Source organism: Pseudothermotoga sp. (assembly GCA_025060105.1).
Classification (GTDB): domain Bacteria; phylum Thermotogota; class Thermotogae; order Thermotogales; family DSM-5069; genus Pseudothermotoga_A.
On record JANXCS010000002.1, the window covers coordinates 1 to 115343 of the forward strand.

Here is a 115343-nt window from a genome sequence, read left to right on the forward strand (position 1 = left end):
GTCTCTACATCAAAAGCATCCTCATCTTCAAAATTGTCTATGTTGAATAAAATCACGGTTTTTCCTTCGACTTCAACTATGAAGTTCAAACTGCATTTCACTTCATCGAGCTTTCCTACTTTTCTGAGCGTATCGATACTTTCTTCGTCTAAATGCCTTTCGTACGAAATCACATCGTTTTTCTTCCTTATGGAAGCTTTCCCTCCAACCCAGGATGTGACATCTTCCACAGGAAAACTCACTTTGGAAAGTTTCTTCAGATCATACCCAACCGCAGCTACAAAGATATAACTATCGTTCTTTCTCAATAGAACACTTCCACCTTGAGCTTTTGGAATCGCTTCGATCGCTTTTTCAAGTAAAAATTGATACATCTGCTCGATCTTCGCACCTTGAAGGTATTTCTCCGTGATGTCGAGTAATGCTTGCTGAGCTTTCTTCAAATGTAATTCTTTGTTGTAACTTATCTGAAGTTCTTCGAACTGTAAATTCGTGGTTCTAATCATTTCAGAAAACCGCTCAACCACCAATCTGAGCTCATCGACCTCGGTTTCGATTTTTCCAAAGGTGGGATTTTTCCCAATTTGGTGTTCCTTCAACATCATAGCTACGTTCTGAAGCGGTTCAACCACGTTCTCTTTCATCTTCTTTTGAACTTTCTTTAGAGCAAGCACGTTTGTTGCGAACAATGAGCCGAAAATACTCAAAGATATCGTTAGAGAAACTATGATCTGTCGAATCGCGCTGTATTCAAGAACTATATACGTTCTACCCACTGAAGCGATCGCAACATAACCTACCCAACCGTCCAGATGAGATAAAATCCTTTTTTCTGTTCCCAGCTGTGGCTTGAAGGTGCCTTTAATGGTTCCCCTCTTAGCCACGATCTGTCCAGACTCATCCATTATGTAACTGTTTTCAACGAGCAATCCTTCGGCCAGTCGACTCGCAACAAGATCGAGGCCAATTACCCCGATCACTTCACCATTCTCGTCCAATACTGCTTTTGCAATCGCTATCGCTGGTTCGTTCAATATGGCATGCACGAACGGATCCACAACCACATAATGCTTGGGGTTCTCGATTGCTGCTCTGTACCAAGGTCTTTCCCTCGGATCATAAGCAGGACCATAGTCGTACGGTGGATAAGAAAACATTTTTCCATCCGCACGACCAAAAGCTGGATAAGCCACGAGAGGTGAAAGATTTTCATAGATCTGCTGGAGCAAACTCAAAGTTTCTTCTCGATCTTGAAAGGAATTCGTTTGGGTGGACACGACGTTCAAAAGTTTTCCAAAATACTCTACCGTGTTCGACCAGTTTCTTTCGAGTTTCGTTGCGAGTGCAAGCACTTCTTGCTGGGAAATTTTTAAAAGATAGAGGAACAAGATTGGAAAAATCAAAGCGCAAAAGATGACACTGATCAAGATCGTTCCGCGAAAAGCTTGCTTTTGAATGAAATCTGTGAGCCTTATCTTTCCTTTTTTCTTGCTCACCAAATTGAATGCCTCCCTGTACAGGCTCAGCTTGGTCGTGAGTTCTTGAGCAAGTTCATTTATCTTAGTCTTATTTGTGTTGAAAAATGTGATTTTTAATAACGAATGGACGGTGATGAGAATGTGGGAAAGTCATCTCTTCGCAAAATACAGTAGTTCTGCTTCTATGAACGGGTCAAGATCACCATCCAGGACGGCATCCGCGTTGCTCATTTCGATGTCGGTTCTGTGGTCCTTAACCATCTTGTATGGATGGAGCACATAAGATCTTATCTGATTTCCCCAGGCGATGTCTTTCAGTTCTCCCTGTATTTCCTCGAGTTGTTCACGCCTCTTGGCGAGCTCGAGTTGGTAAAGTCTCGCCTTGAGCATCTTCAGTGCCATCGCCTTGTTCTGATGTTGTGATCTTTCACTTTGGCAGCTCACAACGATACCTGTAGGAAGATGCGTTATCCTCACCGCGGAGTCGGTTTTGTTCACGTATTGACCACCGTGCCCCGAAGCTCTGAAAGTTTCGATCTTCAAATCCTCAGGTCTTACTTCTATCTCTATGTCATCTTCTATTTCTGGTATCACGTTCACTGAGGCAAAAGAAGTGTGACGTCTGTGAGAAGCATCGAACGGAGAAATTCTCACAAGCCTGTGAACACCTCGTTCATGTTTCAACAAGCCGTAGGCATATTCACCCTTGATGAGCACGGTTGCACTCTTCACACCGGCTTCTTCACCAGGCTGAAAGTCCAGCAATTCTACACTGAAGCCTCTCTTTTCAGCCCACCTCATGTACATCCTCAGGAGCATTTGAGCCCAATCGTGAGATTCTGTACCGCCCGCACCTGGATGCACAGACAAATAGGCATTGTTTATGTCCAGAGGATCATTCAGCACAAGTTCCAATTCCAAACGTTTGATGTTTTTCTCCAAATCTGAAACGATTTCTTCCACATGTTGTGCTATTTCACGGTCCTCTTCCGCTAATTCCAGGCCAACTTCAACGTCCTCAAATTGTTTCTTGATCTTTTCGAAATCAAAGAGAAGATCCTTGGCGTGTCTGATCTTCTTAGAGATCTCGGCAGCTTTCTTTGGATCCTTCCATACATCGTTGCTAGAAAGTTGTCCTTCGAGTTCTTCGAGTTCAACCCGCAATTTCTCAGGCTCTATGAGTTTCGACAAACCTTCAAACTTATCCTTCAGTTCTTCTATCTTAACTTTCGTTTCGTAGGCAATCATGTTTTTCACCTCTTTATCCTGAACCGTTTTATCTTCTCGCCTTTCTGCAACTTTCTTCGCTCAGCCCTGTTAACAATGTTGAACTCTTCGTGAACAAGTTTGAGGTTCGACAGGTCTTTTTTTGCCTCACGCTGTGCCTTTTCCTCATCAACTTTCACGACTCTGAACATGAGACCGAGTATCGTATCGATGACACGGGTCATCATCTCATCGAACATAGCGTAAGTTTCTTTTTTGAATTCGATGATCGGATCTCTTTGACCATAGGCTCTCAGATTCACAGCTTCTTTCACATGATCGACTTCTTCTAGATATTGTCTCCAGTTATCATCGACCACACGCAACACCAGGAATCTGAGAAATTTGTCGTACTCTTCTCCTATTTCTTCCCTCTTTGCTAGGTACGCTTTCTTCAACTGTTCTATCAGATAGCTCTTCAGTTTCTCGGAAGTGTCGAATCTGGTCCCGTCGAGATTGATTATACCCTTTGGAAGAATGAATAATGAATTCTTCAAGCCATCCAGATCCCATTCCTTGCCGTTGCAAAAACTTTCTATCCTCTTGTTCACGAATTCCTCTATGAATTTGTACAAATGTTCCTCTATGCTTTTTCCTTCTAAAATCCAATCCCTTAGGGAGTAAACATAATTTCTCTGCGCGTCGAGCACTGTGTCCATTTCCATGAGATGTTTTCTGATGGAAAAGTTGACCCCTTCAACTTTCTTTTGAACTGTTTCAATGAGCTTGGTGAGCAAGGGATGTTCTATGGGCTCATTAGGTTTTATTTTGAGCAAGTTCATAACCTTTTCGAGTTGCTCGGCACCAAAAATCCTTAAAAGATCGTCCTCCAAAGATAGATAGAACCTTGACTCACCGGGGTCACCCTGCCTGCCAGACCTACCTCTGAGCTGATTATCGATGCGCCTGCTTTCGTGCCTTTCGGTACCAATGACATACAAACCGCCGAGCTCTGCCACTCCTTCTGCCAGTTTTATGTCTGTACCACGTCCAGCCATGTTCGTTGCTATGGTGATAGCTCCTTTTTCACCAGCTTTAGCAATGATCTCTGCTTCTTTTTCGTGATACTTGGCATTCAACACCTGATGTGGTATCCCAAGTTTTTTGAGCATGCCACTCAAAAGTTCACTCTTTTCGATGGACGTGGTACCAACTAAGACTGGCTGGCCTTTCTTATAGCGTTCGACGATGTCTTTGACTATCGCCGCATACTTCTCTGCCTGGGTCCTATAGATCACATCGTCATGATCAACCCTTATCATTGGTTTATGGGTGGGTATAACCACGACCTCCATACCGTAAATCTGCTTGAATTCGTCTTCCTCCGTTTTGGCAGTTCCTGTCATGCCTGCCAACTTTTCATACATTCTGAAATAGTTCTGGAACGTGATAGTCGCGTAAGTGATCGATTCCTCTTTTATAGGCACACCTTCCTTGGCTTCGATCGCTTGATGTAAGCCTCCGCTGTAACGCCTTCCAAAGAGTAGTCTGCCAGTGAATTCGTCGACTATGATCACCTCACCGTTCATGACCACGTAGTCAACATCTTTCTTGTACAGATGAAGTGCTTTCAGCGCGTTCAAAAGATAGTACAATTGGTTAACGTTGGTCGGATTGTAAAGATTCTCAACACCTATGAGTTTCTCCGCTTTTGAAATGCCTTGCTCGGTTAAGACAACCGTTCTGGCTTTCTCGTCGATTGTGAAATCTTCGTCTTTAACGAATCTTTTCGCCAAGGAAGCGAATTGTTTGTAAACAGAAGCACCGATTTTGGAGGGACCGGATATGATCAGAGGCGTTCTAGCTTCGTCTATCAATATGCTGTCAACCTCATCTACGATGGCGTAGTAGTGACCTTTTTGTACCTTATCGTTCAGATCGTACACGAGATTGTCCCTCAAGTAATCGAAACCGAACTCGTTGTTCGTACCATAAGTGATATCGCACTCGTAAGCCTGCTTCCTCGTGATCTCAATCAGTTGAACCTCAAAGGCTTGTACGGCATGAGGATTTTTCATCGAATCTTTTAAAAATTCACCATCGTAACCCTCAGGCCAAACGGACAGATTGTGATCGATCGCATATCCAAACATATCTTGATTTTTCCACACAACCTCGTAAGATTTTCCAAGCTGATTTATCACACCGACCCTTAAACCAAGGGAAAGGTACATTGGACCCATCCAGAGCGCATCTCGTCGAGCCAGATAATCGTTGACCGTGACCAAATGAACGTTTTTTCCGCTGAGTGCATTGAAATAGAGGGGCATCGTAGCAACAAGTGTCTTCCCTTCTCCAGTTTTCATCTCTGCAACCTTTCCCTCATGGAGTACAAAAGCGCCAACTATCTGCTCATCGAACGGATATAAACCCAAGACCCTTTTAGAAATGACCCTCGCGAGCGCAAAAGCATCGTATATATAAGATTCATCATAACCGCTTTTCTTCATCTGAATAGCTAGTTCGTAGAGCTCCTTGTTCGTCGCTCTGTGCAGAGGTTTTTCTTTCTGCTTCACTTTCTCTGTCATTTTGAAATAGCGTTTGAGCAACATTTTGTTCCTATCGATGAAGGGAAACATCTTCACATAACCTCCATTCTGTAGATCAAGCACTGACCGTCAAACTGTTGGGTCAGAAAGAACTTACCGGTTGCGTTCACTCCTAGCAAGAGTTTTAACAGTGAGCCAACGTCGATGTAAAGTCTGAGTATGTCTTGATTCGAATAATTGCGTGCGATGTATTGATATGCTACATCGTCTCTCAAACGCTTCCTGTTTGCGAGACGTTCGTATTCGTCTTTGGTCAAGTTTGTCATGATGAAGCGCTTTTCCGACGGAAAGAAACTTATGAAACCGTTGAGTATGGGTAATCTCATTTCATTTCCAAATGATCTTGCGCCATACTTGATCAAAAATCCGGGATCAATCTCTTTCGAAAGCTCAAAAACTGCAGCCAAGCGAATTTGCTCACCGAACAGATCACCCGTCATGTACACACGTCCTGTGCTGAATTTCAAGATATATGAGACAATATCATAAATCTTTTTCAATTCATCCTGCGCACCCTGAAACCACTGTGAAAGTGATTCAGCAAGATCCATCGGTCCTGCCGCGGTCGCAGAGAAAGCAAAGTTACCGATGAAGGGCATACCAAGCATGACCGTACTCGATGAAACGTACCTTTCCATACCTTTACTCGAGCTGAGTTGTTGGCGAACTTCTATTTTCAGAGATTCACCGACGGGAATGCCGATGACAGTGACATAATCTGTTTCTGCATTGTTACTCGACACGAATGGCCCTTTTATACGGAACGAATCTTTCCTGAAAAAACCGTAGAGCCACGCAGATTGATTCAACAATTCCCTTACGGCTATCTCTTCACTTTTCAACTGCATTGGGGCAAGATCGTAAGCATCCACGGCCTTCATCAAAGCAGTTCTACTCCCAGAAATTACTAAATAACCCTCGTGCACCGCAGCAAAAATTGCAACATCTGTATCGTGTAACGTCCAAACTCTATCGCTCTTCGTCAACTTCAAATCCATCAGCCTAGCCATGAGACGGAGTAATTGCTCTGGTTTCGACGATTTGAGAACTACAATGGAATTGCTACCGATGTTCCTGAGCACCTGAAAGTAGTAGTTCAAATCCAGCGAAAAGAACTGATCAAGGGTGAACTCGGTACCCTTCGATGCGAAAAGTATGTCACCTTCTAAAGCCTCGTAAACTGTGTTCATCGAGATACCCATGCTGTTACACGTGTTCTCAAGGAGCGATATGAAGACATTTTCAAGGGCTATTTTGTCTCCTTTCAGGATGAATCGAAACAGAGGCACATTGCTCAGCCTGTTGTAATAAAGGGAATTTCCTTTCAAAAGTACAAAAAAGTCGTAATCTTTTGGGACGAAAGATGTCACATCCGCAAGCAAAGCAACACACAAAAGAGCGAACAAAATCAATGAAAATCGTTTCATGTTTTACCCCTGCCCCGAAATCTGTTCCAAAAAGCTTCCACAATTTTTGAGACTGCCTCCATGCTGAATTCGTTCGCGCCTTTTCTTTTCAGATGGATAAAATATTCAAGTTGGCCGTCTCTCCCTGGCACATCACATCCGATCAAACTTACAGGGTACAAACGGTTTTCCTGCGCACATTTGAAGACCTCCATCAAGGTTTGAACATGAGCGGATACAGATTGTTTCAAACTTCTTCCAAGTTCGTACTGTGGTTTGAATAAAACTATAGCTTCACCATCTTCCTTGAGGATTCTATCTATGGCTGGGAGTATCAATTTCAGCGAGATGAAAGAAACATCACACAGAACGATATCAACCTTTTCACCAAGCACTTCCGGTGTCAGATACCTTGCGTTGAACTTCTCAATCGAAAATACTCTCGGATCTCTTTTCAAAGATTCATCGAGCTGGTTCTCGCCCACGTCTACCGCAAAAACCTTCGAAGCACCTTTCAGCAGAGCGAAGTGTGTGAACCCACCAGTGGATGCACCTATATCACACACAACTTTTCCAGAAAAGTCAACTCCGAGGGTCTGCCAAGCACTTTCAAGCTTTTCTCCACCCCTACTGACGTACACTCGCTCGTGCAAAATTGAGATTTGGACATTCTCCTCAACGAGTTTACCTGGTTTGGTACAGATCGAACCATTGACCAGAATGCGACCGAGTTTTATGAGATCGGCCGCTTGGGATCTACTCTTCACAAAGCCCTTTCTGAGCAGAAGCACATCTAGCCTCAACGTCTTTCTACCACCCAGCATCCAGATTCTCCGACTAAAACGACGCCCCAGTCAAAAAAGCGAACGACACTGATACCATCGAATCGGAAAATTTGGTCTGCATACACCGTGGCTTTTGAACCCTCAAGCAAAACACTCATGTCTGCACTTCTTATGAATCTTCCTTTTTTCTCTATCAATGCAATTATACCCTCCTGAGAGACACCGAAGTCTTGACAATACCTCTCTTGTATTGGTTCTCCCTTTTCATTGAGTTGAAGTAACTTCTCACCGGAGGCAACGTAAACCTCACCTTTATGTACGGCCAATCCCCATGCACCCGGTACAAGCTTTTCCCAAATCAAACGTCTACTTTTCAGATCGAACGATCTCACATAACCAGCTATGTCTAGCACGTACAATCTCTGCTCAATACATACCCATTCGATTATTGGACCACTCACACGCATGAACCAGGAAAGATCCAAAGGTGCGATCATGCCACAAGAAAGCACCAAGAGATCTTTGCTGCGACCCACAACAGTCGTTTGAAAGCTAGAACCTTCTGATTTAACCATCACGCGCCAAGGTATGATCCTATCATCCACCACGTCGAACGGTTCTTGAGCCACTATGCTCTTGCCATCTGGAAAGGTGAGCGATCCATCTCTGTAGATGACATAACCTTTAGAGGTTTTGTACACCATCTTGGCACCTTCGAAGAACGATGTTTTTGCCAGAGTGGTATCTTCATCTATGTAGATCACCTTACCGAAGAGATTGTAGAAACCTTCTGAAAGCAATTTTCGTTCACCATTCACGGTGAGTGAAACGATCTTTTCAGGCACCTTGATCTCAACAGGTTTGGTCTGTCCGATTCGCTTCTCAAAGATGATACGGTCCGCCACGAGCACACTGTAACCTGCTTCTGGGAACTCAATGAAACTGAACAGCTCTCTGAGCTTCTCGACAAGTTTCGCTGAGAAATCTTCTTCTTTCCACAGTTCGTCAGAATTATCCCACTGCCAATCCCGATAAATCAATTTCGTATAGATCAGACCAGATTGCTTTCTAACTTTTGTATAAAGAACATCAGCTATACCTACGAGTACGCCCACACTGTTTAAACAAGATTCAACAACGCCTTTCAGTTCGCTCGGCCCATCGTATGCGAGCGTGACCAGTGGAAGCTGCATCCACTTTTTAATCAAGAGAATATCATCAGAAGCAGGTTCAGTTTCACCAATGTAATAGAGCACGCCATTTTGCTGAACGATGTTCAGTTTCCTACCAAACAAGTCTAATTTTCCAACCTCGAAGGCCATCAAAACTCCACAGAGTAGAAGTATAACCCATGTGCAGGTGCCGTAGCTGGAGCTACCGATCTGCTCTTCGCCTCGAGTATCTCTTTTATTTTCTCTGGTTCCCATTGCCCAGTCCCCACTTTCACGAGTGCTCCAACGATATTTCTGACCATCCTACGCGCGAAAGATCTACCTTCAATGCGTATCAAGATCAGTCTTTTCCTCAATCGTAAAATCCGGATTCGGTAAATGGTCCTCACCGTGCTCTCATCGTCTTCAACTTTTATAAAGCTTTTGAAATCATGCTCTCCTTCCAAATAGCTTGCGGCTGCACGCATCTTTTGCACATCAAGATTGTAAGGGAACCACCACGCATAATGCCTGATGAACAGATTCGGTTCTGGAGCGTTGTAGATGAAGTAATGATAGACTCGTCTTTTGGCCTCGAAACGTGGATGAAAGTTCCTATCGACTTCGATTACCTTTCTGACGTACACATCGTCTGGCAAATTGGCGTTCAATGCGTTTTTCATACTGATTTCGTCTATATCTATGGGACTGTCAAAAACCACAACTTGACCAAGTGCATGCACACCCGTATCGGTTCTGCCAGAAACCAGTACGTTCACTTTGGTTTTGAATATCCTCTCGAGCGCGTTCTCAATGACCCCTTGAACGGTTCTCACACTCGGTTGAGTTTGAAAGCCAAAAAAGTTTGTACCGTCGTACGCTATCACAGCCATGAATCTCTTCATGGACGCTTTCCTCCTTCTAAAACTCACGGAGAGGGACTGTAAGCCGGATTCTGTCGAGGGTGGTCATCTATCTAGGGGGAGCATTTCTGCCCCCCTCAAGCGGCCTACCCGGGGTTATGGGCGGGCCACCCACCCCTGCTTGGCCTTGCTCCAGGTGGGGGTTACCGAACCACTGGGTCACCCCAGTGTTGGTGAGCTCTTACCTCACCTTTTCACCCTTGCCCTGCTCGGGCGGTTTGAAGTTTCTGTGGCCCTTTCCGAGGATCGCTCCTCCTGGGTGTTACCCAGCACCCTGCCCTACGGAGTCCGGACTTTCCTCAAGCCTCAAAAGGCTCGCGACCACCCGTCCCTCTCCGCGATCAGAGATGAAATCTATCGTTGATTTTTAGCAGTCTCCCATTGAAAGCTTCGCTGAACTTCATCTTCCTCTTGCCTGGAAATTGAATGTGAGAAACCAGCACAAGACCAGAAGAAGTCGTTACGAGAGCCCCATCATGATTGATATGAGCGATGACGCCTGGCTCGTCAGTTTCACATCGTTCAATCGACTTTGCCCCGAAAATTTTAACATACACTCCGTTGAGTACCGCCCTGGCACCAGGCTTCGAATCGTACGCTCTTATTTTATCCTTCACTTTTTCAACCGGCCGTGAAAAATCAACGAGCAAGTCTTTCTCCTCGATCTTAGGCGCGTAGCTGGCCCGTGATTCATCTTGGGGAGTTAACGGGTGAGAAAAAGGGTCTTTGAGAAAATCGATCAACATTTTGCAACCTAGTTCAACGAGCTTGGCCTCAACTTCATCGAAAGTTTCAAACTCTCCTATTTTTAAACTTTCTTGCATCGCTATTGGGCCAGCGTCGAGCTGTTCGGTGAGTTTGAAAATAGTCACACCAGTGATCTTCTCACCATTTTCGATGGCACGTTGAATCGGTGCAGCTCCTCTGTATTCAGGAAGCAATGATGGATGAACATTGTAAAAAGGTAACATATCGAGATAATGCTTCGATATGATACGACCATAGGCCACGACAATACAAATGTCCGGTTTCAACATCTCAAATGGCACGAGTTTGAGCTGTTCGTAGACTGGTATGGCTGCTTTTTTTGCAAGTAATTTAACGGGGCTCGGCGTGGGTTTCAAGCCCCTACCTGCTGGTTTATCTGGCTGTGTGACCACCGCAACAACATTCACATAATTTTCTAGCAACGCTTTCAGATGCTCCGCCGCAAAGTTTGGTGTTCCAAGGAAAAGTACTTTCATCTTTTTCACCTTTGGTGAACTGAGCGTTTCACTATGTCTAGCAGCTTTTCACGTATAGCTGCTCTTCTCTCTGCTGGTATCAAATCAACGAAGAGTATCCCATCCAGATGGTCATACTCATGTTGAACGATTCGTGCACTGTAGTCGACAAATTTTTCTTCTCGCTCGACGTTATTTTCGTCCCTATATTTGACGATCACTTCTTTGCTGCGTTCAACGTTCTCAAAAATCTCGGGAACACTCAGACATCCTTCTTCACCAACGATCTTTTCCTCACTTTTGTAGACAATCTGCGGATTTATCATAACCCTTGGTTTACCATCGTCCATCACGATTATTCTCAGAGATACTCCGAGCTGAGGAGCTGCTAAACCGATACCATCGTTCGCGTACATGACTTCAAACATCTCCTTGACAAGGTTCAAAACGTATTCATCTATTTGAGAGACCTCTTTAGCCTTCTTCCTGAGCACAGGATCTCCGAGCAATCTTATCTTCCTCACGTTTGGCTGCCTCCCTCAATCTGTTCAACAATCGTTCGTTTGTCATAAAGACAGTTATGGGTGTGACTGAAACATAACCTTGTTTGACAACGATGTAATCACAATCGCTCCTTTCATCGTCCTCAATCACATCACCATACATCCAGTAGTACGTGTTTCCCAACGGATCTACACGAGCCTCAAACCTGTCGGCATATCTTCTCGCACTTTGACGCGTTACTTTCCAACCTTTGATCTGTCCAGGCGGGAAGTTCAAATTCAAAGCTGTGAACTTTTCAATTAAAGAAAGATCGAATTCCTCGATGAACCTTAAAGAAAATTCAGCCGCGGTTTTATAGTCAAAATCCTCATTTGCAGGTGCCGACAAAGCGAGGGAAGGTATACCGAGCAAAGCACCTTCTATGGCTCCAGAGACTGTTCCGGAGTAAACTATGTCCGTGCCAAGGTTATAGCCAAAGTTGATTCCACTCACCACAAGATCTATGTTCTTCTCACCGATTACCTCAACACCTAACTTCACACAGTCTGCCGGAGTTCCGGTTGTGGCATAGACTGGTATGTGCTCAAAGACTTTCACTCGCTTTACCCAAATGGGCATTCTCACGGTGATAGCATGACCCGTGGCACTCTGTTCCGATTCAGGTGCTACAACTAAAACATCGTGTCTTTTGGAAAAAATTTCTGCCAATGTCAGCAATCCCACGGACGTGACACCATCATCGTTTGTAATCAGAATACGCAACATCATCACCTCTCGCCGCAGGTTGATTTTATCACAAAGTCTCTCATTACCTCTTTCTGGGATCTTCGCTCAATACGTGTTACAATTTATTGTTGAACAGTCTTGAGGTGGGAACGATGAAGGAATTTTACGACGTGGTCGTTGTCGGTGCGGGCCATGCTGGTGTAGAGGCTGCGCTGGCGACAGCGAGATGTGGTTTCAAAACCCTCCTGATGACCTCCAATTTGGATAGAGTTGCATGGGCTTCATGCAATCCAGCCATTGGGGGACCAGCGAAAGGAATCGTCGTGCGTGAATTAGACGCACTTGGCGGTCAAATGGCTAAAACAACTGACCGAACAATGATCAACGTGAGAATGTTGAACACCAGCAAAGGGGCTTCTGTGAGAGCATTGCGTGCTCAGATAGATAAAGTCGCGTATAGCCAGATGATGAAAAGTGTTTTGGAAGAAACGAATGGTTTGTTCCTAAGGCAAGCTGAAGCAAGTGATATCGTTGTTGAAAATGGGTGCGTCAAAGCTATTGTTGACAAACTGGGTGTGATTTACGAAACGCGCGTGGTCATACTGACCACTGGAACGTTTTTGAACGGAAAGATCTTCATAGGCCGGCAAACTTTTGAAGCAGGAAGGTTGGGAGATTTCCCAGCAAAAGGTCTTTCAGAAGCGTTGGTGAAACTCGGCTTCAAAATGGGCAGATTCAAGACAGGAACACCCGCTCGAATACTGGGTAAAACCATAGACTTCGAGAAAATGAAGCGTCAAGACACAGCGGACGAACCTCTGTGTTTTTCTCACTATAGCGATCCGGTGGTCTTACCGAAGGACTATCCCTGCTGGCTCACTTACACGAACGAAAGAACGAAAAAGATCATAGAGGAAAATTTGATCTATTCACCCCTATACGGTGAAGTGAAGCTTATCACTGGAAAAGGTCCAAGGTATTGTCCCTCCATAGAGGACAAGATCGTGAAGTTTCCAGAGAAACTCTCTCACCAGATCTTCGTTGAACCAGAAGGGAAAAACACGGACGAATATTATTTGAACGGCTTGAGTACGAGCTTACCCTACGAAGTACAGGTAGAATTGATCAGGACCATCCCTGGGCTTGAGAAAGCACACATCGTTAGGCCAGCATACGCGATAGAGTACGATTACATTGATCCTAGGCAACTGTATCATACGCTCGAGAGTAAACTCGTCGAAGGATTGTTTTTCGCTGGTCAGATCAACGGCACAAGTGGTTATGAAGAAGCTGCTGGACAAGGTATAGTGGCTGGTATAAATGTGGTGCAAAAACTCAGAGGTGAAGAACCTATACACATAGACAGATCAGAGGCGTACATCGGTGTGATGATAGATGATCTAGTTTCGAAGGGCGTAGATGAACCATACAGACTTCTAACCTCACGCGCAGAATACAGGCTCATACTCAGACACGACAATGCCCATCTAAGGTTGGTGGAAAAAGGTTATCGCGTTGGGTTGGTTCCGAAATGGTTCTATGAAAAAGTGATTAAGCTGAAACAAAGAATTGAAGAAGAAGTCAAAAGACTGAAAGAGACTGTGGTGAGACCAACAAACCAAGTGAACGATTTGCTAGTGCAAATCGGCACGCAACCACTCCGACAACCAACATCCCTTTTCACCCTCATGAAGAGGCCGGATGTTTCTTATAACAAGATCAAGATACTAGATCCTTCGCCCATAGAAGATCCCGAAGTAATTGATCAAATCGAACTCTCCGCTAAGTATGAAGATTACATAGAAAAGATGATAGAAGAAGTGCGGATGCTTAAAAACCTTGACGAGATAAAGATTCCACTCGATATCGATTATAAGAGAGTGGTCAATTTATCTCGAGAAGCACAGGAGAAATTATCTCGTGAAAGACCGAAGACCGTCCTTCAAGCGTGCCGAATACCTGGAGTAACGCCATCTGACATAGCCGCTTTGATAACGTTTTTAAAAAGCGGTGAAAAAGGTTCAGAATGGAGAGTCGAAGAGGATGGCTGATCCTTTAGAAATCGCTTCTCAGATACTGAGACTTTCGACGAGAAATTTCAGTGAAGAAGACAAAGAAAAGCTCGCAAGAGCCTATAGGCTGGCTGTTTACGCTCATGAAGGTATGTACCGAGAGTCTGGTGAACCATTTGTGAATCATCCTGTCGAAGTGTGTAAGATCCTGGCGAAAATGAACGTAGACATCGACACACTGATAGCTGCCATGCTGCACGATGCCGTGGAAGATAGCCAGGGAAAAGTGAAACTCGAAGATTTAGAAAAGGAGTTCGGCAAAGAAATCGCACGGATAGTCGATGGCGTAACGAAGGTGAGCAGGATTAATGCGCCTGTTGACTCAGCCGATTCTCTCCTCAAACTTGAAACCATTCAAAAAATGCTTTTTGCTATGGCTGAGGATATAAGAGTCATAGTGGTAAAACTAGCCGACAGGTTGCACAACATGAGAACGATCGATTTTGTAAAGGATGAGCAGAAAAAAATCTACAAAGCAAAAGAAACGCTCGAAATTTACGCTCCCATAGCCCACAAGTTGGGTATCTACACGATCAAGTGGGAATTGGAAGACCTTTCTTTCAAAACTCTCAACAGAAACGAGTACAACAAAATCAAGATGCTCGTAGCTGAAAAGAGGAGAGAAAGAGAACAAAGGATAAACGAGTACGTTCAGCTGCTCAAGAATGCACTGCACCAGAATGGTATAGAAGCTCATGTTGAGGGACGATTCAAACATTACTACAGTATCTGGCAGAAGTTGAATCAAAAAGGAAAAGATTTCGACGAGATTTACGATCTTTTTGGAATAAGAGCAATCGTGAATGATGTTACCACTTGTTACAACGTTTTAGGTATCGTACACAGCATTTGGAAACCTTTGCCAGGGAGAGTTAAGGATTACATAGCTGCACCGAAATCGAATGGTTACAGATCGCTCCACACAACAGTCATAACAGGATACGGCGAACCATTAGAAGTGCAGATCAGAGACTGGGAGATGCACGCAGAGGCGGAGTATGGATTAATAGCTCATTGGATATACAAAGAAGGTATCAACGTGAGAACTATGCAAAAATGGGTCTCACAGCTCCTTGAATGGAGAAAAGAGTTAACGAAAAATCTGACAGGTTTAGATGAACTCAAGAAAGAGCTCCAAATGGATGAAGTCTTCGTCTTCACACCGAAAGGTGAAGTGAAACATTTACCTATTGGTGCGACTCCCATAGACTTTGCCTACGCTGTGCACACAGAGATCGGCCATCACTTTGCAGGTGCGAGAGTGAACGGTCGACTCGTTCCTATAGACTACGAATTGAAGAATGGTGACATAGTCGAAATCATTGTCAACAAGTCTGGTAGACCGAGTTTGGATTGGTTGAAGTACGCTAGATCACCGCGCACTAAAGCAAAGATAAGGAAGTTCTTCAGAGAACAGCTTCAAACTGAACTGATAGAAAGAGGTAAAGACGTTCTCAGGCGTGTGAGTAAACAGTTTGCAAAACCTATCGAGGAGATCATGAAATCAACAGAAATGAGGAAATACCTTCAAAACCAAGGAATCGATGAAAACGAGTTTTTCAGCAGGATCGGTGAAGGTACAATAGGTCCGAAAGAACTGGTGAGGTTACTCAGTCCTTTGAGGGAGACAGACGATCAGAAGACCCTTAAGCGCTCCAGGAGTCGATCAAAAAGCAGGCTGGAAGTCGAAATAGATGGTTTGAAGAACATAGAAATACACCTAGCGAAGTGTTGTGGACCTATACCTGGAGACAGCATAGTGGGTGTTGTGAGTCGAAGAGGTATCACCGTGCACACTGTCGATTGCAAGAATGCTAAGGACGTCGATCCAGAAAAGATTTTCAACGCACGTTGGAATGGACAATCACAAGGGCGCTATCAAACAACTTTGAAAGTGGAATTCAGGGACAAGTCCGAGATAGGAAAACTCGTTCAATCACTGGAAAATAAGGGAGCTAACGTGGTGAGAGCTGAGCTCGTTTCCACGAAGTGGAGTTACTCTATAGCTTCACTGACTGTGCTGGTCAGCGACACAAGCCAACTCAGCGAGGCAGTGAAAGTGCTTGAAAGTAATCCTGCAGTCATAAGGGTCGAGAGGGGGCGAAACGTCTGAGAGCGGTCGTACAAAGGGTGCACAACGCATCCGTGTCAGTTGATGGAAAACTCGTAGGTCAAATCAACGCAGGGTTGCTAGTCTACCTCGGTGTGGGGAAGAATGATACAGAGAAGGACGTGGAATGGATGTGTGACAAGATAGCAAACTTGAGAATTTTTGAAGATTCCAATGGAAAGATGAACCTGAGTTTGCTACAAGTAAATGGTGAATTGTTAGTGATTTCTCAATTCACCCTTTATGGAGATTGCAGACGCGGTAGAAGGCCTTCCTTCGACGAAGCTGCTCCACCTGAGATCGGTGAGAAATTGTACGAAATGTTCATCGAGAAAATGAAGCAACAGGTCAAAAGGGTCGAAAAGGGAATCTTCGGAGCCCACATGGAAGTCGAATCGATGAACGATGGCCCAGTCACTATTCTGCTCGATAGTGAGAGGAGATTTTGATGTTGCTTCATGTGTGCTGTGCGCCGGATGCGACAATAGCTGTAGAAAAGTTGAGATCAATTGGGATAGAACCAACATTGTTTTTCTATAATCCCAACATTGAACCAAAAGAAGAACTTGAAAAACGTATGCATGAGACTGTTAAATTATCGAGGCTCTGGAACGTAAAACTCATCGTCGTCGAGGGCGGAGAGAAAGATTGGTACAAATCCGTGAGTAACTTCTTGCACCTCACAGAAGGATCAAAACGCTGTGAAGAGTGTGTAAAGCATCGTTTGTTGATAACTGCTCAGTTTGCTCGAGAAAGAGGTTACAAGGTCTTCACCACCACGTTGACCGCCAGTCCGAAAAAGAACGCTAAATTGATAAACACTATTGGACTCGAGTTTGCAAAGCGGTTGAACATTTCTTATTTTCAGAGTGATTTCAAAAAGCAGAATGGTTTTTTGAGAAGTGTACAATTGAGCAAAGAACTTGGATTGTACCGCCAAAATTATTGTGGATGCTTGAAATCTCTAAAAGAGAGGAATGAAAGGAATGCGTTGCATAATCTTCAACAATGAAGAGATAATCAGGGACGATTTGGGTGTGGCGAAGGAACTTTTCAGTTATGCTCGTCTTGTTTTACAGTCTGGCACGGTTGTATCGGTGAGATCAACTGGCCTTGACATAATACTCATGCCGATCGACACGATAGCGGGAAAGTTGGTTCTGGGACTCCTCAAGGATGAACCTTTGTTCGAAGCTATGCGTTATTACGTCGATCATCTTCTTTTGAATGCAAAAAGATGGCCTACAGTTGTTGAGAAGCTCGCAAAGTATTTGGATCCATGGCAAGGTAAAAGGTATGTCGGACTTCTGTCCTCCGCGGAGATTGAGAAAAGATTTCTAGCTCGAGAAAAGTTAGCTTCAATCGCACTGAGGATCATAAATGTGGGAGAGTACGATTTGTACGTGTTTTCAACAGAGCTATTATCACCAATAATCAGTTCCAAGCTGTGTGTATCGAGTTTCTGTGACGATCCGAAAGAAGCTATAAGACAAGCTTTGATCGTTGAAAAATACGTTCGGGGTCAAGGCGTTTTCTTTTACGAAAAGTTACACGAATACGATCTGCTCGTTCAAGTTGATCCCTCGGACGTGAGGATTGTTCGATACAGGCTCCTTTCATCGAGCCTTGAAGATTTCGCAAAAAAGATGAATTCAACGGTGAAAGAAGCTTTTCAACTGCAATGTGAACTCGAAGAGAAATATCTGTTGAGTTTCAACGTTGGTATGGAATGTTGTCTCTATGCTCGAGGATTGACTACGAAAGATCCGGGAGGACACCAAACATGAAAGAATTGTTCTGCTTTTCTTTCAACGCCAATCCTCTGAACGTGAGGGTGACTCGCGCTGCGGTGAGAAGTTTTTTGTTGCAACGGAACATACCAGAAGAGTTAGTCTGGGACATAGAGATCGCAGTCAACGAGGCTCTCACAAACGTAATTAAACACACCTACAAGTATGATCAAACAAAAATCATAAAAATGTCCATCTCATTGGACGAAAAATCCGTAGAAATTTTCATCAGAGATTTCGGCGATCACGTCGATCCAAAATCTTTGCAACCGAGGATCCCTGACCCAGAGCGTGAAGGTGGTTTTGGTCTTTTCATAATACACAGAGTGTTCGATTTAGTAGAATTCGTTAACGTTCATCGAGGAAACCTCTTGAGACTGGGTAAATCACTGAGAGGTCGAGATGTTTGAAAGTCCACATCGTTGGTGCGGGGTTAGCTGGTTCGGAAGTTGCCTACCAACTCGCCATTCGTGGTGTTGATGTTATCCTCCACGAAATGCGACCCATTAAGATGACCCCTGTGCACAGAACTGGTCTCTTCGCGGAGCTTGTTTGCAGCAATTCCTTTAAATCAGATGAACTGTTGAATGCTTCAGGCTTGTTGAAGTGTGAAATGGAACTCTTCGGTTCACTCATAGTGAGGATCGCTAGGGAATGTCGAGTACCAGCTGGTAAGGCTTTAGCAGTAGATCGGGAAAAATTCTCAACCAGGGTGACGGAGGAGGTCTTGAAAGCTGGTGTTGAGTTGATCACCGAAGAAGTCACCAAAATCGAGGAAGACGAAGATCTATGGGTAATCGCCACGGGACCAGCCACCAGTGAAAACTTGTCACGTTGGTTGATGGAAAAACTTGAAAATGCTCTGTACTTCTTCGACGCAGTGGCTCCAATCGTTGCAGCTGACAGTATCGACTTTTCGAAGGTTTTTTTCGGTGATCGCTATGGTGTGGGAACAAAAGACTACATAAATTGTCCAATGGATGAAAAGCAGTACGAAGAATTCTACGAAGCTCTCGTCGACGCGGAAGTGATACCAATGGAAGACTTTGACAGTTCATTGCTCTTTGAACGGTGCAAACCCGTTGAAGAAATAGCAAGGTCCGGTAAACTGGCTCTGCTGTATGGTCCTTTGAAACCTGTAGGCTTGATCGACCCCAGAACGGGTAAACAACCATATGCAGTTGTACAGCTGAGAAAGGAAAATATCGAGGGAACGATGTACAATATAGTGGGCTTTCAAACACGTCTCAAATGGCCAGAACAAAAAAGGGTCATCAGATTGATTCCTGGTCTGGAAAATGTAGAGATACTCAGATATGGGGTTATGCACCGAAATTTTTACATCAATTCTAGAAAAGTACTCGATAGATATTTCAGACTCAAAGGATCAGAAAGGATTTTCTTCGCGGGTCAGATAACGGGTGTGGAAGGTTATCTAGAATCTGCAGCCAGTGGAATCTATGTAGCCTTCAACGTATACAGACAGTTGAAAGGGAAAAATCTACTGTGTCTTCCCACGTCGACCTTGATGGGAGCACTCTTTGATTACGTTTGCAATGGTCTAACAGAGCAGTTGCAGCCTATGTACGCAAACTATGGATTACTGCGAGACGGTAAAAACAGATTGAAATTGGCCGAGAGATCATTAAGAGACCTTGAAAAGTTTTTGGTGGAGTCAGGGTGGAGAGAGGGATAGGGACGATGAAGGTTCAAATCAAGGTTTCCCAAGATGGTATGGAAGCTCACATGATTGTGTCGGCGGAACCAACGGAAGAAATCTCCAAAGAGGAATTACTTTCACAATTGAAAGCGCATGGAATCGTTTACGGGATCATGGAAGACGCCGTTGAAAGTATCGCAAAATCCAGAATATTGGATAGACCCATTCTCGTCGCTGTCGGGAAGAAGCCTGTAGATGGAAAAGATGGACAAGTCGTCATCCTGAAACCAGAACAAACTGAAGAAGAACCAACAGCAGCTGACAGAGGAAGAATAGATCTGAGAGAACTACCAAAGCGCATGAGAACGATAGTCAGATCGGGTCAACCAATCGCAGAGATCGTTCCACCCACCGAAGGGGAAGAAGGGCGAAACGTGTTAGGTAGAATCTTGAAGCCTAAACCAGGTAAACCTGCTCAATTCAAGCTTGGTAGGAACGTAAAGATCTTCGAAGAAGGCAAAAAGATAATTGCGGCAGTCGATGGCATTTTAATCGCGACACCTGATGGTACCATCGATGTGAATGAAATTTTGAATATACCTGGTGACGTCGACTACTCTACAGGCAACGTCGAATTTCCAGGTGATGTGCATATCAAAGGTGACGTCAAACCTGGTTTCAGTGTGAAAGCAAAAGGGGATGTCTCGGTTGGAGGTGTGATAGAAGCGGCCACTGTGGTTTCTTTCGAGGGAAGCGTTTCAAGTCTAGGTATAAAAGGTAGGGAGAAAGGTATCATCAAAGCGAAGGAAGAAGTTCAAGCAAAGTTCATTGAGAACGCCATCGTCGAAGCAGGAAAAAGAGTTATCGTCCATGGACCAATAACAAACTCACAGATCAAAGCTGGAGAAGAAGTGATCGCGAAAGGGAACAAAGGTGTTATAGTTGGTGGAACAGTTTCGGCAGGTCGTTACGTGGAAGCAGAGGAGATCGGTTCTGAACTTGCTGTGAGAACGCACGTGGAAGTTGGGATGGAACCAGAAGAAAGAGAAAGAATGAAATTGCTCAAAGCACAGCTCGAACTTGATAGGGAGAATCTGAACAAGCTGATCAATGTTTACAAAACGCTGAAGGAGATCATGGACAAGAGTCAGGGTAAACTTCCTCCAGACAAGATCGAATTGTTCAGGAAAGTAGGGCAGAGCTTAATAAATCTGAGAAACAACGTGGAGGTAATGGAAAAAGAACTTGAAGAAATTCAAAAAAATGTGAGGCAGAAATACACAACCGCAAAGGTAGTGGCACGCAAAGTTATGCACCCTGGCGTCGAGGTGAACATCTTCGACAAGAGGTATTACAATGAACGTGCCATTCAAAAAGTTGTGGTCCTCATCGAAAACGATGAAATAAGAGTCGGAGGTTACTCCGGTGGTTCTGAAAGTTAAACCACGCTTCAGACCCATCGTTTGGGGTAACCCGAAACTGAACAGATCCTTCAACATCGAAGCTGATCCACCGATCGGTGAGGTTTGGTTACTTTCTGAAGTTGAACCTCTCATTACAAGCATCGATGGTGTACAGAATCTAAAGCTGAAAGATTTGCTCGACAAATTCGATTTGAGATTTCCGAGATTTCCGGTGCTGATAAAGATAGTTTCACCTGCACAGTGGCTCTCCATCCAAGTTCATCCAGACGACGAGCTAGCTAGAATCTTGGAAAACGAGCCTTGGGGTAAAACCGAGTGTTGGTATTTCGTTGAACCTGGCGAAGTGGCATTGATCCCGAGGGGCACAGAGCTGAAGTATCTGTCAGATCTCGATCAAGTACGATCAAAACTTGTATTCCTCAACATGAAACCTGGAGAACTTCTCTTCATCCCCGCCGGCCTCGTGCACACGCTAGGACCAAACAGCTTGGTCATTGAAATTCAGCAAGCTTCTGATTTAACATACAGAATCTATGATTGGAACAGAGGCAGAGAATTACACTTGGAAAAAGCAATGAAAGCCTTAAAAGATTTCGATCTTGAAAAATTGATACACAAAAATTTTGAGAGACTACACTGTGAACTTTTCAGTGTTTATCGTGTGATAGGTCGAACACACTTACCTGGCTTTTCGATAGTGATCTTTTTGAACGAAGGTGTGATAGCCAAGTACCGTGCAAAGCCGTTCGAAACTTTCATCTCAATGAATGAAACTTTGGAAGGCGACGCAATCGTAGTCAAGATAAGAAAGAAGTGAAAAATGACGTCGCTGGACACGCCCAGCGACGTTCATTCCTCCTCATCGGCTTCCTCTTCTTCCTCAGCCGACTTGATTTTTTCGTATAGCTCTTTGAAGATATCTCTCACCGTACGAATCTTTTCAAGTTCCTCGTCAGCTATCGTGACACCGAACTCATCCTCGATCGCCATAGCCAAATCCACGAGGTCCAGCGAGTCCGCGTCGAGGTCATCGATGAGATCAGCATCATCCGTAACCTCATCGATATCAACACCAAGTTTGTCAGCGATGATCTCTTTGATCCTTTCCATGAGTTCCTCCTTGTTCACTACTGCCTCCCTCCCATCGATCCCGAGTCACGATATTATAAAGCATCACTCACGTAAAATGTCAAGAGTTAACCACGAAGTTCACGGGGAAAATCTTCTGAAGAGTTCTAAAGTATTCTTGGCAAGTCGTTCTATTGAAAGTTTTTCGAAACCTTTCAAATAGGTTTTGACTGTTCCACGCAACGGTTTTAACCAACAGGTTGGTATCGATTCCACCCCGAGCAAAACTCCCAACACAGTTCCAACTTCTCCAGCATTGCAATCAACGTCAAAACCCATCTTTAAGACTATCTCCATACTCGCATCGAAATTCGCTTCACCGAACCAAAGTGCTGTCACCACACAACAAAGATTGGGATACACATGGATCCAATTGTAATTTTTGAACTCTTCTTCAATTTTTTCCCTCACCTGCCTCCAACAACTTGTGTTTTCACACCAATTGATTGCTCTTCTTAAAACGTTTGCGAACTCACTGTGTTTTGGAACGTACTCCAGGGATTTCAAGATTATTTGTCTAGGATCTTTGAATGCAAAGGCGAGTGACGTGAGCACCGCACTGTGCATTCCACCATAGACACCATTGCCGGCATGTGAAACGATCGAATCCATGTGAGCAAACCGAGCAGCCTCGTAAGGGCGTGCAGGATGCATTAGTCCGTACAGCATACACCTCATCTGAGCGCCGATCCATTCTTGAAACGGGTTTCTGAAAGCACCAGATTTTGGAGGGAAAATACCTCTTTTGAGATTTTCCAGAGCCACGTACTCGGCACTCCAACCAAACGGGACAAATTTTAACCAATACGAAGCGATTTGCCTGGAAGAAGGTTTTACCGAGTTGTAGAGAGCTTCCATGGCTACGACTTCGTAAACAATATCATCATTGTATCCGCCTTCTTCCTCAACAAAATTCGGCAGATCTTTTCTCTCAAAAGATTCAAATTGTTCACCAAAAAACCCTTCGAATTTTGTGCCCATACTCGCTGCACTGATCTGACCGAACCATCCACCAAGCACTGAACTGTACAACCTTTCGTAATTGAATCGAAAGCTTTCATGAGATATTTGATTGGATATCGCTTTCCAACTTGAAGGTTTTTCGAACGAATGGTATGGATGATCCCTCACGATGGGAGCTTTTTCAAGCTCATTGAATATTGATGCAGTCACAACTTTCAGCTCTTCAAAATTTTTTTCCTCCAAAAATTTGAGACCATCCTCGAACAACTTTTCAGCTCTCGAGACATCTCGACCCATGTTTTCAACTGACTGTATTGCTCCCGCCATGAGACACTCTGGTGCACCGGAACCTGGAACGCGGCTCGACCAGAACAACGAAACTAGGTCGTTCGAAAAAACTGAAAGCTGTGTCATATCTCCCCACTCAGACTTCCAGGTTGGATCGAATTTTGCTTCTCTCCTCATTGTATGCTCATATTGCCAAGCCTTCATGAAGTTCTCGCCCTCCTAGCATAACTGTAAAGGACAAAGAGCGTGGCAACGTAAGGTAGCATCGCTGTGAACTGTGGCGGAATTGCGTACCTTTGGAACAACAAACCGAGATTCTCAAGAAGTCCAAAAATCAGAGACATGAACATGATCGGTCCAGGCTTGCCACGAACCAAGATGATGATCGCAAGGGATATCCATCCACGACCGTTCGACATGTTTTCGGCAAACAAAGTCACGTATCCGAGCGAGAGGTAGACGCCAGCCATTGATGAAAGCAATCCACACAATATAACGCTCCAAAGCTTGAGTGTGCTTGAACTCAACCCAACCGAAGCCACTGCGGACGGCTCCTCACCTGAAGCCCTAAGTCTCAGACCAAAGCGCGTTCGATAGAGGGCCACGTGACAAACGAAAGCTGAGATTATTGACACAAAGACGAGAAACGGATGGGAGGAAAATATTTCTTTCATTATGGGAACCTTTTCAACAAATGGCACGCTCACTCTGGGAATCGATGGTATGGCTTGCGATATGAAAGCACCTTTAACATGGAAAGTGGCTCTCAAAGAGTAAGTTGTCCAACCGAGTGCGAGCATGTTTATGCCTATACCCGTTATGAATTCATCCACCTTGAGTACGATGACAAAGATCGAGAAAATCAATGCGAGTACTATCCCACTGATTAGTGCGAAAAGTACGCCGTAAAACCAATGGCCAAACGTGTAGGCTCCATAAACAGCGTAGTATGCCCCCATCAGCATCATGCCTTCCATCGCTATATTGAAAACGTTGGCGTGGAAGCTGAACATGCCCCCAAGTGCTGCCAAATTGATCGGTGTGGCGCTGCTGAGCGCAGCGTGCAAAAGTTGAACAACAATCGAGTACATGGTTCATCTCACCAACTTGCGTAATTCCTTCTTCGCTTTCAACCAATCCATTAAATTGACCAAACCGGAACGCGTCCCAACGAGCGTGAGCACGATCACAGCTTGGAGAAAAAGTACGAACTCGGACGGTACTGATGTTTCAAACTCCATACCAACAGCTCCATTTTTCAGAAAACCCATGAACAGAGCGTAAAACAACGTTTGGAAGATTTGGTTGTTCGCCATTATGGCTATCATGACCCCATCCCAGCCAAAGTTGGCACCTATACCCTTCATGAACCTGTGCTGGGTACCTCCGAGTATGATCAAGGCTCCCGCAAGGCCGGAGAGAAAACCACTTATCAACAAGATCGATGTAGTGTTTACTTCTACATCACACCCTCCCACAGTGGCGAAAAGCTTATTGTATCCCATCATGCGCGACTCATAACCACGCCAGGTTTTCCAAACGAAAAACCAACACAAAAACACCATGAATAAAGCCACAAAGAAAGCTAAGTTTACATCGAAAACGCTCGTCATGAAATATTCACGTCTGATTAACTTCGTTGAAGGTACATATGCTTTCGGATCCAAAAACGGATAAGTGGCTAGGTACAACGTCGAATACTCAGCTAGAAAATTGAGCATCAACGTCGAAATGAACTCGTCCATGCGATATCTCTTTCTGAAGAATGCGGCCAGTCCTGCCCATGTAGCACCTGCGATTCCCCCTAGCAACGCCAAGAATGTCACACCGAACCATCCTGGGAGCTTTAGATAAATTCCACACACTGCACACACCAGAGCTCCCCAAAGAAATTGCCCATGTTGGCCGAGGTTCACAACACCGCACATGAAGGCAACTGAAGCGGAAAGGCCTGTGAGTATCAATGGGAAAGATGCGTTCAAGGTGTTCGACAGAGAAAACCAAGATCCAAGTCCATAGTCGTAAAGAGCTTTGTAAACTTGCATTGGCGAGCTGTGGTGTAAAAGTATGAAAACTCCACCGACAGAAAAAGCAAAAATTACAGCAAGGATCGTTTGAAACAGTACTGCAAGTTTCAAACTTTAACCCCCAACATGTGGTAACCCACCACGACTTTGTCGATTTTTCGAGGATCCAATTCAGCCACGATGCGGCCAGCACGCATCACGTAGATCCTATCCGAAAGATTCATGAGTTCATCAAGGTCTGCACTTATGAGCAGCACAGCTTTGCCACGACTTTTCAGAGAAATTATCTGACTTCTCATGTACTGAGTCGATGCAACATCCAACCCTCTGGTGGGTTGATCGAGCACGATCAGATCCCTGTTCAGAGCTATCTCTCTTGCAGTGACTACCTTTTGCTGATTGCCACCAGAAAGGGTTTGCACCTTTTCAAACGGTCCTCTGCAGACGATTTCAAAGTCTCCAATCAACCGCATGGCAAATTCGTTCGCTGTTACATCGTCGAGCATAAACCCTTTTCTCAAAGGAGGATTCATGTGATGGGTCATGATCAAATTTTCCTTTATCGTTGCTTTGAGTGCGAGCCCGACCTGTTTTCTATCCTGTGGTACGTAGGCCATCAAAGATCTTCTTTTCCTGATAGAAAAGTTCGTCACATCTTTTCCAAAGACCTCTATCATTCCAGAGCTTAGTTTCCTCAAACCTATTAAAACTTCGACCAATTCTTTCTGCCCATTTCCTTCTATTCCTGCTATACCGACGATTTCACCCTCACGCACAACGAGACTGACTGTATCGAGCAACCTCTTACCACTCAATCGATCCACGAGGGTGACGTCTCTAAGGGTCAATACAGGTTGGCCTATGGTTGTAGAAGATTTTACAGAAACAAGATGAACAGACCGACCGACCATCATTTCCGCTAGTTCATTGATGTTCAAATGCCCATCGTTGCTCAGCGTGGCGATCTTCTCGCCCTTCCTCAGAACGGTGATTCTGTCAGAGATCTTCAATACTTCCTCCAACTTGTGACTCACGAAGATGATCGTTTTACCTTGATTTTTGAGCTTGATCATCTCATCGAACAGTTCTTCGCTCTCTTGAGGTGTGAGCGCGGCAGTTGGTTCATCTAGGATGAGGATGTTCACTCTCCTGTAAAGTTGTTTTAGTATCTCCACCTTCTGTCTACCGGCGATGGACAATTCCTGAGTGATCGCATCGATTTCAAGCTTCAGACCAAATTCCTCCGCGAGTTTTCTCACTGTTTGTAACGACCTTTCTCTTTGAAGAAAACCGAATCGAGTTGGTTCAGAACCCAGGACGATATTTTCGTAGACTTTCAATGAACCCACGAGTGCTAGTTCTTGATGCACCATTCCTATACCAAGCTTTGTAGCAACCACAGGACTAGTTATGTGCACTTTTTCACCGTTCACACGTATTTCTCCAGAGGAGGGCTTGACCATTCCAAAAAGGATTTTCATCAACGTTGACTTCCCCGCACCATTCTCTCCAACCAGTGCATGTATCTCACCTTTCTCCACAGAGAAATCAACATGTTTAAGTGCAACCACGTTCGGTGGGTAGACTTTACATATATCCACCATTTCTATGAGGGGCAAGGTTGTATCACCTCACGGTTTGTATGGCTTCACTTTTATCTCACCGTTGGCCACTTTGTTCTGTATTTCGATGATCTTCCTAACAACCTCCGCCGGGAGAATCGCCCTCGTGTATTCATCTATAGCCAAGCCGACCATGCCTTCTTTCACACCGAAACTGTACACTTTACCACGCTCGAACGTACCATCGAGGATCATTTTGAAAATGGTGTATATCGATTTACCAACTTCTTTCAAATCACTCGTTATCACGTGGCCAGGTACCAATGGATTTTGGTTACTGTCGACACCTATGGCATACTTACCGACTTCCTTGGCTGCCTGTAACACTCCAAAACCCGTGAGTGCGGCTATCTGGAAAACCACATCGGCTCCCTCCGCGTAGAGTTGGAGCGCTGCTTGTTTACCCTTCGCAGGATCATCCCAAGTTCCAACGTAGATCACCTTCACTTGAACCTCTGGATCAACGTACTTGGCTCCTTGTTCATATCCATAAACGAACGATCTTATCACGATGTCATCGTCTCCTCCTACGGCACCTATGATTTTTTGAGGGTTGATACCAGGCAAATTCACCATTGTCGTGACCATGGCTGCAACGACCCCAGCCAGAAACGCGCCTTCTTCTTCACGATAGTCTATGCTCGATATGATACCTTTCTCGTCCTGCACTACCGTGTCTATGTTCACCCAAATCTTGTTTGGAAATCTCATAGCAACTTGTTTGAGTTCCTCCTCAAAGCCGTAAGATATGACGAATATGACGTCTGCCCACTGTGCCGCCGTGATCAAACTCGGATAATACAGCGAAGGGTCAAAGTTACATTCGATGACTCTGGTTTGAACTTTGAAGTCTTCCTCGAGTTTTTTGATACCGGCATATCCAGAATCGTAGAACGATTGATCACCTAAAGAACCGTTTATTACGTATGCCACACGCTTTGGGACAGCAAAGAGTATCAGAGTCAAAACGGTGCAGATGACTATCGACAGAAACTTCCTCATGATCAACACCTCCTGAATTTAATTCTATCATCCTGAAAATCTGACCAACAGCAAAAAAGCAATCATTAATACAACAAAGGAATCTGACCAGGAGAGCTTAAGGGGTTTGTAAAGTGTTGGTCGGGAAAAAACGCCGTATTTTCTCATCTCGAGAGAAATCGAAATAGATTCCGCACGCTTGAGCGTGAAAAAGAACAGAGGTACCAAGATTGATTCGAGAGATCTCAAAGCTTGAACGAGGTTCTTGCTGTTCCATCTTTGACCACGCACTGTTTGAGCAATTTTAATCCTCTCGAGTTGGTTGAAGAGGATCGGTATTTGAATGAGAGAAAGTGTTAACAAAAGTGATATTTGGCGCGCCAACTTTTTCATGCCAAAAAATCTCAGGATCACTTCGAATCCTCTGGCGAACATCACGTTGGAAGTCGTTCTGAAGATCACAGACGTTGCCAAAACACTCATAGCCACTATGTAAACAGAACTCAGAGCACGAGAGAAAAGAATCGAAAGATCCATTCTCGCCCCGAAAGGTATCAGTTCAAGCAGAAAAATTGTTACCAGAAACCACTTAACTTTGACAAGATCTGAAACGAACAGTTTGGCACCGATTTTGGAAAGAAGTATCAGAGTGAACAGTGTCATAAAAGTTGTGATATAATTCAATGGCGATTGAAAAGTGAATAGAGAAAACAATAGTGTGATCAAGTAAATGATCTTTAGAGCGGGATTCATTCTGTGAACAGGAGAATTTTTATGAACGTATTTTCCGAAGCTGTTCAAGCAATCACCACACTCGATTTAATTAAAATTTTCTTTCACCCGGACGATTATACAAGAGAGGGAGGAGGCTTATGCAAGAGATCAATGGTGTGGGGAAACCTTATCAAATCCAGCAACCTACTCCCCTCAACAGAACTGAGAAAAAACCACGTAGCGAGTCTGAATCTTTGCAGATTGGGGAAAAGCTGAACATACCAGAGCTTTTGAGAGAAGCCAAACAATCTCCCGAAGTACGCGAAAAACTCGTAGAGCAACTCAGAGCAGCGATAGAACAAGGTGTTTACACCATCGATCCAGAGAGGATCGCAAGGCACATAATGAGGGAACTGTAAGCTCGATGGATGAACTCTTTTCGATCCTCGATGAAGAGGAAAGTTTTTTGTTGCAGATAGATCAACAGTTACAGCGCTGTGAATTGTCCCTCAGCAGTAAGAACACATCCCATCTTGAGGAAACTCTCTTCCAATTGGAAAACCTTCTGACTGAATTCTCTCAGTTGGATGAGAAACGTAGGGATGTTTTTGAAGAAGTCAAAAGAAAATTTGGATTGAGTGATACCATCAATTTTTTCGATTTTTGCAAGCAACATCCTCTTTTGATGGAGAGATTGTTCAAAATCGTCGATCTTCTCAAAAACCTCTCTCACAAAGTGGAAAGGTTGCGAAGTCTGAGTGAATTTCACCAAGCGTATTTTGATTTCATAGTGAAGCTTTTGAACCCTCCAAGTTTTTCTATCTACAACGCGAAGGCCCGCCTAGAAACAAATCCACGAAGAGGTTTCAAAGCTGAAGGCTGAATTGACAGATTTTCCTGCCGATAAATAACTTAGGAGATGCGTCAACAATGAAAGAAGAATCTAGGTAGGTGATGTCATGGCTAACCTCAGCCTCTTTGGTACTTTGAACACCGCACTGCTCGGTGTCTATACACATAAGCTTGCTATGAATGTCGTTGGTCACAACATAGCCAACGCCAACACGGAAGGTTATTCACGCCAACGTCCCGTGATCGAACCTACACCTCCAATACCCCTGACAACTTTAACACAACCATCTATACCCCTCATGTTGGGAACTGGTTCTCAGGTGAAAGACATTCAACGCGTGAGGGATCTGTTTTTGGACATTCAGTTCCGTCAAGTTTCGAACAGGTACAATTATTGGAACACGATTTTTTCAAACCTTCATTTCTTTGAACAGTTATTGGCTGAGCCAGGTAGAAATGGGTTGAGGAATCTGTACGATGCGTTTGCCCTCTCCTTTGAAGAAGTGATGAGTGATCCGTCGAACTCTGCAGCAAAAAGACAAATCGTTTCACGTGCTGAAGAACTGGTGAACGCGGTTAAGGATTTATACTCGAGGCTTGAACAGCTTCGCGAAGATATAAATAAAGAAATAAAACTTTTATCTGACAAGATAAACCAGCTCGTTTCGAGACTCAAGGAGATAAACGAGCAGGTACGGATCGCTATAGCTTTGAAGACCACTCCGAACGATCTGCTTGATGAGAGAGACAGGATCTTGGATGAACTGGCGAGTTATGGGAACATAACTTACAGAGAAACGGAAGACGGTCAAACAATTCTAACGTTTGGCGATCAGGTGGTGTTGTCTGGATCTGTGCAAAATTACGTGAAAGCTTTAGAAAGACCTTACGGTAAAGGTTTCTACGAGTTGTTCGTTGGTATAACGAAGTTGAGCATTTTGGATGGGAAATTGAAGGCCCTCATAGATTTGCGGGATGCGATTTTGGTCAGGTACATGATCTATTTAGACGAGTTCGCGCTCAATCTGACGGATAAACTGAATCTCATACACAGAGCAGGTTTCGATGCCTCTGGGAAAACGACGAATCTGAACTTTTTCAATCTGAACCCTGCCGTTGAAACACCGGAACCCGCTGTTTTCAGGATCGTTGGAAGTAGAAGAATGATGTCAGGTCCCATCAAAACGGCTACAGGTTTGCATGGCTACACGGAATCAGACATCAGAAGCACAACGTTAACACAAGCAGGGAGACTGATTTTTTTCGATGGCATCAGCTCAGAACAACGAGATATACTAGCAGGAACAACCGTGAATGACCTAGTCGGCCCGACAGGCGAAGTTGACTTAACAAGCTGGTTAAAACTCCGAACAGTTCAACATGAACCTGCCCCATCCCGATCAGCATTCAGATTGATCTTAGACACTTCTGAAAGTGGTGTGAACCTCAACGATGTCTTGATAATTGATGAAGCTTCGAACGTTCTGAAAACACTCGGTTTCGAAACGCAGCAAAAAACGTTCATCACTTTCAACGATCTTTCTAACCTGTCTCCAGGAACATACACACTCGTTTTTGAAGAGACGTTTCCCAGTGGAGCGAAACATTCTGAGACATTGAACCTATCGATCGATGAGTCGACGACGATCGAATCAATTAAAGACCAAGTGAATGGACAGCTCACAAATATAAAAGCCATCGTTGTGAACGGATCAATTGTACTTCTTCCCTCCAAAGATCTCGATTTCGATTGGAGCAGAGTCCAGATAAAAGACGAACTAGGGTTTCTCACCCAAGTGCGCGCTAAGAATAAAACTTTTGATGTGTTGAAACCAACGGCAACTCTTGAGAATATCTTTCGCGGTTCGACGAATTTCGATGGTTCAACGGGTTATCGACTCTACATCGGTAACACACCCATACACATAGATCCAGCCATCGACACTTTGGAGAGTTTGGTCAAAAAGATCAACGAGGCAAATACGGGTGTTCTTGCGGATTTGACACCTCATCGTGCACTTGTGTTGAGAGCAGGAAGAAGTTTCGAGTTCGATTTGAGAAACTTCAACATTGTGGGACCCAAGGGTTTGTTCGAAGCTTTAGGCTTGATAGACACGAACGCCGATCCAAACGACTTTAATGCGGATTGGGATGAGGAGTTCACGCTCATCTCGAAGAGTGATGATTTCAACAGCTTGCGCAGTAGATTGAATGTGAGCGAGCTGTTCATCATTAACAGGCGAGAGAGGACTGAACCTTTCTATTTCGTCATGAGTTGGGATGTTTCGAGCGTCTTGAAGACCAACTCTGAGGCGCTCGCAATCGATGCAGGAAAAGCTCTCTTCAACAACGCTTGGAACGCATCCTCGATTTTACCCGTCGGTTTGAGCAACGTGGACATAATTAGATACATGCGTGATGCCAAGTATGAAAGATTGCTCGCAGACGGAAAGGAAAGCTTTTTCGAATATTTCGGAGGTATCATCGCAGAACTCGGTGTTGAGTCAGAAACGGCGCAGAAAATGAGGGAAAACAACGAGGCTTTGAGGTTGGAAATAGATCAAGAAAGGGAACGCGTCAAAGGTGTTTCTCTCGATGAAGAGATGGCGAACATGATCAAATATCAGCATGCATTCGCTGCTGCGGCGCGTGTCATAACTGCCGTCGACGAAATGATCGGCAGAGTGATCGACAAGCTTGGTGTAGTGGGAAGGTGATAATATGAGAGTCACAGACAGAATGACCAGTGACAGAGTCCTATACAACATTCAGAAGGTAATCAATCAGATCTCAAAGTTGCACGATCAAATCTCTTCTGGAACTAAGGTGAGATATCCAAGCGATGATGCCGTTCTAGCAACGAGATCTTCGAACCTTGACAGCAGACTGCGCGAGTTGGAGCAGTACGAACGCAACACGAATTATGTGCAGAACATCGTTAAGGGTTACGACACAGCCGTTCAACAGGTGAGCGAGCTCTATCAAAGGTTGAGGGAATTGTTGGTTCAAGCATCGAATGGGACACTCACAGCTGATCAAAGACTTGCGATAGCACAGGAGATTGCTCAAATCAAACGGCAGTTGATTCAAATCGCCAACACTCAGGTTGGTTCAGACTACATCTTCGCTGGTTTGGAGGGTAACAAGCCCCCCGTGAGCGAAGATGGTGAGATCCAAGTAAAACCCGAAGCGCTGTCGAGTAGATCCACCGTCGTGCTTGGATATCCACTCGAGTATGGTATCAACGTGAAAGATCTATTCGTGACGGACGCCAATCAGAGTGTTTTCAATCTTTTGGACATGACGCTGAAAGCCTTAGAGAGGAACGATCAAAGATTTCTCAGTGAGGTGGCACTCGCCAGTGTGAACTATCTTGAGAAGTCCGTATCAGAAAATCTCGCAAAAATTGGTGCTATGCAGAGGGTTGTGGAAGCAGCTTTAAACAGGCTAGACGAGCTGAACACTTTCATGACTGAATATCTATCTCGGGAACGCGACGTGGATATAACGGAAGCGGTGACCAATCTTTCCATGAAACAAGCCGTTTTGAACGCAGCGCTGAGATCAGCTGCGAACCTTTTGAGGAACACTCTGGTGGATTTCATTTCTTAGGGGTGAGATAACTTGTTGTGCGAAACTAAACTCGGAGAGATAGAAGTTAACGAAGGCAAGATCTTACTGTTTGAGAAAGGTATACCAGGTTTTGAACATCTTCGGAAGTTCACCATAGTCGAGCTGGAGCAGACAAAGCCTTTCTGTTGGCTTACCTCGCTTGAAGATCCAACGGTAGCGTTTCCCGTTGTGAATCCTTGGATTTTGAGAGTGGATTATTCCTTCGAATTGAGCGAAGCCGATAAAATGGATCTCGAACTGGAAAGCATCGAAGACGTCGAAGTGTGGGTGATCGTCACCATACCTCAAAAAGCTCCAAACGAGGCAACGGTTAACCTCTTCGCACCAATAGTGATCAATGTAAGGAAGAATTTGGCAAAACAGGTGCTGCTGGAAGGAAGCGAATACAAACTCAAACATAGAATAGATGAAGAACTTCAGAGGAGCAACGAGATATTGAAAAAAATGCGCAAGGAGTGACCGATGTGCTCGTGCTGGCAAGAAAGATAGGTGAAAGTTTCATAATTGCCGATGAGATAGAGGTGACGGTGCTAAAAATAGAGGGCTCTGAAGTGAAGATAGGTATTTCAGCGCCACCGCATGTTAAAATATATAGGACAGAAATATACAGAAGGATCGTCGAGGAAAATTTGAAAGCTTCCAATGCGAGTATCGAGATTTTGAAGGAGGTAAGGGTGATTGATAAAGATAGACGAGATTTTGGTAAAACATCTTGAAAGTTTGGCAAGACTTCAATTGAGTGAAGAGCAGAGAAAATCCATAGAAAAGGATATGCGAGAGATACTCGACTATATGGAATTACTGAATGAGGTGGATGTCAGCGGGGTTGAACCTATGTATACTCCAATCGAATCAAACGCTGAACTGAGAGAAGACACAGTCAGACCATTCGAGGATGTGGAAGCTATCAGGTTAAACTTTCCAAAACGCAAGGATGGGCACATCGTTGTGCCCGGAATACATGCTTGAATTGGAAGGAAGCTGAGGAAGTCGCGGCGAAGTTTTTGAGAAAAAAGGGATACAAGATAATCGAGCGTAACTTTAGAACACGCTTTGGAGAAATAGATATTGTGACGAGGTACGGAGAGTACCTCGTTTTTGTTGAAGTTAAAAGTGGAAAGAGCGAGTTTTCACCACGAACAAGGGTTGATCGTTCGAAAGTCAAAAGAATAGAGCTTGCGGTTGGAGAATACTTGATCAAGCGAAAGCCCAAATACGAGGCTTTGCGCATCGATGTTGTTGAAGTTAGTGAAAATGGTATCGAACACATAGAGGGTTTTGAACTTTGAGGAGGATTCTGTGTGGAATTGATAGCGGTGAACAAAAAAGCGAGAGATTACGAGATTTTAGAAGTTTATGAAGCTGGAATAGAACTGAAAGGTACAGAAGTGAAATCCTTGAGGGATAAGAATGTCTCGTTCAAAGATTCCTTCTGCCGGATAAAGGATGGTGAAGTATACCTTTTGAATCTCCATATCAGTCCTTACAAGCATGCTAGTCATTTCAATCACGATCCTGAAAGACCGAGAAGACTGCTCTTGCACAAACGTGAAATAAAACGGCTGACGGGTAAGCTGAGCAGCGGTGGTTTAACACTGATACCCACGAAGATTTATTTCAACAATAAGGGTATCGTCAAGATCGAGATAGCTCTCGCCAAAGGGAAAAAGAAGTACGACAAGCGTGAAGAAATAAAGGAAAAGGAATTGCAGAGAAAGATCAAAGAATACATGAAATATGGAGGGCGATGAGCCCTTGGAATACACAGTCAACAGTGAGAACCTCTATTCGAGACTGGACAAATTCCTCAGAAAACAACTCAGCGACGTTCCACTGTCGGAGATATACAAGCTTTTGCGAACTGGGAAGATCTGCGTGAATGGCAGACCCACGAAAAATCCTTCTTATGAACTTGAGCCCGGCGATAAGGTGCAGATCAACGAGGATCTATCTAAGTATTCTCGTCAAACATCGTTGGTTAGGCCAATTCCAATCAAACTCGATATCTTGTACGAAGATGAAGATCTGATAGTTTTGAATAAAAGAGCAGGTATAGCTTTACACCCGGGAGACAAAACGATTGGGACCACTCTCATACACGGTTTGATGTTCTACGGTAAACAAAAGGGATTCACACCGCACCTTGTGCACAGGCTTGACAGAGACACCTCCGGTGTCTTGCTAGTAGCGAAGAACAACAAGAGTGCGAGAACTTTGAGTCACATGTTCAGAGAGAGACTCGTAGAAAAAGAATATCTCGCGCTCGTTGCTGGTCGGTTGCAAGGGAACGGAAAGATAGATCTAACGCTCGATGGACTCGAAGCTGTCACTGAATATATTGTCTTAGAAAGCTTTGATCGTGCAACACTTGTTCGAGTTTTTCTGCATACAGGAAGAACGCATCAAATCAGGAGACATTTTGCTGCTGTTGGTAATCCTGTGATTGGTGACACGATGTATGGAGACAAGAACGTGAATCGTTATTTTCATCAGGAGTTTGGACTGAGAAGACAATTTCTGCATTGTCTCAGGATGAGTTTCATGCATCCGAGCCGCCCGGACAGAATCAATGTGAAAGCTCCCATGCCTGAAGAATTGAAACAAGTTCTCGAGAGGCTGAGAAGATGAAACATACACTTGTGTTGTTAATCATTTCAGGTTACCTTTTTGCAGCACAACTGTTGATCAATACCTTCGACATGACAGGCTATTTGTTTGAAGGTGGGGCGCATTCAAAGTTCAAAGTTCATTGTCCATCAGACTTGAGTCTAACTGACAAGCTTACAGACTTTTATGAACCAGTGAGATTGACCGTCGGTTATATCCCCATGCCAGATGTCCCGCTACTGATAAGTGAAAAAGGCTTCACTGTTTCTGCGAAGATAGGAAGCATCGTTGTTCCCGAAGAGATATTCACAAAACTTTTTCAAATAGTGAAATCAGGTCAAACAGTGGATTTGATCATTGATAGATATCCCGTCGAAATATACGCAAATAGAATAAAAGTTCTCGAACCGGTCAAGCCAGAGAAAATAGAATTCTTTTTGAATCGTTTCATTGAAAAATTTCCGAAGATCACAGGTCCTGGAGAATACAGTTTCGAAGTAAAACCAGTTTCCTACCAACTTTTGATCTGTTGCTTTCCTGGTCTCGGAGGAACGATCATGGCGATTTTCGAAGGAGAACCGCGTGAACTAACCTTCGCAACAAGTGACATCAAAACCAAAGGATTTTCCATGAACTTGCCACCTGGTAACCATACTGTGCGAATCTCCATGCTCGGCGAAGCAACCGAGATAACACTGAACTTTCCAGATCGGTTTGTGAGACTCCAAACCAGTCAAATCGAACTCGGTGCAAACTGTGAAAAACAGTTGTATTTCATATCTGGGATTCAGAGATCGAACTGTTTTTCATACCCGGGAAGATTCCTTGGCTTAGAGTTTTCTAACGATTTGATCGTTCATGAACTGCTGGTTCGAGATACGACTCCCCCAAAACTCACCATGAATCTGAAACGGTTGGATTCGATGTGTTTCGTCCAGCTGCAAGCAGAGGATGTTTCTCCATTTGAAACATTCCTATACGTTGACGGAGAAAAATTCTATTTTGATAGAGGTGTCTTGACTCTGTCTTCACTCAAACACACTCTGATTGGTATGGCGCAGGATACTTTCCAAAACACCTCGTACATCGTTCAAGTTCTAGAAAAACTAGAAGATACACTGGTGTTTCCAGAAGAAAAGGTCATAGACATCGGTGGCTTCAAGTTTTTCTCACCATACTTGAGATGGCAAAGCTTTGGTGCAGTGAAAATAGAGGTGAAGATCAATGAAAAAATCGTTCGGCTTGAAAAGGATCGCTGAACTATCCTTTTTCATACTAACTTTCATTTGTCTTGCTATTTTCTTTCCAAGTCGGTTTGTGACAGATGCTACAGATTTCGCTTACACAGTGGGTATATCTATCGATGATGACAGGATACAACTTCCTTCAGGGAGAATAGTCTGGGTGATAGATCCAGGCGAACAAATAGAACCTGGCATGGAATACGTCACATTCAGAGGTGACTTCGAAGGATACGATGCGAAAATTTATGCCCAGCAAGCAGACTCTTATGGAACATGGATCGGCATGCTTGAGTTCAACGACAGTACAGATTTTGTCAAAAAGATCGTGATGCTCAGAAGGGACCACAAAAAATTCTTTAGAATCCACACGATAAGACAAGAAGAAGTGGAGAAGATGAAACTGACAAATTCAATGATCTATTACAGATTCAGAAGAGCCATCCTCGAACGCAGTATCGATATGATTTGGATCCAACCACTAGAAAATGTGGACATAAAGTGGGTGCTTGAAAAAATAGAGCATCAGTTTGGTAAACCCAAGGATACACCACAACCTAACGATACTTCCTTTCACTTCCAATGGCTCGCTTTCATCGCGATGGTTTTGCTACTCTTTTCACAAAAACCCTTACTGGGAATCTTGGCGGCACCACTGTGGTTCTTGAATCGTTCTTTAGCTGTTTCAGTTGTTTCCATTCTGGCAACTGTTTTCATTTATTCGTACAGAAAGAAAGAGATCTTACCCATTTTGTACTTGATTCTTGGATTGTTGACAAACGCTGCTTTGTGGGACTTCTGGCATGTGAACGATCTGAACGTTTACAGAGGAGTTAAACTCTCCATCTCACTGTTGCCACTGTTCGTTCTCGCAAAAACTGTGATGAAAGAATGGAACTGGCTGAGAAGGTACTGGCCGCTGGGTTTCGCTGTACTTGCTGGTGCTGGTTTCTATTACCTTTCACGCTCTGGGAATACAGCTTTCGTCACCAATCTTGAAAGACAATTGCGAGACACCATCGAGGGTTTTTTGTGGGTGAGACCAAGGTTCAAAGAAATCATAGGTTATCCGGCATTTTCTCTCTGGCTGAGTTTTGGAAACTTCAAATGGGCTTTTCTGTTCGAGTTGCTAGGTAGCATAGCTTTGGTCTCTACTTTCAACACGTTCTGCCACATCAAGACACCTTTGATGGTGTCATTGTACAGATCTGTTTTCTCTATTCTGATCGGTTACTTAACGTTGATGATACTGCGAAGGGTGAAGAATAATGTTACTCAACGTGTATGATCCGGGTTATTTAACAAGATTGAGGATGCTTCAAGTTAAAAGAAAGCATCAAATTGATTCTCTACGCAGGTTCAAAATCAATAATCAAGCCGTGATCTCCTTCATTAAAGATGCGCTGGGCCCCATCAAATCTGTGGAGGTATCGGAGAGATTGATCAATTCGTTTCGGGATCTCGTGTACGGTTCGGGTACCATCGTCGAAAGATTGAAAAAGTTCGCTGAGATCAATAGTTTACCTGAACCGAGTGGGTTGGAGCCATTCTTTTGGCTGAAACCGAAATCTTATCCCCCACCTTCAAGTGAAATGAGGGAACTGATAGAAAATGACGATGTTTTGCATTTCGTTAGAAAAGCCAGGTATTTACTCGAAAAATCAAATTTAGAAGACTTTTTGGAATTTCAAGCTGCTATCATGAAAAGTAACACAGAGGAGATCGATTGGCTCGCTCAGCAAGTGAATTCAGTTAAGTTAACATGTGTAAGTGAAGCTGAGGTGATCGTTGAACTTTTCAAAGAACTGGACGAGATTTCGAAAGTCGAGTTGCTGTCAAAACTCAAATGCCATCCTTACGTGAAGGCCATGTTTGTGAGAAAACCAAGCCGACCTGTCGTTTTAGATGGGAGTAATATAGCAAGGCTGAGGGGTAAATTGTCGGACATAGATTTCATTCTGGAAAGACTCGCAACGTTCAACGAATTTCTTTATCCATATTACTTGGTTTTCGACAAAAACATCAGACACATTTTTCAGGTTGAAAGTGAATGGTTCCATGCGGAAAGAACATACTTTCACTCACCCGCGGACGAGCTCATAATATCGATAGCGCTTGAAAAAAACGCAGTGGTCGTGAGTGGCGATCGATTCGAAGAATGGAATCAAAAAATCGACAGAATAGATGTGAGGAGGTTTTTCGAGTGAAGCTTTCTGACTTCGATTACCACCTTCCTGAAGAATTGATAGCACAGACTCCTGTGGAACCGCGAGACAGTTCCAGATTGATGGTTGTTCACAGAAAATCCGGTGAAATAGAACACAAAATCTTCCGTGAAATCGTCGAATATCTCTCGCCTGGCGATGCGTTGGTATTGAACAACACTAAAGTGATTCCTGCAAGATTGTTCGGTCAACTTGAGGATAAACAGATCGAAATATTACTCATAGAAAAAGTTGGAGAGAGGCTATGGAAGTGTCTAGCCAAACCAGCTAAGAAGATGAAACCAGGTGTGGTAGTACACCTGAATGCCGAAATCATAGCAAAGTGCATCGAAAGGCTCCATGAAGGACTGAGATTGATCGAGTTCAACGTGGACGATGAGTCTATTTTGAAACTCGGTGAGGCACCAATACCTCCGTACGTTCGAGCGAAGATACCACTTGAAAGGTACCAAACAGTCTATGCCAAGGTTGCTGGTTCCGTCGCTGCGCCCACGGCAGGTTTTCACTTCACTGAGGCTTTGCTGGAGAAAATACGTTCAATGGGTGTGAGAGTTCTCGAAGTCACTTTACATGTGAGTATCGGCACTTTTAGACCTGTCAAAACAGAGAGAATAGAGCAGCATAAGATGCACAGCGAACGTTACTTTATTCCCTTAGATGTTGTCGAAAACATAAAACATGCAAAGTCTGAAGGGAGGAAAGTCATAGCCGTGGGTACAACTGTTGTACGAACGCTCGAAACTTTCGCCAGAACGAACATTACAGAAGGTGAGACAGACTTGTTCATATACCCACCATTCGAGTTCAAACTGGTCGATGCGTTGATCACAAACTTTCACTTACCTAGATCCACCCTTCTGATGCTTGTGGCTGCCTTCGCAGGTTACGATTTGACAATGAACGCCTACAGAGAAGCCGTGGAGAAGAAATACAGATTCTATTCCTTTGGGGATGCCATGTTGATCCTTTGAAGTATAGTAATGATTGGGAGTGAAAACTTCCACGATGCGGATCAGTCTCGATCTGAGAAGAGAATTTTCTAACAGGGAACTTTTTTTCAAACTCATTGAGCTCCCCACTAGGGATTTGATAGAGTTTTTAAAGAATAGCTTTCCGTATGTGAGCCTAGACGTTGAAGACGAAGAAACGGGTTTGTCACGACTCGATCGCTTGGCCAACCATGAGAGATCACTCCAAGAAGAGCTCATGGAGTCCATCGCACTGTTACGTTTAGATGAGGAAAACGAACGCATAGTTGAATATATCGTTTACAACCTTGACGAATCCGGACGACTCTTGGTAGACAAAGCAGAAATCTGTCAAAAGTTTTGCGTTACAGAAGAAGTAGTCGAAAAGCTCATGGAATCCATTAAAGCCGTGGGACCAGATGGGCTATTCGAAGGTAAAGTTGTTGGCTTTGGAGGAAGAGCGGCGTACATACAACCAGATCTGATCATTCAAGCAGATCTATCAATACAAGTTAAAGAATTCACCGTCTCGTTGGAAAGATCGAACAAAAAGGCTGAAAAATTTTTGGTCTATCTCAACGGACTACTGCAACGGAGAAAAGAAATACTCATCTTTTTGGGTAACATGATTGTCAGAAAGAACGTCGATTTTCTACTCGGCAGAGTCTCGTATCCCAGCAAGATCAAAATCGTAGACGCTGCGGAAGATCTGCAGTTACACACCTCAACAGTTTGTCGAGCAGTGTCCACTAAATACGTCAAAACACCTGTAGGAACTTTCCCTATGCGTGCTTTTTTTGGTAGAAACGTGGAACAGCGATTCTTCTTACCTTTGCTCTGTAAGTTGCTGAAAGAGAATCCTGACAGCACCGATGAACAACTGAGGAAAATGCTCAAAAATCACGGTGTTGAGGTCAGTAGACGGACTGTGAACAAGTATAGAAACCTCATTGGAGGTTTTTCCGCGTGAGAGTAGCCATTTTTCTCAACGGCGAGTGTGAAGATCTCGCCTCAATTCCGCTCGATCAATACGATTTGCTCATCGCCGTCGATGGAGGCGCAAAACATTTCTTGAGAAAACATCTGATACCGCACCTGTTCATTGGAGACGGTGATTCTGTGGACGAATCTGATTTGGATGAACTGAAGGTATTGGGCTGTGAGATGTTCATTTTTCCCAAGGAGAAAGATGAGATCGATGCAGAGCTCGCGTTGAGAAAAGCGATTGAGAAGGGGGCAAGCGAAGTGGATATCTTTTGTTGGAATGGGGAAAGGTTAGATATGCTACTCGCCTTGATGTATCTGATGGCGGCTTTCAATGTCAAGATCACCGCAAAGAGTGACAAACTATTCATGGGCATCGTTTCAGGTGAGATAGAACTGGATGCCAAACCAGGGGAAAAGTGGTCTATACTTCCCATCGCTGGAGATGCGTACGGCGTGACACTGAAAGGTTTCAAGTATGAAATCAGTCGAAAAGATATGTTGTGGAACAGTCCTTACGGCGTGAGTAACGTATCTGTCTCGCAGAAAGTCAAGGTGACTGTCGAGCGCGGAAAGGTGGCGTATTTCAGGTGGTTGAAAGAACCATCTTGATAGTTGGAATGACAGGTTCGATAGGTTTACAGGCTCTCGAGGTGATCAAAAAGCTCGGTTCTTTTCGCATACTCGCGGGTACTTATCATACCAACCACAATCTAGCTCAAAAATTGGCGAGAGAATTTGAGATAGCGAAAATTCTCTGCACAAAGGATGACTACGATGAACTTTTTTGGTTGATGGAACATCATCGGCCCGATGTGACGCTCGTATGTGTCCCAGGCTTTGCAAGCCTTTCAGTAACACTGAAAGCCCTTCAAACCTCAAGAAGGGTACTTTTGGCGAGCAAGGAAGCTTTGGTTTGTGGTGGTTGGCTTGTCAAAGAAGCCAAAGAGAAAAATCACTGTGAGCTGATCCCAGTCGATAGCGAACACAGTGCTTTGATGCAAATTTACGAACCAGAAGTTGAGAAAGTACTCCTAACATCGTCTGGAGGAGCATTGAGGGACTGGGAAATCCAGGAACTGAACAGAGCAAAACCCGAAGATGTCTTGAAACACCCGGTTTGGAAAATGGGTAAAAGAATCACTGTAGATTCAGCTACCATGGTGAACAAGGGTTTTGAAGTTTTAGAAGCGTGTGAGCTGTTCCAGTTAGAAGCAAAACAAGTGGAAGTGCTCATCCATAGAGAAGGGCTCGTACACGCTATGGTGTTCCTAAAAGATGGTACTGTCAAGATGCATTTGGGATTTCCCGATATGAAAATTCCCATTGCTTATGGTCTCACGTACCCAAAAAGAAGCTTTGAAAACAAAAGCTGGCCAAACTTGATCGAAACCACTTTGAAATTTGAGTATGTAGACAGAGAGAAATATCCTGCATTTTATCTTGCGTATGAAATCGAAAAGGATTACGCCAAGAGGACTGCTTACAATGCAGCAGATGAGGTTTGTGTTGAAGCATTCCTTCAGAATCGCATTAAATTCACCCAGATAGCGAAAGTCATAGAAAAAGTCGTTGAAAGGATCGAAGCCAATCCAAGAGATCTTGAGGATCTTAAATCCATCGATGCAGAAAGTAGAAGAATAGCGGAAGAGGTGATCGAATGTCTGTAATCTATTTCATCATCATATTCATGGTCGTAGTTGTTGTACATGAACTGGGTCATTTCACATTTGCCAAACTTTTCAAGGTGGATGTGCAAGAATTCGCAATTGGCTTCGGTCCAAAAATGTACCAAAAAAGGTTTAGGACCTTCAACTTCAGAATAAACGTTTTCCCCATTGGTGGATACGTGAGGTTGGCTGGTGAAGACCCATATGAAGAATCGTCGGTGGGTGCGAGGGGGTTGTATTCAAAGCCCGCCTGGCAGAGATTACTCATATTCCTCGCTGGCCCGGTTTTTTCAATACTCGCAGGTTATATGTTGTTCGTTGTGATAGTTTCTTTGTGGGGCGTGCCAGCGATCTCTGTGGCTTACGTCGAACCGAACAAGCCAGCTTATGAAGCCGGATTGAGGGAAGGAGACATCATATTGAAAATCAATGGAAAAAGAGTGTACGATAACTACACGGTGAGCCAAACTATCAGGAAAGGATTGCCCGTCGAACTGACGGTGTTGAGGAAAGAAGGAAAGGTTGCAATAAGGGCTATTCCAAAATTGTTCGAAGAATCGCATTTTCTCTTGTTGACGGATATCACAGGAGAGGTTCAAAAGGGCTCGAGAATACAAACCATCGCCGGAAAACCAATCAGTTCAACCAATCTTTCGAGTTTGGTCGAACACTACGTATCGATCGAAACAGATGCCGGCATAATGAAAGGTTTGCTCAAGCAGTATCAGTATGATCCTCCCAAGTATGCGCTTGGGTTCTATTTTGCAACCGTTTCGAACATTTTCAGAAAGGACTTTGGTGTGTTCAAAAAAGGCGATGCATTGCTCCGTGTAGAAGATATACAGGTGAACAACAATGTTGATCTATCGAGAATCTATCAACTTGTACTCGCTGGAAAAGATGGCATATATATGGAAGTGCAAGGTGATCGTATTGCATGGTTGAGAAATGGTTTTGAAGGTGAAGTCGAAATATCTCTGATGAGAAATGGCGAACAAATCGATATGAAAATACCTTCTTCACTGATCAAAACCGCGTTGGAAACGACCGGTTTGTTTGAACCGAAAGTGAGTAATTTGAAGTTGACGAACACTTTTGAAACGGTGACAACAGCTGTTGATCGTTGCAACAATGCGTTGATAACGATGTACAGATCTCTCTTCGGCTTGTTCCGTGGGACTGAAAATACTGGTGTTGTTGGTCCCGTCGGCCTAGTTGCCTTCATCGGTGAAACAGCGAAGGCCGGTTTGGAACCCGTACTCACCTTAGTCGCTCTGATCACGATGAGCCTTGGTATATTCAACATGCTCCCGTTGCCAGCTTTGGACGGTGGAAGGATCGTGTTCTCCTTGATCGAAATGCTGAGTGGCAGAAGGGTGAATCCCAAATTGGAAAACTTGGTACATTTCATAGGTTTTTTGCTTCTCATAGTGCTGATGATGTTCGTCACGTTCAGTGATATAGGCAGGCTGATGGGAAGATGAGTAAAGTGGTGAAGGTTGGTAAGATATTCATAGGTCAAGGTCATCCAATCTCGATTCAATCGATGACCAACACGAAAACTAGCGATGTCAACGCCACAGTTCATCAAATAAGGGAGCTCGCAGCGATTGGTTGCGAAATTGTCAGAGTGGCTGTACCAGATATTGAAAGTGCGAGAGCGATAAGAAAAATCAAGGAAATGCTGGATATCGATGTGCCCATCGTGGCGGATATTCACTACGATCATAAACTCGCCATAGAAGCGATCAAAAATGGGGCAGACAAAGTACGCATAAATCCAGGTAACATAGGACAAGATTGGAAGGTAAAAGAACTCGTAGAAGTGGCAAAGCAATACTCTGTTCCAATTCGAGTGGGTGCGAACAGCGGTTCTTTGAGAAAAGAATTCGAGGAAAAATACGATCGTACAACAGCACTCGCAGAATCTGCTCTGTATGAAGTAAAACTGTTAGAAAGATTCGAATTTCACGACATCGTGATTTCAGCAAAGAGCAGCGATGTTTTAGAAACGATACGAGCCAACGAATACATCGCTTCTAAAGTGGATTATCCACTCCACATAGGATTGACTGAAGCTGGAGTGGGAGAAACCGCGATTGTGAAATCTTCTATCGCGATAGGATATTTACTACTGAAGGGTATAGGTAACACAATAAGGGTTTCGATCTCAGGCGATCCTTCGAGGGAAGTGATCGTTGCAAAAAAAATATTATCCTCAATCGGTTTGAGAAAATTCGGCCAGGTTATAGCCTGTCCTACGTGCGGCAGATGCGAGATAGACGTGGAAAAAATTGCAAAAACGATAGAACCAATTGTGGAAAGTACTGAATTGATCGTCGCGGTCATGGGATGTGTCGTGAACGGTATAGGTGAAGGAAGACATGCAGACGTCGGTGTGGCTGGGACCAAAGACAGTGCAGTGATATTCGAGTCTGGAAAGATCGTCAAAACCGTGTCCCACGAGTCCGTGGTTGAAGAACTATTGAACATCATCAGAAAGAAAGCAAAATCTCGATAAAACTTTCATCGAATCTTTATTCTGCAAATTTACACGGGTCACCATTTGAGCCTGATCACACCTGTTTGACGGTCATTTTCGTTGTACCCGACCACACCGATGAAGTTGTACCTGTTGACCACAATGAGACCCGGTGTGTAGTGCTTCAACGAAAAAGTTTGTTCGCGCGGTGCAAAGCCAGGTTGACCCCAACCACCAACTTCCCATTGCCACGATGTGTTATCAAAAGCGAAATGAGTGATCTCAACGGGCCAACTCTGAGATATGGCTGTCACAGTCAGATTCGTACCTAGTGCCGCACACCTGCAGAATCCTTGAATTTCGATCGGATTTGCCCAGCTTTGAGATACTGTAAACTGTAAAACGCCTAATCTTCCATCGTTTTCCTTCCCAATTATGAGTGCCAGCTTATCGTACCGACCGATCATCATCATGAACATCTCATAATGCGGTATGGAATAACGTTTACTCCTGGCTGCGTAAGCTGGAGCTGCCCATCCGCCAACCTCATCGTGGCTGTATCTGCCTTCGACCCACATGCCCACTTCGACTGGTTGACTCAGCGAAGTGATGACGAATTCGTTGTTGAACTTTTCTACTCTTGCCACACCAGGTATTTCAAAGTTCTGAAAAGTTCCACCCTTGAAAACAACATGACTGATTTGTCCATCGTTTTCACGTACGAACACCAGATAAATGTTCTCGTACCTCGCCAGCAACAACAGACACGTTCTATAATGTGGCAAAGGTAAAAACTTTGGATTTTGTACGAACTCCGGTTGGCCCCAACCACCAACTTCTGTTTTGAAAAAGCAGGTGCCATCCCACGGTGGATCGAGATTAGATCCTTTGGTTACAAATACACCAGACGGTTGATGTGGCGTGCCGGTGTTATCGATCATGAGGTAGGAAACTTCCACAGGGATGCTTCGCAAAGCACGAACTTCCAGAACAAAGTCGGTTTGCACAGAATACTGACGCGATCTGTTGTCAACCACGGTGAGCTTAACCCAGCCATCGTTGATGAGTACCAAATTGGTACAAAGACTCATCAAACTGCACAACAAAGCTCCAAGAAATAAGCACTTCTTCACAGTAACCATCCCCCCAGCTTTAACTAACGTATCAAAGAGAGATTAGAAGACGATTAGAAGTGATTGTTTAGAACCATGAATATTGAATTCAAGACGGTCTTGATAATTTTCACTTCGGCTTGGAAATTATGTTGAAATTCTTGCGACACTTGACTTCACTTGCAACACGGTGTTAGAATAAGAAAAACCATCTCTTCCAAATTTTGAAAATCCCCTTGCAAGGTAGGAGAAAGTGTGCACGGTTATGACGTGATAGTTGTAGGGGCTGGAATAATAGGGCTTTCAATTGCTTATCAATTGGTTAAACGAAAAAAGAAAGTCCTTGTGTTGGAACAAGGTGATATCGCTTCTGGTACCTCTGGTGCGTGCGATCATATGATATTGCTTCAGTCAAAATTACCTGGATTACCGCTGCAAATGGCTCTGGTGAGCCTTGAGATGTATAAGGCTTGGCAAGAAGAACTTGACGAGAACTTGTGGTTTGAAACGCGTGGAGGGATGATTCTCATAGACAAAGAAGAACACTTACCCCTCATGGAAGAGTTTGTGGAAAGGCAGAGAGCGATAGGTTTGAACGTATCCATACTCGACAAGAAACAGATCAAGAAAAAACAACCGTTCGTGAGCGATCTCGTCATAGCATCAACTTTTTGCCCAGACGATTCGCAAGTAGATCCCTTCTCAGTGCTGAAAGCTCTGTTGAAAGCTGGCATGAACTTAGGGCTAGAAGTTAGAAAATTTTCAAAAGTTATTGAAATAAAAAGAAAATCTGATTGTTGGGAAGTACGTACTCAAGACGGTGGCGAGTACTTCTCTGAGGTTTTGGTATGTGCTGCTGGAGTTTGGTCACGGGAGATCTGTGAACTAATCGGACTCAGTATACCTATCAAACCAAAACGTGGCCAAATTTTGGTCACTGAACCAACTCATCCGATCGGAGAAACGGATGTGTGGGATTCAGACTATATAATCGCCAAACATGTGGCTCATCTTCAAAAAGACGAAACAGCCAAGAAATTGGGGTTCGGCTTTGCTATGTCGAAAACACACACCAATAACTACCTGATCGGTAGCACACGAGAATACGTTGGTTTTGATAGATCGACAAGCTTAGAAGCACTCGTTGTGATCTCGAAAAGGTTGGTTGAGCTTTTTCCTGTTTTTAAAAACATAAGAATCATAAGAAGTTTTGCTGGTTTGCGACCCGCTTCGGAAGACGGAAAGTACATCATAGGTGAAGATCCAAAGAATCCTGGTTTCTTTGTTGCAACCGGCCACGAGGGTGATGGTATCGCGCTGGCTCCAATAACTGGAATGCTCATCACCCAGCTAGTGTGTGGTGAGGAAACCATTCTTCCCATAGAAGAGCTCAGTCCGTCGAGGTTTAGAGAAGTTAAAGCCGAGAAGCAATCAACCTTCTAAAGAGGGGGGATTTTTGATGAATTTGGTGAAAACCTTCATTGTGCTCGTGTTAGCTTCCGCATTCATCATGGCATCAGCACAAGAGCTGAAACCAGTCACGTTGACGTGGATCGCAGGTGGTGTTGGAGGAGGTTGGTACGCACAAGCTGGAGCAGTTGCCGCATTGATCAATCAGAAGGAACCGAAGATTGTCATCAAGGTGATACCAGGAGGAGGCGTCGTCAATCCAGTCAGAGTTTCATCGGGAGAAGCGGACCTTGGCTGGGGAATCACATTTGTGGACAAGATGGCGTACGAAGGCGCAGCACCACTTTATGAGAAACCCAACCCAAAGGTCAGAGCTATCGGCGGTTACTTTGGTTACTATCATATCCACTTTGTCGCGGATGCAGCCAGAGGAATGAGCACAGTGCAGGAATTGGTCGATCTAGTTAAAGCAGGTAAACCTGTGAGGATCGCGATCCCAATGAAAGGAACGTCGGACCTCCCCATAGTTGAAGAGATATTACGCTTCTATGGTATCACGCTGGACGATATCAAAAAGAGTGGTGGAGAATACTTCCATGCTGTGTACGCTGACATGGTGAGCCTCTATAAAGATCGTCATGTTGATTTCGTAGTGACTCATCTCTCCATTCCAGCTGCAGCTGTAACCGAAATGTTCTCGTCAAGGAAATCTGTGCTTTTAGCTGTCTCGAATGAGTGCATCGATCATATGAAAGCGAAGTTAGGAACAGTTGGTAGGGAAACAGGCTTGTGTGTCATACCAGCGAATACATATCCTGGTTTCACTCAAGACGTGCAGGCAGTCACCACAGCCGGTGAACTTTTGGTGAGCGCAGATGTTCCGGAAATCGTGGTCTACACAATCACTAAGATTCTGTGTGAGAATCTCGAGGAATTGTACCGAGCACATCCTGCCAACAGAACGTTTGTACCGGCAACGGGATGGAAATACATAGCGGTACCCTTACATCCCGGCGCCGAAAAGTACTACAGGGAAAAAGGTTTCATGAAGTGAGGAGCGAGTAAGAATGAGGCAACTGACTGGGTGGCAGAGATGGATAGTGGGTGGCTGGCTCGTGGCAGCCACCCTCTTTCATTTGTACACAGCAACGGTGGGAATTCTCCAACCGAGGTTACAGAGAGGAATCCACCTTTTATTCTTACTTCCAATCGCTTTCTTGTTGTTCCCAGCCACGAAGAAATCTCCCAGAGATAGATTCACGATATTTGATACTCTCTTGGCCATATTGTCTATAGTACCATCCGCTTATCTGGTACTCAACAACAATGCTCTCAACATGCGTCTTGAATTTATAGATCCAGTGAGTACTTTACAACTAGTGCTGGGTTTGATCAACATCGTTCTACTCTTGGAAGCAATAAGGCGAGCGGTAGCACCAGTCATGTCTCTTCTCATACTTGCGGCAATTGGTTATTTATATGTGGCCCCTTTTTTGCCCGGTGTTTTTTACAACAAGCCTATCCGTTTACACAGGCTGGTGGAAATGTTTTATCTGTTGACCGATTCGGGCATTTACGGTAGTATAACTGGAATTTCTGCCACTGTCGTTGCACTCTTCGTGATTTTTGGCGCTTTCTTTGAGCAAACTAAAGTTGGGGATTATTTGGTCAGGATTGCCACGAAGTTCACAGGTGCTACACCAGGAGGGCCAGCAAAGATAGCAGTCGTTGGTAGTGGGTTATTCGGAAGTATAAGTGGTACAGCTGCGAGTAACGTTTATGCCACTGGTTCTTTCACTATTCCGATGATGAAAAGACTTGGGTATAGACCAGAATTTGCAGGTGCCGTAGAAGCTGTTGCTTCAACGGGTGGAATATTCACTCCTCCAGTGATGGGTGCTGCTGCTTTCGTGATGTCGGAAATCACAAATGTGCCTTATGCGGAGATTTGTTTGAGGGCTATCCTCGGGGCTGTTTTCTATTACGTTGCACTGGGTCTAACGGTTCACATGGTTGCTCTCCGGGATAATCTGAGAGGTTTGCCACGTGAAGAAATACCAAAATGGCGTGATATCCTCTATGATGCTTACTTGCTACTTCCCGCATTCGTTTTAGTCTACATGTTAATGAAAGGATTCTCGCCCTTTTCTGCAGCTTATTATGCCATTTGGGCTGCTCTAGCTTTGAGTTTTTTCAAGAGGGATACGATGATGACACCAAAAAGGCTTTTTCTAACTCTGCAAAAGGGTGGAGAAAATATGATCATAGTTGCCCTCGCATGTGCAGGAGCAGGAATAGTTGTGAGTGTTTTCACAAACACCGGCTTGGGTTTGGGTATCGCTTCCGTGATCACGAGTTTATCGAGTGGAAGGCTCCTTGCAGCTCTTATTTTGTTGATGGGTGTATGTCTGATACTGGGTATGGGTCTGCCAACCACACCTGCATACGTCATAGCGGCGACGATAGCGGCACCAGCATTGATCAGAATGAGAGTAGATGTACTCGCTGCACACATGTTCGTTCTATACTTTGCCAAGTTGTCTGAAGTGACGCCACCCGTATGCATAGCTTCTTATTGTGCTGCTTCCATCGCGAACACGAATCCAATGAAAGTTGGATTTGAAAGTTGGAAACTCTCCTTGACTGGCTACATCATAGGATATCTTTACATTTACAACAGCGCCATGATGCTGAAAGGTCAAATTCTCGATATCATCTCCCTCTGCGTTCTTATGACTGGTATTTGTTATTTACAAGCGATCGCTATAGCTGGTTACTTTCGAAGCCCAATGAAATTTCCTGGAAAACTCATCACGATCTTAGCTATAACCTTCCTTACCGTCGTGGCAGCGTGGGCTAAAATGCCAAGACATTTGATAGCGGTTTCTACTCTATTTGTTCTGATTTATTTATCAATCGTATCCAGAAGAGCGGTGAGAATTTTGGGGGAGCGTAAACAAAGATGATTCTTCACGGAGGACGAAGCTTCTATGGTTTCACTCTTGGTGTCATAATATTGGACACTCATTTTCCTAGAATTTTGGGCGATGTTGGAAATGCTAAAACATGGAAATTTCCAGTGATTTACAAAGTAGTCGAGGGAGTAAATGCACAAGCAGTGATCAGAAAACAACAAGATTGCGTTGAAAAAATTCTGATCTGTACTAAGGAACTCGAAATGGCAGGTGCAAGGGTGATAACTACGAGCTGCGGTTTTCTCTCCCTGTTACAAGAAACACTTGCTCGTTCTGTTAAAGTTCCCGTGATCACATCGGCCTTGTTGTTGATACCGTTAGTTTATAGAATTTGTGGTATGAAACCAGTTGGAATAATAACAGCTGACGCAAAGGCTCTCACCAATGAACACTTGTTGAGTGCTGGTGCAGCGGGAATACCGGTGAGAATAGCAGGACTTGAAGATACTCATTTCGGAACAGCACTGTTGATGGACAAGCTCTGTATAGACTACAATGAAGCTCGAAATGAAGTCGTCCATGTTGCTAAGACGTTAGTACAGAAACATCCAGAAATTGGTTGCATCGTACTCGAATGTGCAAACCTGCCACCATTCGCTGTCGAGATAGAAAATGAGACTGGTTTAGTTGTTTTTGATTTGGTGGATCTCGTCAACATGGTTTGCTATGCATCTGAGAAAGCTACCGACTTTTCACAAGCTGGGCCATCGAAACTTCAAGGAGTGAAGCCATGCACGTTATAAATGATCATCCAATATTGAAATTTGAAAGAGGTAGGAAAGTCCAATTTTATCACGATGGTAAGCTTATGGAATGGTATGAGAACGATCCTATAGCTGTTGCTTTACAAGCCAACGGTGTGAAGATACTGAGTTACTCAAAGAGATTCCACCGACCAAGAGGATTTTTTTGTGCTATAGGTAAGTGCTCATCGTGTTTCATGAGAGTCGATGGTCTACCAAACGTTAGAACCTGTATTACACCTTTGAGAGAAGGAATGAGGATAGAAACTCAGCACGGCATAGGAGAATTCTTAGAGGATACGCCCTCCGATGTAATTGATCAGTTAGGACAACCTTTGATCGTAGAGACGGAAGTTTTGGTCATAGGTGCTGGACCAGCTGGGCTTTCAACCTGCCTCGAAGCAGCTGATCTGGGATGCCAGGTCACATTAGTCGATGAATCTTTAGAATTAGGAGGACAGCTAATAAAACAAACCCATAAATTCTTTGGTTCTTCGGAAGATTTTGCAGGCATTAGAGGTGTGAAAATAGCTGAAATCCTGCGAGAAAAATTGATCCCATACACTGTTTCAGGAAAGTTGACAATATTTTCTAACACTTCTGCTATTGGTTATTACGCCAAAGAAGACGTCGTGCTGTGCACACAAGGTGAGAAGAGAATCATACTCATTAAACCAAAAGCTGTCGTCGTTTCTTCGGGTGCGATGGAGAAACTCATTCCATTTTCTGGAAACGATTTGCCTGGAGTTTATGGAGCCGGCGCAGTTCAGACCCTCATGAACGTTTATGGTGTTCTTCCAGGGAAGAAAGTTCTGATGGTTGGCGCTGGTAACATCGGTTTGATCGTTTCTTATCAATTGCTCCAGGCTGGAGTGAAAGTTGCTGCGATCGTCGAATTGGCACCCAGAGTGGGGGGGTACTGGGTTCACGCTTCTAAAGTTCAACGTCTCGGTGTTCCTATACTTCTTCAACATACTGTGAAAGGGGCCGTAGGGGAGAAACAAGTGGAAGGTGCATGGATACAGCAAGTGGATGAAGAGGGTAGGTTCGTAGGCGCAGAGAAGTTCGTCGATTGCGATACCATTTGCCTTGCCGTAGGTTTGACTCCCACCGTCGATTTGCTCTGGCAAGCCGGTTGTGAAATGGTCTACGTGGCGGATCTCGGTGGTTACGTACCGAAGAGGGATTGGACACTACGGACCAGCAATCCGAAATTCTGGATCGCTGGTGATGCCTCAGCCATAGGGGAAGCTACAACAGCAATGCTCGAGGGAAGAATTGCGGGCTTGTCTGTCAGTAAAGCTCTCGGCAAGGTGAGCGAGTCTTTTTTCAAAAATAAATGTGAGGAGTATTGGACTCGCTTAAACGAACTCAGAATGGCTGAAACGTGCGAGAGGCTGAGAAAAGGTTTACAGTTCGCTCTATCTGGAAATTTTCCCATTACAGTTCAATCAAGCGAAGAAAAAAGCCAGATTTTTAACGAGGAAACATACGCAGATGCTTTCGACAAGCGCACAGTACAATCAATAATTCCACCGATGGATCTGTGGAAAAAACGTAAAGGTGGATTGGTGATCATTGAGTGTCCACAGAGAATACCGTGTGATCCGTGTCACGTCAGTTGTCCCACCGGTGCGATCTTGCCGTTTCAAAACATCAACGATCTACCGAGTGTGGATTATTCAAAGTGTACAGGGTGTGCTATGTGTGTGGCAGCTTGTCCGGGACTGGCGTGTTTTGTAGCAGACATGACTGGTGAGCAGGCGATATTGAAACTGCCTTACGAAATGTCGCCAATACCAAAGGAGGGAAACGTGGTCGCTTGCTTAGACCGCAGTGGTAGGGAACTCGCTCGATCTAAAGTGAGGAAAGTTCAGGAGCCACGACGTGATAGAACGTTCGTGGTACACGTGCAAGTGCCAAAAGAGTTAGTGATGCTCGTCAGGGCACTGAAGGTGATCGAAGATGAATGACAAAATTTTTGTCTGTAGATGTGAAGAAATAACCATTGAAGAATTGAGGATGTGCATCAAAATGGGTTTCACAAGTTTCAACGAACTAAGGAAAATTCTCAGAGTGGGTATGGGACCATGCCAAGGTCGTGGATGCAGAGAATTAGTCTTGAAGGAGATCTCAAAGGCCACAGGTGTCCCTGTACATTTTTTGAGCGTTGGAACGTTTAGACCACCATCAAAACCGATTTCCTTTGGTCAAATTGCCAAGATGAACGTCTGCGATGTTCGCATTTTCGAGTCTCAGAAGAATGTGTGAGCCTACAGCAGATCAGAAGGAGTTCAGATACGGAAGCAAATGACGTAAGGTATCGATGGTTGGCCTTTCTTTATTTTTAACCAGTTGACAGGAATAAACGTCAATGGTAAACTTGCACAAGAGATCCTTTAATTTGCCCCAGTGAGGGCAAAAAGGAGGTAAAAACATGGTTGAAACCCCTCTCACTTTGGCCCACCAGCAAGTGCGTGGTTGGAGATTCTTCCTTCTGTCCCTTCAACATTTCGTAGCGATGTTTGGTGCAACCGTGCTCGTTCCACTCCTCACAGGATTAGATCCTCTCGTTGCACTGTTCACGGCAGGAGCAGGTACATTGCTCTTTCATACCATCACAGGTGGTATCGTGCCTGTTTTCCTCGGATCCAGCTTTGCATTCATAGCACCCATCATCATGGCGAAACAACAACTGAACGATCTAGCTTACGCCACAGGAGGTATAGTTATCGCCGGTTTAGTTTATCTACTCTTCGCTCTCTTGGTCTGGCTTGCTGGTACAGAAAAAGTCAAAAAACTTTTCCCACCTATCGTCACCGGCCCGATGATCGTGATCATAGGCCTCACTCTGAGTCCTGTTGCAGTCCAAATGGCGAGTCAAAACTGGTTGGTTGCCTCAGTGGTAGTAGTGACAGTCATTCTGACTTCCGTACTCCTCAAAGGTTTTTGGAGTATGATACCCGTGCTGTTCGGTGTACTGGCGGGCTACGCTGTTTCGTTGCCTCTTGGCTTGGTGGACACATCCGTTTTACAACAGAGCAGTTGGTTCAGTGTTCCACATTTCATGCTCCCGAAATTCAATTGGACAGCGATTGCAATGATAGCGCCTGTTTCGATAGCAACTGTCATGGAACATATAGGTGATATAACAACGAATGGAGCTGTGGTGGGTAGAAACTTCTTTGAGAAACCCGGGTTGCATAGAACGTTGATAGGTGATGGACTCGCAACTTCCCTCGCTGGACTGTTTGGGGGACCTGCGAACACAACTTACAGTGAAAACACCGGTGTGCTTGCCTTGACGAGAGTCTATGATCCAAAAGTTTTGAGGGGAGCAGCATTTCTGGCAATGTTGATAGCGTTCCTTGCAAAATTTGGTGCCGTACTTCGCACGATCCCAACACCCGTGATAGGTGGCATAAGCCTGATATTGTTTGGAATGATCGCCTCTGTTGGAATAAGAACGTTGGTGAACGCACAGATAGATTTCTCCAAACCGAAGAACTTGCTCGTCGCCTCCTTGATTCTGACGGTCGGCATAGGTGGTGCATCACTGAAGATTGGTCATATTGAATTCAAAGGACTCAGCTTGGCAGCGCTCGTTGGAATCGTTGCTAATTGGTTGATCCCGGAGAAAAAGGACTGAGAGATCATATCCGTGAAGGGCGGGGAAAACCCCGCCTTTTTTGTTATAAAATCCATCTTAGAACTCGATGGGGGCGATGACACAGTGAACATCAAGAAAGCTTTGATAAGTGTTTGGGATAAAACGAACGTCTCACAGTTTTCAAAAGCTTTGATCGAACGTGGCGTGAAAGTCGTGGCAACTTCAGACACAGCATGCTACTTACGCTCGCAAGGTGTAGAAGTGGCGCAAATCGATGAGGTCTTGAAATTTTCTGAATCGTTTCAAAACAACGTTAAATCAATTCACCCAGAAAACCTTGCCACCATCCCCATGAACTCACTGAGCGAATTTCACTTTCAGATTCTTAAAGATCTCAGCATTGAATCTTTCGACCTGGTTGTGGTCAATCTTCGGCCATTTCGACTGAACGACGCCTTGAATGAGGAGGAGGTACTTCAAAATATAGACATCGCTCGTATGACACTTTTGAGGATCGCGGCAAAGAACTACAGAAACATCATACCTGTGTGCGACCCGAGAGATTACGGCATGATTGTTGAATCCATAGACAGATGTGGCGACGTGGAACTTCAAAAGCGTAGAGTTCTGTGTGCAAAGGCTTTTCTTTTTTGTTATAGATATGACGAAAAAGTGTTCAAAACTTTGTGCGATCTTTTTGCACTCGACGAATCTGAACTGAGGAAGAGTTAAGAATGAAAATCCATCCAATGCAGATAATTGAAACTATTTTTCCAAACAGCTGTGTAATTTGTGGTGAACTCATCTCACCGCTGAAAGTTCTATGTGAAAACTGTGAAGCAAAGTTGATGCAGGGACCAATTCCATTGGTAGAAAGAACGAAATGGTGTGAGGTGTATTTCTACGGCAGGTACGAATCTGTTCTCAAGGATCTCATACTAGCCTACAAAAATGGAGGACATTGGAGACTCCATAGAATTCTCGCCAAAGTTTTGATCGAAACGATGAGAAGATACAGCACCCCATTCTCGGCTCTAACCTGGGTTCCCTCCAGTTTCAAAGCTCTTGAGGAGAGAGGATTCGATACGATGAAAATGATTGCGAGGGCCGTTTCAAAAACAATCAATGTTAGATACGTTTCCCTCATCGAATCGACGTCTTCCACCACTAAGAGAGGTATGAAGAAAAAAGAGAGAATAGAAAGCGTTCGAGGAGCTTTCAAAACCAAGAACAAACCTGAAGGGACCATAGCTTTGATAGATGATGTGTACACCACAGGCTCAACGATCCGTGAATGTTCCAAATTGTTGCTGCAAGCTGGTGCAGAAAAAATCATCGCCTACTGTATAGCGAAAGCTTGAGGAGGTGAACGAATGTCCTTGAAATTGAAGATAGCTTTGCTCGTCGTGATATTCCTCATCTTGGGCATATTCACAGTCACTGTTACTAACCTTTTAGTTGTGAGGGGAAAGATACTCGTATACGCCGAAGGAGAAATGTTACAGAAGGTAGAGAAAGAAGCTCTCAAGCTAGATAACTGGTTCAAAGAAAGGTTGATCACCCTACAGAGCATAGCTTCGAATCTGGAAAGTTTGTTCATCTTTTTCGATACAAACATGATAGACATGAGCCTTCGTTCTTATGCAGAAGATCTCAAAAAACTTGGTTTCACTGGACAGATCCTCATGAGCTCTGATGGAAAAACGTTCGCCCTTGACACCAAGTTGGAAAAAGATCTGTCGAAGGAAAAATTCTTTCACGAAACGTTGAATGGTAAGAACTTCGTGCAAGACAATGTCGTGTTTAAAGAAACTAAAGGTTTACTCTTCGCCGTTCCTGTGATGAGTTATTCTCAAGAAGTCGTCGGTGTTTATGCTGTTTTCCTTCCTCAACAACAAATAGATCAACTAATACAGAAAGTGAAACATGGGGAGAAAGGATACGCATTCTTGGCCAACGCGGAAGCCATCTTGGTGTCACATCCAGATTCGAACCTTTTGGGGAAAAAACTCAGTCATGTGGATGAGAATCTGAAAACTATTGAAGAAAAAATATTGAAGCGTGAAACAGGGGTGTTGGATTACACTTTCCAAGGAGAAAGGAAATTGGCTACAATCACGAACATACCGAGCGTGGGTTGGTCAATCGCTTTGACCATTCCAAGAAAGGAGATAGAAGCGACTCTTCAGAGTACGATAATTATGAACATCAGTGTTGCTATCATAGTCTCAGTTGTTGCAATTTTCGCTGCGATTCTTTTTGGTAGATCCATCACAAAGCCCATCGTAGATTTATCGCTCGTAGCTAAGAAAATCGCAGAAGGTGATCTCACACAGCTTGTTGAATTGAAAAGCACCAGCGGAGAGATAGCACAGCTTTCGAACGCTTTTTCAGCCTTGACGAACAGTCTGAGAAACAGTATAATGAACATCAAAAAGATGGAAGAAAATCTGAAGGCTTTGAGAGAACAAATAGAGATCGACTCATCATCCGCAAAATCAGCTTCTAACGAGGCAAAGGCACTTTCTGAAAGTGTGAACAGATCTATCAGTACCATAACACAGATGATAAACCAGGTGAACGTTGGGGCGCGAGAGATATCGTCTGGAGCGGAACAGACATCGAAGGATGCTTTGCTACTCTCTGAAAGTTCTGAGTCTTTGAAGAAATCTTCGATCGTTGTGGAAAAAGCTGTAAAAAAGTTGATCAACATGATTGAGGATCTGAGCAAACAGCAAGATTCGATCAACGAATTGATTCAACAACTCGCTGAACTCACTGGAAGGATCGAAGAAGTCACTGGGACGATCTACTCGATAGCTGAACAGACGAACTTGTTGGCACTGAACGCTGCCATCGAAGCAGCGAGGGCTGGGGAGGCAGGCAGGGGCTTTGCAGTTGTGGCTGAAGAAATAAGAAAACTCGCCGAGCAGAGTAGAATATCAACAAAGCAGATAGGCGATTTCCTTGTGAGTATAAAAAATCACGTACAGAACATACTGGAGCAAGAAGAACGAATCGTGAGGCAGACGATCGAAAGTGCCCAGACAGTCAGTGAAAGCAGTCAAACACTCTCCGAGATGATGAAAGACATAGAAAAAGTTGCAACGATGTCTGGAGAACTCGCAACAATAAGTGAAGAGCAGAGCGGAGCCGTCGAGGAAATTAATGCTGCGATAGAAAAGATCTCCAAAGATATTGGTCAGGTTTCAAACACAGTTGAAGAGCTTTCAGAAAGCGTCTCGAAACAATCTGAACGGATCGAAGGCTTATCCAAAATTCTCGAAAAGTTATCGAGTGTTTTCGAAGAGATTGAACTTGCGATCGCTAAATATAGAATATAACGGTGCGTAACAATGAAACGCAGCATTTTTTCGATAGTTTTGTTGACTTTTCTTGTTTTATCGTTGGTCTTATTTCGCACTTCAAAGCAAAGATTGAAGGTTTTCTGTGATGATTCTTTAAAGCCACAAGTTGTGAGTGCATTACAAGAGCAAGGTATAAGATATGAATTTGATGAACAAGCTAAAGCTGATCTTGTAGTGAAGAAAACAGAGATTGTTTACAAGAAAAACATTTACAAACTCATCTGGAAGGAAAACCTGAGCAAAAGAATAGAGGAATTCTTGAGATCCTATTTTGATGGAGCACGAATTGAAAGATTGTCCAAAGGGTTTTTGAATGAACGCTACAAGGTGAATCTTGAAGGTACAGTATACATCGTCGATGTGAAAGCAGTGGGAGAGAAGATCTTGCAAGACATGATAAAATCTATTTTGACTAATCCAGGTGATTTCTTCGAGAATGGATTCGCCGTTGCGCGAATGGAAGCTGTTTTAAATGGAGAAAAAAGGATATTTTTCTATGATCCCAAGACTGACCAATTTTTCATTGAAGATGCGGGAGGGAGTTGAGTGGAAAGCATCTTGACCGTGAAGAACCTATCGACTTACTTTTATATGGAAGAAGGTGTCGTTGCTGCTGTCGACGATGTTAGCTTTGAGTTAAAACCTCAAGAGGTTCTGGGTATAGTCGGTGAAACTGGATCTGGGAAGAGCGTCACGGTCAAATCGATCATGCGTCTCATCAAGCCTCCAGGAAAGATCGTGAGTGGAGAGATCATCTACAAGGGTCAGGATATACTCAAGCTCGATGAAAAGGAGATGTACAACATACGCGGTAAAGAAATCAGTATGGTGTTCCAAGATCCTATGACTTCTTTAAATCCGTTGTTCACGATAGGTAACCAGTTGATGGAAACCATCATGCAACACCAGAAAGTTTCTAAGGAAGAGGCTTATAAACGAGCGATCGAGATGTTAAAGCTGGTCCAAATACCTGAACCAGAGAAACGCATGAAAGCTTATCCATTTGAGTTCAGTGGGGGTATGAGGCAGCGTGTGGTCATAGCTATAGCGCTCAGTTGCAATCCAAGCATACTCATAGCCGACGAACCCACAACGGCACTGGATGTCACGATACAGGCTCAGATACTCGAACTGATGAAGCAACTTCAAGAAACTTTGAAGATGGCCATGATCTTCATCACACACGATCTGGGCGTGATCGCTTCGATGGCACACAGGATCATAGTTATGTATGGTGGGAAACAAATGGAAGAAGGTTCTGCGGAGGATATCTTTTACAATCCGATACACCCCTACACGAACATGCTTTTGAAAAGCATACCGAGAGTGGATAGAAAGATCGATCGGCTTGAACCAATACCTGGTCAACCTCCAAGAATGATCGACATACCAAAAGTTTGTCCTTTCCTACCGAGATGTCCCAGAGCCATCGAGGAATGTTCGAAAGGTATAGCAGATATGGTAGAAGTATCCCCTGGACATCGTGTGAGATGTTTCAACCCAATTTGGAGGTGAAGTGTGACGTGGCTGACAACGAAGTGATTGTGAGAGTCGTTGGGCTGAAAAAACACTTCCCTATAAAGCAGGGATTCTTCATAAAACGGACGGTAGCGCACGTTAAAGCTGTAGATGGAGTGGATTTTGAGATTAAGAGAGGAGAAACTTTCGCACTCGTGGGGGAATCAGGTTGCGGTAAAACCACCGTAGGCAGAACGATCCTCAGGCTCATCGATCCAACGGAAGGCCAGATTTTCTTCGATGGCACCGACATATCGAAACTGAAGTACAAACAATTGCTTCCTTTCAGAAGGCGAATGCAGATCGTTTTCCAAGATCCAATGAGCTCGTTGAACCCGAGAATGACCGTTGGACAGATCATAACAGAGCCAATGCTTTTCCACAATGTGGTCAAAACCAAAGCTGAAGCTTACGAACGAGCAAAGGAACTTTTAGAAATGGTCGGTTTGAAAACATTCCATTTGGACAGATATCCACACCAGTTCAGCGGTGGTCAACGCCAAAGAGTAGCTATAGCACGAGCCATAGCGATACAGCCTGAGTTCCTCGTCCTAGATGAACCAACATCTTCTTTGGATGTGTCTGTTCAAGCGCAGATCATCAACATGTTTCTAGATTTTCAGAAGAAGTTCAAGTTCAGCTATTTGTTCATATCCCACAACCTTGGCTTGGTCAGATTCATAAGCCATACAGTTGCTATAATGTATCTTGGTAGGATCGTGGAAATGGGGGAGTCAGAGGAGATATTCTCCAAACCTTTGCATCCATACAGTCAAGCTTTGCTTTCGGCTACTCCCGTGCCAGATCCAAAGGTGGAAAAATCTAGAAAAAGGATCATACTCACGGGGGGTGTCCCTAGTCCCATCAATAGACCCAGTGGTTGCTTCTTCAATCCACGTTGTCCTTTCAAAATTGAAATTTGTGAAAAAGAATATCCTCAGTTAATTCAAATCTCAAACAACCACCAGGTGGCGTGCCACCTGGTGAAATGAGGGGGTGTTGGTGTGAAAAAGTTTTTACTCACTGTGGCACTGTTGCTCTTCGTCATGATAGTCTTCGCGGCAGAGAAGTACGTTTGGTTCGATGAAAAAACGCCATACCTCGGTGCCGACGCCAAGGGAAAGTACGGTGGAAGGCTCGTGGTCGGTACCCTGAGCGGTCCTAGGACGATGAACTACGTCGTCGCAAAGGAAACTAGCTCCACAGATGTCATAGCTTTGTTCATGGGTTACGGTGGAACATTGGTGGAACTCGACAACTACGCAAGACTTTATCCATGCATGGCCAAACGTTGTGAAGTGGAGCTAACAGATGAAGGTAAGATGATCGTCACCTTCTGGTTGAGAGAAGGCATCAAATGGTCAGATGGAAAACCTTTCACGGCCGATGATTTCGTTTTCACCGTTAATGATGTTTACAGCAATCCAGCCATTCCAAGTAGCACTCAAGATGTCATCAAAGATTCCAAAGGAAGACTTCCAAAAGCTGAAAAGGTCAACAACTACACTGTGAGAGTGATCTACGAAGAACCGTTCAGGCTAGCGGTCAGGTACATTGGAGGACTTTACATCTGGCCGAAACACATAGCTGAAGAATGGGTCAAAAACGGCACATTCACACAGAAATGGACGGTTGAAGCGATCAACAACAAAGAACTCGTAGGACTTGGACCGTTCATACCTGTTGAGTACGTGCCAGATCAATACATCAGAGCAGTGAGGAATCCGAACTTCTGGAAGAAAGACGCCAACGGTAATCAACTTCCATACCTCGACGAGTATGTGATCAAGATCATACCAGATCAAAACGCACAAAAACTTGCCTTTGAAAAAGGTGAAATCGATCTTTGGGGTGTTCCAGCACAGTTCTATCCAGAGATCAAGGCTAAAGCTAAGGAAAAGAACTGGGTCGTTGGAACTGGCGGACCAACTTACGGAACAACGTTCATCACTTTCAACTGGAACCACGACGATCCTGTCAAGAGATCTTGGTTCAGAAACGAATTTTTCAGAAAAGCTGTGGCGTACGCCATGGATAAAGATGCGATGATCGACACACTCCTAGCAGGTCTTGGCGTGGCACAGTGGGGGCCAGTCTCAGTGCTGTCACCGTTCTACAACGATGACGCTTTAAGGAAATATCCATACGATCTAGAATATGCTCGCGTGATGTTACAGATGGGTGGTTTCAGTTGGGATAAAGATGGTAATTTGATCGATGCCAAAGGTAACAAAGTTGAGTTTGTACTTTCTACGAACGCTGGTAATAGGATACGCGAAGGTATGTGCAACATCATAAGAGATGAACTTGCAAAGCTTGGAATCAAAGTTACATTCGTTCCACAAGATTTCAACCTGCTCGTCAACAAGATGCTCAACACCACGGACTGGGAAGCGATTGTGATAGGTTTGACGGGTTCCGACGAGCCACAGGGTGGTAGAAACGTTTGGGCTCTGAAGGGAACATTACACTTCTGGAACTTCCATCCAGAGGCTGCACCTGGAAAACAGATCAAGCCAGAAATCTACGAAGCACCTGATTGGGAAATTGAGATAGATAAAATCTTCGCAGAAAACATCAAAGTACTCGATCAGAAGAAGGTCTATCAAATGTTCTCAAGATATCAAGAGCTCGTATCGGAACATCTACCACTCATCTACACGGTACAGCAGCTCTATCTGTACGCACACAAAGCTGATTTGAACATCATCGAGCCAACGGCCTTCGGTGGTATGCTCTGGACGTTACCTTGGATCTACTGGAAGAAATGAACCTTGGGGGGCTCTTGCCCCCCTTGACTTAAGAGGTGATGTTCTGTGCTCAAGTACATCGCAAGAAGATTGGTTATAGCTATACCTGAGTTGATCATCATATCGTTCTTGGTTTTCATGATCATGGAGGCAGCTCCTGGAGATTTTCTGGATCAATACAAGCTGGATCCATCGATGTCTAAAGAAACATTGGAGGCCATGAAAAAGGAACTTGGACTGGATCAACATCCCATGGTCAGATACTTGAAATGGCTTTCAGGTGCCGTTAGAGGTAAATTCGGATACTCATTTTACTACAGAAGACCCGTTTCTACTTTGATATGGGAACGAGTGGCAGCCACACTGAGTCTTTCGTTGGTGTCTCTCGCCGGTTCTTGGATCTTGGGCATTGCTCTGGGTACGTTTTCTGCTTTGAAGAAATATTCTTTAGCAGACAAAATACTCACAGTTTTTGCCTTCAGTTTCATAGCGATCCCATCTTTCTTTCTTGGCTTGTTGTTCCTTTACTTTGCGGCGCGAACAGGTTGGTTCCCCATAGGTGGCATGATCTCGATCGATTACAACAACATGACCGCTTGGCAGAAGTTTAAAGATCTGTTGTGGCACATGACGTTGCCAGCAACGGCTTTGACACTCGGTTCTATGGCCAGCCTGATGAGGTACATGAGAGGTTCCTTGCTGGACGTTTTGAACGAGGACTATGTGACGTTCGCACGTGCGAAGGGTATGCCTGAAAGAATCGTTGTATATAAACACGCAATGAGGAATGCCATCAATCCCATGATCACTTTCCTTGGTTTCAGCATTTCGGGTATTCTGGGTGGTTCACTTTTCATTGAAAACATATTCGCCTGGCCTGGAATGGGTAGGCTCATATACCAAGCTCTCATCCAGAAAGATCTCTATTTAGTCATCACGAGCGGTTTGATCAGCGCCGTCCTGTTGGTAGTGGGAAACTTGGTGGCAGACATTCTTTTGGCGCTCGTCGATCCAAGAGTTCGATTGACCTGAGGAGGTTCGAGCCGTGGCGAAGAACAATGTTAACAAAACTAACAACAAGACAGGTTTCGAAGAAAAGTACCTTTCGCGTGGTCAACTCATCTGGAGAGCTTTTCTCAAACACAAACTCGGTGTCGGAGCTCTCGTGGTTTTGATTTTGCTCTATCTGTTAGCATTGTTCGCAGATTTCTTTGCTCCGTACAACCCTGCAGAACAATCCTTGAGGCACACTTATTCTCCTCCAACAAAGATCTACAGAACCTACAAAGGTCAAAGGGTAAAACCTTACGTACTTCCGTCCATGAGTTATGTAGACAAAATCACCTATGAAAGGACTTACAAAGAAATGCTGTTTCCCCGCAGAATCGTGATCGAAAAAAATAATGGAGAAAGGGTTACCTACGAACTTGGTAAAGATGGCGTTGAATCGTTCAGGTTTTCGGTGAACAGGATAGAGAGCATCAAAGTTAGAGGAGAATGGTACGACGTTAGGAAAACACCAGTCGTGAGCGATTATTTTCTGTTCGGATACAATGATGACGTTTTGAACAAAGGAATCTCACGTTTTGAAACAACATCGTCCGTGGCACAAGAAATGTTTTTCAAAGCGTACAAAGACAGATTCGATCTAACTGAGGAAGAAGATGTCCAAGCGATCGCTGTGACTGAACAAATCGACACTATAATGGTGAAACGGGATGGAAAATTCGAAATGATAAAAGGAAAGGTAATCGAATACGATTACAAGATTTATCCTGTGAAGTGGTTCGTCAAGAGCTGGACAGGCAAGTTCTTGTGGATTTTCCCGATGAATGTTCACTTGTTCGGTGTGGACAATTACGATAACAATCAGTTTGTGAAGCTTTATATAATGGGTGCCGACCTTTTTGGAAGGGATGTTTGGTCGAGGATCGCTTTCGCTTCGAGAATTTCTCTCTCGATAGGTTTGATCGGCGTTATAATAACAATCGCTCTTGCCCTCGTTTTTGGTGGTATATCTGGTTATTATGGTGGACTAGTTGATGAAGCCTTCATGAGATTCGCTGAGATCATCATGTCTATCCCTGGATTCTATTTGATGATCATGTTGCGAGCCGTTCTACCGTTGGATTTGCCATCGACACAGATTTATTTACTCATCGTGTTCATATTGTCGTTCATCGGTTGGGCAGGTACGTCCCGTGTTATCAGAGGACTCGTGCTTTCCATCAGAGAAAGAGAATTCGTTGAAGCTGCCGTGGCCATAGGATTGTCGAACTGGAAGGTGCTTACAAGGCACGTACTACCCAACACCACGACGTATTTGATCGTGAACGCCACCCTGAGGATTCCTGGTTATATACTCGGTGAAGCTGGCTTGAGTTTCTTAGGGTTGGGTATAAGGGAACCTCAGGCATCTTGGGGCCTCATGCTCGCACAAGCTCAAGATGTGTACGTCATAACGAGAGCACCTTGGTTGTTGATCCCAGGAATATTCATTTTTGTTACAGTGCTCGCTTTCAATTTCGTTGGGGATGCTTTGAGAGACGCACTCGATCCAAGATCGTTGGGTTAGGAATACTGCTTGATGAACATTTTGGAGTAATTTATTATGTCGCCCGCACCCACGAAGAGATAAACTGTATTTGGTGCGGGTTTTATTTTGCTGAGTAGTTCCTCAACGGACGCGAAATATTCCGCAGTTTTACCATAATTCTTTAAACCTTCAGCAATCATGCGTGCAGAAATGTTTGGAAGCACTTGCTCGAAGGCACCGTACACTTCTGTGACATAGACCTCATCAGCATCCAACAAAGCTTTCGCAAAGTTACCATCTTCTCTAGCTAGCCTCGTGTAACGATGTGGTTGAAAGATCACCACTTGTTTCATTCCTTCAAACACTTCACGAGATGTGTTTATCAACCACTTCAGCTCGTCTGGTGTGTGAGCATAGTCATCAACAACATATATCTTCTTAGATTCGTTGAGAACAGTCACTGTGAATCTTCTGTAAGTACCTACAAAGCTTGAGAGAGATTCCACAACTTTCAAAGGATCATAACCTGCAGCCCACAAAAGTGTTACTACTGCCATCGCGTTCAAAACGTTGTGTAAACCTGGTACTTTGAGTTTCAAAGTGTATTTCCTTGTGTCAAGCTTTATTGAAGCAATTTGTTCAAAACGATTCACACTCCTGTTGATTAGAACACAAGTACCTCCTTGCAGACCGAACGTATGATGCCCCAAATGCGAAGTCAATCGATCCTCGTGGAAAGTCACAACGTTCCGAGCAGATTTGGCAAGCTTCTCGAAGCACGAAAGATAATAAGACTCATCTGCGTGGAAATTTTCCAAATGATCTTTTCGAGCGTTAGTGATTATTAGATGCGTAGGATGGAAAGAAGCAAAGCTCGGCTGACTCTCATCCAGTTCGTAGACAAACGGCCCGGTGCCTTTTCTGTAATTTCCGAACTCCAACGACGGATTCGCACCGCCCAGAAAAACCGTTGGATCCGCACCGAGGGCTTTGAGTGCGTGCGCCAGCATAGCTGTTGTGGTCGTTTTACCATCGGATCCCGTCACAGCGAATTGAACGTTATCTTCCACAAGTTCCTTGAGAAGTTCAAAGCGTGTCACGATGCGAACATTTTCTTCGCGAGCTCTCAACAATTCAGGATTGTTCAAACTGACCGCAGGAGTATGAACCAAAAGGTCCGGTTTCATCCAGTTTTCACGGTCATGACCTAAGAAAACTTTTATACCGAGCCGTTCGAGTATTTCTATCTGCTCGTTTCTGTGTATATCCGAACCATACACATTGTGTCCCATGAAATGACAATGGATAGCTAAAGAACTCATCCCGATCCCACCGATCCCAACGAAATGAATTTTCATAGGCATTCCTCCAAAATAATTTTTGCGATTCGCTCTGCAGGATTATATTTTTTTTCTGGAATTCTGCCGAGATTCAATGCAAATCGAATTGCTTCGAGTAATTTCATTGGGTTCAGTTCACTTTCCCTCACGACCACACCTCTTCCCAAATTCTCGACGAACTTCGCATTTCGAACCTGGTGCCCCCCAGCTGCTCCTTCCCACGGTATGAGAACTGCTGGAACACCGTAGTGAAGTAATTCACTCACCGTGAGCGCACCAGCCCGACACACAACAGCAGCAGCTCCGCGCCAAGCTGACGGCATATCGTAAATGTAATCCAGCGCTGATACGTTCTCAAAAACCGACAGTCTCCTTGTCCAGTCAGGATCACCTGTTCCATGGACAAACTTCAGATTCCTCTCCTCTTGATAAATTTTTTCCATCATGGAGTTGATCAGCTCACTCCCCTTGCTCCCCCCAAATACAAGCACATAACCTTCACCAAAAGGAGTCCCAGTCGTTTTACCGATCCTTATAGGATTACCTGTGACGATTATTTTATCTCTCACAGACCTTGGAAAGGCGTTCACAGTTTCTTCGAAACCGACGAATATCTTTCTCGCATATTTGCTGAGCCATTTGTTCGCCAAACCAGGAACAACGTTCTGTTCTTGTATGTACAGTGGTAAATTTTTCCTCCCACAAACCGTACCAACAGGATAAGAAACATAACCACCTGTGACCAAGCAACAATTGGCTTCATCGATTTCCGAAGCTATAATACTCTTACTTTTGACAATTTTCAATACCCTTTTCAAGTTGACAGGTTTGAACAACGGTCTTTCTAGGCCAGACACGTCCAGTTTCACAAGCTTATATTCCGGATGCTCCAGCGGAAGAATTCTGTTTTCAATGCCTTTCGGCGTACAGAAATAAACAACATCGATTTTTTCACGTTTTGCCATCTCTTCCAATATCGCCAAAGCGGGATACAGGTGCCCACCGGTTCCTCCCCCAGCTGTTAAGATTTTCATTTAGCTTCACTCCCGCTGGTCGCCATGTTCACCACAACGCCAATACTGGCCATCATTATCGCAATTGAGCTTCCTCCATGACTCATGAATGGTAGCGTTACGCCAGTGACAGGCAACAAACCCGAAACAACTCCGAGATTCACTAAAACTTGTATCATGATTAGTAGAGCGAGTCCAGATACGAAACCAGTAACGAATGTGTCATTCGAATTTTCTACTAACTTCAACATTGTCCATACGAGCAAGAAAAACAATGAAACTACACTGACTATACCGACCAATCCAAGTTCTTCACCGATAGCTGCGAATATGAAATCTGTGACCACGGCGGGCACCGATAACTTCACTTCACCCAATCCCACACCTTTTCCGATCAATCCACCTTCCTTAAAAGCTCTCACAGCTTGCATGACTTGTTCTGGCAGATCACCACTGAAGAACGCTTTCAACCTCGAAATTTGATAACCTCTTAGGAAGACCCCAAATCTTTGAGCCACATAAAAGAAGAAAGCAATTAGACCAAATGTTGAAATAACGTATATCATCCTACTTCCATGCGAGTAAAGCACCAGAAGTGCGATAAAAAAAACTATGAGAGCACTACTCAAGTCAGGTTCCAAGATGATCAGTAAAACAATGGGGCAGATCAATAACATGGGTTTTAGAAAACCGTGCACGAAACTCTTCATTCTGTCTTTGTTTTTCTTGATATAACTTGCCATGCAAACAATCGTTGCAAGTTTAGCGAACTCAGAAGGTTGAAAACTGAATCCTGGTAGAAGTATCCACCTGCGAGAACCTGCAATCGGCGGAAAAGCATACGGTAAAATCAAGAGAACGATAGCTAACATGTAATAGAACGAAACGTACCTTTCATGATACCTGTAGTCAACAAAACACATCACGATCATCAGAACAACACCTACGGCGAGCTTCATGATATGCGATCTGAAAATATCGCGTGCCACACCACCGTACAAGTTCATTTGTGCAGAGACTTCAAGACCAGAGATGACTATTAATCCCACGGCAATGAGAATAGCCGTCACAATCAAAAGTGCCAAAGCGTGATTGGGCACTATTTGCCCTCCTGAAAGAATTTTACCACCCGGACGAAGTGTTCTCCACGTTCAGCGTAGCTCGAATATAAATCAAAACTTGCTGCTGCTGGACTGAGTAAAACAACATCACCAAAACTAGCGCTCTTAAAGGCTTCCAACACAGCTTGTTCCATATTTTCTACAACGCAGAAAGGCACATTTGATTCTTTCAGTAGCGGAACTATGCGTGAACGTATTTCACCGAACACGACAACATGTTTGGCTTTCTTCTTGATCTGCTTTATCAAAGGATCGTAATTCTCATTCTTACCCCTTCCAGTGAGTATGAGAACAACTCTTCCATCCGAATAGTTTTCAAGAGCAGCGATTGTTGCAGCCGCACTCGTTGATTTTGAGTCGTTGACGAACTGTACCCCGTCGATGCTTGCAACGAGTTCCATTCTGTGATGAGGCGGTCGAAAATCCTCAAGCGCATTCAACACTTCATACGGTTCAAAGCCGAGAAATTTCATTACTGTAAGTACTGCAGAAAGATTCTGTTGATTCTGATAGGTTTTTAACAGATCGTTTCGGGATGGGTAAATCTCTCCACAAAACTCTATCCCATCTTCTGTAACTCTAATTGGTGAGAAAAATCTCACAGAATAACCTTTCGACTTGACGATTGTTTCACAATCTCTATGAATATATTTATCTTTGGCAAACTTGAACAGTTTCAATTTACTCTCTACATAATGCTCAAAATTTGGATGCCAATCCAGATGGTTTGGTTCTATGTTCAATATAAGACCAACATCGATCGGTAAGCTCTTAGCCCAAAATAACTGAAAACTGCTGAGTTCCATTATGAGATAATCGAAACGCTGGCCAAGAACGTTCGAAACGGGATTTCCAACGTTGCCAGCAACCGCTACTTTCTTGCCAAGCTTACTCATGACATGTTCAAACATGCGGCAAGTGGTTGTTTTTCCATTCGTACCAGTGATCCCTATAATGAAACCTGGTTTCTCAATGTTCAGCACGACATCCAAATCCGTTAGAACTCTCTCCAACGCATGTGAAATGATCGGATGATCTGGTTTCACAGATGGGCTGACCACAATCCAATCAGCTTGCAGTATCTTATCAGAGTTACCATTCTCTTCAAACTCCACCCCCAAAGCGAAAAGCTCTTTTCTTTCCTCCTCGTTCAATGCTCTAGCTTCGCTCACGAAGACCTTGTGACCCAGTTGAATCAAAATTTTACACAGAGCTTTGTTGCTCACACCGTAACCAACAAGCGCGTAAATCAGCAGTAGCACCTCCGTTGGAATTATACTTCCATACAAGCGGAAGTTCGATGTTCCATTTTGTGGCAGAGATCATTTTACCATTGATTAATCTTTTTGCTTGTTTTTAAATGATGGGACTATAATAGCCTTGGATAACTGAAAGAAGGAGGGGGCAACGTGAACAGCATCGTCGATAAGATCATCGAGAGTGGGATCGTTGCAGTTATCAGGGTGGACAGTCCGTCCAAAGCGATCGAAGTTTGTAGAGCTTGTAGAGAAGGTGGCATAGTGGCTATAGAGGTCACCTTCAGTGTGCCGAGAGCAACTGAAGTCATCAACCAACTTTCAAAAGAACTTGGAGACGAGATCCTGCTTGGTGCGGGTACAGTGCTCGATCCGTACACGGCAAAGATCGCTATTGAAGCTGGGGCAAAGTACATAGTGGCTCCAAACCTATCTGAAGAAACTGCTTTGTTGTGTAATAAGCACCGAGTACCTTACATTCCTGGTGCGTTCACTCCAACTGAAATCGTCAAAGCGCTTGAACTAGGATGTGAACTGATCAAACTGTTTCCCGCCTCGGCCGTTGGACCTGGTTATATCAAAGCTATACATGGGCCACTTCCCCACGCAAAGTTACTGCCAACAGGCGGTGTAGAGCTTGAGAACGTGAAAGAATGGATCAAGGCTGGTGCAGCAGCGGTTGGAGTGGGAGGCGGACTCACAAAGGGAAGCAAAGATGAGATTAAGGAAAGAGCAAGAAAGTTCGTTGAACTCATCAAGGAGGCTCGAAGAGAGATAAACGTAAAGTAAATTTCAGTGAAAAAAATCAATCCATCTCTTTCAATCAAAACTGAAGGAGGCTTTTTCCTTACTTGTTTCATTTCAGCGGTTCTATTCGTTTTGATACTACTCGTATTGGTTGTACCACCACTGCTGAACGCTGTTTCAAAGAGAAGAAAGGTATAATCTTTTTCGGAGGGATCTTCACTGAAGACCGCCGCGGTTATCACTGTTGGAAGCGAAATAGTTGAAGGCATAATCCTGAACACAAATGCCCAGTACATATGCCAACGTCTCGTCGAAAATGGTTTTATGGTGAAGGAAATAACGTGCGTTGATGATGATGAAGAACTGATCAAAAACGAGGTTCAACGCTTACTGAAAAACTATGATTTGTTGGTGATGAGTGGGGGACTGGGACCTACCGAGGATGACAAAACACGTGAGGCTGTCGCCAAGGCTCTTTCTAGAAAGTTGATTCTGGATGAGCAGATCAAGAGAAACATCTTCGAAAGGGTTTCTCGATACTACAGCAATCTTCCCAGTAATCTAGAAAAACAGGCTTTGGTTATCGAGGGAGCACAAATCGTTCCCAATCCTGTTGGTACTGCACCTGGGCAGATGATAGATGTGGAAGGTAAGAAAATAATTCTGTTGCCTGGCCCCCCTCAAGAGTTGAAACCGATGTTCGAAAATGTTATTTCATCACTGAAGATAGAACAAGATTTTGCAACCATCAAGATGCTTTTCTTCGCTGTTCCAGAAGCTGTATTGGATCAATTTATGAGTGATATTAAAGTGAAAGAATGTGTGAAAATAGCCACTCAAGCTTCATTTGGAGAAGGTGTTTGGATCAGACTCACAGCGCCTTTGAATTGTTTCCAAGAAGCCAAAAATCTTTCAGACAAATTGATCGATAAATTCAAGCGTAACTTCATAGGTTATGGTGACACGAGTGTGGAAAAGGCCCTTTTCGAAGAACTGAAAATCAGAAATCTCACTTTCTCAGTGGCAGAATCGTGCACGGGGGGACTCATCAGTTCGAAAATCGTGTCCATTCCCGGTGCATCTAAGATATTTTTGGGCGGTGTGGTGGCGTACGATAATTTTGTGAAAGTCAAAGTGCTCGGTGTTCGTGAAGAAACTTTGAAAGAGTTTGGCGCCGTGAGTGAACAGTGCGTTGTGGAAATGGCGTATGGGATCAAAAGATTAACAGGAAGTGATTTTGCAATCGCCGTTTCTGGCATAGCTGGGCCGACTGGAGCAACCTCGGACAAGCCGGTGGGAACAGTCTACTTCTGTGTGACTGATGGGCGAAGAGAAACTGTAGAGAAGCTATTCTACCCGCAAGAAAGGAACATCTTTCGCAATCGAGTGGCAACACACGCATTGTATTTGTTACTCAGCCGCCTACGTGGTATGATATAGTCTGAAAACCGTCCACTCAGGAGGAATCTCATATGCACGAACAATACCTCAGCGTTTTTATCGATGAAAGTAGAGAATACATTCAAAGCTTGAATGAATCTCTGCTCAAACTTGAAAAAGATCCACGTGACGAAGAGGCCATAAACGAGACCTTCAGAGCTTTGCACACACTGAAAGGTATGGCAGCTACGATGGGATTTGACAGCATGTCCAAGCTTTGCCATAGAATGGAACAACTGTTGGATAAGATCAGATCGAAGAAAGTTAAACTAACGTCAGAAATTCTCGATAGACTCTTCGCTGGCACGGATGTGGTGGAAAAGATGGTAAGCAGCATCGTGTCAGGGGGAAGCGATCGACTCGACAACGTCGATTTGCAAAATCTAATGAACGCGTTCGAAGTGGTTCAAGAGGAGAAAGTCGAGGAACAAAAATCTCAGACCGCTGAACCTGCGAAAACTGAGACCATCAGTGATTCCATATTGAAAGTTGTGGAAGAAGCTTCAAAGGAAGGTTACAACGCTTTCAAAGTTACAGTCACCCTAGCTGAAGGGACACTCATGAAGGCAGTTAGGATGTACATGGTGTTCAAAGCTATTGAAGATGCTGGTGGTCAAATATTGAGCAGTGTCCCGCCTGTGGAAGACATAGAACAGGAGAAATTCGACAGAGATGTCGAGCTTGTGATCATCACTAAACAAAACGCTGAATCCTTGCACAACAGCATTGTTTCCATATCGGAGATAGAAAGAGTCACGATCAATGCTTTAACGAAGTCTCAGGAAAAAGTGGAGGAAAAAATGGAGCAACCTATGGCTCGTCAAGTTGAAGCAACTGAAGAAAAGGAAACCGAGGGGAAAACTCCTCAAAGAAGAAGGCTCGTTCAAACGGTGCGTGTTGACATCGACAAGCTAGATACACTGATGAACCTGATGGGAGAGCTCGTCATAGCAAGAAGTAGGATCTCAGATACTCTCAGAAAATACAGTATAAAGGAAGTCGATGAGAGCCTTTCTCAACTCAACAGAATAACACTCGATCTGCAGAACGTGGTTATGAAGATCAGAATGGTCCCGATCGCGTTCGTCTTCAACAGGTTTCCAAGGATGGTTAGAGATCTGGCCAAACAGCTTTCTAAAGAGATCAACTTCGTCATTGAAGGTGAAGAAACCGAATTGGACAGAACTTTCGTTGAAGATATAGGTGAACCTCTTCTCCACTTGTTGAGGAATGCCATAGACCATGGTATAGAAACGAAAGAAGAACGCATTGCGAAAGGAAAGCCTCCCATAGGAACAGTTGTTTTATCAGCTAGACACGAAGGAAACAACGTTGTTATCGAGGTCAAAGATGACGGTAGAGGAATAGACAGAAACGCCGTGCTGAAAAAAGCCATAGAAAAAGGGCTCATCACGGAAGCGCAAGCTGAGGGTCTATCAGATGAAAAAGTTTACGATTTTTTGTTCATACCAGGATTCTCCACACGTTCCAATGCGACGGAAGTTTCAGGCAGAGGAGTCGGTATGGATGTGGTTCGAAGTGTGGTTGAATCGCTGAATGGAACGGTCAAGATAGATAGCGTCAAGGACAAAGGAACAACCGTCACGATAAGATTGCCTTTAACTTTGGCTATAATTCAAGCGCTGCTTGTGAAAGTGAACAACTATGTTTATGCGATTCCGATTGCCAACATAGATAGTACACTGAATGTACCTGCCAGTAAGGTGCAGAAGCTTCAAGATAAGTCAGTGACAGTCATACGAGGTGAGATAATACCACTGATAAAGTTATGGGATGTTTTTGGACTCAATGGTCATAGAGATGAGAGCTCCTACAACACTGTGATAGTGCGTGTTGGCAACAAAAAATACGGTTTAGTGGTCGATTCGCTCATAGGACAGGAAGACATAGTGATAAAGTCTCTTGGAAAGATTTTCAACGACGTGCGTATTTTCAGCGGCGGAGCAATTTTGGGTGATGGAAGCATAGCACTCATTCTCGATGTATCCAACGTTGTCTGAGGAGGGAGATCATGGTCGGAGTTTCAGAATTCGAGGTGTTCGTTTTCGGATTGGGCGATCAAGAAATGGCGTTCGATGTTGAGTATGTGAGCATGGTCATAGAAAAAACGGACATCACACCCGTTCCCCGTTCGAAGAGAAACGTTTTGGGTGTCATGAACTTGAGGGGACGTATAGTTCCCGTGATCGATCTCAGTTCCATGCTTGGATTATCTTCGACCAACATCACCGAAGGTAAAATCGTGGTTGTGAACCTCGAGGATCTGGAGGTAGGATTTTTAGTGGAAAGGGTCAAAGGAGTGGTAAGGGTCAAGAATGAAGATGTTGAAAAGATGCAGAAATTCGACAGCTTTGGTGAGAGATCAAAAGGGATCATAAAGCGAGGGGAAGAATTGATAGTGCATTTGAATTTGCAAAAAATATTGGAAGATTTAACAGCTTCTTCGTAAGAAAACTGTGGGGAGGTAAAGGGAATGGCAAAGCGAGTACTTATAGTGGATGATGCCGCTTTCATGCGGATGCTGTTGAAAGACATCATAACCAAAGCAGGTTATGAAGTAGCAGGAGAAGCAGCTAATGGTGCTGAAGCTGTGGAGAAGTATAGGGAACTCAAACCAGATGTGGTGACCATGGATATAACGATGCCAGAGATGGACGGCATTACGGCGATCAAAAAGATAAGGGAGATCGATCCCAACGCCAAGATAATCGTTTGCAGCGCTATGGGTCAACAAGCAATGGTGATCGAAGCTATTCAAGCAGGAGCAAAAGACTTCATAGTGAAACCTTTCCAACACAGCAGAGTGATTGAAGCTTTACAAAAATTGAGCTAGGGATGTGAGAAACATAAGTAAACTTCTAGTTCAGTTTCTCCTTGCTTTAGGTCTTCTGATCGGCTTTCTCTATATCGTATATGTCTTTGTGAGAAAACGCATCCCATTTGTGGCGTCAAAGGATGTTCAAGTGCTACAGAGACATTACATAGACAAAAATACCTCAATAGTGTTGGTCAAGGTCTTAGAGGAATATTATTATCTGTTGATTTCCCATTCTAGCTCAACTGTATTGAAGAAGCTCTCCGAAGAAGAAATCGCACGGATCGAAGTCAAAGAATCTTTCTCCAAGATCCTTTTTAAAAGGCTTTCCAGAACACACGGTGAGGAAGAAAAACGATGAAAAAGTACCTGATTCTGGTTATCCTTTTAGCAGTAACGTTCTCTTTCGCTCAAGAGGAAATCCCATTCCCTTCTATAAGTATAAGGGTTTCCCCACCACAAAACCAGCGCGATTTGGTTGTCACACTAGAGATCCTACTCATTCTCACGGTACTCACTCTCGCACCGAGTATCCTCGTCTTGTTCACTTCTTTCACACGCATCATTGTCGTTTTCTCCTTTTTACGGAATGCACTTGGAACCAGGCAGACGCCTCCAAACCAGGTACTCGTTGGTTTAGCTCTGTTTCTTACCTTTTTCATAATGCAGCCTGTGTGGAATGACATTTATAACAACGCGCTCACACCTTATTTGAACGGCAAAATAGGCTATCAAGAGATGTTCAACCGAACCATGGGACGAGTCAGACAGTTCATGTTGGCCGAGTTGAAGAACCATCACAATGAAGACAACGTTTTTTTGCTCGCTTCCAGCGTGGGAAACAAAATTGAACGCATAGAAGATGCTCCAAATAGTCTGATCATACCTGCATTTGTGCTGGGAGAACTTGAAATCGGATTCAAGATGGGTGTATTGTTGTACATACCGTTCATCGTTATCGACATGGTGGTCTCGAGCGTTCTTCTATCCATGGGTATGATCATGATACCACCTGTCCTTGTGTCATTGCCGTTCAAAGTGCTTTTGTTCATCGCCGTGAACGGTTGGGACCTTTTAGTCAGCGGGTTGATCAAAAGTTTTGCGAGGTGATACGTTTGACGATAGATGTTTTCGTCGATGTTATGAAAGAGGGCATTGAAACCATCTTGATACTGATAACACCACCACTACTAGTTAGTTTAGTGGCAGGTCTCATCATAGGTATATTCCAAGCCGCGACACAGATTCACGAACAAACACTCACCTTCGCTCCAAAGATCATACTCACCTTTCTCACACTGATGCTGCTTGGATCTTGGATGCTTCAAAAGCTGATCGATTACACACAGGATATTTTAGAAAAGTTCATGGGGATGATATGAACTGAGTTTGTACGAGTTTGTCCAGGAGAAGTTTTTAGCTTGGACGCTCGTCTTAACTCGAGTGGCTGGAATGTTCACAGTGGCGCCATTCTTTGGAGACTGGTTCATCCCATTACAAATAAAGGTGCTACTCGCTATCTTTTTGAGTTGGCTCGTGCTTCCGAATCTTCAAGAAAGTATATCTTTGAATTTTCCAATCCTGACCTTGGTCTTGAGTATGGTAAACAACTATCTTTATGGTTTGATCATAGGTTTGATCGCTCTATTGCCGTTGATAGGCTTAAGCTTGGCGGGAGAGATTTTTGGTACTCAAATGGGTTTCGCTATGTCATCCGTGTTGGACCCACAGCGTGAAGAAGTACCACTCCATGGTGAACTTCTGTACACAGTAGGTTTATTCGTTTTTGTTACTATCAAAGGTCATTTGTTATTGTATCAATCCATCGTCGACTCGCTGAAACACTTTTCTTTAACATCCTCACTGATGGGTTTGAATTTCATGAGTGCATTGATTGAAAAAACTGGTGAAAGTTTTATCGTCGCACTGAAATTTGGTGTGCCTTTGATTGGATTTATGCTCGTTGTTTCTATAGCTCTCGGCATATTGTCCAGATTGGTACCACAGATGAACGTCTTCATGGTGGGCTTGCCTTTGAAAGTTCTTGTTGGTATGCTTTTGATGGTGGGACTGATACCTGTATGGGCAGAAATGAGCGTACAGTTAGCAGAGAAGACCATCAATTTCATAGAGTTTTTTCTGGGTCGATGAGACTGGATCTACAGTTGTTTGCCGATCCTGACAGAACAGAGAAACCAACGCCGAGGCGCAGAAGAAAAGCGAGAGAAGAAGGACAAGTTGCGGTATCTCGTGAACTGAACATGGCCTTCACGTTTTTAGCTGCGACTCTCGTTTTGAGGTTTCTTTTGCCACGACTCAGCAAAGCTTTGGCTAACGCTTCCATAAACTTTTTTTCCCTAGAACCAATGGACGAAGAAACACTCTCAAGCTTCATATTTCAGATATTCAGAGAACCTCTCCTCTTTCTAATTTTGCTTCTATTTATGATAGTTCTCACGGCAATCTTCGTTGGGGCTCTACAAACGAAATTTCTGTTTTCTTTTAAACCTTTGAAGTTCGACTTCAGCAGGATCAACCCTGCCGAGGGAATCAAAAGGATGTTTTCCCTGAGAAACATTTTTGAGTTGATCAAGTCGTTCATCAAACTCGCGATCGTTGGTTATGTGTCTTACAGCTTGATCAAACAGCGCTACAATGATTTGCCACGCCTTTCAGAGCTTGAACCAAGCGCATCGATCTGGTACGTTGCAGATCTGGCGGTCACACTGATGTTTCGATGTTCCATTGCGATGATTGCTCTGGCATTGGTGGACTATCTGTTCCAACGATGGGAATATGAAAAAAGTTTGCGAATGACCAGGCAGGAGTTGAAAGAAGAGTTCAAAGAGATAGAAGGTAACCCGGAGGTCAAGAGAAAACAGCGCGAGATCATGATCAGGCTTGCCCGTGGAAGAATGCTCCAAAAAATTCCCGAAGCCGATGTGGTGATCACGAACCCCACACATGTGGCTGTCGCTTTACAATACGATCCAGAGCAAATGGAAGCACCGTTGGTCATAGCAAAAGGTTTGGATGATCTCGCTAAGAAGATAATAGAAATAGCAACCACCCACAACGTCCCCATCGTCCGTAATCCACAGATCGCCTGGGAACTTTACAAAAGTTGTGAAGTTGGAGACCAGATCCCACCGAGTCTCTACAGAGCTGTTGCTGAGATACTCGCACACGTCTATTCGTTAAGGTGAAAAGCTTGCTATAATTTGATGTTAAGGGAGTGAAAGCTTCTGAAACATCTGGATATTTTTGTTGCCGTCGCGGTCGTTGCAATTGTACTTTTGATGATTCTTCCAATACCTGATTTTGCCCTGGATTTCTTCCAGTTGCTCAACATTGCTCTATCGATGATCATCTTACTTTCGTCCATGTACGTTAAACATGCACTCGATATGTCTTCGTTCCCCACACTTCTGCTCATAATAACCCTCTTTAGACTCGCGTTGAACGTAGCTTCGACAAGATTGATCCTCTTGGAAGGCGAAAAGTTTGGAGGAAGGGTGATAAGAACCTTCGGTGAATTCGTCGTTAAAGGTGACTACGTTGTGGGTCTCGTGATCTTTCTGATCTTGGTCATCATACAGTTCATCGTGATAACACGTGGAGCCGAGCGAATAGCAGAAGTGGCAGCCAGATTCACACTGGATGCTATGCCAGGAAAGCAAATGAGCGTTGATGCAGATTTGAACGCAGGTTTGATTACGGAAGAAGAAGCTAGGAAACGTAGGGAACTAATAAGGCGCGAAGCAGACTTCTATGGAGCAATGGATGGTGCGTCGAAATTTGTAAGAGGTGATGCTATCGCGAGTATCATAATAGTATTAGTCAACATCATCGGCGGCATTCTCATAGGCGTACTCAAGCACAATTTGAGTTTTGCACGTGCTGCACAAGTTTATGCACTACTTACCGTTGGAGATGGACTTGTAACGCAAATTCCAGCCTTGCTCGTTTCGACAGCAACAGGAATTCTCGTCTCCAGAGCTGCTTCGAAGGAGAACCTTGGTCAGGACCTTGTGAGAGAACTGTCAAGTGAAAGAAAAGTCATCACCATAACTGGTTTCATACTACTCTTCCTCGGTTTGGCCACACCTCTACCGATCACAGCGTCGATCATCGGTGCGGCATTCTTAGCACTTGCTTTCTATTCTTGGAGAGTTGTGCCAAAGCAAGCTGCTCCCGCACCAGCGGGTGCACCGATCGCACCTGCACCATCAAAACCGATTCTGACCACACCACAAGAAGTAGCTGAGGTTATTCAGAGTGACACTGTGGAGGTTGAGATAGGATACGGCTTGATCCCACTGGCAGATCCATCACAAGGCGGCGACCTTTTGGAAAGAATCGCGATGATGCGAAAACAGCTTGCTTACGATTTGGGGTTGGTGGTTTCACCCATCAGGGTACGCGACAGCGTTTTGCTCAAGCCAAACGAGTATCTCATAAAAATCAGAGGAGCAGAAGTCGCGCGCTATGAATTGATACCCAACAGATTGTTGGCGATCAATCCAGGTACAGCAACCGAAAGAATTGCGGGAATAGCTGTGAAAGAACCCGCGTTCGGACTTCAAGCTTTCTGGATAGATCCATCCCGTAAGGAAGAGGCAGTTCGCCTCGGATATACGGTGGTTGATCCACCAACAGTTTTCATAACCCATCTAACAGAAGTGTTGAAACGCAACGCTGCCGATTTGCTGGGTTCACGGGAGTTCAACATGTTGATCGACGGTTTGAAAGAAAAATTTCCACAGTTGGTGAGTGATCTGATACCTTCCATCATGAAATCAGGTGATGTGAAAAAAGTTCTTCAGAAACTTTTGAGTGAAGGGGTGAGTGTGAGGAACTTACCACTGATCTTTGAAACATTGCTCGAACACGGTGAGAAATCAACCGATTTGGTTTATCTAACAGAACAAGTGAGAAGAGCATTGAAAAGGCAGATCACTCAATCTGTCATCAGCGAAGATGGCAAATTACATGCAATAGCTCTCGATACTGAGCTTGAAAAAAGACTTTTGGAATCATTACAAGACTTTGCAGGTGAAAAAAAGATCGTTCTGAATCCACAGATTCTTAGAGAGATCATGGAAAACTTGTCGAAACAATTGGAGACGCTTATGAAAAAAGGATTTTCACCACTTGTTGTTTGTTCGGGTGCGATCAGACCTTACTTCGCTCAACTGGTGAAAAAGTTCTTACCGAATGTTCCAGTCATCGCTTATGAAGAAGTTCCTGAAGATCGTGTGCTACAGGTTGAGGGTGTGGTTAGGTTGTGAGAATGAAGAAATATATGGTGAACGATATAAAGGAAGCCCTCGAGCAAATAAAGAAAGATCTTGGTGAGGATGCCATCATACTCAGCACACGCAGTGTTAAAAAAGGTGGCTTCCTCGGCATAGGCGCAAAGAGGTTTCTAGAGGTCACAGCGGTGTGCGAAGATAAAGATCAAGTGAAAACAGAAAGTAGCGAGGTCTACAAACTTCAGGAACTGCTCGTCAAGAACAAGGAAAAGAAACAGGAAGAAGAGATCAAAGAGCTCAAACAAATGTTACAAGAAATGAAGTTGATGCTTGGAGCACAACGTTTGAGCGATATGCCACAGAACTTGCAGAAGGTTCTGAAAGGTCTGCAGGGCCAAGAGATAGATCAAACTGTTTCGAGCAGGATCATTGAGTATTTGAGAATAAGTTATGGTGACGTCAACATAGACGATTCTTTAAGGCAAAGACTTGCGGAACATTTTCTGGCTTTCATCAAGACGGAGGTTCCAAACCTTAAGGGTGTGACACTTTTCAGTGGACCAACAGGCGTGGGTAAGACAACAACACTCGCCAAAATCGCGGCGAGGCTGAAGATCGTTGAGAAAAAGCAGGTGGCTATATTGACACTGGACACTTACAGAATCGCAGCGACGGATCAATTGAAAACCTACGCGACGATCATGGACATACCCATGAGGGTTGCTTACACCCCCAAGGAAGCGAGACTGGAACTCGAAGCGATGAAATCTTTCGATGTGGTTCTGATCGATACGGCAGGCAGAAGTCAAAACAACGATATGCAAATGAGTGAGTTGAGGGCACTCTTCGATGTGGTACAACCAAATCTGGCTTTTCTTGTGATCAGCATGAACTGCAGATTGTCCGATCTGAAAGATATCTTAGAGAGGTTTGGAACTGTGAGGCATACGCATTTAATCTTGACAAAGATGGATGAAACAAGAACATTTGGGCACTTGATCAATGCTTCTATGATGAGTGGAACTCCAGTCGCATTCGTCACCAATGGTCAGAGAGTGCCAGAAGACATCGTTGAGGCGAATGCGAAGGATATAGCATTTCTTCTCTCAAAAGAGGTGTTGAGGATTGCTCAATCAAGCTGAAGGTTTGTTCAATACTCAGACGAAAATCGTCAGTGTAGCCAGTGGAAAAGGCGGGGTGGGTAAAACCGTCGTCGCTGTCAATCTTTCCATAGCTCTACAAGAACGTGGTTATAAAGTCCTTCTTTTCGATGCCGATGCTGGTTTTGCCAATGCTGAAATACTCATGGGCGTGACGCCTAGATTAACTCTGAAAGATTTTTTGAAAAAGAAAGCGAGCATGGAGGATGTGATCTTCAGGACACCTTACGAAGTAGACTTAATAAGCACTGGAATGGATGTTGATGACCTCATAACTTTCAACATAGAAGATAAGGGCAAGGTGTTGAACGAACTTCGGAGGCTCGGGGAAACGTACGATTATATCGTCTTTGATTTTCCGCCGGGTTTCAATGAACAACTTGAAAGATTTTACTTGAGTAGTGATCATGTCTTAGTCCTGACGGCGACAGAACCTACGGCACTGGTTAATGCGTACACTTTCGTAAAAATCTTAGTCTTAAAGGGGCTTGAACCTGTGAGTTTTCACGTTGTAATGAACATGGTAAAAGATTTGAAGGAAGGTAGGAAGATCCTCGAAAAGTTCAGTTCCGTTGTGAGCAGGTTCATAGGAGTGAGCTTCGATTCGACGCACGTGGTCAAGTTTGATCCACTAGTTAAAGAGAGTATCACGAGGCAGACACCTTTGGTGGTGCTCAAAAGAACCTCTCAACCTTCTCTGGCGATACACGGTATCGCCGATAAGATCACAAACAAAATTGTTGTAAAAAAGCTTTCTTTCATAGACAGAGTCAAGTTACTCTTAGGTATGGGATGAAATGGCAATGGCGGAATACATTGCAAAGGTCAATGCGAAAGATGTTCTCAGAGCTAGCATGCCATTAGTGATCGAGCTAGAAAATAAGAAAGGTGAAAAGTTGAAAATGAAAAGTACAATCCACGATCTGTATTTTGACAGGGGTATCCTCAAAATAGCTATGCCAAGTTATCAAGGTAGATTCGTTCCAATACAGAGGGGCGAATTCATACATGTCACAGCGATAGCCGAAAAAGTTGTTTATTCTTTCAGCAGTCGCGTGCTTGACTACGGAAGAGATACCGAATCGAATTTCTTGGTGATGCACATCACCGTTCCAGAACAGGTGAACAGGGTACAAAGACGCAGATATGTTCGAATACCTTTGGTGCTCAGCGGTAACTACACCGTTGAAGGTGAAGATATCCAACATAAGTTTTTAACCAGAGATTTCAGCGCAGGTGGCATATTGATGTGCACTTCAAGATTTTTGAAGGTGGGACAAACAATCTACATTGATTTAGACTTGGGAGACATAAAGCTTATCAAGCAGAAAGCTCAGATCGTTCGATACGCAGGATTCAACGAAACGACGGGTTTCCATGAGTACGGTGTTCAGTTCTTGGATGTTTCTCCAGAGCTCGAGAAATCTTTAGTTTCATACGTATTCCAACAGGAAATCAAACTCAAAAAGACGCGGGAGGAGGTGTAAGATGATACTCTCTGAACGAGAACTCGATCTCCTCAGAGAGATAGGAAACATTGGAACAGGCAATGCGGCGACGGCACTGTCACATTTGACTAGCAAGAAAGTGGAGATCACCGTTCCAAAGGCTGAAGTCGTTCCGATATCGAAGATCACTTTCGTTTTTCCAGAACCAGAGGATCTCGTGGTTGGTGTCAGAATGTCAGTGAGAGGTGATGTGATATTCGACGTGCTTCTCGTTTTGAACAAATTGGCCGCTAAAAGGATCCTTCAAGACCTTCTAGGATCACCATGTGATGATATAACACAGCTCGATGAGCTGTCACGGTCCGCTTTGAAAGAAGTAGGAAACATAATGTGTGGTTCATACATAACAGCGCTTGCCGAGTTCACAGGACTCTATTTGGATCCATTGCCACCAGATCTGAGCGTTGACATGCTAGCAGCCATCATCTCTGAAGCGATGTTGCCGACCGCCGTGTATGAGGACGACGCGATCTATGTAGAAACAGAGTTGAACATAGAAGGTCTAAGGACGATCACTTCCTACATGCTTTTGATACCCGGTCAAAACAGTTTAGACACTATTTTCAAGAAGGTGGGCTTGAGATGAGCATTAAAAAAATCGTGATAGGCATTGGAGAATTGGCTGTTGAACGTAACCCCGCTGTGCTAGTAACACTTGGACTTGGCTCTTGTGTTGGTGTGTGTATTAGAGACCCAGTTTCGCGGGTTGGAGGCATGGCGCATGTAATGTTACCAGACAGCGGTAACAGAGATGTCCAAACACCAGGTAAATACGCAGATACAGCGATCGCAGTTTTGGTGGAAAAACTTCTTTCACTTGGTGCAGTTAAAACCAGATTGGAAGCGAAAATAGCAGGTGGTGCTTCCATGTTCGAAACAAGCGGAATGAACGTTGGCCAGAGGAACGTTGAAGCGGTGAAACACTGGTTGAAGTATCATCAGATCCAATTGAAAGCGGAAGATGTTGGGGGGAACAGAGCCAGGAGTATCGAATACAACATAGAAACCGGAAAACTCTTGATCAGGAAAGTTGGGGGCGGGGAAACCATTCAGATGATCGAAATATAACTAAGGCGGTGCAGAAAGCATGTACGAGATAGACGAGGAACAGCTTTTGAAAGAGTTGTTGCCCACTGTCAAGAGGATAGCAACCGATCTGGTGCAGCATCTGCCCAAAAACGTTGAAGTGGAAGATTTAATCCAGGAGGGTGTACTCGCTCTGATCTCGGCAGTTCGTAGATATGATCCAAGAAGAGGTGTAAACCTGAAGACCTTTTTGATGAAAAGGATCAAAGGTGCGATGTATGATTATTTGAGGAGCATAGACTGGATGCCCCGTAATCTGAGAAAAAACATTAAAGAAGTTGAGAAAGCCATCTACGAACTTGAATCCAAATTGGGTAGATACCCGACAGTTGAAGAGATCAGTTTGTATACCAATCTGAGTGACGAAGAGGTTGTGCGCGCGAAAAACGAAATGGTACGAAAGCAGTTCCTCAGACTGGATGAATACCTGTACGACACATACGATTCTTTCTCTGAGGTTGAAGATCATTCTGAACCATTGCAAGTAGCATACAAGGAGATACTCTTTGAATATCTAACAGAAGCCATAAAGAAACTCTCGGAACGTGAACAGTTGGTTCTATCTTTGCGGTTCGAACAAGAACTTTCTCTCAAAGAGATAGGTCTTATCCTTGGAGTGAGTGAATCGAGAGTTTCGCAGATACTCACAGGCGCTTTGATCAAGATCAAAAGGCGTCTTTTGGGGGAGGAAGATGGTCAACCCAGTTGATCTCCAAACGGTAATTGTCAGAGGGGTGGACGTCTCTCTATCTGCCTCTCAACAAATAAATACACATATAGCACTGGCTCATTTAGCAAACACTCAGATGGTACAGAGATCAGAACATCAATTGCGCACAGTTAACCCTCGTAGTGGGATAGAAGGGAAAACGGTTGGCTCTTCAACCGAAGAGAGGAGTTCTGCTTTCTACAGGCCTTCTTCTCGCAAACCCATTGTTCGTGAGGAACGGGAGGAAGGCAAGGGAACCATTTTGGATGTGAGGTTATGAAGATAGGATACATAAGTACCAGAAAGATCGATGAAAAATACGTGGGAGCAGTCCTGATAGTCGACGAATTTGGTATTCCCCAAGAATTTAAATACACTGAACCTGTTTCCCCAACGCCCTTACAAAGGATACTCTATGGAAAGTCACTGGATCTCTACCTGACGGTGGAGATCATTGCCAAAAATCTTTTAAAAAACGTTGAACAAAAACCAGAGATGTTTCTCACCGACAACATAACTCTCGTCGAGAGTTCCGATCAAGTTTACTATGTGTCTTCCTATTTAACTCCAAAATCTGATCAATTTCAAAACACTGAACCAAACGAGTGTGTTATACCTCTCCAAGGAGAGAGTTTGAAATTCATCGCCAAATCGAATTTCACTCAGGACAAGATAGAAAAACTGAAACAAATCGTCGAAGAGTTCGACATCATGGAACCTTTCCAGAGACTCACTAAAGCGCTCGAGTTTGTATGTCATTCCTGAATCAACTATTTCAAACATTGAAACTCGAACTTGGATTCATAAAAATCTATGCGCTTGATCTTTCAATCAGTGAGCCCAACATTAAATGTGAGCAATCTGATTTGAATTTAACCATCCTGAGCGCTATTTTGACATGCCACATAAACAAGGTGCAACTTTATTCATCGTTGAGAATAAACCATCATTTGATCGAATCCTCTTCGGTGAAGATAAAAGATCAAACATTGAAACAAAAAGAACCTTTGACAGAGGATGTAAAATTTGAAAAATCTGTTAGCACGATCAACAGCGTTGTTATGAGGATCGAACCACCTTCGAAAAAGATCAACCTTAAGTTCGATGTTATTTTAAAAGAATCCTCTTTCGTGGTGAAAGTTAAAGACCGAAACGTTCCTCTCCTCAAGACCGTTCGGTTCAAACCATCAACCATAAACGATGATGATAAGAAGAAGATTCTAAAAAGCATTCGAACCTTGATTTCGCAGGAAAATCTTGGTTCGTTCAGCTTCATTGGTTTTTACAAGAATGTGCCCATCGATTGTGTAAAAAAGATGGTCGTGGTTGGTAGAGAGTTAATAGTTGAGCTTGAGGAAAGCACGAAAGGCACAAAAAAAGATTTAGTTGTGTTACTCGCCGAGAAAGGCTACATCTTTCTTTCAATCCTTTAGAAATATCCTCTTGAGCAAATTCAAGCTCTTTTCGGCCGGCACGTTGTACAATAGGTAAACTTTTTCCTTCTCGTTATAAACGTACTTTCCTGGGATCTTCATCGAATCTCTTTCACAATAGATCTTTAAAGTCCCCTCATCAAAGATGATCTTTTTTACGTTTCTCTGGATCGCCACCAACCTTATTCTAAAAAGATCTATCAATTGTTCCACTTGACTTGGCAATCTACCAAATCTGTCTCTCAACTCTGACTTCAAATCATCGAGACTTTTTAGATCATTACAAGAGGCTAGTCTTCTGTAAATTCTGAGTCTTTCCATCTCATTCTCAATATAATCTTCAGGTATATAGAAAGAACCAGCTATTCCTTCGATTTCAACATCTGCTCGTTCAAAGCTCGCGCTACGAATTGTTCGGTGAAGTTCTTCCTCTAACAGCTGCAAATACATGTTGAGACCTATCGAGTTCACATTACCATGTTGTTCAAATCCAAAGATAGTCCCGATACCTCTGATTTCCATATCTTTGAGTGCTATTTTCAGGCCACTTCCAGGGCCAGAAAATTCTTTGATGACTTGTAACCTCTTGGAAGCAGAGGAGCTGAGTTCAGAATCAAACAAAAAATATGCAAACGCTCTTTTATCACTTCTACCAACCCTTCCCCTGAGTTGGTATAACTGAGCCAAACCATACCTTTGAGCGTCGTCCACTATTATCGTGTTCGCAGAAGGTACGTCAATCCCATTCTGCATAATCGAAGTACACACGATCACATCAGACGTATGCTCGTAGAAGCTCTTCACGGCCTCTGTCAATTTTTTTGTACTCATTTGCCCGTGCGCCATTACTACTCGTACCTCGGGCACGAGTCTGCAGACTCTTTCAAAAACGTCGTGCAGATCTTCAACCCGATTATGAACGTATATCACCTGTCCCCCCCTGTTGACCTCCCTCAATATCGCCCCTCTAATGAGCCTTTCATCATAACGTGCTACGTAGGTCACCACAGGCAATCTTCCCAAAGGGGGTGTCGTTAAAACACTCATGTCTTTCATACCGTTGAGCGCCATATGCAAAGTCCTCGGTATTGGAGTTGCACTCAAAGACAGCACATTCACATTTAACCTGATCTTCTTGAACTTTTCTTTCTGCTCCACCCCGAAATTTTGCTCCTCATCGATCACCACCAAACCGAGATCTGAGAATCTCACATTTTCTGATAACAAGATGCTAGTTCCTATGACAACGTCCAATTTTCCTTCCTTCAAGTCTTTGATTATCCTCGATCGTTCTGATTTTGAAACTGATCTGTCCAGTAATGCAACGGTTACTCCAAAAGGTTCCAAACGTTGCTTGAACAGTTTGTAATGCTGCCTTGCGAGCACTGTCGTGGGAACGAGTAGAGCGACTTGTTTTCCACTGACAACGCATCTGAAAGTTGCCCTTAGAGCGACTTCTGTCTTTCCATAACCTGAATCACCGCACAGCAATCTGTCCATAGGATGATCGCTTGCGAGATCTTCAAGCACTTCTTGGATCGCAACGGATTGATCCTCCGTTTCAACGTATGGAAAAGTTTCAGCGAATTTTTTCTCCAATTCTGCATCTCCAGCGAGCCTTAATCCATTAATTTGTTGTCTTTTTGTGTGTATATCTACTAGTTCAGCGATCTTTTTCCTTAAATCTTCCCTGACCTTTTCGAGTCGTTTCTTCCAAGTTCCAGAATGGAGTCGGTCAATTTTTACATCTGGATCTCCAACGTATTTATGAATTCTATCCAGTCTCTCAACTGGCACATAAACAGTTGCATCTTCGTACCTTATCACTACATACTCCTTAGTGCCAAGAACGTTTCTGATGGGTTTAACTCCCTCAAAGAGACCTATGCCATATTTCTCGTGAACCACGAGATCTCCAACACTCAATTCATCCTCTTCAATGATGGGAATCTGGTGCAATTTGCTTCTCTTTTCAGTGAACTCTAGCCTTTCCGTATCCAGTTCTATATGGTTTGCTTCGGACAACAGATTCTCGAGTTCAACCAAGGTTAAACCTGAACAAACTCTATATTCGCTGTGCTGTTCATCTGAAAGAAACTCTTTCATCTGTCTTTCTAACTTTGCGAACTCATCGAAGCACTTAGGTGAATTGACCAAGAAAATCTCGAATGATCCATAATCGAATATAGTGGCTCTTGAGCCTACTTTTCCAACCATCGTGTCATAACAGTGATCATCATTGATGTATTCGCGAGCAGGTAAGAGAACAAATTCATCCAATTTACCGCAAGAAGTCTGGGTCACCACATCAAAGAATCTGATGTCCTCGATCACTTCACCAAAAAGTTCAATACGTACCGGTTTCTCATAAAGTGGCGCAAAGATATCTATTACATCTCCTCTCGCTGAGAACTCTCCACCTGCACGAACTAGATAAGACCTATCGTAACCTACCATGTTGATCCAGTGAACATCTACGAACTTTTCTCCCCTCAGAAAGTGTTTGGAGAACCGCTTGAGATTATCTGGAGAAATTGTGAATCGACTCAGCGAATGCAGTGTGCCTACAACGAGGTCACATTTTCCATTCAAAATGGACCACAACGCTTCAATGCGATTTTTTCGAACGAAAAACGATACTGGCACATCTTCGAATGGAAACACGTCGTGGTCTGGAAAGTACTGACCGTTCAGGATGTTCGCGATTTGTGAAGCTTCTTTCTCGGTGGGAACTATCAATAAGATGGGTTTTTTGCAGGAAGATCTCAAAAGATCTTTTAAACTATTCATACTCGAAATCCACCACTTGAAAAGTTCTTAGACGATTGTTACGAGCCTTGATCCAAACTACGCTCACCGGAACAGCAAAGTCTCTCTCAATGAAACCTGTAAAGATGTCTTCGAGTGCTGAGGGATCATTGTACAAACCCGGATTGACCAGAATTTTTAGCCTCACCGCTCGATCCAGCACGTATATCTCATCGATAACATTCAAATCCTTCAGAGTTAGAAAAATTTCCTGCTTTTCAACATCTTCCAAGTGCGGATAAACGTTGACGAGTGCGATGTTTTTTGAAAGAGGGCCGATGATCTTCACATTTGCCAGCTTGACTGACTTACCCTTGTACCGTAGAAACTTGAGGAGTAACTCGTTCGCCTCGGAAACAGCCTTACCATGATAATCTGGATTGATCAACATTTTCATAAGATGCTTCAATTTACAGCCTTCACGAACGGAAGATTCACCAATCTTCACCGGTTCGATTTGAAAGAAGCTTATCAACTGTCGGATCTCAGATTTACTGAGTTCTTTTAGAGGAGAATAAAAACCCGCAAGAATTTTCGGTCCAAATCTTCCCCAGCTGTCCGATTGGTTCGAACCAGTCACTATCAATTGATCCGGAAAGTTCTCCCGAACTGTTCCAAGCTTGGCAAATCTAGTACAACCATTACAGTTTGGACCATATTTCCAAACGTTTCTCTGGCGTTTGGTTCCATCCAAATAAACATGTCTCAATCCTAGATCTGTTGCGAGTCTGTTGATATTGTCTTTGATTACTTGGTAAGTGAACTGACCCCAATCGACAGTTGCAAGAATCACACGTCCAGGTCCAACGACGAGCTTACAGAGATAGGCTGCTAAACTGCTGTCCTCACCACCAGAAAATGCCACAACAACTTCTCTATTTGAGACAACATCCTTTATTTCACATATCAAGTGATCGACAATTTTTTGAAGTTGACCGTGAGCATTTGACCACATATTTCAACGATGGCAACACTACCATTTTCACCAAAGCTTCCCGGATTAATAAAGCGCACATTTTTAAGTTCCGAATCATCAATGAAGTGCGTATGTCCGTAGAAAATCACCTGTGGCTTTTCTTCAAAAAGATTTAGAATCCTCTCCCTTATCTGATAAGGCGGTCCCCAACCGTGACACAAGCCTACATCGAAAGGACCGAAACGTACGACTAAAACCTGTGGTAAATTCTCCTTCACATCTATCTCGTCCATGTTACCATGAACACCGTAGAAATTTTTAGATATCGCTTTGAGTTCAAGAACGGTGTTCAAATTGGTATAATCTCCAAGGCCAACGACGGTGTCAACCTCTTTAGCAAAATCAGCTAAGCTTTTTGGAAGAGATTTTAAATAAACAGGTACGTGAGTATCGCTCAACAATAAAAGTTTCATCGTTCAAACAACCTCTCGAAGACAATAGATGCAGCACCAAGGATACCTGCATCCTTGCCAAGACGGCTCAATTCAACCTTGTATGTTCCAACCATCGTTGGCAAAACATAATTTTTTGCCCGTTCTTTAACAGGATCAAGTAAGAAGTCTCCAGCGTTGGCCATACCGCCACCGATAACCACCATCTGAGGGTTGAAGATGTTCACCAAACTTCCAATCGCCACAGCGAGAGCATCTACAACCGTGTTGAAGATTTGCAAGGCAAAATGATCACCGAGTTTCGCTTGATCAAATACATCCTTCGGTGTGACGAACTCTGGTTTCTTCAACTTGAACAGAGAGGACTCTGGGTGTCTCTCAAAACCTTCCCTCACAAAATTCCTTATGGCCGTGGCCGAAGCCAAAGCTTCCAAGCATCCTCGAGAGCCACAACCACATTTTGGACCGTTGGGTAAAACATTCATGTGTCCCAATTCAGCTCCGATGCCCGTACTACCTCTCAAAAGAATACCGTGTGTTATTACCCCACCACCTATGCCAGTACCAAGCGTGAGACAAACGACGTGATCCAAACCTTTCGCCACACCGAACATTCTTTCACCGAGAGCGTAAGCATTAGCATCGTTCTCAACGAAGACTCTCAATGAGGTTCTTTTTTCTATCTTCTCCGCGAGAGGAAAGTCTATCCACCCAGGGAAGTTTGGCGAGAACTTCACAGTACCCGTTACGTGATCAATACTTCCAGGTGATCCAATCCCAACGGCTGAGACTGAACTCTCCTTGCTCAAGTTGAGAATTGAATCTACAAGTCTTTCAACAACAGCATCTGGTCCCTCATCTACCTTAGTTTCTCCTTCAATCCTCGCTAAAATCTTTCCATCTTCATCAACGAGCCCTACAGCGTAGTTCGTTCCACCCAGATCAACACCTATGACGTTCAATTGGAAACCTCCTCTTGCTCAATACTTCACCTTTTGCTGATCTATCAATGCGAGGAAATCCTCGTTGGTCTCCGTCTCTTGAAGTTTTCTCAGTATCAACGTTAAACCTTCTTCTTCCGTCATGCCCGCCAACATCCTTCTGAGAATCCAAACCTTCTTCAAAGTGCTCTCGCTCAAGAGCAATTCTTCTTTCCTAGTACCAGAAAGCTGTAAATTGATGGCTGGAAAGATTCGCTTGTTCGCAAGCTGCCTCGACAAAACCAATTCCATATTTCCGGTTCCTTTGAATTCCTCGAATATGACCTCGTCCATTTTCGAGCCAGTTTCTATCAATGCAGTTGCGATGATAGTCAGACTTCCCCCTTCGCGTGTGCTCCTTGCCGCGCCGAAGAAATGCTTGGGTTTGTACAAAGCGGCTGGATCGACACCACCACTCAAAAGCTTACCACTCGGAGGTACCTGTATGTTGTAAACTCGTGCGAGCCTGGTTAAGCTGTCCAGCAATATGACCACGTCATAGCCGTATTCAACGAGCCTTTTTGACATTTCGAGTGTCAACTCCGCAACTTTGATCTGCTTGTCAGGGGCCATATCGAATGGAGCTGCGATCACTTTGGCATTCACAGATTCTTTTATGTCCGTAACCTCTTCAGGCCTCTCGTCGATCAAAAGTACAATTCTGACAGTATCTGGATGGTTCACCGCAATACCGTTCGCGATCTCTTTCAGTAACGTCGTCTTTCCCGCCTTGGGTGGTGCAACGATGAGCCCTCTTTGGCCTTTGCCCATTGGAGCGAAGAGATCTATCAAACGAGTCGAGAGTACGTCTCGGCTGGTTTCAAGGATGAAACGTTCTCTAGGATAATCTGGTGTGAGATTTTCGAAGTTCACCCTTTCATTGCTGAGCTCTGGTGATTTATAATTCACAGCTTCGATCTTTATCATAGCGAAGTACCTTTCACCTTCTTTTGGAGGTCTTATGACACCTGAAATGATGTCTCCCGTGTTGAGGTTGAATTTCTTTATTTGAGACTGTGAAATGTAAATATCGTTGGAACTCGGTAACAAATTGTCGCTGCTTCTGAGAAAACCGTATCCTTCTGGGAGAATCTCTAATACACCCTCTCCGAAAATCAAACCGTGAGATTTAGCTTGAGCTTCTAAAATAGCAAATATAATGTCACGTTTGCGCATGCTCGTATAGCGCGGTATATCATACTGCTTTGCAAGTTCATACAATTGCTTGATGGTCATTTGTTCTAGATCGTTGATTTTCACAGTTATTGGTTCGTTTCTTTCATGTTCGTTGTTCATTGATCAAAACACCTCCAGAAAACTTGTGGATGGAACAAAGCTCAATCAGGACTATTCTGTTATCGATCCTCAAGGTTGGAACACATGACATGGAAGGCAAACTGGTGGAGAATCTCTGTTCAAAAATATTCTACCAAATACCAAAGTGTTTGACAAGGGGGAAGGCCTCTCCCCAGCAGGGAGAGGCTCATTCACTGCTCTTCTCAACGACTTGTAGAAGAACCATTTCTGCTCCATCGCCTCTCCTTTGACCTATCCTTACAATTCTTGAAAAACCACTATTCTTGTCGACCAAGTTCTTCGCAATCTCGTCAACCAATTTATTTGTCAACCTTCTATCACATAGGTACCAATTTATTTGTCTTCTCAGGGCAATCGATTCGTTCTTATCGGTTGTTTTGGCCGCCTTGACTGCCTTCGCCATTAGTTTATCGAAAAAGCGTTTGACAACTTTTGCTTTCGTAATCGTTGTTACTATACTACGATGCTCAACGATCTCACGCAATTGATTCCTGATCAATGCTCGACTATGACTTCCATAGGAACCTATTTTGTTCTTAACCATCCTATGTCTCACAGGTTCATCCTCCCTTCTTCAGTGTCAATCCAAATTTTTCGAAAAGTTTTTGCTTGACTTCCTCTAAGGACTTCGGTCCAAAATTCTTGATTTTTAGAAGGTCTTCTTCGGTACGTTTTAACAGATCCCCTATGGTCTCAATTTTATCTCGCCTGAGACAATTCAGAGACCTGATCGAGAGCTCTAGTTCATCTATCTTTTTAGAATATATGGATTCTTCCTCGCTGTGTGACATCTGCTCTGCTGAAGTTTCTTCCTGTGTTATAACCGCTACAAATTCTGCCGAGAGTGGTGCCATAGTTGATGGCAGACTTTCATCTATGACTTTGAAATGATTGATGAGTGTATCGATTGCACGCTTCATAGCTTCGTGCGGAAAAATAGTTTTCTTCGTCCAAACTTCAAGAACCAATTTATCGTAGTCGGTACGCTTGGCTACCCTTGCACTCTCCACTTTGAAGTTAACTTTAATAACTGGAGAGAACACACCATCGATAGGTATTGAACCTATTTCCGGATGTTCTTCAATTTCTTGAGCTGGTACAAAACCCTTACCTGCTTGTACATAGAGCTCGAAAACAAGATCTGCTTCGTCGTCAAGAGTCGCAATTTTCAAACCTGGGTTCATCACCTCTATGCCGGCGGGTGTCCTTATGTCACCTGCCAAGAGAAGACCAGGACCTTTCTTTTCAACTGTCATTTTCAACTTTTCCTTGACTGGAATCTCCGCTCGAAGCTGAACTTTCTTCAGATTGAGGATGATCTCCAATATATCCTCCTTAACCCCTGGTAGTGTATCGAACTCATGAAATCTCTCTGGTTTTAAGAATCTCACGCCAACGATCGCTATGGAAGGTATCGAAGACAGAAGTACCCTTCTCAAAGCGTTACCTATGGTGATACCGTAGCCCTTCTCAAGAGGTGAGAAAACATACCGAGCGTAGTAATGATCTGCCTCTGCCCTCTCTTCCTCTACCTTCAGCTTTTTTGGTATCATGAATTCCATCCACATCACCTCGAGTAAAGTTCAACGATAGCTTGGACATCGACGGGCAAATCAGTGAGTTCTTCGAGCTTAGGAGCTCTCTCGAAAGTTCCACGGTATGCATCGAAATCTACTTGTATCCACGGCGCTATTGTCCTACCACGCGCAAGTTCTAAAGATCGCTTGATAACATCTATGGATCTACTGGATTCCTTGACTTCAACGATGTCTCCTGGTCTCAGCAGGTAAGACGGTATGTTCACCTTTTTACCGTTCACCAAGAAATGTCCATGAGTAACGAGTTGTCTGGCCTGTCTTCTGTTGATTGCAAAGCCCATTCTGAAAACCACATTGTCCAAGCGTGATTCCACTAGCTTGACAAGATTTTCACGTGTATCGCCGGCCATCTTTAGTGCGCGGTCAAAATACCTCTTGAACTGTCGTTCCAGAATTCCGTATATCCTCTTCATCACTTGTTTAGATCTGAGCTGAAATGCGTACTGCGATGTCTTACCTCTGTTTCTGCCGTGTTCTCCCGGAGCAAAAGGTCTACGGTCAAATGCACACTTTTCTGTGAAGCATCTTTCACCTTTGAGATAGAGTTTCATTCCTTCTCTCCTACAAAGACGACAAACGGGTCCAGTGTATCTGGCCATTCAATTTCCCTCCTCTTTCTACACTCTCCTTTTCTTCTTTGGCCTACAACCGTTGAAGGGTATCGGTGTCACATCTTTGATCGTATCAACCTCTAATCCTGCTGCTTGTAAAGTCCTTATAGCCGCTTCACGACCTGGCCCAGGTCCTTTCACCAATACATCCACTCTCTTTATACCCATCCTCAAAGCTTCCTTCGCCACTTTGTCAGCTGCAAGTTGAGCAGCGTATGGTGTACCCTTTCTTGTTCCATCGAACCCCACTGTGCCTCCACTGGCCCACGTGAGAACTGCTCCTTCTTGGTCCGTTAACGTGACAATCGTGTTATTGAAGGTAGACTTTATGTGAACGACCGCACGATCGATCAGTACTTTTCTCTTCTTCTTACCTTCCGATCTTCTTGCCACGCATCATCCCTCCTCAAGCATCAAACAGCTTGTTCTTTCTTTTTCTTGGTCTTGATCCTACTTGGCCTTGGACCTTTTCTGGTCCTCGCATTATGACGTGTGCTTTGACCACGAACAGGTAAGCCAAGTTTGTGACGAACTCCCCTGTAACAGCCTATGTCTATCAGACGTTTGATATTTCTATTCACCTCAGCTCTGAGTTCCCCCTCAACTTTAAAATGATCCTGAATGTACTTAGTTATTTTGTTGACCTCTTCATCTGTGAGATCCTTCACACGCTTATCAGGATTGATCCCGGTGTCTTCAAGTATTTGCATCGCCCGCGTTTTTCCGATGCCATATATGTAAGTGAGCGCAACAAAGCATTTTTTATTTGCGGGCAGCTCGACTCCCATGATTCGTGCCATTCGCTTCCCTCCTCAACCTTGCTTTTGATTATGTTTCGGATTGACTTTGCATATCACAAGTACTCTACCCTTTCTCCGCACGATTTGACAGTACTCACATCTTTTCTTCACAGAAGATCGAACTTTCATGGTTTATCAGCTCCTTTCTTCCTCTTCTTCATCTACATCGGACTTCTTGTCGAGTTTCTTCCTGTAAACAATCCTACCTTTGCTGAGATCGTATATCGACAGCTCCACGACAACCCTATCTCCGGGAAGAAGTTTTATGAAATTCTTTCTCATTCTTCCAGAGATCTGGGCGAGAACTTTGTGCCCATTATCAAGTTCAACAAGAAACGTAGCGTTCCTTCGAGCCTCAACAATAGTACCCTCCATTTTGATCACGTCTTCCTTAGGCATAGAACATCACCTCTCGACAACCGTAAGAACTGTAGCTCCATCCTCACCAACGAGCACTGTGTGTTCAAAATGAGCACTGCGTTTTCCATCAGCCATGATAACCGTCCAACCATCATCCAGTAACTCTGTTTTCCAGTCACCTTCGCACACCATAACTTCTATCGCCAACGTCATTCCGGGCAGTAGAACAGCTCCAGTGTGTGGAGTCCCATAGTTTGGTATTTCGGGTTCCTCGTGTAGTTGTCTTCCTATACCGTGTCCAACATAGTCTCTTATAACATTGAATCCAGCAGTTTCAACAAAGCTTTGTATAGCGTACGATATATCGCCGACTCTGTAACCTTTCTTTGCAAAACTGACAGCATTTTCCAAAGCTTGCTTTGCTACCTCCACGAGTTTTCTCCCCGATTCATCAATTTCTCCAACACAGTAAGTTTTAGCACCATCCCCATAGTAACCTTCGTAGATCGCACCAACATCCACAGAAACAATGTCTCCTGCCTTGAAAACTTTCCTTTTCAACGGTACCCCGTGTAAAATCTCTTCATTGATTGACACGCATGTGGCATATTTGTAGCCTCTGTATCCTTTGAAAGCTGGTTTAACTTTGAGTTCCTTGAATTTTTTCATCACAAAATCCTCCACATCGGCAGCGCTAGCACCTTCCAAAACGATGTCTTTAACTTCTTCTAAAACAATTGCGACAGCTTTGCAAGCAACTTTCATTCTGTCCAATTCTTGTTTCGATTTGATCCTGATCAACGTCTCACCTTTCTCAAAGCTTTCAAAGCTTCCTCAACGACTGTTTCATGATTTGCATCGGAATCAAGTTCCAACAGAATACCTTTTTGCTTATAATAATCGATCAGCGGTGCCGTTAGTTCATTATAGACTCTAAACCTCTTTCTTACAACGTCTTCTCTATCATCATCTCGTTGATTCAACTTGATTTTACAATCATCACACAGTTCATCTTCCTTAGGTGGCATGGACAGCAAGTTATAAATTTTACCACACTTCAGGCAAATCCTTCTGCTCGTCAATCTTTTAACCACCACATCTTCGCTAACTTTCAAGTGCAGCACTGCGTCCAATTTTTTGTTCATCGATTTCAACATCTCATCCAATGCCAAAGCTTGCTGGAGAGTCCTTGGATAACCATCGAAAATGAAACCGTTCTCGCAGTCCTGTCTGGATATTCTTTCCTTCACAAGCTTGTTGACTATCTCGTCTGGTACGAGTGCACCGGACTTCAAAATCTGCTCCACTTGCTTACCGAGTTCTGAACCGGACGAAACAGCTTCCCTAAACATATCTCCTGTCGAAATATGAGGAACACCAAAAAATTTAATCAAGTCCTTCGCAAGAGTACCCTTTCCAGCTCCCGGTGCGCCAAGCAGAACAATCCTCATTTCACTTCAATCCTTTCTTCATGAATCCTTCGTAGTGTCTCATGATCATGTGTGCCTCCATTTGCTGTAAAACATCCAACGCCACACCAACGGCGATCAGTGTTGATGTACCACCTATGACTATGTTGACTCTCGTGACTGATTCCACAAAATGAGGCAAGAGCGCTATCACAACCAAAAACACTGCTCCCATGAAAGTGACCCTGTTCAGCACGCGTTGAATATATTCTTCTGTTGACTTTCCAGGTCTTATACCAGGAATGAAGCCACCATATTTTCTTACGTTTTCTGAAACTTCATGAGGATCAAAAACGACGATGCTATAAAAGTAAGTAAAGAAGAACACCAAAAGACCGTAAAGTGTTATGTACAGAACATTCCCAGGTGAAAAAATGACACGTAGCCATTGCCAGCCGACCATTTCAGCGATTGCCGCTGGTATCATAACAATCGCACTTGCGAATATGATAGGTATCACACCACCCTGATTGACTTTTATAGGAATGTAAGTGGAAGCACCACCATAAACACGCCTTCCAACGACTCGTGTGGCATACTGTATGGCAATCCTGCGTTCTGCCTGTTGAACATAAATGATACCTGCGACAGTTATCACAGCTATTGCGATCAAGAAAATCCAACCAAATAGATTGAGATTACCGAGTAAAACGCTACCGAAATAACTTGGATACCTCGCCACAATACCTGCAAAGATAAGGATCGATATCCCATTACCGATACCTTTTTCCGTTATTCTATCGCCGAGCCACAACAGAAACATCGTGCCAGCAAGCATGGACACAGTAGATATGATCACAAACATCATGGGATGTAAGTTGTATGCGACGATATCGGGACTCTGTCTCACCAAACTGAACGAAACGATGAATGACTGAAAAGCCCCAAGAACTACTGTCAAATTGCGGGTGTACTTAGCAAATTTTTTTCGACCTTCTTCACCTTCCCTGAGCATTTCACGAAGTTTGGTTATAACCGAGGACAACAGTTGTAAGACTATCGATGCGTTTATATAGGGTGTGACACTCATTGCAAAAATGGAAAAGTTCTCAAGCGCGCCACCAGTGAACACATCATAAAAACTGATTATTCCACCAGCTGCTGCTCCACTGAAACGTTTGAACGCTTCTGCCCAAGCTTGGATGTTTATGCCAGGTACAGGAATGTAAATTCCTAACCTGAATACAATGAGTGCTAGAAGGGTGAAAATTATTCTGTCACGTAATTCAGGTATTCTGAATGCATTCTGGAGGGCTTTCCACACGTCATATCACCTCTGCCCTTCCTCCGATCGCTTCTATAGCCTTCTTAGCGCTCTCACTGAAAGCATGGGCTTTCACAATCAATGGCTTAGTCAGTTCCCCATCTCCCAGGATCTTTACCCCATCTTTTATTTTCCTTATCACACCCATTTCAAGCAATCTCTCTGGTGTTACCTCCTCACCTGCGTCGAATCTCTCCTCCAAAGTTTTCAAATTTACAATCGCATACTCTCTGTGAACAAAACTGTTGAAACCCACTTTGGGCAATCTCCTATGCAATGGTGTTTGACCACCCTCGTGCCAAGGATGCACTTTACCACTGCCTCGCGCTTTCTGACCTTTGTTTCCCCTACCACTGGTCTTACCATGTCCAGAACCAATACCCCTACCTACCCGCTTCGGCTCCTTCATGGAACCTGGTGTCGGTTTGAGGTCTTCTAGTCTCAGCGTCATGGTTCATTCCTCCTCCGAAATTTCGACTACTTTGACCAGATGTTTGACTTTCTCAAGCATACCGAGTATCTGGGGTGTCTTAGGTTTAACAACTCTATCGTGTAACTTTTTCAAACCTAAAGCTTTCACGGTAGCCCTTTGATCGTACTTATAACCTATGGGACTTCTAACAAGTTCCACAACGATCTTCGTCATGACTCAAGCCCCCTTTTTTGCGCCACGGATAACTTGACCAATACTGAGGTCCCTCAATTTTGAGGCTTTTTCTGGTGGTACCAAGCTTTTCAAAGCCTTCACAGTTGCGAGAGCTAGATTCACTGGATTCGTCGAACCAAGAGCTTTTGTCAGAACGTTCTGCACTCCCGCAAGTTCAACGACGGCTCTTACAACGGAACCAGCTATTATTCCCGTACCCGGTGCAGCGGGTTTCAACAAGATGACGGATGCATCTTGCTTTGCCGTAACTTCATGGGGAATCGTTCCCCTGTATAGTGGAACGTCAACCAAAGATGATCGAGCAGCACTTAAAGCTTTTCTGATCGCATCTGGAACTTCACGAGCTTTACCTATACCGACTCCCACTTTGCCTTTTCTGTTTCCAACAACAGCGAGAACTCTGAAACTGAGAGTTTTCCCACCCTTTGTGACTTTAGCTGTTCTTCTTATCTCAACGATGCGTTCCTCAAACTCTTCGGACTCTCTCTTTACAACTTCTTCTTCCAGTATTTCATCTACCATTTTTCACTCACACCTCCTCAAAATTCCAATCCGGCTTCTCTCGCAGCATCCGCTAATGCCTTGATCCTACCGTGATACTTGAAGCCTCCACGATCGAAGACAACCTTTTTGATACCCAAATTCAAGGCACGCTGTGCTATCAATCTTCCAACTTCCCTTGCTGCTTCGATACCATAAGTTTTAGTGAGCTTGTTACGAAGTTCTTTGTCAAGTGTCGAAGCTGCAACAAGCGTGTGGCCCTTACTATCGTCAATTATCTGGGCATAAATATGCTTTTCACTCCTGAAAACCGACAGGCGGGGTCTTTCAGATGTTCCCCTGACTTTTTTTCTTATTCTTAAATGTCTTTTAATCCTACTTAGATTTCGATCCTCTTTTTTTATCACACCGAATGCCCCCTTTATGCTTTCTTTCCTTCCTTCTTTCTCACAACTTCATCTTTGTACTTGATACCCTTTCCAGTATAAACGTTCACTTCTCTGTAAGACCTGATCTGTGCGGCAAACTGACCAACCTTTTGTTTGTCGGGCCCTTTCACAACAACAATGTTCGGTGCAGGTGTTTCGACAGTGATTCCGGCCGGTGCCTCGAGTACCACAGGATGTGTGTATCCAACTTGAAGCGTTAACTTATTACCCTGCGCCTGTGCTCTGTAACCGACTCCTATGATTTCGAGCTGTTTTTCAAAACCGTTGGTAACACCGACCACCATGTTTTTGATTAAAGACCAATAAGTTCCTTGAAACATCTTGAGAACGCGTTTCATGGACTTTCTTATCAACATCTCTTCGTTCTGCTTGACCCAGATCTTGTTGTCCTCTATTTCAATTTGCACGTAAGGAGATAATTTTTGAGATAGTGTTCCTTTAGGACCTTTGACCATTATCGCGTCAGATTGGATTTGAACGCTGACGCCTGCAGGTACAATTATGGGTCTCTTTGCGAGCTTCGACATGTCCTCACCTCCTCACCATATGTAAGCAATGATTTCTCCACCGACTCCCATTTCCCTAGCTTCTTTGTCCGTTACAACACCCTTAGAGGTCGTTAGTATGGCTATTCCCAAACCGTTCTTGACCTTAGGTAACTCTTCTCTCGTGACATAGATGCGTCTGCCAGGTTTGGATACCCTCACGATGCCATGAATGACCCTCTCACGGTTCTTTCTCAATCCTTTGTACTTCATATATATCCTCAGGATACCTTGTTTACCATCTTCGATATATTTGTAGTCCTGAATGAAACCTTCACGCTTGAGTATCTCGCATATCGCACGCTTTAAATTCGATGCTGGCACATCTACGTATTCTTTAAACACAACATTGGCGTTCCTGATTCGCGTGAGCATATCGGCTATCGGGTCGCTCCACATTGTTCTCCCTCCTCTTCACCAACTTGCCTTCTTGACTCCAGGGAGCTTACCTTCCAGTGCCATCTTCCTGAAACAAACCCTACACAAACCGAATTCTCTGTAAACAGATTTTGCTCTACCACACATAACACACCTTGTGTACTCACGCACCTTAAATTTCTTTGGTTTTTTCCATCTTTCTATCAATCCTTTTCTCGGCATCTATATCTCCTCCTCACTTTCTGAACGGTAGACCTAACAATTCTAAAAGCCTTTTCGCTTCCCTATCAGTTTTTGCTGTTGTGACAATTGTGATGTCCATACCCTGGACGCGGGTGGCTTGATCGGGTGTAATCTCAGGGAAAACAAATTGCTCGCTCAAACCGAAACTATAGTTTCCTCTACCATCGAACGAGTCTGGATTCAACCCTCTGAAGTCCCTCACCTTTGGTAAAGCAATATTGGCAAGTTTGTAGAGAAAATTCCACATTCTCAGTCCACGGAGTGTTACTTTTAAACCTATGTTCATACCTTTTCTTATCTTGAAGTTTGAAATGCTCTTCTTTGCTTTTGTAATAACGGGCCTCTGACCTGCGATGACCGCAAGTTCATTCATATGCTTGGTCAACAGATCAGCATTTCTAGCACCCTCACCAATACCCATGTTTATGACTATCTTTTCAAGTTTTGGAACTTCATGAATGTTTTTGTATCCAAATTCTTTCATCAATATCGGTACTATCTCTTTCTGATATTTCTCCTTCAAAGGCATATACTGAGCCATCTTCTGATTCCTCCTCATACTTTATCAACAATCTCACCGCACTTCTTGCAATATCTCACTTTTGTACCATCCTCTAAAAATTTCATACCAACGCGCGTTGGTTTGTCACAGCTTGGGCACACTACCATTACTTTGCAAGCGTAAATCGGTGCTTCCCGTTCGATAATACCGCCTTCCCTCAACTGAGGGATCGGTCTTTGATGCCTCTTGACCATGTTGACTCCCTGAACTACAACTTTATTTTCTTTCGGAATAACCCTGAGAACTTTTCCTCTTTTACCTTTGTCCTTACCTGAAATGACTTGAACTAAATCATCACGTTTAATGCGCATGAATTTTCACCTCTCAAAGGACCTCTGGTGCCAGAGATACGATCTTCATGTAACCTTTCTCACGGATTTCTCTGGCTACTGGCCCAAAAACTCGAGTCCCTCTTGGTTCATTGAATTTATCCAACAACACGGCAGCGTTGTCATCGAATCTTATGTATGTTCCATCGGGTCTTCTTATGGGCTTCCGTGTTCTAACGATGACTGCCTTTACAACTTCTCCTTTCTTGATCCCTGTGTTGGGAATGACATCCCTGACGGAACATACGACCACGTCTCCTACGGTACCATATTTCTTATGATAACCACCGAGAACCCTTATGACTCTCAAAACTTTCGCACCAGAATTATCCGCGACGTTGAGATAAGTTTCTGTTTGAATCATATTTGCTCACTCTCCTCAACCCCGGGCATTTTTTCAGTCTGATAGCCTCGCTGGAGTATCTCCACAACTCTCCATCTTTTAGTTTTACTCAGAGGTCTCGTTTCTTCTATGAGAACAACATCTCCAACTTTGCAGGTATTATTTTCATCGTGAACGTGGTATTTCTTAGATCTCTCTATGTGTTTCTTGTAATCGGGATGCTCGAATCTCCTGGTGACTTTGACCACAACTGTCTTATCCATTTTGTCACTGACCACAACACCTATCAATCGTTTCTTTGGCATCGTTGATTACCTCCTTACTCCCAGTTCTCGTTCACGAAGTATTGTCTTGATCCTTGCTATATCTCTTTTGGTTTCCTCTATTAGAGATGTATTTCTCAATTGCCCCATTGCTAATTGAAATCTCAGTTCCATGAGTTGCCTCTTTTTTTCATCCAACAGCTTTTTCAATTCTTCATCAGTATAGTTTCTGATATCACTTGCTCTCATACGGCTTCACCCCCGAAAGAAGTCCTCGAAACTATCTTGGTTGGGATTGGCAACTTACTAGCAGCATACTCGAGGGCTTGCCTAGCGGTTTGCTCATCGACACCTGCGATTTCGTATAAAATTTTGCCAGGTCTAACTGGACAGACCCAGCCTTCAACGTTACCCTTCCCTTTACCCATCCTTGACTCAGCAGGTTTCTTGGTGTAAGGTTTATCTGGAAAAACTCTGATCCAGAGTTTTCCACCTTTTTTTAACACCCTCATGATGGCTATCCTACCAGCTTCAATCTGCTGAGCTGTGACCCAGGAAGGCGCAAGAGCTTTCAAACCCCACTCACCAAAAGCAACTGTTGTTCCACCCTTCGCCTCACCTTTGATTCTTCCTCGTTGTTGCTTTCTGTATTTGACTCTTTTTGGCATCAACATCTTGTTCCCTCCTCATTTTTAGATCTGCACATCACCTTTGTATATCCAAACTTTAACACCGATCGTACCATACTTCGTTTCAGCTCTAGCTGTTCCGTAATCTACCACCGCCCTCACCTTTTGCAACGGGAGTCGACCTCTCAAATACCATTCGCGTCTTGCTATTTCAGCACCAGCCAGACGACCAGAAACCATCGTCTTGATTCCAACAGCACCTTTACGAATCGCATCGGAAATAGCCCTCTTCATTGCACGCTTGTATGATGCCCTTTTCTCAATTCTAGTTGCTATACTTTCGGCCACAAGTTGTGCATCAAGCTCGGGCGTTTTTACTTCTTCAACATTCACAACAACTCTTCTGTTGAGCTTCTTTTCAAGCTCTTCTCTTAATTTACCGATCTCAGTACCCTTCTTACCTATGATGACACCAGGACGCGCAGTTCTAATAACCACCGTGACAGTTTCATTGTCAGGTCGTTCTATGAAAACCTCACTTATACCAGCTTGAATGTACATTGACTTAACCATCTTCCTTATCTCTTCGTCTTCTCTAAGCCATGAACTGTAGTTCTTCTCATTGAACCAGCGTGCTTGCCAGTTTGATGTGATGCCCAGTCTGAATCCTCTCGGATGCACTTTCTGACCCACCGTATCACCTCTCTAGATTTAGTCTTTGCTTTTCACAACTACTGTTATGTGGCACATCCGCCTTTGGATTATATCCGCTCTTCCCCTACCGCGTATCCAAATTCTTTTCATCCTTGGACCATCATCCACAACACAGTGAGAAATGTAAAGGCCATCTCTACTGAGTTTCGCATTGTTCTCAGCGTTGGCCACAGCTGACTTCAGGACTTTCTCGATGATTCTCGCAGCTTTTTTGGGAGACATTTGAAGAATTTGGAAAGCTTCATCGACACTTTTACCTTTTATAGCATTCACTACACAGCGAGCTTTTCTTGGTGATAATCTCACGTACTTGGCAACAGCACGTGCTTCCTTCGTCTCAACTTCTTCACGTTGCTTTTGCTGAACAGATCGTTTAGGCCTTCTAACTTGATTCTCAGTAGGCATAGACTTGTTCCCTCCTCACTTGACTTGACCTTTAGAGGCTACTTTTTTGTCCGCGTGACCTCCAAATCTCCGTGTCAGTGCGAACTCACCGAGCCTGTGGCCAACCATATTTTCTGTTATGTATATGGGTATGTGTTTCAAGCCATTGTGAACAGCTATCGTGTGCCCTACCATTTCAGGCACTATGGTGGAAGCCCTGCTCCAAGTCTTTATGATCTTTTTCTCGCCAGTTTCATTGAGCATCCTTATTTTCTTTAACAATTTTGGATCAACATACGGTCCTTTCTTCTTCGATCGGGACACGAAAACACCTCCTTCAGACTTCATTGCGCCTGCGGACTATGAATTTGTCCGATGGTCTTCTGCCTCTTCTAGTCTTGTATCCCTTGCATGGTACACCCCAAGGAGTTACTGGATGCTGACCTTTACCCCTTCCTTCCCCACCACCCATTGGATGATCCACGGGATTCATCACCATACCTCTTACATGCGGCCTTCTGCCTTTCCAACGTGGTCTTCCGGCTTTGCCATCAACCTCGTTCTTGTGGTCCTCATTGCCGACCACACCTATAGTGGCATAACATTTTATGTGAATTTTTCGCAATTCGCCGGATGGCATTCTTAAAAGGGCGTAATCTCCTTCCTTCGCCATCAATTGACAGGCAACACCAGCCGAGCGAGCAATCTTTCCACCGGAGCCCGGTTTGATTTCCACGTTGTGTATCATCGTTCCAAGGGGTATTTTCTCGAGAGGAAGCGCATTACCAACTCTTATTTCAGCCTCGGGTCCAGCCATGATGGTGTCTCCGACCTGAAGACCATTGGGAGCCAGAATGTACCTTTTCTCTCCATCAGCGTAGATAAGCAACGCTATCCTCGCGGTTCTGTTCGGGTCATATTCAATGGACACAACCCTGGCGGGTATACCTATCTTGTCACGCTTAAAATCGATAATCCTATACCTGCGCTTGTGACCTCCTCCGCGAAATCTCACCGTCGTATGACCGTGATGGTTTCTCCCACCAGTTTTCTTGATGGGTACCAGTAAGGATTTCTCAGGTTCTCCTTTGGTTATTTCCGAGAAATCAGGAATCACCATGAATCTCCGGCCGGGCGTGATCGGTTTGAACTTCTTTAGACCCATCTAAATTCCTCCTTCACTGCTGGACTTCCAGCTCTTTAATAACATGGCCCTCTTTCAACGTGACGATAGCTTTTTTCCAACGTCTAGTGTCCCCTTCGAATAAACCTCTGCGTTTGGGTTTTGGTTTCATCAGAAGAATATTCACTTTCTCAACTTTGACATTGAACAATTTTTCCACAGCATTTCTAACTTGGTGCTTGTTCGCTTTGAGATTGACTTCGAAAACATATTTTCTATTCTCTCTGGCAAGAGTGGTTTTTTCAGTTACCATGGGTCTAATAATTACGTCGTATGGCGTGAGCTTTCCTTGGCTCATTTCAGCACCTCCTCGATCTTCTCTACCACATCCTTTGTCAGAACGAGCTTCTCGTGATTGATGATATCGTAGACGTTCAATCCATCTATTTTTACCTTGTCCTCCTGGCCGACACCTGGATTGTCGGCAATTATCGCTTTGAGACCTGGTATATTCCTGCAAGCAAGTTTAACATTTTCGTACTCAGGCTTCTTCCATGGTAATACGAAGAGGACTTTCTTTCCAAGTAATTGAAAGTCATTTAACAATTGCTTCATGTTCTTCACTTTGGGATCACCGAATTTTATGTCATCTACGACGATCAGGTTCCCTTCACGAAACCTTTGAGACAACGCAGACTTTATGGCTAATCTCTTCATTTTCTTTGGCAGTTTTTTACTCCAATCCCTTGGCTTTGGACCGTGCGCAACACCACCGTGTCTCCATATAGGGGATCTTATTGACCCGTGTCTTGCTCTACCTGTGTGTTTTTGCGGCCAAGGTTTCTTCCCACCACCACTCACTTCTGCCCGCGTCTTCGTTGAAGCAGTACCCGCACGTTTGTTGGACAGTTGATAATCGATGTACCGCCACATCACATCCAAATTTGGTTCAATATTGAATATCTCATCCTTGAGTTCTTGTACACCTATCTTTTGTCCTTTCACATTGTAAAGGTCGACGACAGCCATATTTTCAACTCCTCCTCAAACTCATTTTCGGGTTTTCTTGGGGCTCCTGACGAGCACCAAGCTACCCCTCGCTCCCGGGACAGAACCTTTGACCGCTATGAGGTTATTTTCAATGTCGAGCTTGATGACTTCCAAGTTATGCACTGTGACTCTTTCGTTTCCATACCTTCCGGGCATCCTTTTACCTTTCCATATCTTCGCTGGCTCCGTGTGCTGACCAAGAGAGCCGAGCTCTCTGTGAAACTTTGAACCGTGGGATTTTGGTCCTCCAGAGAATCCCCATCGCTTTATAGCTCCTGCAAACCCTCTACCTTTTGTCCAGCCGATTACATCAACTAACTCACCCGGCTGGAATATATCAACTTTGATTGTCTGTCCCACTTCGTACTTGCTGAGTTCCTCCTCACTGTCGAGTCTCATTTCCTTCAAAATCCTTAAAGGTTTTAGATTTGCTCTCTTGAAGTGTCCTTCGAGAGGTTTGTTACACTTTTTGATTTCCTCAAAGCCTAACTGCACCCCACAATAACCATCAATTTGAGGAGTTTTCTTTTGCACAACATAGCAAGGACCGGCTTTTATCACGGTGACCGGTACAACCTCATTGCCTTTGAACAATTGAGTCATTCCTATTTTTCTACCGATGATCATTTTCATGCTCCAACACCTCCTAAGGTTCAGAGTTTGATCTCTACATCGACACCTGCTGGAAGGTTTATCTTCATCAAAGCGTCAATCGTCTTCGGCGAAGGTTCGATTATATCTATCAATCGCTTGTGAACCCTTTTTTCAAATTGCTCTCGTGAGTCTTTGTGCTTGTGCGGAGAGCGCAGAACAACATAGAGTGTCCTCTCCGTTGGCAAAGGTATGGGTCCCGATATCTTTGCGTTGGTTGACTTAGCAACCTCCACAATTTTCTTTGCAGATTCATCAAGAAGCTCGTGATCATAAGCTTTTAACTTTATCCTGATCCTCTGTCCAGGCATGAATTTTGTCCCCTCCTCTTCGTCCAAAAAGTGGGGGAAAAATCCCCCACAAGATCACTCTATGATCTCCGCAACGACTCCTGCTCCAACTGTTCTGCCGCCTTCTCTTATGGCGAAACGCATACCTTTTTCGATGGCAATTGGGTAAATCAATTTTATCGTTAATATTGCATTATCTCCCGGCATAACCATCTCAGCGTTATTTCCAAGCTCAAGAATTTCCCCTGTCACATCTGCTGTTCTGATATAGAACTGCGGTCTGTAACCTTTCATGAACGGTGTGTGTCTGCCACCTTCCTCTTTCTTGAGAACATAAACATTCGCTTTGAACGTTGTGTGAGGAGTGATAGATCCAGGCGCTGCCAACACTTGTCCTCGCTCGACTTCATCCTTATCGATACCTCTCAACAAACAACCAACGTTGTCACCTGCGATACCTTCATCGAGTTCTTTTCTGAACATTTCAACGCTTGTTACAACTGTTTTCTTTATCTCATAGCTCAGACCTACTATCTCGACTTCGTCACCCGGTCTGATGCGTCCGCGCTCGATCCTACCGGTAACAACCGTTCCTCTTCCCGTGATAGAGAACACATCCTCTATAGCCATCAAGAAAGGCTTATCTACGTCTCGGATTGGTTCAGGTATGTAGTTATCGAGAGCATCTAAGAGCTCCTGAATAGCTTTATAAGCTGGATCATTTGGATTATTAGCTTCCATAGCTTTAAGAGCAGAACCCCTGATCACTGGAACTTCATCGCCTGGAAATTCGTATTTGGTAAGAAGCTCTCTGACCTCCATTTCGACAAGATCAATCAATTCGGGATCATCAACTGCATCGACTTTGTTGAGGAACACAACCATGTACGGCACGTTGACTTGTCTTGCGAGAAGCACATGCTCACGTGTCTGTGGCATTGGACCATCTGTTGCGGCGACAACCAGGATCGCTCCATCCATCTGCGCAGCACCGGTGATCATGTTCTTTATGTAGTCAGCATGTCCTGGACAATCGATATGGGCATAGTGCCTCTTCTCCGTTTGATACTCAACGTGCGTGATGTTGATAGTGATTCCTCTAGCTTTCTCTTCTGGTGCTTTGTCAATCTGATCGTAAGGCACATAATTCGCCAAGCCTTTGAATGATAAATACTTGGTGATGGCAGCTGTTAAAGTCGTCTTACCATGGTCGATATGACCTATGGTTCCTACGTTGACATGTGGTTTGCTTCTAACAAATTTTTCCTTAGCCATTCAAACTCCCTCCTTCACCTTTAAACAGCCTTCAAAAGCTTCTCCAAGATCCTATCTGGTATCTCTTGATAGTGCGAGAATTGAGCTGTATAAACAGCTCTACCTTGGCTCAGAGATCTCAAGACTGTGGCATAACCAAACAACTCTGACATTGGAGCAGTTGCGCGAATGATTTTGGTATTCGCTTTAGTTTCCAAAGCCTGTATGGTAGCTCTACGAGAATTCAGATCAGCTATGATGGAACCTAAATATTCCTCAGGTGTTACTATCTCAAGTCTCATAATTGGTTCCAGCAACACAGGTTCACAATCTTTCATTGCGTTTTTGAAAGCTAAACTAGCAGCTATTTTGAAGGCAATCTCCGAAGAGTCTACTTCATGATAAGAACCATCTATCAACACAGCCCTTATTCCGATCATCGGGTAACCTGCAACGTAACCCATCTCCATAGCCTCTTTGATGCCCTGTTCTATCGCAGGTATGTATTCTTTCGGTATTGTACCACCAACTATAGCATTGACAAACTCAAAATGTTTTCCCTTGTCATAAGAAATAGGTTCAAACCTTAAGACCACGTGACCGTACTGACCCCTACCACCTGTTTGTCTAATATACTTTCCTTCAGCCACGGCACTTTTGGTTATGGTTTCTCTGTAAGAAACCTGCGGTCTTCCGACTTTAACATTCACGTTGAACTCTCGTTTCAACCTATCTGTCACGATTTCTAGGTGTAATTCACCCATGCCTGATAGAATGATTTGACCAGTTTCCTCATCAACACTGACTTTTAAAGTGGGGTCTTCCTCACTCAAGGCCGTCACGGCACGAACCATCTTTTCTTCTTCATCTTTCGTTGTTGCCTCAATCGCTACAGATATAACAGGCTCTGGAAAGTCAAACCTTTCTATCAGTATTGGACGATTTTCATCGCAGAGTGTATCACCAGTTGTGGTGTTCTTTAAACCTACCACGGCAACTATGTCTCCAGCCCTCGCGGTTTCCACTTCTTCTCTCTTATCCGCATGCATGAACATCAATCTAGAAATGCGTTCCCTAACGTTCTTTGTTGAATTATACACATAAGAACCTTTTTCCAGCTTACCTGAATAGACACGCAAATAGGTAAGCTTACCAACGTATGGATCCACCTGAACTTTAAAAGCAAGGGCAGCAAAGTCGCCTTCCTCCGTTGGTAAAACCTCAACTTCTTTTCCGTCAAGAGTTTGCGCTTTGAGCGGAGGTAAATCCAAAGGTGACGGTAAATAGTCTATCACAGCATCTAATAAAGGTTGAATACCTTTATTCCTCGCAGCAGCTCCACACAAGACTGGAACTATCTTGTTTGCAATGGTTAATCTCCTGATTACCGATTTCATTTTCTCAATTGGAATTTCCTCATCTTCAAGGTAAAGGTTCAAAACTTCCTCATCTTCTTCGGCGAGAATCGATATGAGCTCCTCACGTCTGTCTTCAGCTTCACCAACGAGATGTTCTGGTATCTCTTGCTCGATGTATTGCGAACCGTCTTCACTAGTCCAAATTATTGCTTTCATTTTGAGAAGATCTATAACACCTACAAACTCTCTCTCAGAACCAATTGGCATTTGCACCGCAACAGGCTTAGCATGGAGCCTCTCGATCATACTCTTTACAGCCATGTCAAAATCGGCCCCAGTCTTGTCCATTTTATTCATGAAGGCTATCCTTGGCACACCGTACTTGTTCGCTTGACGCCATACCGTTTCACTCTGGGGTTCCACGCCAGCCGTTGCGTCGAATAACGCAATCGCCCCATCCAAAACCATTAAGGAACGTTCCACCTCTATGGTGAAATCCACATGGCCGGGCGTATCTATTAAGTTTATTCTGTAACCTTTCCAGAAACACGTCGTTGCCGCTGCTTGTATCGTTATGCCTCTTTCTTTCTCCTGCTCCATCCAATCCATCGTGGCCGTTCCTTCATCGACGCTGCCGAGTACATGTTTACGACCCGTATAATACAAAATACGCTCAGACGTCGTCGTCTTACCAGCGTCTATGTGAGCCATTATTCCTATATTACGCAGTCTCTCAAGAGGCACATACAAAGCCTGAATTTCTAACATAGTTTTTCCTTTCACCACCGCAGATGGGCAAACGCTCTGTTCGCCTCCGCCATCTTGTGAACATCTTCTTTCTTCTTGACGGCGGCTCCTGTTCCTTGATAAGATGCTATCAACTCTTCTGCCAGTTTGATGTACATAGGTCTTCCTTTCTTTGCTCGTGCTGCCACAACAATCCAACGAAGCGCCAAAGAAGTTCGTCTTGGTTCCTGCACTTCGATTGGAACTTGATATGTTGCGCCTCCAACACGTCTAGGTCTCACTTCGAGCACAGGTCTGACGTTATCAACAGCTTTCTGAAAAACCTCCAGTGGATCCTTCCCTGTCTTCTCTCTTATGTGATCAAAAGCCTCATAGACTATCTTCTGAGCAACAGTTTTCTTACCATCCCACATGATTTTGTTTATTAATTTGGCGACTAGGACGTCTCCATAAACCGGATCAGGAGCTATCTTTCTGACTTCCGCTCTTCTTCGTCTCACACTACCAACCTCCAAACGTCACTTCTTCGGCCTCTTGGCACCATACTTACTTCTAGATTGTTTCCTGTTCTCAACACCTGCGGCATCCAACGTACCACGAATGATCTTATACCTTATTCCCGGAAGGTCTTTCACTCTTCCTCCCCTCACGAGGACAACAGAGTGTTCCTGTAAGTTGTGACCAATTCCAGGTATGTACGCCGTCACTTCAACTCCGTTTGAAAGCCTAACTCTTGCAATTTTCCTTAGAGCCGAGTTCGGTTTTTTCGGAGTCATTGTTGTGACTCGTATACAAACACCACGTTTTTGTGGATTTCCCATCAAAGCAGGTGCCTTTGATTTTTCGATTTTCCTCTCGCGACCAAAACGTATCAACTGATTTATAGTCGGCATCAAAAACCTCCCTTCGATAACGCACCGAAACGTCATTTTATTACAAATAACCAGTTTTGTCAATTATGAGAAAGATGCTCGCGAAACTCATTATACTACTTCGGCGCTTACACAAGCAAAGGTTAATGTAACAGTTAGTAAACTGCACGTTGCAACAAATCAATCACTCCAAAATTGGTTCATGATAAGTACAGAGTACTCGAAAATTCGAAATCGAGAGAGTAACCCACGAGTTTTAAGGATAAAAAACCGATGAACAACTTTAAAAGAACTTTTCAATGGATTCATCAAAATTCAATGCCTTTTCTCGCTTGGACACCTTTCGCATAATAGTGCTTCACTTCAACCATCTCTGTCACTAAATCCGCGGCATCGATCAACTCTTTCGGAGCGTACCTCCCAGTAATTATTATCTCGGTTCTCTCATGTCTTTTCGAAATCACATTCAACAAATCTTGAACAGAAAACAAACCAAGGTGAACCGCTATGCTGGCTTCATCCAATATGATCACATCGTACTCACCACTGCTGATGACCTCACGACACCTGTTCAAACCACAAAGGGCCAGCTTCACATCTTCCTCATCCGGTTTTCCGTGCACAAACTTTGGTCTTCCAAACCTTTCCAAAGTGACATTCGGGAAGAGCTGCAATGAATGAATTTCTCCATAGTCCATTCCTTTTAAAAATTGAGCAATATAAACCTTCATGTTGTATCCTAGGGCTCTTAAAGCCAGACCTAGAGCTGCCGTTGTCTTGCCTTTACCATTTCCCGTATACACATGAATATAACCCAACTACCGCACCTCCTACTACGATATAGCGATTGGAGGAAATTTGAAATCCATATCACCGATCCTCTCAGAATGCCTCGGAAACATCAGCGAGTGGATCGAGGTAGATTTTATATCATACATTAATTGTCGTTCGAAAAGTTTTGCATCTATCTTGAAACGCTCAGGCTTTTTCAAAGATTGTTCCAAAACTTTTTTATAGAGAGAACAGAGCGAAATGATTGGTACAGTAGAAACTCTTTTCATTTTCGACAACAGCTCTCTACCCTTGGAGTTAAAACCCAATACTCTCAAATATTGAGGGCCAAGTGTATTTGATTTTTCAATCAACTGGCTGTCTAACTCGAAGAACGAATACAGAGAAAGTCTTCTAATCTTACTCAGAGTGAACCTTTTGCTCTTCACACAGGAGAAAAACTCCTCCAGATTTGATACCTTTGTGGCACATTCAACGAAACGTTTGTCGATCCCTTCATTGAAACCGTGTAACCTTTGAAGTTGAAATCTATCAACTAATCTCAACTTTGAAAGGATCAGCAACTCCAAGTCCTGTAAAGATACTGGTCCTCTCCCCTCGTTTAACTCACGTGATATGATCTGCAAACTGCTTGTTGGTACTGCTTTTGCAACTTTTTCCCAGTCACCTTTTAATATACACTTCCTTATAGCCGTCGCACTCGAGAACTTTCCACGGAACCTTTCATCTTTATCCTCTGCACCGACTCGCTTCACAACATGAGGCCTTATGGGGCTGTTCAACTCTATCAGTGATTTGAGATACTCCACACCGAGTATATCGTTAGACTTCTCTATTTTTAAAACTTCTTTTGGATTCATTTCTCCTGTCACTTCAAAATACCTCATCAAAGCGTATTTTCGAGCGTTGGGAAATGAATGCCCCTTTTTCAATTCCTCTTTCATCATCGCAGGAAAAGGTTCAGGCTGCTCAGCCATAATTCTTGCAATTTTTTGAAGAAAAGCTAGATCGGCCGATTCACTTCCAAAAACGATATCAGTGACGACACCTGTGTGGTGTAAAGACCATACAGCCCCTTTCGCAAAACCACCGGCATCTTGAATTGCATAAACGAATGGAAGCTCAAAGACCAAATCGATTCCATTCAGCAGTGCCATTTCAGCTCTTGAGAATTTGCTTATTATGGCTGGTTCTCCCCTTTGGCAAAAACTACCACTCATGATGGCAACTACATAGTCTGGTTTAACGAGCTCCTTTGCAAGAGTCAGATGATAAAGGTGACCATTATGAAACGGATTGTATTCAACGATCACTCCCAAGACCTTCATAGTCGTGTTCTCTCCAATCGAATCAAACTGAACTGAAATGAGAAAAGTATCAAACTCAAAATTAAAAGACCTATCGACAGTAGCTGAATCGGTCTCAGATCGCCGTACGCGCCGAGTAAATCCACGGCGAACCACCCCAACCCGCTAACGACCATTCTGTAAATCTGAACGGCTATGGAAAAAGCACTCGATGCAAACGCGAACGAAAGAAAAATCATGTGATTTCCTCCACTAGCCCTCGCTATGCTGTACAAACATGTACATAAACCAGAACACAAAGAAAACAGAGAGAAAGCCAAGAACCATTTCGATGTTCTCACTGTTACATTGAAAAAGTCGTTGAGCAAAGGAGAAACATAACCGAGAAGTGAATAACCGATGAGCAATAGTAACCCAAACGCAGACCAAAATACGCCTATCAGCAGTGAGAGATAGAGTAACGTTTTCACAGTAACCACCTCACATCATATTTTTGACAAAAACAGTTTAGCCAGCTTCTCGCTGCCAAGAATGTTCGTAAGTTCTTCTATAGGAGCATTTCTGATCTCCTCAATGCTTGTGAACCTTTTTAAAAGTTTCTTCCTTCTCTTTGGACCTATCATTGGTACGGTCTCCATGATCGACTCTAACAACTGTCGATCCCGTAATTTCCTATGAAAACTGTTAGCAAACCTGTGGGCTTCATCCCTAATGGACACGAGTAACCTCAGCACAGGATGATCCTTAGGCAAGCTCAGTTCGCCATCGATGGTGCAAACAATTTCCCTACCTTTAGACAAACCAACAACGCCACAGTTTTTACCAAGTTCACTCAAAGCTCTCACAACTGCTTGAACTTGAGTGACTCCTCCATCAACAAAGATCAGATCGGGGATGGGATGTTTTGAGTACCTTCGCACCAACACATTTTTTATAGCT

General features: G+C 43.9%; 129 protein-coding genes and 1 other RNA gene (1 of these 130 running past the window's edge). 63 read left to right on the forward strand and 67 right to left on the reverse strand.

All coding sequences use genetic code 11. The features are described from left to right. The 11 genes from NZ875_01655 to surE form a co-directional block, all read right to left on the reverse strand. The coding region (locus NZ875_01655) for a cache domain-containing protein (protein ID MCS7174442.1) at nt 1-1496 on the reverse strand (1496 nt) is incomplete at its 3' end. A 132-nt stretch (nt 1497-1628) separates the two neighbouring features. Next, entirely contained in the window at nt 1629-2726 is a 1098-nt protein-coding gene (gene prfB / locus NZ875_01660; GenBank protein ID MCS7174443.1) for a peptide chain release factor 2, read from the reverse strand. A 5-nt stretch (nt 2727-2731) separates the two neighbouring features. Beyond that, complete coding sequence (locus tag NZ875_01665; protein ID MCS7174444.1) at nt 2732-5323, reverse strand: preprotein translocase subunit SecA; 2592 nt, start codon at nt 5321-5323, stop codon at nt 2732-2734. 2 nt (nt 5324-5325) lie between these two features. Next, nucleotides 5326-6720, reverse strand: a complete 1395-nt coding sequence (locus NZ875_01670; GenBank protein MCS7174445.1) for a hypothetical protein — start codon at nt 6718-6720, stop codon at nt 5326-5328. Further along, entirely contained in the window at nt 6717-7502 is a 786-nt protein-coding gene (locus NZ875_01675) for a TlyA family RNA methyltransferase (GenBank protein MCS7174446.1), read from the reverse strand. The genes NZ875_01670 and NZ875_01675 overlap by 4 nt, the downstream gene beginning before the upstream one ends. Beyond that, nucleotides 7499-8806 (reverse strand): hypothetical protein, encoded by a 1308-nt coding sequence (locus NZ875_01680; protein MCS7174447.1) that lies wholly within the window; start codon nt 8804-8806, stop codon nt 7499-7501. Before NZ875_01680 ends, NZ875_01675 begins: the two co-directional genes overlap by 4 nt. Beyond that, nucleotides 8806-9540, reverse strand: coding sequence for a tRNA pseudouridine(38-40) synthase TruA (truA, locus tag NZ875_01685; GenBank protein ID MCS7174448.1), 735 nt, complete (start codon nt 9538-9540; stop codon nt 8806-8808). Before truA ends, NZ875_01680 begins: the two co-directional genes overlap by 1 nt. Nucleotides 9541-9563: 23 nt before the next feature. Beyond that, nucleotides 9564-9895: RNase P RNA component class A (rnpB, locus tag NZ875_01690), an RNA gene on the reverse strand. A 4-nt stretch (nt 9896-9899) separates the two neighbouring features. After that, a complete protein-coding gene (fmt, locus tag NZ875_01695) occupies nt 9900-10802 on the reverse strand; it encodes a methionyl-tRNA formyltransferase (protein MCS7174449.1) in 903 nt (300 codons plus the stop codon). A gap of 5 nt (nt 10803-10807) precedes the next feature. Beyond that, entirely contained in the window at nt 10808-11305 is a 498-nt protein-coding gene (gene def, locus NZ875_01700; GenBank protein ID MCS7174450.1) for a peptide deformylase, read from the reverse strand. Beyond that, on the reverse strand, nt 11256-12047 hold the full coding sequence (gene surE, locus NZ875_01705) for a 5'/3'-nucleotidase SurE (protein MCS7174451.1): 792 nt from the start codon (nt 12045-12047) through the stop codon (nt 11256-11258). The genes def and surE overlap by 50 nt, the downstream gene beginning before the upstream one ends. 116 nt (nt 12048-12163) lie before the next feature. On the opposite strand from surE, the gene mnmG reads away from it, so the two are divergent. From mnmG to NZ875_01750, 9 genes are read left to right on the forward strand one after another with little or no spacing between them, the layout of a single operon-like run. Continuing rightward, entirely contained in the window at nt 12164-14062 is a 1899-nt protein-coding gene (mnmG, locus tag NZ875_01710) for a tRNA uridine-5-carboxymethylaminomethyl(34) synthesis enzyme MnmG (protein MCS7174452.1), read from the forward strand. Further along, entirely contained in the window at nt 14055-16196 is a 2142-nt protein-coding gene (locus tag NZ875_01715; GenBank protein ID MCS7174453.1) for a bifunctional (p)ppGpp synthetase/guanosine-3',5'-bis(diphosphate) 3'-pyrophosphohydrolase, read from the forward strand. Before mnmG ends, NZ875_01715 begins: the two co-directional genes overlap by 8 nt. Then, complete coding sequence (gene dtd, locus NZ875_01720) at nt 16193-16642, forward strand: D-aminoacyl-tRNA deacylase (protein MCS7174454.1); 450 nt, start codon at nt 16193-16195, stop codon at nt 16640-16642. Before NZ875_01715 ends, dtd begins: the two co-directional genes overlap by 4 nt. Continuing rightward, complete coding sequence (locus tag NZ875_01725) at nt 16642-17205, forward strand: epoxyqueuosine reductase QueH (protein MCS7174455.1); 564 nt, start codon at nt 16642-16644, stop codon at nt 17203-17205. Before dtd ends, NZ875_01725 begins: the two co-directional genes overlap by 1 nt. Continuing rightward, nucleotides 17180-17980, forward strand: a complete 801-nt coding sequence (locus NZ875_01730; protein MCS7174456.1) for a DUF4940 domain-containing protein — start codon at nt 17180-17182, stop codon at nt 17978-17980. The genes NZ875_01725 and NZ875_01730 overlap by 26 nt, the downstream gene beginning before the upstream one ends. Next, nucleotides 17977-18393, forward strand: a complete 417-nt coding sequence (locus tag NZ875_01735) for an ATP-binding protein (GenBank protein MCS7174457.1) — start codon at nt 17977-17979, stop codon at nt 18391-18393. The genes NZ875_01730 and NZ875_01735 overlap by 4 nt, the downstream gene beginning before the upstream one ends. Then, nucleotides 18390-19679: a methylenetetrahydrofolate--tRNA-(uracil(54)-C(5))-methyltransferase (FADH(2)-oxidizing) TrmFO gene (trmFO, locus tag NZ875_01740; protein MCS7174458.1), complete on the forward strand. Its 1290-nt coding sequence runs from the start codon at nt 18390-18392 to the stop codon at nt 19677-19679. The genes NZ875_01735 and trmFO overlap by 4 nt, the downstream gene beginning before the upstream one ends. A gap of 5 nt (nt 19680-19684) precedes the next feature. Beyond that, entirely contained in the window at nt 19685-21085 is a 1401-nt protein-coding gene (locus NZ875_01745; protein MCS7174459.1) for a FapA family protein, read from the forward strand. After that, entirely contained in the window at nt 21069-21884 is an 816-nt protein-coding gene (locus NZ875_01750) for a class I mannose-6-phosphate isomerase (protein ID MCS7174460.1), read from the forward strand. The genes NZ875_01745 and NZ875_01750 overlap by 17 nt, the downstream gene beginning before the upstream one ends. 32 nt (nt 21885-21916) lie before the next feature. Here the strand turns inward: NZ875_01750 and acpP are convergent, their stop codons facing one another. From acpP to NZ875_01785, 7 genes are all read right to left on the reverse strand, one after another. Further along, the gene (acpP, locus tag NZ875_01755; GenBank protein ID MCS7174461.1) at nt 21917-22195 is read right to left on the reverse strand and encodes an acyl carrier protein; all 279 of its coding nucleotides are present in this window, start codon (nt 22193-22195) and stop codon (nt 21917-21919) included. Between the two features lie 81 nt (nt 22196-22276). Further along, a complete protein-coding gene (locus tag NZ875_01760; GenBank protein MCS7174462.1) occupies nt 22277-23650 on the reverse strand; it encodes an ADP-ribosylglycohydrolase family protein in 1374 nt (457 codons plus the stop codon). After that, nucleotides 23647-24537, reverse strand: coding sequence for an ABC transporter permease (locus NZ875_01765; protein MCS7174463.1), 891 nt, complete (start codon nt 24535-24537; stop codon nt 23647-23649). The genes NZ875_01760 and NZ875_01765 overlap by 4 nt, the downstream gene beginning before the upstream one ends. Nucleotides 24538-24540: 3 nt before the next feature. After that, entirely contained in the window at nt 24541-25584 is a 1044-nt protein-coding gene (locus tag NZ875_01770) for an ABC transporter permease (protein ID MCS7174464.1), read from the reverse strand. Continuing rightward, entirely contained in the window at nt 25581-27092 is a 1512-nt protein-coding gene (locus NZ875_01775; protein ID MCS7174465.1) for an ABC transporter ATP-binding protein, read from the reverse strand. Before NZ875_01775 ends, NZ875_01770 begins: the two co-directional genes overlap by 4 nt. Nucleotides 27093-27104: 12 nt before the next feature. Further along, nucleotides 27105-28097: a BMP family ABC transporter substrate-binding protein gene (locus tag NZ875_01780; protein ID MCS7174466.1), complete on the reverse strand. Its 993-nt coding sequence runs from the start codon at nt 28095-28097 to the stop codon at nt 27105-27107. Nucleotides 28098-28124: 27 nt separating this feature from the next. Next, on the reverse strand, nt 28125-28877 hold the full coding sequence (locus tag NZ875_01785; protein ID MCS7174467.1) for an energy-coupling factor transporter transmembrane protein EcfT: 753 nt from the start codon (nt 28875-28877) through the stop codon (nt 28125-28127). Between the two features lie 71 nt (nt 28878-28948). Between NZ875_01785 and flgM the strand changes: the two genes are divergently transcribed. From flgM to ispG, 19 genes are all read left to right on the forward strand, one after another. Continuing rightward, nucleotides 28949-29209 carry a flagellar biosynthesis anti-sigma factor FlgM gene (gene flgM / locus NZ875_01790; GenBank protein ID MCS7174468.1) on the forward strand — a complete coding sequence of 87 codons (261 nt, stop codon included), beginning with the start codon at nt 28949-28951 and terminating at the stop codon, nt 29207-29209. Between the two features lie 5 nt (nt 29210-29214). After that, nucleotides 29215-29673 carry a flagellar protein FlgN gene (locus tag NZ875_01795; GenBank protein MCS7174469.1) on the forward strand — a complete coding sequence of 153 codons (459 nt, stop codon included), beginning with the start codon at nt 29215-29217 and terminating at the stop codon, nt 29671-29673. Between the two features lie 76 nt (nt 29674-29749). Continuing rightward, entirely contained in the window at nt 29750-32359 is a 2610-nt protein-coding gene (flgK, locus tag NZ875_01800) for a flagellar hook-associated protein FlgK (GenBank protein MCS7174470.1), read from the forward strand. 4 nt (nt 32360-32363) lie between these two features. Next, a complete protein-coding gene (gene flgL / locus NZ875_01805) occupies nt 32364-33254 on the forward strand; it encodes a flagellar hook-associated protein FlgL (GenBank protein MCS7174471.1) in 891 nt (296 codons plus the stop codon). Between the two features lie 12 nt (nt 33255-33266). Beyond that, nucleotides 33267-33734 carry a flagellar assembly protein FliW gene (gene fliW / locus NZ875_01810; protein MCS7174472.1) on the forward strand — a complete coding sequence of 156 codons (468 nt, stop codon included), beginning with the start codon at nt 33267-33269 and terminating at the stop codon, nt 33732-33734. A gap of 5 nt (nt 33735-33739) precedes the next feature. Then, entirely contained in the window at nt 33740-33991 is a 252-nt protein-coding gene (gene csrA, locus NZ875_01815; GenBank protein ID MCS7174473.1) for a carbon storage regulator CsrA, read from the forward strand. Then, nucleotides 33954-34244: an Asp-tRNA(Asn)/Glu-tRNA(Gln) amidotransferase subunit GatC gene (gene gatC, locus NZ875_01820; protein ID MCS7174474.1), complete on the forward strand. Its 291-nt coding sequence runs from the start codon at nt 33954-33956 to the stop codon at nt 34242-34244. Before csrA ends, gatC begins: the two co-directional genes overlap by 38 nt. After that, nucleotides 34241-34564, forward strand: a complete 324-nt coding sequence (locus NZ875_01825; protein ID MCS7174475.1) for a YraN family protein — start codon at nt 34241-34243, stop codon at nt 34562-34564. Before gatC ends, NZ875_01825 begins: the two co-directional genes overlap by 4 nt. Nucleotides 34565-34576: 12 nt before the next feature. Continuing rightward, nucleotides 34577-35026 (forward strand): SsrA-binding protein SmpB, encoded by a 450-nt coding sequence (smpB, locus tag NZ875_01830; GenBank protein ID MCS7174476.1) that lies wholly within the window; start codon nt 34577-34579, stop codon nt 35024-35026. After that, nucleotides 35013-35903 (forward strand): RluA family pseudouridine synthase, encoded by an 891-nt coding sequence (locus tag NZ875_01835; GenBank protein ID MCS7174477.1) that lies wholly within the window; start codon nt 35013-35015, stop codon nt 35901-35903. The genes smpB and NZ875_01835 overlap by 14 nt, the downstream gene beginning before the upstream one ends. Then, entirely contained in the window at nt 35900-37141 is a 1242-nt protein-coding gene (locus tag NZ875_01840; GenBank protein MCS7174478.1) for a hypothetical protein, read from the forward strand. The genes NZ875_01835 and NZ875_01840 overlap by 4 nt, the downstream gene beginning before the upstream one ends. Further along, a complete protein-coding gene (locus NZ875_01845) occupies nt 37107-38411 on the forward strand; it encodes a DUF5693 family protein (protein MCS7174479.1) in 1305 nt (434 codons plus the stop codon). The genes NZ875_01840 and NZ875_01845 overlap by 35 nt, the downstream gene beginning before the upstream one ends. Continuing rightward, nucleotides 38392-39330: a hypothetical protein gene (locus NZ875_01850; GenBank protein MCS7174480.1), complete on the forward strand. Its 939-nt coding sequence runs from the start codon at nt 38392-38394 to the stop codon at nt 39328-39330. The genes NZ875_01845 and NZ875_01850 overlap by 20 nt, the downstream gene beginning before the upstream one ends. Further along, nucleotides 39327-40319: a tRNA preQ1(34) S-adenosylmethionine ribosyltransferase-isomerase QueA gene (queA, locus tag NZ875_01855; protein MCS7174481.1), complete on the forward strand. Its 993-nt coding sequence runs from the start codon at nt 39327-39329 to the stop codon at nt 40317-40319. The genes NZ875_01850 and queA overlap by 4 nt, the downstream gene beginning before the upstream one ends. A gap of 19 nt (nt 40320-40338) precedes the next feature. Beyond that, nucleotides 40339-41286, forward strand: coding sequence for a hypothetical protein (locus tag NZ875_01860; protein ID MCS7174482.1), 948 nt, complete (start codon nt 40339-40341; stop codon nt 41284-41286). Continuing rightward, nucleotides 41283-41912: a thiamine diphosphokinase gene (locus tag NZ875_01865; GenBank protein ID MCS7174483.1), complete on the forward strand. Its 630-nt coding sequence runs from the start codon at nt 41283-41285 to the stop codon at nt 41910-41912. The genes NZ875_01860 and NZ875_01865 overlap by 4 nt, the downstream gene beginning before the upstream one ends. After that, nucleotides 41891-42970: a 1-deoxy-D-xylulose-5-phosphate reductoisomerase gene (locus NZ875_01870; GenBank protein ID MCS7174484.1), complete on the forward strand. Its 1080-nt coding sequence runs from the start codon at nt 41891-41893 to the stop codon at nt 42968-42970. Before NZ875_01865 ends, NZ875_01870 begins: the two co-directional genes overlap by 22 nt. Beyond that, a complete protein-coding gene (locus NZ875_01875; GenBank protein ID MCS7174485.1) occupies nt 42961-44454 on the forward strand; it encodes a site-2 protease family protein in 1494 nt (497 codons plus the stop codon). The genes NZ875_01870 and NZ875_01875 overlap by 10 nt, the downstream gene beginning before the upstream one ends. After that, entirely contained in the window at nt 44451-45491 is a 1041-nt protein-coding gene (gene ispG, locus NZ875_01880; GenBank protein ID MCS7174486.1) for a flavodoxin-dependent (E)-4-hydroxy-3-methylbut-2-enyl-diphosphate synthase, read from the forward strand. Before NZ875_01875 ends, ispG begins: the two co-directional genes overlap by 4 nt. 38 nt (nt 45492-45529) lie before the next feature. Here the strand turns inward: ispG and NZ875_01885 are convergent, their stop codons facing one another. Further along, nucleotides 45530-46585 carry a hypothetical protein gene (locus NZ875_01885; GenBank protein ID MCS7174487.1) on the reverse strand — a complete coding sequence of 352 codons (1056 nt, stop codon included), beginning with the start codon at nt 46583-46585 and terminating at the stop codon, nt 45530-45532. A 234-nt stretch (nt 46586-46819) separates the two neighbouring features. Here NZ875_01885 and NZ875_01890 point away from each other — a divergent pair, with 234 nt between their 5' ends. The 16 genes from NZ875_01890 (at nt 46820) to NZ875_01965 (ending at nt 65513) form a co-directional block, all read left to right on the forward strand. Beyond that, nucleotides 46820-48007 carry an FAD-binding oxidoreductase gene (locus NZ875_01890; protein ID MCS7174488.1) on the forward strand — a complete coding sequence of 396 codons (1188 nt, stop codon included), beginning with the start codon at nt 46820-46822 and terminating at the stop codon, nt 48005-48007. Between the two features lie 16 nt (nt 48008-48023). After that, nucleotides 48024-49028 (forward strand): TAXI family TRAP transporter solute-binding subunit, encoded by a 1005-nt coding sequence (locus NZ875_01895; GenBank protein MCS7174489.1) that lies wholly within the window; start codon nt 48024-48026, stop codon nt 49026-49028. A 13-nt stretch (nt 49029-49041) separates the two neighbouring features. Continuing rightward, a complete protein-coding gene (locus tag NZ875_01900) occupies nt 49042-50940 on the forward strand; it encodes a TRAP transporter fused permease subunit (protein ID MCS7174490.1) in 1899 nt (632 codons plus the stop codon). Then, entirely contained in the window at nt 50937-51692 is a 756-nt protein-coding gene (locus NZ875_01905; GenBank protein ID MCS7174491.1) for a hypothetical protein, read from the forward strand. Before NZ875_01900 ends, NZ875_01905 begins: the two co-directional genes overlap by 4 nt. Then, entirely contained in the window at nt 51680-53665 is a 1986-nt protein-coding gene (locus tag NZ875_01910) for an FAD-dependent oxidoreductase (GenBank protein MCS7174492.1), read from the forward strand. The genes NZ875_01905 and NZ875_01910 overlap by 13 nt, the downstream gene beginning before the upstream one ends. Beyond that, the gene (locus NZ875_01915) at nt 53658-53963 is read left to right on the forward strand and encodes a (2Fe-2S)-binding protein (GenBank protein MCS7174493.1); all 306 of its coding nucleotides are present in this window, start codon (nt 53658-53660) and stop codon (nt 53961-53963) included. Before NZ875_01910 ends, NZ875_01915 begins: the two co-directional genes overlap by 8 nt. Before the next feature lie 166 nt (nt 53964-54129). Further along, nucleotides 54130-55341 (forward strand): NCS2 family nucleobase:cation symporter, encoded by a 1212-nt coding sequence (locus NZ875_01920; GenBank protein ID MCS7174494.1) that lies wholly within the window; start codon nt 54130-54132, stop codon nt 55339-55341. Nucleotides 55342-55425: 84 nt separating this feature from the next. After that, nucleotides 55426-56034: an IMP cyclohydrolase gene (locus NZ875_01925; protein MCS7174495.1), complete on the forward strand. Its 609-nt coding sequence runs from the start codon at nt 55426-55428 to the stop codon at nt 56032-56034. A 2-nt stretch (nt 56035-56036) separates the two neighbouring features. Beyond that, nucleotides 56037-56663, forward strand: a complete 627-nt coding sequence (locus tag NZ875_01930) for a ComF family protein (protein MCS7174496.1) — start codon at nt 56037-56039, stop codon at nt 56661-56663. 12 nt (nt 56664-56675) lie between these two features. Beyond that, entirely contained in the window at nt 56676-58646 is a 1971-nt protein-coding gene (locus tag NZ875_01935; protein ID MCS7174497.1) for a methyl-accepting chemotaxis protein, read from the forward strand. Between the two features lie 39 nt (nt 58647-58685). Then, nucleotides 58686-59216 (forward strand): hypothetical protein, encoded by a 531-nt coding sequence (locus NZ875_01940; GenBank protein ID MCS7174498.1) that lies wholly within the window; start codon nt 58686-58688, stop codon nt 59214-59216. Continuing rightward, entirely contained in the window at nt 59217-60185 is a 969-nt protein-coding gene (locus NZ875_01945; GenBank protein MCS7174499.1) for an ABC transporter ATP-binding protein, read from the forward strand. Between the two features lie 8 nt (nt 60186-60193). After that, nucleotides 60194-61180: a dipeptide ABC transporter ATP-binding protein gene (locus NZ875_01950; protein ID MCS7174500.1), complete on the forward strand. Its 987-nt coding sequence runs from the start codon at nt 60194-60196 to the stop codon at nt 61178-61180. Nucleotides 61181-61192: 12 nt separating this feature from the next. Then, nucleotides 61193-62959 carry an ABC transporter substrate-binding protein gene (locus tag NZ875_01955; protein ID MCS7174501.1) on the forward strand — a complete coding sequence of 589 codons (1767 nt, stop codon included), beginning with the start codon at nt 61193-61195 and terminating at the stop codon, nt 62957-62959. A gap of 45 nt (nt 62960-63004) precedes the next feature. Then, nucleotides 63005-63970: an ABC transporter permease gene (locus NZ875_01960; GenBank protein MCS7174502.1), complete on the forward strand. Its 966-nt coding sequence runs from the start codon at nt 63005-63007 to the stop codon at nt 63968-63970. Nucleotides 63971-63983: 13 nt separating this feature from the next. Then, nucleotides 63984-65513 carry an ABC transporter permease gene (locus tag NZ875_01965; protein ID MCS7174503.1) on the forward strand — a complete coding sequence of 510 codons (1530 nt, stop codon included), beginning with the start codon at nt 63984-63986 and terminating at the stop codon, nt 65511-65513. On the opposite strand, the gene murC is transcribed toward NZ875_01965, so the two are convergent. From murC to murD, 4 genes are read right to left on the reverse strand one after another with little or no spacing between them, the layout of a single operon-like run. Further along, nucleotides 65510-66832 (reverse strand): UDP-N-acetylmuramate--L-alanine ligase, encoded by a 1323-nt coding sequence (gene murC, locus NZ875_01970; GenBank protein MCS7174504.1) that lies wholly within the window; start codon nt 66830-66832, stop codon nt 65510-65512. The genes NZ875_01965 and murC overlap by 4 nt on opposite strands. Next, nucleotides 66829-67848 (reverse strand): UDP-N-acetylglucosamine--N-acetylmuramyl-(pentapeptide) pyrophosphoryl-undecaprenol N-acetylglucosamine transferase, encoded by a 1020-nt coding sequence (locus tag NZ875_01975; GenBank protein ID MCS7174505.1) that lies wholly within the window; start codon nt 67846-67848, stop codon nt 66829-66831. Before NZ875_01975 ends, murC begins: the two co-directional genes overlap by 4 nt. Further along, entirely contained in the window at nt 67845-68927 is a 1083-nt protein-coding gene (locus NZ875_01980; GenBank protein MCS7174506.1) for an FtsW/RodA/SpoVE family cell cycle protein, read from the reverse strand. The genes NZ875_01975 and NZ875_01980 overlap by 4 nt, the downstream gene beginning before the upstream one ends. Continuing rightward, nucleotides 68927-70210, reverse strand: coding sequence for a UDP-N-acetylmuramoyl-L-alanine--D-glutamate ligase (gene murD / locus NZ875_01985; GenBank protein MCS7174507.1), 1284 nt, complete (start codon nt 70208-70210; stop codon nt 68927-68929). The genes NZ875_01980 and murD overlap by 1 nt, the downstream gene beginning before the upstream one ends. A 147-nt stretch (nt 70211-70357) precedes the next feature. Between murD and NZ875_01990 the strand changes: the two genes are divergently transcribed. From NZ875_01990 to NZ875_02080, 19 genes are all read left to right on the forward strand, one after another. Then, the gene (locus NZ875_01990) at nt 70358-70993 is read left to right on the forward strand and encodes a bifunctional 2-keto-4-hydroxyglutarate aldolase/2-keto-3-deoxy-6-phosphogluconate aldolase (GenBank protein MCS7174508.1); all 636 of its coding nucleotides are present in this window, start codon (nt 70358-70360) and stop codon (nt 70991-70993) included. 195 nt (nt 70994-71188) lie between these two features. Continuing rightward, entirely contained in the window at nt 71189-72391 is a 1203-nt protein-coding gene (locus tag NZ875_01995) for a CinA family nicotinamide mononucleotide deamidase-related protein (protein ID MCS7174509.1), read from the forward strand. A gap of 32 nt (nt 72392-72423) precedes the next feature. Next, entirely contained in the window at nt 72424-74412 is a 1989-nt protein-coding gene (locus NZ875_02000; GenBank protein ID MCS7174510.1) for a chemotaxis protein CheA, read from the forward strand. Between the two features lie 11 nt (nt 74413-74423). Next, on the forward strand, nt 74424-74861 hold the full coding sequence (locus NZ875_02005; GenBank protein MCS7174511.1) for a chemotaxis protein CheW: 438 nt from the start codon (nt 74424-74426) through the stop codon (nt 74859-74861). A 24-nt stretch (nt 74862-74885) separates the two neighbouring features. Beyond that, the gene (locus tag NZ875_02010; GenBank protein MCS7174512.1) at nt 74886-75245 is read left to right on the forward strand and encodes a response regulator; all 360 of its coding nucleotides are present in this window, start codon (nt 74886-74888) and stop codon (nt 75243-75245) included. Between the two features lie 4 nt (nt 75246-75249). Continuing rightward, nucleotides 75250-75588, forward strand: a complete 339-nt coding sequence (locus NZ875_02015; protein MCS7174513.1) for a flagellar biosynthetic protein FliO — start codon at nt 75250-75252, stop codon at nt 75586-75588. After that, the gene (gene fliP, locus NZ875_02020; protein MCS7174514.1) at nt 75585-76337 is read left to right on the forward strand and encodes a flagellar type III secretion system pore protein FliP; all 753 of its coding nucleotides are present in this window, start codon (nt 75585-75587) and stop codon (nt 76335-76337) included. The genes NZ875_02015 and fliP overlap by 4 nt, the downstream gene beginning before the upstream one ends. Nucleotides 76338-76342: 5 nt before the next feature. Then, nucleotides 76343-76609 carry a flagellar biosynthesis protein FliQ gene (gene fliQ, locus NZ875_02025; protein MCS7174515.1) on the forward strand — a complete coding sequence of 89 codons (267 nt, stop codon included), beginning with the start codon at nt 76343-76345 and terminating at the stop codon, nt 76607-76609. Nucleotides 76610-76616: 7 nt separating this feature from the next. Continuing rightward, entirely contained in the window at nt 76617-77378 is a 762-nt protein-coding gene (fliR, locus tag NZ875_02030; GenBank protein ID MCS7174516.1) for a flagellar biosynthetic protein FliR, read from the forward strand. Then, on the forward strand, nt 77375-78433 hold the full coding sequence (gene flhB / locus NZ875_02035; protein MCS7174517.1) for a flagellar biosynthesis protein FlhB: 1059 nt from the start codon (nt 77375-77377) through the stop codon (nt 78431-78433). The genes fliR and flhB overlap by 4 nt, the downstream gene beginning before the upstream one ends. Before the next feature lie 39 nt (nt 78434-78472). Beyond that, entirely contained in the window at nt 78473-80518 is a 2046-nt protein-coding gene (gene flhA / locus NZ875_02040; GenBank protein ID MCS7174518.1) for a flagellar biosynthesis protein FlhA, read from the forward strand. Continuing rightward, nucleotides 80515-81624 carry a flagellar biosynthesis protein FlhF gene (gene flhF, locus NZ875_02045; GenBank protein MCS7174519.1) on the forward strand — a complete coding sequence of 370 codons (1110 nt, stop codon included), beginning with the start codon at nt 80515-80517 and terminating at the stop codon, nt 81622-81624. Before flhA ends, flhF begins: the two co-directional genes overlap by 4 nt. Further along, nucleotides 81608-82438 carry a MinD/ParA family protein gene (locus tag NZ875_02050; GenBank protein ID MCS7174520.1) on the forward strand — a complete coding sequence of 277 codons (831 nt, stop codon included), beginning with the start codon at nt 81608-81610 and terminating at the stop codon, nt 82436-82438. The genes flhF and NZ875_02050 overlap by 17 nt, the downstream gene beginning before the upstream one ends. 7 nt (nt 82439-82445) lie before the next feature. Beyond that, nucleotides 82446-83129, forward strand: a complete 684-nt coding sequence (locus NZ875_02055) for a PilZ domain-containing protein (protein ID MCS7174521.1) — start codon at nt 82446-82448, stop codon at nt 83127-83129. Nucleotide 83130: 1 nt separating this feature from the next. Next, on the forward strand, nt 83131-83736 hold the full coding sequence (gene cheC / locus NZ875_02060; GenBank protein ID MCS7174522.1) for a CheY-P phosphatase CheC: 606 nt from the start codon (nt 83131-83133) through the stop codon (nt 83734-83736). Next, the gene (locus tag NZ875_02065; protein ID MCS7174523.1) at nt 83733-84218 is read left to right on the forward strand and encodes a chemotaxis protein CheD; all 486 of its coding nucleotides are present in this window, start codon (nt 83733-83735) and stop codon (nt 84216-84218) included. The genes cheC and NZ875_02065 overlap by 4 nt, the downstream gene beginning before the upstream one ends. A 19-nt stretch (nt 84219-84237) precedes the next feature. Continuing rightward, nucleotides 84238-84945, forward strand: a complete 708-nt coding sequence (locus NZ875_02070; protein ID MCS7174524.1) for a FliA/WhiG family RNA polymerase sigma factor — start codon at nt 84238-84240, stop codon at nt 84943-84945. 276 nt (nt 84946-85221) lie between these two features. Beyond that, nucleotides 85222-85710, forward strand: a complete 489-nt coding sequence (locus tag NZ875_02075; protein ID MCS7174525.1) for a hypothetical protein — start codon at nt 85222-85224, stop codon at nt 85708-85710. Further along, a complete protein-coding gene (locus NZ875_02080) occupies nt 85698-86378 on the forward strand; it encodes a hypothetical protein (GenBank protein MCS7174526.1) in 681 nt (226 codons plus the stop codon). The genes NZ875_02075 and NZ875_02080 overlap by 13 nt, the downstream gene beginning before the upstream one ends. Here NZ875_02080 and NZ875_02085 read toward each other — a convergent pair. The 44 genes from NZ875_02085 to uvrC form a co-directional block, all read right to left on the reverse strand. Next, nucleotides 86367-89168 (reverse strand): helicase-related protein, encoded by a 2802-nt coding sequence (locus tag NZ875_02085; GenBank protein MCS7174527.1) that lies wholly within the window; start codon nt 89166-89168, stop codon nt 86367-86369. The genes NZ875_02080 and NZ875_02085 overlap by 12 nt on opposite strands. Continuing rightward, the gene (locus NZ875_02090; GenBank protein ID MCS7174528.1) at nt 89161-90096 is read right to left on the reverse strand and encodes an ExsB family protein; all 936 of its coding nucleotides are present in this window, start codon (nt 90094-90096) and stop codon (nt 89161-89163) included. Before NZ875_02090 ends, NZ875_02085 begins: the two co-directional genes overlap by 8 nt. After that, nucleotides 90093-90575, reverse strand: a complete 483-nt coding sequence (locus tag NZ875_02095) for a metallophosphatase family protein (protein ID MCS7174529.1) — start codon at nt 90573-90575, stop codon at nt 90093-90095. The genes NZ875_02090 and NZ875_02095 overlap by 4 nt, the downstream gene beginning before the upstream one ends. After that, nucleotides 90572-91516, reverse strand: a complete 945-nt coding sequence (locus tag NZ875_02100) for an ROK family protein (protein ID MCS7174530.1) — start codon at nt 91514-91516, stop codon at nt 90572-90574. The genes NZ875_02095 and NZ875_02100 overlap by 4 nt, the downstream gene beginning before the upstream one ends. Before the next feature lie 18 nt (nt 91517-91534). Further along, nucleotides 91535-92830 carry a transcription termination factor Rho gene (gene rho, locus NZ875_02105; protein MCS7174531.1) on the reverse strand — a complete coding sequence of 432 codons (1296 nt, stop codon included), beginning with the start codon at nt 92828-92830 and terminating at the stop codon, nt 91535-91537. A 187-nt stretch (nt 92831-93017) separates the two neighbouring features. Continuing rightward, nucleotides 93018-93407, reverse strand: coding sequence for a 50S ribosomal protein L17 (rplQ, locus tag NZ875_02110; protein MCS7174532.1), 390 nt, complete (start codon nt 93405-93407; stop codon nt 93018-93020). Between the two features lie 4 nt (nt 93408-93411). Next, nucleotides 93412-94413 (reverse strand): DNA-directed RNA polymerase subunit alpha, encoded by a 1002-nt coding sequence (locus NZ875_02115; protein MCS7174533.1) that lies wholly within the window; start codon nt 94411-94413, stop codon nt 93412-93414. Between the two features lie 5 nt (nt 94414-94418). Next, complete coding sequence (gene rpsD / locus NZ875_02120; protein ID MCS7174534.1) at nt 94419-95048, reverse strand: 30S ribosomal protein S4; 630 nt, start codon at nt 95046-95048, stop codon at nt 94419-94421. Nucleotides 95049-95066: 18 nt separating this feature from the next. Beyond that, entirely contained in the window at nt 95067-95453 is a 387-nt protein-coding gene (gene rpsK, locus NZ875_02125; GenBank protein MCS7174535.1) for a 30S ribosomal protein S11, read from the reverse strand. Nucleotides 95454-95473: 20 nt separating this feature from the next. Further along, nucleotides 95474-95860 carry a 30S ribosomal protein S13 gene (rpsM, locus tag NZ875_02130; protein ID MCS7174536.1) on the reverse strand — a complete coding sequence of 129 codons (387 nt, stop codon included), beginning with the start codon at nt 95858-95860 and terminating at the stop codon, nt 95474-95476. A 12-nt stretch (nt 95861-95872) separates the two neighbouring features. Next, the gene (gene rpmJ, locus NZ875_02135) at nt 95873-95989 is read right to left on the reverse strand and encodes a 50S ribosomal protein L36 (protein ID MCS7174537.1); all 117 of its coding nucleotides are present in this window, start codon (nt 95987-95989) and stop codon (nt 95873-95875) included. Nucleotides 95990-95995: 6 nt separating this feature from the next. Next, nucleotides 95996-96259, reverse strand: coding sequence for a translation initiation factor IF-1 (gene infA / locus NZ875_02140; protein MCS7174538.1), 264 nt, complete (start codon nt 96257-96259; stop codon nt 95996-95998). A gap of 6 nt (nt 96260-96265) precedes the next feature. Next, on the reverse strand, nt 96266-97021 hold the full coding sequence (map, locus tag NZ875_02145; protein MCS7174539.1) for a type I methionyl aminopeptidase: 756 nt from the start codon (nt 97019-97021) through the stop codon (nt 96266-96268). After that, nucleotides 97018-97671, reverse strand: a complete 654-nt coding sequence (locus NZ875_02150; protein ID MCS7174540.1) for an adenylate kinase — start codon at nt 97669-97671, stop codon at nt 97018-97020. The genes map and NZ875_02150 overlap by 4 nt, the downstream gene beginning before the upstream one ends. A 1-nt stretch (nt 97672) precedes the next feature. Further along, nucleotides 97673-98953: a preprotein translocase subunit SecY gene (gene secY, locus NZ875_02155; GenBank protein ID MCS7174541.1), complete on the reverse strand. Its 1281-nt coding sequence runs from the start codon at nt 98951-98953 to the stop codon at nt 97673-97675. A gap of 1 nt (nt 98954) precedes the next feature. Continuing rightward, on the reverse strand, nt 98955-99398 hold the full coding sequence (gene rplO / locus NZ875_02160; GenBank protein MCS7174542.1) for a 50S ribosomal protein L15: 444 nt from the start codon (nt 99396-99398) through the stop codon (nt 98955-98957). Between the two features lie 9 nt (nt 99399-99407). After that, nucleotides 99408-99599, reverse strand: a complete 192-nt coding sequence (gene rpmD, locus NZ875_02165) for a 50S ribosomal protein L30 (GenBank protein ID MCS7174543.1) — start codon at nt 99597-99599, stop codon at nt 99408-99410. Between the two features lie 3 nt (nt 99600-99602). Continuing rightward, nucleotides 99603-100142 (reverse strand): 30S ribosomal protein S5, encoded by a 540-nt coding sequence (gene rpsE / locus NZ875_02170; protein MCS7174544.1) that lies wholly within the window; start codon nt 100140-100142, stop codon nt 99603-99605. A 17-nt stretch (nt 100143-100159) separates the two neighbouring features. After that, the gene (gene rplR, locus NZ875_02175) at nt 100160-100528 is read right to left on the reverse strand and encodes a 50S ribosomal protein L18 (protein MCS7174545.1); all 369 of its coding nucleotides are present in this window, start codon (nt 100526-100528) and stop codon (nt 100160-100162) included. A gap of 14 nt (nt 100529-100542) precedes the next feature. Continuing rightward, the gene (gene rplF / locus NZ875_02180; protein MCS7174546.1) at nt 100543-101097 is read right to left on the reverse strand and encodes a 50S ribosomal protein L6; all 555 of its coding nucleotides are present in this window, start codon (nt 101095-101097) and stop codon (nt 100543-100545) included. 12 nt (nt 101098-101109) lie between these two features. After that, nucleotides 101110-101514: a 30S ribosomal protein S8 gene (rpsH, locus tag NZ875_02185; protein MCS7174547.1), complete on the reverse strand. Its 405-nt coding sequence runs from the start codon at nt 101512-101514 to the stop codon at nt 101110-101112. A 15-nt stretch (nt 101515-101529) separates the two neighbouring features. After that, nucleotides 101530-101715: a type Z 30S ribosomal protein S14 gene (locus NZ875_02190; GenBank protein ID MCS7174548.1), complete on the reverse strand. Its 186-nt coding sequence runs from the start codon at nt 101713-101715 to the stop codon at nt 101530-101532. Nucleotides 101716-101728: 13 nt separating this feature from the next. Beyond that, nucleotides 101729-102277, reverse strand: a complete 549-nt coding sequence (gene rplE, locus NZ875_02195) for a 50S ribosomal protein L5 (protein MCS7174549.1) — start codon at nt 102275-102277, stop codon at nt 101729-101731. Nucleotides 102278-102291: 14 nt separating this feature from the next. Then, nucleotides 102292-102609: a 50S ribosomal protein L24 gene (gene rplX, locus NZ875_02200; GenBank protein MCS7174550.1), complete on the reverse strand. Its 318-nt coding sequence runs from the start codon at nt 102607-102609 to the stop codon at nt 102292-102294. 13 nt (nt 102610-102622) lie between these two features. Continuing rightward, nucleotides 102623-102991, reverse strand: coding sequence for a 50S ribosomal protein L14 (rplN, locus tag NZ875_02205; GenBank protein MCS7174551.1), 369 nt, complete (start codon nt 102989-102991; stop codon nt 102623-102625). After that, nucleotides 102988-103275: a 30S ribosomal protein S17 gene (gene rpsQ, locus NZ875_02210; GenBank protein MCS7174552.1), complete on the reverse strand. Its 288-nt coding sequence runs from the start codon at nt 103273-103275 to the stop codon at nt 102988-102990. The genes rplN and rpsQ overlap by 4 nt, the downstream gene beginning before the upstream one ends. 6 nt (nt 103276-103281) lie before the next feature. Further along, the gene (rpmC, locus tag NZ875_02215) at nt 103282-103482 is read right to left on the reverse strand and encodes a 50S ribosomal protein L29 (protein MCS7174553.1); all 201 of its coding nucleotides are present in this window, start codon (nt 103480-103482) and stop codon (nt 103282-103284) included. Continuing rightward, nucleotides 103479-103907, reverse strand: coding sequence for a 50S ribosomal protein L16 (gene rplP, locus NZ875_02220; GenBank protein ID MCS7174554.1), 429 nt, complete (start codon nt 103905-103907; stop codon nt 103479-103481). Before rplP ends, rpmC begins: the two co-directional genes overlap by 4 nt. Nucleotides 103908-103925: 18 nt before the next feature. After that, nucleotides 103926-104555 (reverse strand): 30S ribosomal protein S3, encoded by a 630-nt coding sequence (rpsC, locus tag NZ875_02225; protein MCS7174555.1) that lies wholly within the window; start codon nt 104553-104555, stop codon nt 103926-103928. 18 nt (nt 104556-104573) lie between these two features. Continuing rightward, on the reverse strand, nt 104574-104981 hold the full coding sequence (gene rplV, locus NZ875_02230; GenBank protein ID MCS7174556.1) for a 50S ribosomal protein L22: 408 nt from the start codon (nt 104979-104981) through the stop codon (nt 104574-104576). 15 nt (nt 104982-104996) lie between these two features. Then, on the reverse strand, nt 104997-105284 hold the full coding sequence (gene rpsS / locus NZ875_02235; GenBank protein MCS7174557.1) for a 30S ribosomal protein S19: 288 nt from the start codon (nt 105282-105284) through the stop codon (nt 104997-104999). A gap of 13 nt (nt 105285-105297) precedes the next feature. Next, entirely contained in the window at nt 105298-106125 is an 828-nt protein-coding gene (gene rplB, locus NZ875_02240; protein MCS7174558.1) for a 50S ribosomal protein L2, read from the reverse strand. A gap of 13 nt (nt 106126-106138) precedes the next feature. Beyond that, nucleotides 106139-106441, reverse strand: a complete 303-nt coding sequence (gene rplW, locus NZ875_02245; protein ID MCS7174559.1) for a 50S ribosomal protein L23 — start codon at nt 106439-106441, stop codon at nt 106139-106141. Next, the gene (gene rplD, locus NZ875_02250; GenBank protein ID MCS7174560.1) at nt 106438-107112 is read right to left on the reverse strand and encodes a 50S ribosomal protein L4; all 675 of its coding nucleotides are present in this window, start codon (nt 107110-107112) and stop codon (nt 106438-106440) included. Before rplD ends, rplW begins: the two co-directional genes overlap by 4 nt. 21 nt (nt 107113-107133) lie before the next feature. Continuing rightward, nucleotides 107134-107766 carry a 50S ribosomal protein L3 gene (rplC, locus tag NZ875_02255; GenBank protein ID MCS7174561.1) on the reverse strand — a complete coding sequence of 211 codons (633 nt, stop codon included), beginning with the start codon at nt 107764-107766 and terminating at the stop codon, nt 107134-107136. Nucleotides 107767-107786: 20 nt separating this feature from the next. Then, entirely contained in the window at nt 107787-108095 is a 309-nt protein-coding gene (rpsJ, locus tag NZ875_02260; GenBank protein MCS7174562.1) for a 30S ribosomal protein S10, read from the reverse strand. 54 nt (nt 108096-108149) lie between these two features. Then, the gene (gene tuf / locus NZ875_02265; GenBank protein ID MCS7174563.1) at nt 108150-109349 is read right to left on the reverse strand and encodes an elongation factor Tu; all 1200 of its coding nucleotides are present in this window, start codon (nt 109347-109349) and stop codon (nt 108150-108152) included. A 20-nt stretch (nt 109350-109369) separates the two neighbouring features. Beyond that, entirely contained in the window at nt 109370-111454 is a 2085-nt protein-coding gene (fusA, locus tag NZ875_02270) for an elongation factor G (GenBank protein MCS7174564.1), read from the reverse strand. A gap of 11 nt (nt 111455-111465) precedes the next feature. Then, a complete protein-coding gene (gene rpsG, locus NZ875_02275; GenBank protein MCS7174565.1) occupies nt 111466-111933 on the reverse strand; it encodes a 30S ribosomal protein S7 in 468 nt (155 codons plus the stop codon). An 18-nt stretch (nt 111934-111951) separates the two neighbouring features. Continuing rightward, nucleotides 111952-112326, reverse strand: coding sequence for a 30S ribosomal protein S12 (gene rpsL, locus NZ875_02280; GenBank protein ID MCS7174566.1), 375 nt, complete (start codon nt 112324-112326; stop codon nt 111952-111954). A 287-nt stretch (nt 112327-112613) separates the two neighbouring features. Next, on the reverse strand, nt 112614-113123 hold the full coding sequence (gene cobO / locus NZ875_02285) for a cob(I)yrinic acid a,c-diamide adenosyltransferase (GenBank protein MCS7174567.1): 510 nt from the start codon (nt 113121-113123) through the stop codon (nt 112614-112616). Between the two features lie 15 nt (nt 113124-113138). Further along, the gene (locus tag NZ875_02290) at nt 113139-114425 is read right to left on the reverse strand and encodes a nucleotidyltransferase (protein ID MCS7174568.1); all 1287 of its coding nucleotides are present in this window, start codon (nt 114423-114425) and stop codon (nt 113139-113141) included. Then, nucleotides 114422-114874: a hypothetical protein gene (locus NZ875_02295; protein ID MCS7174569.1), complete on the reverse strand. Its 453-nt coding sequence runs from the start codon at nt 114872-114874 to the stop codon at nt 114422-114424. The genes NZ875_02290 and NZ875_02295 overlap by 4 nt, the downstream gene beginning before the upstream one ends. A gap of 15 nt (nt 114875-114889) precedes the next feature. Further along, nucleotides 114890-115343, reverse strand: the end of a protein-coding gene (gene uvrC, locus NZ875_02300) for an excinuclease ABC subunit UvrC (protein ID MCS7174570.1). 1223 nt of this gene lie beyond the right edge of the window; only the last 454 of its 1677 coding nucleotides appear in the window; its start codon lies beyond the right edge, outside the window — the gene reads right to left on this strand; its stop codon occupies nt 114890-114892.

Coding starts and splice junctions, on each gene's coding strand:
- prfB (MCS7174443.1), bottom strand. CDS start 2,726: ATGATTGCCTACGAAACGAAAGTTAAGATAGAAGAACTGAAGGATAAG.
- NZ875_01665 (MCS7174444.1), bottom strand. CDS start 5,323: ATGTTTCCCTTCATCGATAGGAACAAAATGTTGCTCAAACGCTATTTC.
- NZ875_01670 (MCS7174445.1), bottom strand. CDS start 6,720: ATGAAACGATTTTCATTGATTTTGTTCGCTCTTTTGTGTGTTGCTTTG.
- NZ875_01680 (MCS7174447.1), bottom strand. CDS start 8,806: ATGGCCTTCGAGGTTGGAAAATTAGACTTGTTTGGTAGGAAACTGAAC.
- truA (MCS7174448.1), bottom strand. CDS start 9,540: ATGAAGAGATTCATGGCTGTGATAGCGTACGACGGTACAAACTTTTTT.
- fmt (MCS7174449.1), bottom strand. CDS start 10,802: ATGAAAGTACTTTTCCTTGGAACACCAAACTTTGCGGCGGAGCATCTG.
- mnmG (MCS7174452.1), top strand. CDS start 12,164: ATGAAGGAATTTTACGACGTGGTCGTTGTCGGTGCGGGCCATGCTGGT.
- NZ875_01715 (MCS7174453.1), top strand. CDS start 14,055: ATGGCTGATCCTTTAGAAATCGCTTCTCAGATACTGAGACTTTCGACG.
- NZ875_01725 (MCS7174455.1), top strand. CDS start 16,642: ATGTTGCTTCATGTGTGCTGTGCGCCGGATGCGACAATAGCTGTAGAA.
- NZ875_01730 (MCS7174456.1), top strand. CDS start 17,180: ATGCGTTGCATAATCTTCAACAATGAAGAGATAATCAGGGACGATTTG.
- NZ875_01735 (MCS7174457.1), top strand. CDS start 17,977: ATGAAAGAATTGTTCTGCTTTTCTTTCAACGCCAATCCTCTGAACGTG.
- NZ875_01745 (MCS7174459.1), top strand. CDS start 19,685: ATGAAGGTTCAAATCAAGGTTTCCCAAGATGGTATGGAAGCTCACATG.
- NZ875_01760 (MCS7174462.1), bottom strand. CDS start 23,650: ATGAAGGCTTGGCAATATGAGCATACAATGAGGAGAGAAGCAAAATTC.
- NZ875_01765 (MCS7174463.1), bottom strand. CDS start 24,537: ATGTACTCGATTGTTGTTCAACTTTTGCACGCTGCGCTCAGCAGCGCC.
- NZ875_01780 (MCS7174466.1), bottom strand. CDS start 28,097: ATGAGGAAGTTTCTGTCGATAGTCATCTGCACCGTTTTGACTCTGATA.
- flgM (MCS7174468.1), top strand. CDS start 28,949: ATGCAAGAGATCAATGGTGTGGGGAAACCTTATCAAATCCAGCAACCT.
- NZ875_01795 (MCS7174469.1), top strand. CDS start 29,215: ATGGATGAACTCTTTTCGATCCTCGATGAAGAGGAAAGTTTTTTGTTG.
- flgK (MCS7174470.1), top strand. CDS start 29,750: ATGGCTAACCTCAGCCTCTTTGGTACTTTGAACACCGCACTGCTCGGT.
- flgL (MCS7174471.1), top strand. CDS start 32,364: ATGAGAGTCACAGACAGAATGACCAGTGACAGAGTCCTATACAACATT.
- NZ875_01835 (MCS7174477.1), top strand. CDS start 35,013: ATGGAGGGCGATGAGCCCTTGGAATACACAGTCAACAGTGAGAACCTC.
- NZ875_01840 (MCS7174478.1), top strand. CDS start 35,900: ATGAAACATACACTTGTGTTGTTAATCATTTCAGGTTACCTTTTTGCA.
- NZ875_01845 (MCS7174479.1), top strand. CDS start 37,107: ATGAAAAAATCGTTCGGCTTGAAAAGGATCGCTGAACTATCCTTTTTC.
- NZ875_01850 (MCS7174480.1), top strand. CDS start 38,392: ATGTTACTCAACGTGTATGATCCGGGTTATTTAACAAGATTGAGGATG.
- NZ875_01875 (MCS7174485.1), top strand. CDS start 42,961: ATGTCTGTAATCTATTTCATCATCATATTCATGGTCGTAGTTGTTGTA.
- ispG (MCS7174486.1), top strand. CDS start 44,451: ATGAGTAAAGTGGTGAAGGTTGGTAAGATATTCATAGGTCAAGGTCAT.
- NZ875_01895 (MCS7174489.1), top strand. CDS start 48,024: ATGAATTTGGTGAAAACCTTCATTGTGCTCGTGTTAGCTTCCGCATTC.
- NZ875_01900 (MCS7174490.1), top strand. CDS start 49,042: ATGAGGCAACTGACTGGGTGGCAGAGATGGATAGTGGGTGGCTGGCTC.
- NZ875_01905 (MCS7174491.1), top strand. CDS start 50,937: ATGATTCTTCACGGAGGACGAAGCTTCTATGGTTTCACTCTTGGTGTC.
- NZ875_01910 (MCS7174492.1), top strand. CDS start 51,680: ATGCACGTTATAAATGATCATCCAATATTGAAATTTGAAAGAGGTAGG.
- NZ875_01915 (MCS7174493.1), top strand. CDS start 53,658: ATGAATGACAAAATTTTTGTCTGTAGATGTGAAGAAATAACCATTGAA.
- NZ875_01920 (MCS7174494.1), top strand. CDS start 54,130: ATGGTTGAAACCCCTCTCACTTTGGCCCACCAGCAAGTGCGTGGTTGG.
- NZ875_01930 (MCS7174496.1), top strand. CDS start 56,037: ATGAAAATCCATCCAATGCAGATAATTGAAACTATTTTTCCAAACAGC.
- NZ875_01935 (MCS7174497.1), top strand. CDS start 56,676: ATGTCCTTGAAATTGAAGATAGCTTTGCTCGTCGTGATATTCCTCATC.
- murC (MCS7174504.1), bottom strand. CDS start 66,832: ATGAAAATTCATTTCGTTGGGATCGGTGGGATCGGGATGAGTTCTTTA.
- NZ875_01975 (MCS7174505.1), bottom strand. CDS start 67,848: ATGAAAATCTTAACAGCTGGGGGAGGAACCGGTGGGCACCTGTATCCC.
- NZ875_02000 (MCS7174510.1), top strand. CDS start 72,424: ATGCACGAACAATACCTCAGCGTTTTTATCGATGAAAGTAGAGAATAC.
- NZ875_02005 (MCS7174511.1), top strand. CDS start 74,424: ATGGTCGGAGTTTCAGAATTCGAGGTGTTCGTTTTCGGATTGGGCGAT.
- NZ875_02010 (MCS7174512.1), top strand. CDS start 74,886: ATGGCAAAGCGAGTACTTATAGTGGATGATGCCGCTTTCATGCGGATG.
- fliP (MCS7174514.1), top strand. CDS start 75,585: ATGAAAAAGTACCTGATTCTGGTTATCCTTTTAGCAGTAACGTTCTCT.
- flhB (MCS7174517.1), top strand. CDS start 77,375: ATGAGACTGGATCTACAGTTGTTTGCCGATCCTGACAGAACAGAGAAA.
- NZ875_02055 (MCS7174521.1), top strand. CDS start 82,446: ATGGCGGAATACATTGCAAAGGTCAATGCGAAAGATGTTCTCAGAGCT.
- cheC (MCS7174522.1), top strand. CDS start 83,131: ATGATACTCTCTGAACGAGAACTCGATCTCCTCAGAGAGATAGGAAAC.
- NZ875_02065 (MCS7174523.1), top strand. CDS start 83,733: ATGAGCATTAAAAAAATCGTGATAGGCATTGGAGAATTGGCTGTTGAA.
- NZ875_02070 (MCS7174524.1), top strand. CDS start 84,238: ATGTACGAGATAGACGAGGAACAGCTTTTGAAAGAGTTGTTGCCCACT.
- NZ875_02075 (MCS7174525.1), top strand. CDS start 85,222: ATGAAGATAGGATACATAAGTACCAGAAAGATCGATGAAAAATACGTG.
- NZ875_02080 (MCS7174526.1), top strand. CDS start 85,698: ATGTCATTCCTGAATCAACTATTTCAAACATTGAAACTCGAACTTGGA.
- NZ875_02085 (MCS7174527.1), bottom strand. CDS start 89,168: ATGAATAGTTTAAAAGATCTTTTGAGATCTTCCTGCAAAAAACCCATC.
- NZ875_02095 (MCS7174529.1), bottom strand. CDS start 90,575: ATGAAACTTTTATTGTTGAGCGATACTCACGTACCTGTTTATTTAAAA.
- rho (MCS7174531.1), bottom strand. CDS start 92,830: ATGAACAACGAACATGAAAGAAACGAACCAATAACTGTGAAAATCAAC.
- NZ875_02115 (MCS7174533.1), bottom strand. CDS start 94,413: ATGGAATTCATGATACCAAAAAAGCTGAAGGTAGAGGAAGAGAGGGCA.
- rpsD (MCS7174534.1), bottom strand. CDS start 95,048: ATGGCCAGATACACTGGACCCGTTTGTCGTCTTTGTAGGAGAGAAGGA.
- rpsM (MCS7174536.1), bottom strand. CDS start 95,860: ATGGCACGAATCATGGGAGTCGAGCTGCCCGCAAATAAAAAATGCTTT.
- rpmJ (MCS7174537.1), bottom strand. CDS start 95,989: ATGAAAGTTCGATCTTCTGTGAAGAAAAGATGTGAGTACTGTCAAATC.
- infA (MCS7174538.1), bottom strand. CDS start 96,259: ATGCCTAAGGAAGACGTGATCAAAATGGAGGGTACTATTGTTGAGGCT.
- NZ875_02150 (MCS7174540.1), bottom strand. CDS start 97,671: ATGAGGATTGTTCTGCTTGGCGCACCGGGAGCTGGAAAGGGTACTCTT.
- rpmD (MCS7174543.1), bottom strand. CDS start 99,599: ATGACGAAGATCGTTGTGGAACTTGTTAGAAGTCCCATAGGTTATAAG.
- rpsE (MCS7174544.1), bottom strand. CDS start 100,142: ATGGTAGATGAAATACTGGAAGAAGAAGTTGTAAAGAGAGAGTCCGAA.
- rplF (MCS7174546.1), bottom strand. CDS start 101,097: ATGTCGAAGCTCGCAAAGAGACCCATAATTGTACCTGCAGGCGTCAGC.
- rpsH (MCS7174547.1), bottom strand. CDS start 101,514: ATGTGGAGCGACCCGATAGCCGATATGCTCACGCGAATCAGGAACGCC.
- NZ875_02190 (MCS7174548.1), bottom strand. CDS start 101,715: ATGCCGAGAAAAGGATTGATAGAAAGATGGAAAAAACCAAAGAAATTT.
- rplE (MCS7174549.1), bottom strand. CDS start 102,277: ATGGCTCAGTATATGCCTTTGAAGGAGAAATATCAGAAAGAGATAGTA.
- rplX (MCS7174550.1), bottom strand. CDS start 102,609: ATGCGCATTAAACGTGATGATTTAGTTCAAGTCATTTCAGGTAAGGAC.
- rplN (MCS7174551.1), bottom strand. CDS start 102,991: ATGATTCAAACAGAAACTTATCTCAACGTCGCGGATAATTCTGGTGCG.
- rpsQ (MCS7174552.1), bottom strand. CDS start 103,275: ATGCCAAAGAAACGATTGATAGGTGTTGTGGTCAGTGACAAAATGGAT.
- rpmC (MCS7174553.1), bottom strand. CDS start 103,482: ATGAGAGCAAGTGATATCAGAAACTATACTGATGAAGAATTGAAAAAG.
- rplP (MCS7174554.1), bottom strand. CDS start 103,907: ATGTTGATGCCAAAAAGAGTCAAATACAGAAAGCAACAACGAGGAAGA.
- rplV (MCS7174556.1), bottom strand. CDS start 104,981: ATGCCTACTGAGAATCAAGTTAGAAGGCCTAAACGATCTGTTCAGCAA.
- rplB (MCS7174558.1), bottom strand. CDS start 106,125: ATGGGTCTAAAGAAGTTCAAACCGATCACGCCCGGCCGGAGATTCATG.
- rplW (MCS7174559.1), bottom strand. CDS start 106,441: ATGAGCCAAGGAAAGCTCACGCCATACGACGTAATTATTAGACCCATG.
- rplD (MCS7174560.1), bottom strand. CDS start 107,112: ATGGCTGTCGTCGACCTTTACAATGTGAAAGGACAAAAGATAGGTGTA.
- rplC (MCS7174561.1), bottom strand. CDS start 107,766: ATGAAAATGATCATCGGTAGAAAAATAGGAATGACTCAATTGTTCAAA.
- rpsJ (MCS7174562.1), bottom strand. CDS start 108,095: ATGCCTGGACAGAGGATCAGGATAAAGTTAAAAGCTTATGATCACGAG.
- tuf (MCS7174563.1), bottom strand. CDS start 109,349: ATGGCTAAGGAAAAATTTGTTAGAAGCAAACCACATGTCAACGTAGGA.
- fusA (MCS7174564.1), bottom strand. CDS start 111,454: ATGTTAGAAATTCAGGCTTTGTATGTGCCTCTTGAGAGACTGCGTAAT.
- rpsL (MCS7174566.1), bottom strand. CDS start 112,326: ATGCCGACTATAAATCAGTTGATACGTTTTGGTCGCGAGAGGAAAATC.
- NZ875_02290 (MCS7174568.1), bottom strand. CDS start 114,425: ATGAAGGTCTTGGGAGTGATCGTTGAATACAATCCGTTTCATAATGGT.